Source organism: Auraticoccus cholistanensis, from assembly GCF_009742705.1.
Taxonomy (GTDB): domain Bacteria; phylum Actinomycetota; class Actinomycetes; order Propionibacteriales; family Propionibacteriaceae; genus Auraticoccus; species Auraticoccus cholistanensis.
In genome coordinates this window covers 7613-121163 of the sequence record NZ_WPCU01000009.1, presented here as the reverse complement: position 1 = coordinate 121163, position 113551 = coordinate 7613, and the positions used below count along the sequence as shown (strand labels likewise).

Here is a 113551-nt window from a genome sequence, read left to right as displayed (position 1 = left end):
GCCGACGGCCGGCTCAGGCCGGCTGCACCTCCAGCTCGGCGGCGATCCGCCGGGCCGTCGCCGGGTCCAGGTTGCCCGGGCCGGGCAGCAGCGCGTTGGCGGTGGCCGCCCCGGCGCCGAGCCGGACCGCCTCGACCAGCCCCAGCCCCTCCTCCAGCCCGGCCAGCAGCCCGCCGAGGTAGCTGTCGCCGCTGCCCTGGGACCAGGTGCCGCGGTGGCGGCTGGCGGCCACCAGCCAGCAGGTGCCACCGTCGGTCAGCATCGAGCCGCGGGCACCGTCGGTGACCACGACCGGCGCACCCGCCCTCGCGGCCACCTCCGCGGTGAGCCCGGCCAGGTCGGCGTCCTCGCCGGCACCGACCAGACCGGCCGCCTCGGAGCGGTTGATCTTGACCAGGTCGACGCCGCGGCGCAGCAGCAGGGCGAGCAGGTCCCCGTAGCAGTCGGCGGCCACCCGGACGCCCCGCTCGCGGGCGCCGGCCAGCAGGTCCGCCACCCGCTCGGGGTCGGTGCCCTCGGGCAGCCCGCCGTTGACGGCGAGCCAGCCGCTGGCGGGCAGCACGTCCGTCAGCGCGCGGCCGACCTGGTCGAGTACGCCGTCGCCGAGCGGGGTGGCGCGCTGGTAGAGCTCGGTCATCTCCGCCCCGGCCACCGAGACGCAGATCCGGGTCTCGCGGTCGTTGGGGACGACGACCGCCTCGAGGCCCTCCTCCTCGAGCAGCGTGGCCAGCAGCTGCCCGACCGGGCCGCCGAGCACGGTGACGGCCTGGCTGGGCGCACCGAGCCGGGCGGCCGCGCGGACCATGTTGAGGCCCTTGCCGCCGGCGCAGCGCACCACGGCCCGCGGGCGGTGGATGCGGCCGACGGTGAGCTGGTCGACGTCGTAGCTGATGTCGAGGGACGGGCTCAGCACCAGGGCGGTCAGCACCGTCAGATCCCCGCGTAGGAGTGCAGACCGGAGACCAGCAGGTTGATGCCGATGAAGTTGAACCAGAAGGCCACCACCCCCAACAGCGCCAGCACCGCGGCCCGGGTGCCCCGCCAGCCGGCGGTGGCGCGGGCGTGCAGGTAGCCGGCGTAGATGACCCAGGTGACCAGGCTCATCGTCTCCTTGGGGTCCCAGCCCCAGAACCGGCCCCAGGCGTACTGGGCCCAGATGGCCCCGGCGGCGATGGTGAAGGTCCACAGCGGGAAGGCGAAGGCGTGCGCCCGGTAGGCCAGCAGGTCGATCTGGCGGGTGGAGGGCAGCTTGGCCAGGTAGCCGCCGACCGCACCCCGCCGCTCGGCCCGGTCCTTGACCAGGTAGAGCACCGAGGCCAGCGCGCCGACGTTGAAGGCGGCACCGGACAGCGCGGCGGCGACGATGTGGAAGATGAACCAGGTGGAGTGCAGCGAGGGCACCAGCGGGGCGACGTCGACGTAGAAGACGGTCACCGCCAGCCCCAGCCCGATGGTGGCGAGCATGGTCACCAGCAGCCCCAGCCAACGCTGGCCGGCGCGCAGCACCAGGAACAGGTGCACCGCCACCACGAACAGCAGCGAGGTGCTGACGAACTCGTACATGTTCCCCCACGGGAACCGGTCGGCGGCCAGGCCGCGGGTCACCACGGCGATCGCGTGCACCGGGAAGGCCAGCAGCGTCAGCGCGACGCCGCTGCGGCCGTAGCGCTCGACCCGCAGCAGGGCCCGCTCCTCCCGCTCCCGGTCACGGGCGTCGGCCACCGGCTCGGGGCCGGGCGCCCCGGCACCGACCAGGGCCTCCTGCCGGCTCCCCGCCGGCGCCGCCTCGGCACCGGTGCCGCGCGCGGCCGCCCACTCCGCGGCGTGCGCGATCGCCGCGAAGAGGTAGACCACCGCGGCGGTCACCATGGTCGTGTTCGACACCCCGGCGAAGTCCATCAGCTTCCGTCCTCTCCGCTGCCGACAGGGACCGTCCGGGCCGTGTCGTGCTCCTCGCCGAGGTGGCCCGCGAGCTCCTCGACGTCCTCCTCCAGACCGGTCCGGGCGTCGGCCCGGTCCAGCCCGCCGACCTCGACGGCCGTGCCGCCGTCCGGCGTGGTCCGCGCCCGCACCCAGATCCGCCGCGGCCGCACGAACAGCGACAGGCACAGCCCGAGCACCGCCGCCACCACCGAGCCGAGGGTGACGCCGAGACCCGGGGTGTCGCTGATCTGCAGCTTCACCCAGCGCTCCCAGCCGTCCATGGTGATCGAGCCGCGGCCGTCGGGCAGCTCGACCGACTCCCCGGGCGCCAGCCGCAGCCGCAGGCTGTCCGAGCCGTCCTCGGTCGTCATCTGCTCCAGCCCGGTGACGTCGAGGGAGTAGACGTTCTCCGGCACCCCGCTCTCCTCCCGCGGCGGGCCGTACCAGGCGTTGAGGAACAGCTCGGGGGCGAAGGCGTCGGGGAACAGCGACCGCGGGCCCAGCTCGTCCACCGCGGCGGTGGGCAGGAAGAAGCCCTGGAAGGCCAGCTGCTCGGGGCGGGCGTCGGGGGCCTTGATGGCGCCCGCGGAGGTGAAGTTGCCGTCCTGGGGCAGGAACGGCACCGCCCCGGAGAAGGCCACGTCGCCGTTGCCGTCGCGGACGGTCACCACGGGGGCGTAGCCGTGCTGGATGAGGTGGACGTCCACCCCCTCCACGACCAGCGGCCGGTTCACCTCGAGGGTGTAGTCGTAGGGCTGCTCGCCGGGGGCCTCGGTGACCTGCAGGTCGGCGCGGAACACCCGCGCGGCGCCCTGCTGCACCGGCCCGGTCTCGAACTCGGCGACGAACTCCTCCACGGTGATCGCGAAGGGCGGCAGCGAGGTCGGGTCGAACCGGCCGCCGGCGGTGATGTCGTCGTACTGGCTGATGGTGTTGGCGAAGCTCTGCCCGACCGGCAGCACCACGCTGCCGCGGTAGCCGCCGAGGGCGCCGACGGCCAGCCCGACCAGCATCACCACCAGGCTGAGGTGGAAGACGAGGTTGCCCGCCTCGCGCAGGTAGCCGCGCTCGGCGGCGACCGAGTCCTCGCGGACCACGACGCGGAACCGGCGGGAGCGCAGCCGGGCCGCGGCCTGCTCCAGCACCTCGGCGGCCGGCCGGCTGCTGGTGGCGCGGGCCGAGGCGGGCAGCCGTCCCAGGTTGCGGGGGGTGCGGGGCGGCTGGGCGCGCAGCGCGCGCCAGTAGACGCGGGTGCGGGGGACGATGCAGCCGATCAGCGAGACGAACAGCAGCAGGTAGATGGCGGCGAACCAGGGCGAGGCGTAGACGTCGAACAGCCCGACGGCGTCGTAGAGGCCGCCCAGGGTGGGCCGCTGCTCGATCCAGGCCTCGACCTCGAACGGCTGGTTGGGACGCTGCGGCAGCAGCGCGCCCGGGATGGCGGCCACGGCCAGCACCATCAGCAGGGTCAGCGCGGTCCGCATCGACGTCAGGTTGGTCCACAGCCACCGCAGCCACTCCACCGGCCGCAGGCTGCGGGGGGCCTCGGTGCTGGGGCGGCGGTCCTGCTGCTCGGTCGCCGGACGCTCCTCGGTGGTGGTCACAGCGGCGCCCCGATGCCGGCGGCCCACTGCCGGATGCCGGCCATCGCCGCGTCCCACAGCCCGGTCAGCAGCAGCACCCCGGTGAGCACCATCAGCGCACCGCCCACGCCCATCACCAGCCGCTGGTGGCGCCGGACGACGCCGACCACCTGGTTCACGCGGGTCCAGGCGAGCCCGGCCAGCACGAACGGGATGCCGAGCCCGAGGGAGTAGACGAAGGCGAGCAGGGCGCCGCGGGAGGCGCTGCCCTCGTTGAGGGCGAGGGTGAGCACGGCCGCCAGGGTCGGGCCGATGCAGGGGGTCCAGCCGAAGCCGAAGACCATGCCCAGCAGCGGCGCGAACAGCACCCCGGCGCGGGGCACCCGACGCAGCCGCAGCTCGCCGCGGCCCAGCGGCACGACCCCGAGGAAGACCAGCCCGAGCAGCACCGACACCACCCCGGCGGCCGGGGTCAGCCAGCCGCGGGCGTCGGCGAGCACCTGCCCGGCGGTGCCGAAGAGCACCCCGGTGAGCACGAACACCACCGAGAAGCCCAGCACGAACAGCGACGTCCCCAGCAGCATCCGGCCCCGGGGCGCCTCCCCGCCGAGCACCTGGGCGGCGCCCAGACCGGTGGCGTAGGAGAGGTAGCCGGGCAGCAGCGGCACCACGCAGGGGCTGAAGAAGGAGACGGCGCCGACCAGCAGCGCCACGGGCAGGGCGAGCACCATCGAGCCGCTGACCGCCTCGGTCAGCCAGCCGGCGAGCTGCAGCGGGACCATCAGCGCCCCTCCGCCACGTCGGTGACCAGGGCGACCAGGGTGGCGGCGCTGATGGTGCCGAGCACGCGGGCGGCCACCCTCCCCTCCCGGTCGATGACCAGGGTGCTCGGGATGGCCGCGGGCGGCAGGTTGTCGGCGAAGCGCAGCTGCAGCTCACCGGTGGGGTCGTCCAGGCTGGGGTAGCTCACCTCGAAGGCGCGCAGGTAGGCCTCCTCCGCGGAGGGGTTGTCCTCCTTGGCGTTGAGCCCGATGAACTGCGCGGTGCCCCCGGTCTGGGCGGCGGCCTCGACCAGGTCCCGCGCCTCGGCCCGGCAGGGCGCGCACCAGGACGCCCACACGTTCAGCACGACCACCTCGCCGCGGTGGTCGGCCAGGGAGACCGGTTCGCCGCCACCCACCACCGGGCCGGTGATGTCGGGTGCGGGCTCGCGCTCGTCCGGGGCGACCTGGGTGATCGTCCCGTCACCGGAGACGAACCCCTCCTGCACGCCGCCGCCGGACGTCCCGCCGGCGGCGCTGCAGCCGGTCAGCGTCAGGGCGAGGCCCAGCGCCGCGGCGAGCAGCCCGCGGAGCGGGACGGCAGCGCCTGAGGACGAGGGAGGGCGTGAGGACGAGGGAGCGCGTGAGGACGAGGGAGCGGGCGGCACCAGGGGCTCCTCTAGGCGCCGGCGACGAACTGCTTGCCGGCGCGCACCGGCAGCAGGTCCCTGGCCGGCTCGGCGTAGTCGACCTTCACGGTGCGACCGTCGATCACGGTGAAGGACGTCAGGCTGGTCAGCGTGCACTGGCGGCGGCGCGGGTCGTGCACCAGCCGGCGTCCCTCGGCGTCGCAGCGGGCCATCCAGATGGGCAGCTGGTGGGAGACGATGACCGCCTCGCGGCCGTCGGCGGCGATGGCGGCGTCCAGCACGGCGGCGCGCATCCGCAGCACGATGTCGCGGTAGGGCTCGCCCCAGGAGGGCCGGGTGGGGTTGCGCAGCAGCCACCAGGTGCGCGGGTCGCGGAGCGCGGACCGGCTGGCGGAGAGCACCTTGCCCTGCAGCAGGTTCGAGGACTCCACCACCCGCTCGTCGACGACGACCTCGACGTCGGGGTGGCGGGCCGCGAGCGGCTCCATGGTCTCCAGCGCCCGCTCCAGCGGCGAGCAGCGCAGGTGGGCGATGTCGTTGGCGGCCAGGTGCTCGGCGAGGCGCTCGGCCATGGCCCGGCCCCGCTCGGAGAGGTGGAAGTCCGGCAGCCGGCCGTAGAGCACCCCGGTGGGGTTCTCCACCTCGCCGTGGCGCAGCAGGTGGACGACGGCCCGGCCCCGGTGGACCGGTGCCTGCGCTCGCTCGATCCCGCTCACAGCTCCCTCAGATCCTCTTCGCGGTGGTCACAGCAGCCGCGGACCGCGCGGCCGCCGGCAGCGCCTCGACGATACGCGACAGGGCCACGTCGTCGTGCGCCGTGGACAGGAACCAGGCCTCGTAGGCGCTCGGCGGCAGGTACACGCCGGCGTCCAGCATGGCGTGGAAGAAGGCGGCGTGGGCGGCGGTGTCCTGGCGCTGGGCGGTGGCGTAGTCGGGGACGCGGTCGACGTCGGCGGGGGTGAAGAAGACGCTGAACATGCTGCCGGCGCTCTGCACCACGTGCGGCAGGCCGACCTCGGTGAACACCTCGGCCACCGCCGAGCGCAGCACGTCGGCGGAGCGGTCGAGGCGGGTGTAGACGTCGTCGTCGAGCAGCCGCAGCGTGGTGGCGCCGGCGGCGCTGGCCACCGGGTTCCCCGACAGGGTGCCGGCCTGGTAGACCGAGCCGACCGGGGACAGCAGCTGCATCAGCTCGGCGCGACCGCCGAAGGCCGCCGCCGGGAACCCGCCGCCCATCACCTTGCCGAAGGTCATCAGGTCCGGCTCCACGCCGTCGCGGCCGTACTGGCCCTGGCGGGAGACCCGGAACCCGGTCATCACCTCGTCGGAGACGAACAGCGCGCCGTGCTCGCGGCAGGTGCGGGCGAGGAAGGCGTTGAAGTGCTCGCCGTCCTCGACGCCGGGCTCGATCACGCCCATGTTGCCGGGGGCGGCCTCGGTGACCAGGCAGGCGATGCGCTCGCCGTGCTCGGCGAAGGCGGCGGTGACGGCGGCCCGGTCGTTGTAGGGCAGCACCAGGGTCTGCGCGGTGGTGGCGGCCGGCACGCCGGGGCTGGCCGGGGTCGCCAGGGCGGCGGCGTCGGACAGGGTGGCGACGCCGGAGCCGGCCGAGGCCAGCAGGGCGTCCACGTGGCCGTGGTAGCAGCCGGCGAACTTCACCACCAGGTCGCGGCCGGTGGCGGCGCGGGCCAGCCGCAGCACGCTCATGGTCGCCTCGGTGCCGCTGTTGACCAGCCGCACCTGCTCGACCGGGGTGCGCTCGACGATCGCCTCGGCGAGCTCGACCTCGGCCTGCGTGGGCGCGCCGTAGGAGGTCCCGCGGCCGGCGGCGTCGCGGACGGCGGCGATCACCTCGGGGTGGGCGTGGCCGAGGATCATCGGGCCCCAGGAGCAGACCAGGTCGACGAGCTCGTTGCCGTCGGCGTCGACCAGGTAGGGCCCGTGCGCGGAGGCGATGAACCGCGGGGTGCCGCCGACGGCGCGGAAGGCCCGCACCGGCGAGTTCACCCCGCCGGGGACGACCTGCTGGGCCCGCTCGAAGAGCTGGCGGGAGACGGCGTCGGTCACGGGTTCCTCCTCGGGCCGCGGACGGTGCTCACCGGCGCCACAGCCGCTGGGCGTACTCCAGCGCCCAGTAGCTGAGGACGACGTCGGCGCCGGCCCGGCGGATGGACAGCAGGGTCTCGGCGATGGCGCGGTCGCGGTCGATCCAGCCGCGCTCGGCGGCGGCCTCGACCATGGCGTACTCCCCCGAGACGTTGTAGGCGGCCACGGGGACGTCCACCTCGGCGGCGGTGCGGGCCAGCACGTCGAGGTAGCCGAGGGCGGGCTTCACCATCACCAGGTCCGCACCCTGCTCGACGTCGAGGCGGACCTCGCGCAGCGCCTCGCGCACGTTGGCCGGGTCCTGCTGGTAGGTCTTGCGGTCCCCCACCAGCGAGGAGCCGACGGCCTCGCGGAAGGGTCCGTAGAAGGCCGAGGCGTACTTGGCGGCGTAGGCCATCACCACGGTGTCGGTGTGGCCGCCGGCGTCCAGCGCCTCGCGGACCGCGGCGACCTGGCCGTCCATCATGCCGCTGGGGGCGACCACGTGGGCGCCGCGCTCGGCGTGCATCACCGCCATCCGGGCGTACACCTCGACGGTGCGGTCGTTGTCCACCGAGCCGTCGGCGGCCAGCAGCCCGCAGTGGCCGTGGTCGGTGAACTCGTCCAGGCAGACGTCGCTCATCACCAGCAGGGACTCGCCGACCTCGGCCCGGACGGCCTCGATCGCCCGGTTCAGCACGCCGTCCTCGGCCAGCGCGCCGGAGCCGGTGGCGTCCTGGGTCTGCGGCACCCCGAACAGCATCACCCCGGCCAGCCCGGCCTCGGCGGACTGGGCGGCGGTGGCCCGCAGGGTGTCCATGGTGTGCTGCACGACGCCGGGCATCGAGCTGATCGGGCGGGGCGCGGTGGCGCCCTCGGCCACGAACAGCGGGAGCACCAGCTGGCGGGGCTCGACCTGGTGCTCGGCCACCATGGCCCGCATCACCGGAGTGCGCCGCAGCCGTCGGGGTCGTACCACAGGTCCGCTCACGCTCACCGTCACAACCTATGCCGCCCGGTCAGCCGAGGCCGAATCCGCGTGACCGACACCACCCACCCCGCCAGGCTGTATGTCGTCGCGGTCACGGTCGGCGTGTCGCGGCGTGTCCGGCTGTACCGCTGCGTCCGCGTACACGTCCTCAGGGAGCGCCTCCCGCGAGCCGTCACGGCCGCCGCCGGACCGGTGCGGCCGGGCAGCAGGGCGTCCCCTGGGAACGTGTACGCCGTCGCGCCCGGACATCCCGACACGCCGCGACACACCGGGCGTGACCCGGACGACATACAGCCGGGCAGGGCGGGAGGGGGCGGCGGTTGGCCGGGGTGGCTCAGCGGCGGCGGGCGGCCTTCTGCTGCGACGGCTTGACCACGGGCTCGCCGCGGCTGAGCATCTCGTCGCGGCGGGTGGCGGCGAAGCTGGCCAGGGCGTCGGCCAGGGCGACGACGGACGGCTTGGCGGCCATCACGTCGACCCGCAGGCCGTGCTCCTCGCAGGTCCGGGCGGTGGCGGGGCCGATCACGGCGACCACCGTGTTCGGGTGCGGCTTGCCGGCGATCCCCACCAGGTTGCGCACCGTGGAGGAGGAGGTGAAGACCACCGCGTCGAACTGCCCGCCCTTGATCGCCTCGCGGATCGGGGCGGGCGGCGGGGCGGCGCGGACGGTCCGGTACGCGGTGACGTCCTCGACCTCCCAGCCCAGGTCGGTCAGCCCCGCCGACAGCGTCTCGGTGGCGATGTCGGCCCGCGGCAGGAACACCCGGTTGATCGGGTCCAGCACCTCGTCGTAGGGCGGGAACTCCGCCACCAGACCGGCCGAGGACTGCTCGCTGGTCGGCACCAGGTCGGGCTCGATGCCCCACGACTGCAGCGCCGCGGCGGTCACCTGGCCGACGGCGGCGACCTTCAGGCCCGAGAACGCGCGGGCGTCCAGGCCGTACTGCTCGAACTTCTCCCGGACGGCCTTGACCGCGTTCACCGAGGTGAAGGCCACCCACTCGAAGCGTCCCTCGACCAGGCCGCGGACGGCGCGGTCCATCTGCTGCGGGCTCCGCGGCGGCTCGACCGAGATGGTGGGGACCTCGTCGCTGTGCGCGCCGTAGCTGCGCAGCCGGGCCGTCATCGGACCGGCCTGGTCCTTGGTGCGGGGCACCAGCACCCGCCAGCCGAAGAGCGGCTTGGTCTCGTACCAGCTGAGGTCCTCGCGGTGCTCGACCACGGGACCGACCATCACGTGCACCGGCAGCTCGGGGTCCACGTCGGCCCCGGCCACCGCCCGAGGCAGCTCGGCCAGCGTGGTGACCACGCTGTTCTGCTCGGTGCTGCCACCGCCCAGGGTGATGAGCACCGGGTCCTCCGGCGGACGCCCGCAGCCGATCGCGGCCGCCGCCACGTCGGGGACCATCCCGGCGCGGGTGCTGACCACCAGGGTGCCGGTGGGGGCCCACTGCGAGGAGCTGCTCTTGGTGATGCGGCCGTCCATGGCCGAGACGAAGTGGGTGCCGGCGGCGTTGTTGAGCGCCACCCCGGCGTACTCGGGGACCGCGGTCAGCGCCGAGACGCCCGGGACCACCTCGAAGTCGATGCCGCCCTTGACGCAGGCGGCGGCCTCGTCGGCGACGCCGCCGTCGAGGAAGGGGTCGCCCTGCACCAGCCGCACCACCCGGCCGCCGCCGGCGGCGGCCTTGAGCACCTGCTTGGCGCGGGCGGAGGGGGCCAGGTTCTTGCCGTTCTCGCGCGTGCCGATGGACACCGGCCGCACCCCCTCGGCGGTGCTGACGGCGGGGTGGTCGAAGATCGCGGCGAGGTTCTCGCTGTCCAGCAGCACCGCGTCGGCCTCGGCGATGGCGGCGACCGCACCCAGGGTCAGCAGGTCGGGGTCACCCGGGCCGGTGCCGACGAAGATGACCCGGCCGCGGGGGACCTGGACGGGAGGCGTAACGTGACCCGGGTCGAGCGACAGGTCCGGCCGGGACGTGTCGCCATGAGGCGCGGGCGGGGTGACCTGGGCGGTGCTCATGGGACTCGCTCTCTCCTCCACCAGCGGCTGGCTCGGTGGAGGCGTGTGGGAGGTGCCTCACCGGCGCAGGTCGTGCCCCAGCCGGGACAGCGCCTGCTCGGCGAGCTCAGTACCCAGCTGACGGGCCTGTGACACCGCGCCGGTGAGACTCACCTGCAGCAGCTCCGGGACCGCCGGGTGGGCGACGTCGCTCCCTATGGTTCTCCCAATTACGGCGTCCAGAGTCAAATCCTGGGCCTGAGAATCCCCTGTGCCGGACGGCGGAGACGCGTGGAGCGAAGCCAGCACCCCCACCGGGGCCAGGCAGCCCGCCTCGAGCCGGGCCAGGAAGGTCCGCTCCGCGGTCACCCGGGCGCGGGTGGCGGGGTCGTCCAGGGCGTCCACCGCCGACAGCTCGGGAAGCTCGTTGTCCTCGGCGACCTCCACCGCCAGCGCCCCCTGCCCGGCGGCGGGCAGCAGCACGTCGGTGGGCACCAGCTGGGCCACCACGCCGTCCTCCGGCGTGCCGCCCTCGCCGGCCGAGACCACCCGGCAGCGGCCGTCGGGACCCTCGGCCACCAGCCGGCCGAGGCGGCGCAGCCCGGCGGCGGCGAGCACGGTGGCGTCCAGCGCGCCGGAGCCGACGTGCCCGATCCGGGTGTCGACGTTGCCGCGCACCGGCACCACCTGCAGGTCGATCCCCTGCCGGTGCGCCCACGCCTGCAGCTGCACCGCCCGCCGCGGTGAGCCGGTGCCCACCCGGGCGCCGTCGCCGAGGGCGTCGAGGGTGGAGCCGACCAGCACGTCGCGGACGTCCTCGCGCTCGGGCATCGCGGCGATCCGCAGCCCCGGCTCGGCCCCGGTGGGCAGGTCCTTGAGGGAGTGCACCGCGACGTCGATGGTGCGGCGCACCAGCCCCGAGCGGACCGCGCCGACGAACAGCCCGGTGCCGCCGATCTGGGTCAGCGCGCGCTGGTCGACGTCGCCGGTGGTGACCACCCCGACGAACTCGCAGGGCACCCCCCGGGCCTCGATCCGCGCCGCCACCCAGTCGGCCTGGGTGCGGGCCAGCGGGGACGTCCGGGCCCCGACCCGCAGCGTGGTCACCCGCCGGTCACCACGTTCCGCGGCACGTCGCCGACGGAGAGCCGCGAGCGGGAGACCGCCTCCACCCGCTCGGGGTCGAGGGCGAACAGCTCGCGCAGGGCGTCGGCGTAGTCGGTGGCGCCCTCGGTGGCCGCGTGGGCCTGCAGCCGGACGGTCGGCTGGTGCAGGATCTTGTCCACCACCCGCCGGACGGTCCGCTCCACCTCGTGCAGCTGCTCGGCGGCCAGGTCCGGCGCCTTGCCACGCAGCCGGGTCATCTCGGCGGCCACCACCTCCGCGGCCATGGTCCGCAGCGCCACCACGGTGGGGGTGACGGTCGCGGCCCGCCGGGCGCCGAGGAAGTCCGACACCTCGCCGGCCACCAGGTCGGCGGCCGCCTGCACCTCGTCGGCGCTGGCGGTGTCGACCTGCTCGTCGCGCAGCGTGGTCAGGTCGACCAGCGAGACGAGCTCACCCACCGCCGGGTCGACGTCGGCGGGGACGGCCAGGTCGACCACCGCCCGCAGCGGCGTGGTGCGCACCTGCTCCACCCCGACCACGGTGCCCGGGGCGCCGACGCAGGTGACCAGCACGTCGGCCTCGGCCAGCGCCCGGTCGAGGTCGGTCAGCGGCAGCGCGCGCCCCTCGACCTGCTCGGCCAGCCGCTGCGCCTTGGCCAGGGTGCGGTTGACCACGACCACCTCGGCCCCGGTGCCGGCCACGGTGTGGGCGGCCAGCGAGGCGATGCTGCCCGCCCCGAGGACGACCACGGTCTGGCCGGCGAGGGTGCCCAGCCGCTGCTCCAGGACGTCCACCGCGGCGCTGACCAGGGACCGTCCGGCGGAGCCGACGGAGGTCTCGTGCTGCACGCGCTTGCCCACCCGCAGCGCCTGCTGGAACAGGCTGTTGAGCGCGGAGCCGACCGTCCCGGCCTGCTGGCAGGTGGTGAGGGCGTGGCGGACCTGGCCGAGGATCTGGCTCTCCCCCACCACCATCGACTCCAGCCCGGAGGCGACCGCGAACAGGTGGGCGACCGCGGCCTCGTCGTAGTAGACCTGGCAGATCTGGCGCAGCTCGGCCTCGCCGAGGGCCGAGACGGCGGCGAGCTCGGTCACCACCGTCTCCAGCCCGGCGTGGAAGCGCTCGGCCTGCACGTAGACCTCGGTGCGGTTGCAGGTGGAGAGCACCACCGCCTCGCTGACCTGCTCGTCGCCGGTCAGCGCGTGCACCAGCTTCACCACCCCGGCGGTGTCGAGCGCGAGCGCGTTCAGCGACTCGACGCTCGCTCCGTGGTGGGAGGCACTGACGACGAGGATGCTCACTGGAGGACCTCTTCCCTGCTGCCCGTTGCGGGCTCGGCGGCCGCCGGGAGACCGTTCCCGGACGTGGCCTGGTCGGTGTCGACGACGGCGTCGGCGGGGATCTGGGCGTGCTGCTGGTGGTAGGCCAGGATCTGCAGCTCCTGGCCGAGGTCGACGGCGCGGACGACCACGCCCTCGGGGATCTGCAGCACGGTGGGGGCGAAGTTCAGGATGCTGGTCAGCCCGGCGGCGACCATCCGGTCGCAGACGCCCTGGGCTGCCTCGGCCGGGGTGGTGATGATGCCGATCGCCGGCTGCGCGGCGCGGACGACGTCGGCGAGGTCGGCGTCGCCCTGGATGGTCAGCACGTCGGGGTCGTTGCCCTCCAGCCGCACCTGCTGGCCGATCAGCGCGTCGGAGGCGTCGACCAGGGCGGCGACGCGGAAGCCGCGGGCGGCGTAGCCGGAGTAGCTGGCCAGCGCGGAGCCCAGGTTGCCCATCCCGACGATGACCACCGACCACTGCTGGGTGGAGCCGATCTGGGCCCCGATGCGGGTGCGCAGGGTGGCCACGTCGTAGCCGACGCCGCGGGTGCCGTAGGAGCCGAGGTGGCTGAGGTCCTTGCGGAGCTGGGCCGGGTTCACCCCGGAGGCGTCGGCCAGCTCACCGCTGCTGACGGTGTGCAGCCCCTGCTCGGCCAGCGCGGCGAGCGCACGCAGGTACAGCGGAAGCCGTGCGATGGTCGCGTCCGGGATCGCCCGGGGAGCCCCGGGACCCGTCGCCGTCGCACCGGTGTGCTGCACCCCAGCCACAGGCCTCCTCCGTCACGACAGCGGCCGGCCCACGAACCGGGCGGCCGCTCCGACTCACTGTAGGAGATCGGTGGTGGCCACCCAAGTAAGGGCGTCCTCGCCGGCAGCCGTCCCCGACCCGGTCAGCGCGGTGAGCAGGACCACCCGCAGGGCGGTGGCCAGGTCGTCCGGCGTGAGCTCGGGGACCGGTGCGCCGGCGCTCCCGGGATCGGTCTCGGCGCCCACCTGCGCCCTCCCCCGGGTGCGCAGCGCGGGGACGTGCACGAACCCGGCCGGGACGTCGGTGGCGGTCAGCAGCACCCGGAAGACGTGGTTGCAGACGAAGGCGCCGGCGTCGTCGGAGGCCTCGACCGCCACCCCGGCCGCCGCGACGGCCGCGACCACGGCGGCGGCGTCCAGCCGGGTCGGCAGCCGTTCCGGCCCCTCGTCGATCGCCACCCCGCGGGGCTGCTCGCCGTCGTTGTCGGGGATGCGGGCGTCGTCGAGGTTGCGGGCCCAGCGCTCCACCGACACCGCGCGGCGCCGGCCGGCCTCGCCGACGCAGAGCACCAGGTCGGGCCGGTGGCGGAGCAGCAGCTGCTGCAGCCGGGCGCCGGACCCGGCGAAGCTGACCGGCAGCAGCTCGGTGACCAGCCGGGCCGGTCCGTCCCAGCCGGCGTCCAGCCGGGCGACCGCGGCCGCGCTGGCGTTCTCGGTGTCCCCGCCGAACGGCTCGAAGGCGGTGACCAGCACCACGGGGAGGCGCGCCTCAGCCACGGGGGGCCTGCGCGGTCAGCGCCCGGCGCAGCCGGTCGGCGTCGACGCGCCAGAAGTCGTGCTGGCGGTCGTCGACGAAGGTCACGGGGACCTGGTCGCTGTAGCGGCGCAGCAGCTCGGGGTCGCCGTCGACGTCCTCGACCACCCAGCCGTCGCCGGTCTCGGCGCAGACCCGCTCCACCACGGCCAGCGCCTCCTCGCACAGGTGGCAGCCGTCGCGGACCAGCACCCGCACCCGTGCGGCGCTCACTGCTCGTCCTCGAGGGCGTCGACGAGGTCGCGCAGCGCGGACTTGCGGATCTTGCCGGTGATGCTGCGGGGCATCCGGTCCAGCACGTAGATCTCGCTGGGGCACTTGTAGCGGGCCAGCAGCCGCTCGCAGTGGCGCTGCAGCTCCCCCACCGACAGCCCGCTGCGCCCCGGGGCGACCGAGACGAAGGCCACCAGGCTCTCACCGGTCTGCTCGTCGGCGTGGCCGATCACGGCGGCCGCGTGCACGGCCGGGTGCTGCAGCAGCACCTCCTCGACCTCGCTGGGGTAGACGTTGAACCCCGAGACGATGACGACCTCGCGGAGCCGGCCGACGACGTGCAGCTGGCCGTCGGCGAGGTAGCCGAGGTCTCCGGTGGAGAACCACCCGTCGGCGTCGGGGCCGCCGTGGCCGTCGGGCCAGTAGCCGGAGAACAGGTTGGGGCCGCGGACGCAGACCTCGCCCGGCTCGCCGGGCTCGCGGGCGGAGTCGATCCGCACCTCGACCCCCGGCAGCGGCACCCCGACGTGGGTGCCGGAGAGCAGCTCGGGCTGGCCGATGGTGGAGGTCACCCCGGGCCCGGCCTCGGTGAGCCCGTAGCCCTGGTCGACCCGCACGCCGGTGAGCCGGGTGAACTCGCGGGCCAGCGCGGTGGACAGCGGGGCGCCGCCGCTGACCACCCGCTGCAGCCCGGACAGCCCACGCGCCGTCCCCGGCGCCTGCAGCAGCCGGAACAGCACCGTCGGGGTGAGCGGCAGCTCGGTGACGCCCTCGTCGGCGACGACGCGGACCAGGTCCGGACAGAGCCCGGGGACCAGCACGGTGGTGGCCCCGGCGGTGAGGGCGGCCCCCAGGACGCCGTTGAGGCCGTAGACGTGGAACATCGGCAGCAGCCCCAGCACCACGCTGTCCTCGCCGATCCCGCTGACCTCGACCACCTGGCGGCAGGCGGCGGCCACCGCCCGGCGGCTCAGCATCACCGACTGCGGTTCGCTGACCGAGCCGGAGGTCTGGATCAGCACCGCCAGCGCCTCGGGGTCCGCCGGTGCCGCCACCGGGGGCTGCTGGGCCGGCTCGGTGGTCAGCAGCTCAGCCACCGGCCGGACGGGCACCGCCTCGCCGAGGGCCCGGGCCAGCGGCTCGGGCTCGCCGTCGGTCAGCAGCAGGCTGGCCCCGGTCGAGGAGACCATCGACAGCAGCTCGTCGGAGGTGGACTGCGGGTTGGTGGGGGTGGACACCAGCCCGGTGCGCAGGCAGGCCAGGTGGCCGACCACCATGGCCAGGCTGTTCTCGCCGTGCAGCAGCACCCGCTGCGGGGCCCGGAGCCGCCAGCCGCCGTACACCGCCGCAGCCCGGTCCACCGCCTCGTCGAGCGCCTGCCACGTCGTCTCCACCCGCGGCACCCCGGGCCGGGCCGGCTCCACGAGCGCGGTCGCGTGAGGCCGGCGTCGGGCGTGCTCGCCCACCACGTCTGCCAGGTTCACCCTGCGCAGTCTTCCACAGCCTCCCGACGCCGCCGGAGGGCCTCGGCACGGCTCAGAAGAACGGGCTGCGGCGCTCCTGCAGCATGGCGTAGAGGGTGTCCTGGATGGTCTCGCGGACCTGGTCGGTGACCTCGAAGACCGTCATCGGGTCGGCCGCGGCCCGGACGTCCAGCTCGTCGGTGGCGATCGGCTCGCCGACCCGGATGCTCCACCGGCTGGGCAGCGGGAGCAGCCCCAGCAGCCCGAACCAGGGGAACAGCGGGGTGATCGGCAGGTAGGGCCAGCCGACGGCGGAGGCCACCTCGGGCAGCGGCGCGATCAGCGGGTAGATCTCCTCCGAGCCGACGACCGAGACCGGGATGATCGGCACCCGCGCCTGGATGGCGCAGGCGACGAAGCCACCGCGGCCGAACCGCTGCAGCCGGTAGCGCTCGGAGTAGGGCTTGCCCAGCCCCTTGTAGCCCTCGGGGAAGACGGCCACCAGGTGGCCCTCCTCCAGCAGCCGGAGGGCGTCCTCGGGGCAGGCGTGGGTCACCCCGATCCGGCGGGCGACGTCGTGGGCGTAGGGGGTGGCGAAGATGAGGTCGCCGCCCAGCAGCCGCGGGTGGCGGCCGATCTCGTCGTGCAGCAGCGAGTGCAGCACCAGGCCGTCCAGCGGCAGGGTCCCGGCGTGGTTGGACACCAGCAGCGCGGGGCCCTCGTCGGGGATGTTCTCCAGGCCGCTGATCTCGGCCCGGAACCAGGAGCGGACCAGCGGGCGCAGCGCGGGCAGCACGATCCGCTCGGTGAACTCGGGGTCGAACCCGAACTCGTCGACCGCGAACTCCCCGCTGAGCCGGCTGCGGGTGTAGGCCACCACGTCGTCGACGCCGCCCTGCCAGTCCACGCCCAGCTCGGCCGCCACCGAGACGAGGGTGGCGAGCGGGTCGGCCAGCGCGTCCCGCACCGCCCCGGGGTAGGCGTGCTGCAGCTGGCGCAGCAGGGCGCCCCCGGACTGCAGCAGCTCGGCGAGCACGGCGGCCAGGTCGACGGGCTCGCGGTCGAGCGGGTCGCGGGCCGGCGGCGGGTCCTGGGTGCCCCCCGCACCGGCTGGCGCGCCCTGGGCGTTCCCGGCGGGGTCTGCCACGTGGTCGTCCTGGGGGTCGGGCTCGACGTGGTCGGGCTCAGCCATCCTCGTTCCCCTCCTCCGCGCCCCGGCCGTCCAGCACGCGGCGCAGCACGCCGGGGCTGGCCAGCGCGACGAACTCCTCGGCCGCCTGCCGGCTGCTCCAGTGGGTCTGGAACCCCAGCTCGTCGGCGATGCGGCGGACGTCCATCACCCGGCCCCAGGTCACCCCGTCCAGGTCCTCGGGCACCACCAGCCCGGTGCGGCTGCGGGTGCGCCGCAGCGCCCGCGCCACCGCCCGCGGCACCGGCACGGAGGGACGTCCCAACCAGGCCAGCAGCTGCGACAGCACCACGACGTCGGGGGCGCCGACGTTGTAGATGCCGGGGCGGCACCGCTCGACCGCGGTCGTCACCGCGCGGGCGCCGTCGGCTGGGTGCAGGAACTGCAGCCGGGCGTCGAAGCCGGCGACCGTGGGCACCACCGGGGCGGTCAGGTAGCGGGTGAGGTCGCTGCGGACGCCGGCCCCCATCAGCGGGGCCATCCGCAGGATGGTGACGGTGACGTCGTCGCGGCGCTGGCCCAGGGCCCGGGCGTAGGACTCGACCTCCAGGCAGTCCTGGGCGAAGGGGCTGCGGGGTCCGCCGTCGTGGCCGCGGTCCTCGGCGAACACGGCCGGGTCGCGGGGCGAGGAGCCGTAGACCTCGCCGGAGCTGGGCAGCACCAGCGAGCGGAACCCGGGGGCGCGCTGGCAGGCGGCGAGGAGCTGCATGCTGCCGAGCACGGCGAGCTCCTTGGCCGCCGCCCGGCTGCGGCCGGGTCCCCGGCGCGGCAGGTGGACCACGGTGTCCACGCCCCGGCCGGTGATCAGGCCCGTCATCACCGGTGAGCGGATGTCGGCCCGCACGAAGGTCACCGCGTCCAGCGGGCGCCGGGGCGGGACGAGGTCGACACCGATCACCGTCGTCGCCGGCAGCGAGGCCAGGGCGCGGGCGCAGCGGGCGGCGAAGTCGTCCGACACCCCCGTGACCAGGACGACACGAGACATGCGGCCGAGCCTAGCCGCCGTCGGGGCGGGCGGCCGCGGAGTCGGCGGGGCGCCGGGGCACGGCGAAGGCCCCGCCCGGAGACGGGGCCGGCCTGCGGCTCAGCTCACTTGCCGGCGCGGCGGCGCTGGATGCGGGTGCGCTTGAGGAGCTTGCGGTGCTTCTTCTTCGCCATCCGCTTGCGGCGCTTCTTGATGACAGATCCCACGAACACGTACCTCTTCTGAACTCGACAAGCCGGGAAACCCTCGGATCCTACTCGGAGCCCGCGCACCAGCGCGAATCGCGCCCGCCGCCCAGGGCTCAGCCGGCGCGGAAGTAGGCGCTGCGCAGGTAGCTGTTGACGGCCTCGGTGGGGACCCGGAAGCTGCGCCCGAAGCGGACCGCCTCGAGCTCGCCGCCGTGGATCATCCGGTACACCGACATCTTGGACACCCGCATCAGGTCGGCCACCTCGGCCACGGTCAGCAGCTGCTGACGGGCGAGCGGGTCCAGCGGCGAGGGTGCCGCGTCGTCGGGCTGGTCAGCTCGTGGGTCCATGTCCGCTCCGGTGCCCGGCCGCACCGGTCGCGGCTCCTGGGTGCTCGGAAGCGTAGTGGCTGCTGCAAGCCCGTGGTAGGGAAACGGGGAGATCCGTGGACCGACCGGTCAGTACGGGTCCGGGTCGAGACCCAGCTCGGGGAAGACGGCCCGACGGGTGGCCTGGATGGCCTGGTCGACGGCCGACTCCGGGTCCATCCCCTGGGCGAAGGGGGTGAAGGAGGCGTCGGAGCCGTCGCCCATGGTGGCCGGGGCGAGGTCGTCGAAGGGCTCCCGCCACGAGGTCGGGATCTCGGTCGCCGTCGGGACGGGGTGGCCGGAGAGGACGCCGAGGAGGTGGGTCCAGGCCCGCGCGACGCCCTGCAGCGGGGAGTACCCGCCGCCGCCGACGGCGACCCAGCGGCCCTCGGTGAGCTCCTCGGCGAGGGCGTGCACCATCCGGTAGGAGGCCAGCATCCCGTCCACGGTGAGCTCGAGGTCGGTCAGCGGGTCGGTGCGGTGGGTGTCGCAGCCGTGCTGGCTGACGACGATGTCGGGCCCGAAGGCCCGCACCACCGCCGGGACGACGGCGTCGAAGGCGCGCAGCCAGCCGGCGTCCCCGGTGCCGGGCGGGAGCGCGACGTTGACCGCCGACCCCCGCGCCGAGGCACCGCCCACCTCGGTGGCGAAGCCGGTGCCGGGGAAGAGGTGCATCGGCGACTCGTGCAGGCTGACGGTGAGGACGTCGGGGTCGTCCCAGAAGACCTCCTGGACGCCGTCGCCGTGGTGGGCGTCCAGGTCGATGTAGGCGATGCGCCGGGCGCCGTTGCGCTGCAGCCAGCGGATCCCCACCGCCGGGTCGTTGTAGACGCAGAACCCGCTGGTGCACGACGGCATCGCGTGGTGCAGCCCGCCGCTGATGTTGGCCGCGGCGCGGACCTCCCCCGACCAGACGCTGCGGGCGGCCTGGACGGTGGCGGTGCACACCTGGCTGGCCCGCTCGTGCATCCCCTCGACCAGCGGGTTGTCGGTGGTGCCGATGCCGTAGGCGGGCGCGGTCTCCTGGCGGCGGACCGCCTCGATGTAGTCGGCGTCGTGGACCAGCGACAGCAGCTCGTCCACGGCGGGCTCGGGCTCGACCACCTGCAGGTGCTCCAGCACGCCCAGCGCCTCGGCCAGCGACATCGCGAGCCGGACCCGGCCCGGCGACATCGGGTGCGCCGGCCCGAAGTCGTAGCGGGTCAGCGCCTCGCCGTGGACCACCCGCGCCGTCGCCCGCCCCGCCTGGGTGCCCGGCTGCTGCGAGCCGTCCGCCGCCACGTCACTCCCCCGACAGCAGCTGGGAGCGGTCGCGGGCGGCCTCGATCGCGGCCATGAACGCGGCCCGGACGCCGTGCTGCTCCAGGGTGCGGACGGCGGCGGCGGTCGTCCCGCCCGGGGACGTCACCATCTCGCGCAGCTCGGTGGGGTGCCCGCCGGTCTGGCTGAGCAGGGTGGCCGAGCCGAGCATGGTCTGCACCACCAGCTCGGTGGAGGTGTCGCGCGGCAGCCCGAGCTGCACCCCGGCCTCGATCATCGACTCCACCACGTAGAACAGGTAGGCCGGCCCGGAGCCGGAGATGGCGGTGACGGCGTCCTGGTAGCGCTCGGGGACGGTGACCACCCGGCCGGTGGCGGCCAGCATGGTGTGCACCCGGGCGAGGTCGTCGGCCGAGGCGTGCGCGCCGGCGGAGATGGCAGCCATCCCCTGCGAGACCTGGGCGGGGGTGTTCGGCATCACCCGCACCACCGCGACGCCGGGGCCGACGCGGGACTCGATCCGGGCGGTGGTGACGCCGGCGCACAGCGAGACCAGCAGGACGCCGTCGGCCAGCCGGGGGCCGATCTCGTCCAGCAGGTCGTCCAGGTCCTGCGGCTTGACCACCACGACCACGGTCTCGGCGCCCTCGACGGCGTCGGCGTTGCCGGCCACACCGACGCCGTAGCGCGCCACCAGCTCCTGGCAGCGCTCGGGGCGGCGGTCGGTGACCACCACGTCGTCGGCCGACCAGCCGGCCCGCAGCAGCCCGGCGAGCAGGGTCTCCCCCATCACGCCGGCGCCCAGGATCGCCAGCCGTGCCCCGCGGCGCACCGCGGCCGCGGTGGGGTCGGCTCCGCTCACCGGGCTCCGGCCAGGCCGCTGGACAGCCGCTCGGCGACCAGCTCGGCGATCTGCACCGCGTTGAGCGCGGCCCCCTTGCGGAGGTTGTCGTTGCTGATGAAGAGCGCCAGCCCCTTGCCCTCCGGGGCGGACCGGTCGGCGCGGATGCGCCCCACCAGCGAGGGGTCCGCGCCGGCGGCGTCCAGCGGCGTGGGCACGTCGCTGAGCTCGACGCCGGGGGCGTCGCGCAGCAGCTCGGTGGCCTGCTCGGGGCTGAGGTCGCGCTCGAACTCGGCGTGCACCGACAGCGAGTGGCCGGTGTAGACGGGCACCCGCACGCAGGTCCCGGCCACCAGCAGGTCGGGGATGTGCAGGATCTTGCGGGACTCGTTGCGGAGCTTCTGCTCCTCGTCGGTCTCGCCGCTGCCGTCGTCGACCAGGGCGCCGGCCAGCGGCACCACGTTGTAGGCGATGTTCTTGACGTACTTGTGCGGGGCGGGCAGCGCCACGGCGTCGCCGCGGAACGCCAGCCCGCGGGCGTCCCCGGCGGCCGACACCTGCTCGGCCAGCTCGCTCACCCCGGCGCCGCCGGAGCCGGAGACGGCCTGGTAGGTGGTCACCACGAGCCGGCGCAGCCCGGCGGCGCGGTGCAGCGGCTGCAGCACCGGCATGGCGGCCATGGTGGTGCAGTTGGGGTTGGCGATGATGCCCTTGGGGGTGCGGGCGATGTCCTCGCCGTTGACCTCCGACACCACCAGCGGCACGTCGGGGTCCATCCGCCAGGCGGAGGAGTTGTCGATGACGACGGCGCCCTCGGCGGCCACCGCGGGGGCGTACTGCAGGGAGGACGTCTTGCCGGCCGAGAACAGGGCGATGTCGAGCCCGCCCAGGTCGGCCGTGGCGGTGTCCTCGACGACGACCTCGCCGCCCTTCCAGGGCAGCTTCGTGCCGGCCGAGCGGGCCGAGGCGAAGAACCGGATCTCACTGATGTCGAAGCCGCGCTCGTCGAGCAGCGTGCGCATCACGCCGCCGACCTGGCCCGTCGCTCCGAAGACTCCTACGCGCATGCACCCACCCTAGGTCCCGGCACCACCGGTCGTGGCCACGTCCGAGCGCTGGTCCGGGCCCGCCGCCGGGGCCGGGCTGCCTACAGTGACGACGTCGCTGGTCCCGACGCCCGGTCCGCCGGGCGCCGGGGGCAAGAGGGAACCCGGTGCGAATCCGGGACTGCCCCGCAGCGGTATGTGGGAACGACCGCCGTCACCACGCACTGGGAGCACCCCGCCCGAGAAGGGTGGGCCTGGGAAGCGACGGCCAGTAGGAGGGCCCCCGGGCCCGCGCCCACGAGTCCGAAGACCTGCCAACGACCTGCTCCGGCGACCGCCGGAGCAGCTGGCCAGACCGCGGAGGACGGTCGGGGCCGGGACCCGCGGTGCGCTCCCGAGCTGGACCGGGCGCCGGCGGGCGACCGGTGCTGCCCGCCTCCGGGTCGACAGGTGACTCGCGAAGGAGAGCACCCATGACCGATCCCCACACCACCACCACTCCCCCGCCGCCCGGCCGCGGCGGGTCGCCGACCGGCGCCACCGTGCTGGGCTACCCGCGGCAGGGCCCCGGACGACGGCTGAAGCGGGCCGTCGAGGGCCACTGGCGGGGGCGCACCAGCGCCGAGGAGCTGCTGGCCGTGGGCGCCGAGCTGCGCCGCGACCGGTGGCAGGAGATGGCCTCCGCCGGGCTCACCGAGGTGCCGGTGGGCGACTTCAGCTACTACGACCACGTGCTCGACACCACCCTGCTGCTCGGCGCCACCCCCGCGCGCTTCACCGACCTGCCCGCCGGGGACGACCCGGCGGGGCGGCTGGCCCGGCAGTTCGCGCTGGCACGGGGCACCGACTCCCAGCCGCCGCTGGAGATGACCAAGTGGTTCGACACCAACTACCACTACCTGGTGCCCGAGCTGGGGCCCGGCACCCGCTTCGCGCTGCACGCCGAGGACCTGCTGCGCCAGGTCGGCGAGGCCCGCGAGCTGGGCCTGGCGGCACGGCCGGTGGTGCTGGGGCCGGTCAGCTACCTGTCGCTGGCCAAGGCCGACGAGCCGGGCTCGGACTTCGACCCGCTGACCCTGCTCGACCGGCTCGTGCCGGTCTACGCCGAGCTGCTCACCGCCCTGGCCGGCGCCGGCGCGGAGTGGGTGCAGGTGGACGAGCCGGTGCTGGTGCTCGACCAGCCGGCCGGGCTGCTCGAGCGGGTCCGTGAGGTCTGGACCGCGCTGGCCGCGACGCCGTCACGGCCCCGGCTGCTGGTCGCCACCTACTTCGGCGCGCTGGGCGAGGCCGCGCCGGTGCTGGCCGGGCTGCCGGTCGAGGGGCTGGCGGTCGACCTGTCCGCGGCACCGGGCTCCGGCACGCGGGCGGCCAACCTGGCCGCGCTGCGCGCCGCCGGCCACGACCTGGCCGGCAAGCGGCTGCTGGCCGGGGTGGTGGACGGCCGCAACGTCTGGCGCACCGACCTGGCCGCCGCGCTGGACGTGCTGACCGAGCTCGGGGGGCTGGTCGGCTCGCTCGACGTCTCCGCCTCCTGCTCGCTGCTGCACGTGCCGCTCGACCTGGCCGCGGAGACCTCGCTGGACCCGGGGGTGGCGCGCTGCCTCGCCTTCGCCCGCCAGAAGCTGGCGGAGGTGGCGCTGCTGGCCGACGGTCTTCGCCGCGGCCGGGAGGCGGTGGCCGGGGCCGTCGCCGACGACGCGGCCGCCCGGTCGGCGCTGCGGACGTCCCCGCTGACGGTGCGCCCGGACGTCCGCGAGCGCGTCGCGGCGGTCGGCGCGGCCGACACCCGCCGCCGCGGGACGGCCGAGGAGCGGCGTCGCAGCCAGCAGCAGCGGCTCGGCCTGCCGCTGCTGCCGACCACCACGATCGGCTCCTTCCCGCAGACCGAGGAGGTGCGCCGGGCCCGGGCCGGGCTGCGGCGCGGCGAGCTCGACCCGGCCGGCTACCAGGCGGCGATGCGCGCGGAGGTGGAGCGGGTGGTGGCCCTGCAGGAGGAGCTGGGCCTGGACGTCCTGGTGCACGGCGAGCCCGAGCGCAACGACATGGTGCAGTACTTCGCCGAGCAGCTGGACGGTTTCCTCACCACCGAGGAGGGCTGGGTGCAGTCCTACGGCTCGCGCTACGTCCGCCCGCCGGTGGTGGTCGGCGACGTCTCGAGGCCGGCGCCGATGACGGTGGAGTGGAGCCGCTACGCCCAGCAGCTCACCTCCCGGCCGGTGAAGGGGATGCTGACCGGGCCGGTGACCATGCTCGCCTGGTCCTTCGGCCGTGACGACCTGACCCCGGCCGAGACGGCCACCCAGGTGGCGCTGGCGCTGCGGGAGGAGGTGCAGGACCTGGAACGGGCCGGCATCGCGGTCATCCAGGTCGACGAGCCCGCGCTGCGCGAGACGCTGCCGCTGCGCCGCGCCGCCCGGGAGGGGTACCTGGACTGGGCGGTGCGGGCCTTCCTGCTCACCACCGCCGGGGTCGACGCCGGCACGCAGGTGCACACCCACATGTGCTACGCCGAGTTCGGCGAGGTGCTGGAGGCGATCATCGCCCTCGACGCCGACGTCATCAGCCTGGAGGCGGCGCGGTCGCGGATGGAGGTGGTGGCCGACCTGCGCGAGGCCCGCTACCCCCACGCCGTCGGACCGGGCGTGTGGGACATCCACTCCCCGCGGGTGCCCACCGTCGCCGACGTCGTGGCCTCCCTCGAGCTGGCCCTGGCCGGCGGCGTCCCGGCCGAGCGGCTGTGGGTCAACCCCGACTGCGGGCTGAAGACCCGCGGCTACGCCGAGGTGGAGCCGGCGCTGCGCGTGCTGGTCGAGGCCGCCGGGGTGGTCCGGGAGCGGCTGGCCGCCGGCTGAGCCGCCGGAACCTGTCCATGGCGTGGCGCCGACGCCCTCAGCGCGCCGGCGCCACGCCATGGACACCTCCTGGTCGCGGCCTCAGAGCCAGGACACCAGCGGGGCCAGCAGCGTGTAGCCGACGAAGGCGCCGACGTCGAGCAGGGAGTGGGCGACCACCAGCGGCCAGACCCGCCGCCAGCGCAGGAAGACCAGCCCGAGCAGCAGCCCCATCAGCACGTTGCCGGCGAAGCCGCCGAAGCCCTGGTAGAGGTGGTAGCTGCCGCGGACCAGGGCCGAGACGACCACCACCGCCGTCCAGGACCAGCGCAGGTCGCGGAGCCGGCCGAAGAGGTAGCCGACCATCACGATCTCCTCCAGCGCGCCGTTGGCCACCGCGGCCAGCACCAGCACCGGGACCGCCCACCAGACGTCGGTGAGGTTGGCCGGGGCGACGGAGGTGTTCAGGCCCAGCTCGCGGGCCAGCAGGTAGAACCCCAGACCGGGGATGCCGATGCCGGCGGCGATGCCGAGGCCGACGGCGGCGTCGCGGAGCGGGTGACGGGCGTCGAGACCCATCCACCGCCGCCCGCCCACCCCCGGCCGCAGGTGCAGCAGGTAGAGCACGAGGAACACCGGCGCGACCAGGAAGACGTTGTTGGCCAGCTGGTAGGCCAGGTCCAGCCAGGGCCGGTCGGGCGTGGCCGAGGAGTTCATCGTGGTGGTCTGCTGGTCGAGCGGGACGTCGCGGGTCAGCTTCTCGACCAGGCTGAGCACCGAGTAGACCGCCGACGAGCCCAGCGAGACGCCGAGCACCACCAGCACCTCCAGCCCCCAGCGGGGACGGGCCGCGTCCCCGGTGCGGCTGCCGGGACCGTCCGCCGTCGCGGGGAGCTGTTCGGCCATGCCGACGGTTGTACCACGCGGCCCCGCGGCCCGAGCCGGCCGCGGCCCGCCGCCGGGCAGCGGGTGCGGGTTCGGCGAGCCTTCTCTTGCTGGCAGGCCGCTGCGGCCCCTCACTAGATTGCCGACCATGACCGCCACCCGTTTCACCGACCAGCTGAACGAGCAGATCGGCCACGAGTTCGCCGCCCACCAGCAGTACGTCGCCTGCGCCGTTCACTACGACGCGCTGACCATGCCGCAGATGGCGGCCTTCTTCTACGCCCAGGCGATGGAGGAGCGCAGCCACGCCATGATGATGGTCCGCTTCCTGCTCGACACCGACGCCCCCGTGCAGATCCCCGGGGTCGCCGCACCGCAGTCCACCTTCGCCGACGTGGTCGAGCCGGTCGCCCTGGCGCTGGCCCAGGAGCGGCGGGTCACCGAGCAGATCCACGCCCTCACCCGCACCGCGCGGGAGGAGAACGACTTCGCCGCGGAGCAGTTCATGCAGTGGTTCATCAAGGAGCAGGTCGAGGAGGTCGCCACCATGAGCGACCTGCTGACCGTGGTCACCCGCGCCAAGGACATCGAGGCCGTCGAGGACTGGGTCGCCCGCGAGCACGGCGGCGAGGCCGAGGACCCCACCGCCCCGCCGGTCGCCGGCGCCTGAGCGGCGAGCCGGGCCGGTCCTCCTCCGTCGGGGAGGGCCGGCTCAGCGGCGGCTGGTGAGCCCGCGCAGGAACAGCGCCAGGTTGGCCGGCTTCTCGGCCATCCGCCGCACCATGTAGCCGTACCAGTCGGTGCCGTAGGGCAGGTACACCCGGACCTGGTGCCCGGCCGCCACCAGCCGGCGCTGCTCCTCGGGGCGGATGCCGTGCAGCATCTGCAGCTCCCAGGAGCCGGGCTCGCGGTGGTTGCGGTTGGCCAGGTCCTGGGCGATGGCCACCAGCCGCGGGTCGTGGGTGGCCACCATCGGGTAGCCCAGCCCCTCCATCAGCACCCGCAGGCAGCGCACGTAGGACAGGTCGACCTCCGCACCGGGGCGGTAGGCCACCTCCTCGGGCGAGGCGTAGGCGCCCTTGCACAGCCGCACCCGCGAGCCGGAGTGGGCCAGCCGCTCGCAGTCGGCCTCCGTGCGGCGCAGGTTCGCCTGCAGCACCGCCCCCGTCTGGGGGAAGTCCTGGCGCAGCTCCTCCACGACCGCCAGCGTCGAGGCGGTGGTGGTGTGGTCCTCCATGTCGACCGTCACCGTGGTGCCGGCGTTGCGGGCCGCGGCGCAGATCAGCCGGGCCTGCTCGACCGCCACCGACTCGCCGTCGCCGGGCAGCAGCTGGCCGAGCGCGCTGAGCTTCACCGACACCTCGACCTGCGGGCCCAGCCCGGCGGTGCGGACGGCCTGCAGCAGCTCGAGGTAGGCCACGGTGACCCGCTCGGCGGCGGCCCGCTCGCGGGTGTGCTCGCCGAGGTGGTCGACCGTGACCAGCAGCCCGTCGTCGGTGAGCCGGCGGGCGGCGGCCAGGGCGTCCTCGGCGGTCTCGCCGGCGATGAAGCGCTCCACGACCGCGCGGGTCAGCGGGACGGCCAGCGCCGCGTCCTTGATCCGCTCGTTACCGGCGGCCCTCAGCAGCACCGTGCGCAGCATCGCGTCTTCCTCCTCGGGTCAGGACTGGCCCAGGTGTACCCGGGTGAAGGCCAGCGACTCGGCGAGGTCGATCTCGCGCTGGGCGCGCGAGCCGGAGCCGCGGGAGTTGACCTCCAGCACGACGTGGCCGGTGTAGCCGCTGGTGCGCAGGTACTCCAGCAGCTCGGCGGCCTGCTGGTCGCCGTAGCCGGGCTTGAGGTGCTCGTCCTTGAACGACCCGCGGCCGTCGGTGAGGTGGACGTGCTGCAGCCGGTCGCCCCACTGCTTGGCCAGCTCCAGCGACTGCACCCGGGCGGTGGAGGCGTGGCTGAGGTCGAGGGTGAGGAAGTCGTAGTCGAGCTCGGTGGGGTCCCAGCCGGGCATGTAGGCCTTGAACTCCCCGCCCGCGGGGGTGCGCCAGGGGTACATGTTCTCCACGCAGAAGCGGACGCCGGTCTCCTCGTTGAGCCGGCGCACGCCGTTCTCGAAGTCCGAGGCGTACCCGCGCTGCCAGCGGAACGGCGGGTGCACCACGACCACGTCGGCGCCCAGCCGGACGGCCGCCTGGGCGGAGCGCTCGAGCTTCTCCCAGGGGTCGGAGCCCCAGGTGCGCTGGGTGACGAGCAGGGTGGGCGCGTGCACCGACACCACGGGGACCTGGTGGAAGTCGCGCAGCTTCTCCACCGCGTCCAGGTCGGCGGCCACCGGGTCGATGCCCACCATCACCTCGACGGCGTCGTAGCCGAGCCGGCCCGCCAGCTCGAACCCGCTCGCGGTCGACTCCGGGTACACCGAGGAGGTCGACAGCGCCACGCACGGACGGCGGGCGGGCTGGCCTGGGGCGCTCACGCGTGCACCCTAGTCGCCGTTCAGGTGGTCGAGGTAGTTGAGGATCACGCCCTCGCGCAGCGCCCACGGGCAGATGTCGATGAGGTCGAACCCGCCCAGCTCCATGGCCGCCTCGGCCACCACCGCACCGGCCAGGATCTGGGTCGAACGGCCCTCCGAGACACCCGGCAGGGAGGCGCGCTTCTCCGGCTTCATCCCCGCCAGCCGGTCCACCCAGTCGCTGACGTCGGCCAGCTTCAGCCGGCGCGGCACGTAGGGACCCTCCGAGCGGGGCGCCGCCCCGGTGATGCGGGCCAGCGAGCGGAAGGTCTTGGAGGTGCCGACGGCGCGCTCGAACGGCCCGACCCGCAGCACCTCGCCGATGACGTCGCCGATCTGGGCGCGGACGTGGGTGCGCATGGCGCTCACGTCCTGCCCGGCGAAGCGGCGTGACATCCGCCCGGCGCCGACCGGGACCGACAGCGCGACGTCGGGGTACTCGTCGCGGCCGGCGGCCAGCTCGAGCGAGCCGCCGCCGATGTCGAGCACGGCCAGGCTGCCGGCCGACCAGCCCAGCCAGCGCCGGGCGGCCAGGAACGTCCAGCGGGCCTCGTCGGTGCCGGACAGCACCTCCAGCTCCACCCCCGTCGAGCGGCGGACCTGCTCGATCACCTCGTCGCAGTTGTCGGCCTCGCGCAGCGCGCTGGTGACGAAGGGCAGCATGCGGGCGCAGCCGGTCCGCTCGGCGATCTGCTGGCACTCGCGGACGGTCTCCACCAGGGTCTGGATGCCCCGCTCCGAGACGGCCGAGCCGTCCATGTGCTCGGCGAGCCGCAGCTCCCGGGAGTGCGAGGTGGCCGGTACGGGTGGGCGTCCGGCCCGGGCGTCCACCACCAGCAGGTGCACGGTGTTGGAGCCGACGTCGAGCACTCCCAGTCGCATGGCGCCAACCTAGTGCTCGCCGGGCCGGCGGGAGAAAAGTCGCACGACCGGTGCGGGGGCGGGTCGCCCGGCCCGCCACCGCGCGGCCCCGGCCCGCACCGGGTGCAGGTCGTGCGGGTTTTCTCCCGCCGCCGGCCGTGACGTCCGTCATGCGGCCGCCGTGAGCCGGGCACCGGGTCCGGTGAGCGCGAGCACCGGGGCCCGGCCCACCCGGCGGGCACGATGGAGCCATGACGTCCCCGCAGCAGCCGACGCCCGCCGTGCCGGACCAGGACGGTCAGCCCCCGGCCCACCGACCCGCCCCCGCGGACTGGCGCGACGTGCTGCCCTGGCAGGGCAGGGCGAGCCGTGGGGACAAGGCGCTGGTGATCACCCTGCTGGGGGTCACGGCGCTGATGGCGCTGACCATCCCGTTCCGCCCCTTCCTGCTGGCCAGCCACCCGGTGCTGCTGGAGCTGGCCACCGGCAGCCTGTCCGCCGTCGGCGCGGGCGCCGCCTTCGCCCGGGTGGGTGAGGCGCAGCTGTGGCTGGTCGTGGTCGCCGGAGTGGTGGGCATGATCAAGCTCGACTGGCTGTTCTGGCTCGCCGGCCGCCGCTGGGGCGCCCGGGTGATCGCCCTCTTCGCCCCCGGCGACCGCGCCGCCCGCCTCGTCGAGCGGCTGCGGACGGCGAACCCGTGGCTGGTGCGGCTGGCCGTCGTGGCCGGGGCGCTGCCGGGGATCCCCGCGGCGGCGGTCTACTGCCTGGCCGGGCTGAACCGGATGCGGCTGGGCACCTTCCTGCTCTTCGACGCGATCGGCGCCCTGCTCATGGTGGGCCTGGTCACCGGGCTCGGCTACGGGCTCGGCCAGCACGCGGTCGACGTGGTGCTGCTGGTCGACGAGCACGCGCTGTGGGTCAGCCTCGGTCTGGTCGTCGTGGTGGCCTTCCTCTCCGCCCGCCGGACCTCCGCGCAGACCAGGACGCCCGCCGACGCCCCCACCGACTGAGCGGCGCCGAGGACCCCCTCCTCCGGCCTAGGCTGGTGCGGTGCCCGAGGTGATGCTGCCGTTCCCGCGCGCCTGGGCCGAGTTCGTCGACCCCGACGACCCCGGCCAGGTGTTCCGGTGCGACCTGACCTGGCTGACCTCGCGCTGGCAGTGCCTGTTCGGCTCCACCGCGGGCGGCACCCCGACCGGTGGCTGCCCCGGCATCTACGCCGACCGGCCCGACGACGGCTGCTGCACGCTGGGGGCGCACTTCAGCGACGACGACGACGAGGCGCGGGTAGGACGCCACGTCGCCCGGCTGACCCCCGAGCTGTGGCAGCACCACGGGTCGGACTGGGTCGAGGAGGAGGACGGGGAGCGCAAGACGGCCGTGGCCGACGGCGCCTGCGTCTTCCTCAACCGGCCCGGGTTCCCCGCCGGCGCCGGCTGCGCGCTCCACCTGCTGTCGCTGCGGACCGGCACGCCCGTCACCGAGACGAAGCCGGACGTCTGCTGGCAGCTGCCGATCCGGCGCCGCTACCGCACCGTGCAGCGCAACGACGACACCGAGTACCTCGAGGTCACCATCGATGAGTACGTCCGCGAGGGCTGGGGCGCCGGCGGGCACGACCTGGACTGGTACTGCACCTCCAACACCGAGGCCCACGTCGCTCCGGATCCGCTGTACCGCACGGCCGCCGTGGAGCTGACCGCGCTGATGGGCCCCGCGGCCTACGGGGTACTGGTGGAGCTGTGCGAACGGGCCGAGGGCCTGCTGCCGCACCCGGCCAGCGCGCGCCCGGACAGGTAAGGCGACCCTCAGCGCCAGGACGGAAGCACCTCCGACCACAATGGCTGACCATGCACGTCGACCACCTCTCGTTCGCCTGCGGCCCCGAAGGACTGCTCGCCTGCGCCGACCGTCTCGCCAGCCAGCTCGGGGTGGACTCCCTGGACGGGGGCTTCCACCCCCGCTTCGGCACCCGCAACCGGATCATCCCGCTCGCCGGACCGCGCTACCTCGAGGTCGTGGAGGTGCTCGACCACCCGGCCGCGGAGAAGGCGCCGTTCGGCCAGGCGGTGCGGACGCGCTCCGAGCAGGGCGGCGGCTGGCTCGGCTGGGTGATCGCCCTCGACGACGAACTGATGGCCACCTTCGAGGACCGGCTCGGACGCCCGGCCGTGGACGGCCGCCGGGTGCAGCCCGACGGCTCGGTGCTGCAGTGGCGCCAGCTCGGCGTCCGCGGGCTGCAGAGCGACCCGCAGCTGCCCTTCTTCGTCGAGTGGACCAGCCCCGAGTCCGAGCGGCCGTCGGCGATGGACTCCCCCGTCGAGCTCGTCTCGATCCAGCTGGCCGGCAGCCCCGACCGGCTGCGGGAGTGGCTGGGCGGTGAGGCCACCGAGCTGATGCCGGGGCTGCCGCTGCGCTGGCACCACCCCTCCGGTCAGCCGGGGCTGGCCTCGGCCACCTTCGACACCCCCCGCGGACAGGTCACCATCTGATGGCGGTGCGGATCCGGCCGGTCGTCGCCGGGCTGCCGGCCTACCGCGCGGGACGTCCGCCGCAGGCCCGTCCCGGGCTGACGCCGTACAAGCTGTCCAGCAACGAGAACCCGTTCCCGCCGCTGCCGGGCGTGATGGCCGCCGTCGAGGCCGCCGCCCGGAGCATGAACCGCTACCCCGACGCGGGCAACTCCGCCATCGCCGAGGGGGTGGCGGCCCGCCTGGGGGTGGACGCCGAGCAGGTCGTCTTCGGCACCGGCTCGGTCGCGGTGCTGTACCAGCTGCTGCAGACGGTGTGCGAGCCCGGGGACGAGGTCGTGCACGCCTGGCGCTCCTTCGAGGCCTACCCGATCGCGGTCCAGCTCCCCGGCGCGGTGGGGGTGCCGGTGCCGCTCACCGCCGACGCCCGCCACGACCTCGACGCGATGGCCGCCGCGATCACCGACCGCACCCGCGCGGTGCTGGTCTGCACCCCCAACAACCCGACCGGTCCGGTGGTCACCCACGACGAGCTGGTGCGGTTCTGCCGGCGGGTGCCGCCGGAGGTGATGGTGGTCGTGGACGAGGCCTACGTGGAGTTCGTCCGCGACGACGACGCCGCCCGCGGGCTGGACCTGCTGGCCGAGTTCGCCAACGTGGTGGTGCTGCGCACCTTCTCCAAGGCCTACGGGCTGGCCGGCTTCCGGGTCGGCTTCAGCGTCAGCGAGCCCGGGCTGGCCGAGGCCGTCCGGGCGGTGACGCTGCCCTTCGGCGTGTCCTCGGTGGCCCAGGCGGCCGTGCTCGCCTCGCTGGAGGCGGAGCAGGAGCTGCTGGCGCGGGTGGACGCGCTGGTCGCCGCCCGCACCGAGCTGCTGACCGGGTTGCGCGGGGCCGGCCACCCGGTGCCCGACACCCAGGCCAACTTCGTCTGGCTGCCCGCCGGCAGCCGCACGGCGGAGTGGGCCGGGGCGTTCGAGCAGGCGGCGCTGACCGTCCGTCCGTTCACTCCGACCGGCACCTCGCCGGCCGAGCTGGCCGCCGCCGGCCTGCGGATCAGCGTCGGCGAGCCGGAGGCGAACGCCCGGGTGCTCGAGGTCGCCGCCGGCCTGCGCTGACCGGCCGGGGCTCAGCCGGCCAGCAGCTCGCGGACGCGCGGGATGACGCGGGTGCCGTACAGCTCGATGGCGTGGACCAGCTGCTCGTGCGGCATCGGCCCGTTGCTGTACTTCAGGTCGAAGCGGCTGAGCCCCAGCTGGCCGACGGTGCGGGCGATCTTCTGCGCCACCGTCTCGGGGGACCCGACGAAGACCGCGCCGGTGTCGGCCTCGGCCTCGAACTGGGCGCGGCTGGTCGGGCCCCAGCCCCGCTCGCGCCCGATGCGGTCCCGGTTGGCCTTGAAGTGGGGGAACATCAGCTCACGGGCCTCCTCGTCGGTGTCGGCGACGAAGCCGGGCGAGTGGACGCCCAGCGGCAGCTCGGGCTGGCCGAGCTCGGCCAGCGCCCGCCGGTACAGGTCGGCGTAGGGGACGAAGCGCTCCGGCTGCCCGCCGATGACGGCCAGCATCATCGGGATGCCGTAGCGGGCCGCGCGCACCACCGACTCCGGGGAGCCGCCGACGCCGATCCAGGCCGGCAGCGTCCCGCGCTCGGTCTTGGGGAACACCTCCGCGTCCAGCGGCGGGCGCGTGGTGCCCTGCCAGCGGACCCGGCCCTCGCCCCGCAGCGCGGCGAACAGGTCCAGCTTCTCGCTGAACAGCACCTCGTAGTCGGCCAGGTCGAGCCCGAACAGCGGGAAGGACTCGGTGAAGGAGCCGCGGCCCAGGGTGATCTCGGCGCGGCCGGAGGAGATGGCGTCGAGGGTGGCGAAGCGCTCGTAGACCCGCACCGGGTCGTCGGAGCTGAGCACGGTGACGGCCGTGCCGACCAGGATCCGCTCGGTGCGGGCGGCGATGGCGGCCAGCACGACGTCGGGGGCGGAGACCGCGTAGTCGTCGCGGTGGTGCTCCCCCACACCGAAGGCGTCGACGCCGACGCGGTCGGCGACCACGCCCTGCTCGACCACCTCGCGGACCACCTGGGCGTGCGAACGGCGCCGGCCGGCGGCGTCCACGGTGACGTCGCCGAAGGTGTCCAGCCCGAGCTGGACCTGGGCGGTGACGGGCTGGCTCATGACGGGACCTCCTGATGGTTGAACTGTCAACCACCCTAGCGTCCGGCGGTCCGTCCTTGTTCCCCGCGCCGTCCGGGATCCCGCTCTGGCATGGTGTGCGGGTGCACGTCGAGGAGAGCGGCCCCCCGGCGGCCCCGCGGATGCTGCTGCTGCACGGCGGCGGGGTCGCCGGCTGGATGTGGCGCCCGGCGGCCCGACGGCTGGCCACCAGCCACCGGGTGATCGTCCCCGACCTGCCGGGCCACGGCCGCAGCGCCGGCGAGCCCTACCGCTCCTCCCAGCACACGGTGGACGCCGTGGCGGCGCTGCTGGGGTCCGGGGCGGGTCCCGTCGCCGTGGTCGGGTTCTCCCTCGGCGGCCAGCTGGCCGTGCTGCTGGCGGCCCAGCACCCCGGGCTGGTCGAGCAGGTCGTGGTGGTCAGCGCCCAGGCCCGCCCGATGCGGTTCGCCGGCGCCGCGCTGCGGCTGGTGGGGCTCACCGCCCCGCTGGCGCGTCGCCGCTGGTTCGCCCAGCTGCAGGCGCGGGCGCTGGCCGTGCCCCCGGACCTGCTGGCGGACTACCTCACCACCTCCGTGACCACCAGCCGGACCGACCTGGTCGCCGCGGTCGGGGCCAACCTCGCCTTCGTCCCGCCGCCCGCCTGGTCGCGCTACCCGGGGCGGGTGCTGGTGCTGGTGGGAGCGCGAGAGCGACGGCTGCTGCAGGCCTCGGCCCGCGACCTGGCCGCAGCAGCCCCGCACGGCGAGCTCGAGGTCGTCCCCGGCTGCGGCCACGGGGTGCCGCTGCAGGCGCCGGGCTGGTTCGCCGACCGGGTCGCCGGCTGGCTGGCCTGAACTGTCGGCGGGCTGGCCTAGCGTGTGCGCCATGGCCAGAGCGAGCAGACCGGCGTTCAGCTGCACCGAGTGCGGCTGGACGAGCGTGCGGTGGGTGGGCCGGTGCGGTGAGTGCCAGACCTGGGGCTCGGTGGCCGAGCAGGGCGCGCCGAAGCTGGCGGCGGTGCAGAGCTCGGTGCCGGCGGCCAAGGCCGTGCCCATCGCGGCGGTCGCCGCCGACGCCGCCACCCGGACGCTGACCGGCATCGGGGAGCTCGACCGGGTGCTGGGCGACGGGCTGGTCCCCGGCGCGGTGGCCCTGCTGGCCGGCGAGCCCGGCGTCGGCAAGTCGACCCTGCTGCTGGAGGTCGCGGCCCGCTGGGCCGCCGCCGGGCGGCGCACCCTCTACGTCACCGGCGAGGAGTCCGCCGCCCAGGTGCGGCTGCGGGCGGGCCGCACGGGGGCGCTGGCCGACGAGCTCTACCTGGCGGCCGAGACCGACCTGGGCACCATCCTCGGCCACATCGAGGAGGTCTCCCCCTCGCTGATGGTGCTCGACTCGGTGCAGACGGTGGGGGCGGCGGAGGCTGAGGGCTCCCCCGGCGGCGTCACCCAGGTGCGCGAGGTGACGGCGGCCCTGGTCCGGGTGGCCAAACGGCGCGGCATGGCCGTGGTCATCGTCGGCCACGTCACCAAGGACGGCGCCATCGCCGGGCCCCGGCTGCTGGAGCACCTGGTCGACGTGGTGCTGGCCTTCGAGGGCGACCGGCACTCCGGCTTCCGGATGGTGCGGGCCACCAAGAACCGCTTCGGCCCGGCCGACGAGGTTGGCTGCTTCGAGATGGCCGAGCAGGGCATCGTCGAGGTCGCCGACCCGTCGGGGCTGTTCACCTCCCAGCACGCCGACCCGGTGCCGGGCACCTGCATCACCGTCACCATGGAGGGCCGCCGCCCGCTGCTGGCCGAGATCCAGGCCCTCGTCGCACCCTCGGCGCTGCAGGTGCCGCGCCGCACCACCCACGGCCTCGAGGGGCCGCGGGTGTCGATGATCCTGGCGGTGCTGGAGCGGCGCTGCGGCATCCGGCTGAGCAACCGCGACGTCTACGTCTCCACGGTCGGCGGGGCCAAGGTGTCCGACCCGGGCGCCGACCTGGCCATCGCGCTGGCGGTCGCCTCCGCCGCCACCAACGACCCGGTGCCCACGGGGCTGATCGCCCTCGGCGAGGTCGGGCTGGCCGGCGAGCTGCGGCGGATCCCCTCCCCCGAGCGGCGGGTGGCCGAGGCCGCCCGGCTGGGCTTCCGGACGGCGGTGCTGCCGCCCTCCCCCGCCCCCGCGCCCTCCGGCGGCGCCAAGCGCCCCGGGCTGTCCGTGCGGCACGCGATGACCCTCAGCGGGGCGCTGGCCGCCCTGCAGACGCCGGCCGAGCGCCCCGGGCCGCGGTGACCACCGCCCCGGCGAGGGACGCCCCCGCGCGGCGACGGCCTCCCCGGCCCGTCCTGCTGGGGTCCCTGCTCGCCGTGGTCGCCGCCGGCGCGGCGCTGCAGCTGGTCCGCGACGGCTCCGGGCTGGTCGACCTGGCCGGCGGCGTGCTCTACGCCTGCGCCTGGGTGCTGCTGGTCGCCCTGCTGGTGCCGGCGGCCCGCCCCGCCACCTGCGCGGTGGCGGCGGCGACCGTGGGGGTGCTGCTGGAGCTGCTGCAGCTGACCGGCGTGCCCGCCCGGCTCTCGGAGCAGGTCCCGGCGCTGCGGCTGCTGCTGGGCAGCACCTTCAGCGGCTGGGATCTGCTGTGGTGCCTGCTGGGCTCGGTGCTGGGCGGGCTGCTGCTGGCCCTGCTGCCCCGCCCGGCGGGGGCCGTCGCCGCGGTGCGGGACGGCGGCACCTCCGGCCCCGGGAGCGGGCCCGGGCCCCACTAGGGTGGCTGCGTGAGCCCCGACCCGGACGTCCAGCTGCGGCGCTTCCGTGCGCTGGTGGCGCCGGGGACCCCGCTGCGGGACGGCCTGGAGCGGGTGCTGCGCGGACGCACCGGCGCGCTGGTGGTGCTGGGCAGCAACCGGGCGGTCGAGCAGGTCTCCACCGGCGGGTTCTCCCTCGACACCCCCTTCACCCCGATGGCGCTGCGCGAGCTGTCGAAGATGGACGGCGCGGTGGTGCTGAGCAGCGACCTCAGCCGGATCGTGGCCGCCGGCGTGCAGCTCATGCCGGACGCCCGTATCGAGACCCTGGAGACGGGCACCCGGCACCGCACCGCGGACCGGGTGGCGCGCCAGACCGAGGTCCCGGCCGTGACGGTGTCGGCCTCGATGGCCACCATCGCGCTCTTCCTCAGCGACGGCCGCCACCCCGTGGAGCCCTCGCAGGTGATCCTGGGCCAGGCGGGCCAGGCGCTGCAGACCCTGGAGCGCTACAGCGAGCGGCTGTGGACGCTGCTCACCCAGCTGTCCTCGCTGGAGGTGCAGGACCAGGTCACGGTCAAGGACGTCGTGCTGGTGATGCAGCGGCTGGAGATGGTGCGCCGGCTGCAGCAGGAGCTGGACGACTACGTGCTCAGCCTGGGCACCGACGGCCGGCTGCTCGAGCTGCAGGTCCGTGAGCTGGACGGCTCGGCCTCGGAGGTCGCCGCGCTGCTGGAGCGCGACTACAGCAGCGCGGACGGCCCGCCGCTGCAGGTGGCGGCCCTGCACGACATCCCCACCGCCGAGCTGCTGGAGCCGCTGACCGTGGCAAGGGTGGTGGGGTTCTCGACCGAGGACCACCTCGACCGCCGGCTGACCCCGCGCGGGTTCCGCCAGCTGGCCCAGATCCAGCGGCTGCCCGGTGCCCTGGGCGAACGGCTGCTGGAGCACTTCGGCGGGCTGCAGGCGCTGTTCAGCGCCTCCAAGGCCGAGCTGCAGGAGGTCGAGGGCGTCGGTGAGCAGCGGGCGCGGATGATCCGCGACGGGCTCATCCGGGTGGCCGAGGCGGCCTACACCGAGCGGCTGGGCTGAGCGGGCTCAGCCCAGGGTCATCACGAGCTGGACCGGCTTGGCCTTCTGGTAGACGGCCGTGGCCACGTAGGTGCCGGGCCGCAGCGGCGTCTCCGACAGCTCGCAGTCCTCGCGGCTGCGGGCCCCGGGCCAGGTCATCGACCAGGCGTGGGCCTCCTCCGGCTCCAGCGTCACCGTCTTCTCCGGCACCCAGCGGGCGCAGTGGTCGGTGGTCCAGATCCGGTCGGCGCCGGAGTAGATCCGCAGCTCGAAGCTGTCGCCGTCGACGGCCAGCTCGCAGCTGGTGCCGGTGCCGTTGATCACCGAGAGCTCGAGCTCGTGGTCCTCGCCGATCCGGGCCCGGCTCGAGCCGGTGAGCGTGACGCGCAGGTCCTCGCTGACGCAGGCCACCGGCTCCGCCGGCTTCTTCCGGGCGTCCTCGTCCCGCTCCTCCTCGGCCGCGGGGCTCTCCTCGCGCTCGGCGGTCGGGCTCGGCTCCGGGGTCCTGCTCGGTCCCGCGGTGGGGCTCGACGACGCCGTCGACGTGGCGCTCGAGGTCGCGGTGGCGGTCGGGGTCGGCGGGGCGGTCGGGGAGGGGGAGGGCGCGGGGCTGCGGGTGGCCGAGGGTGTGGCGCCGGGCTCGGCTGCGTCCGCCGTCGCCCCGGGCGTCGGGGTGGCGGCGGGGACGGCCTGCACGTCGGACCCGCCAGGCTTGAAGGCCCAGACGGCCACCAGCACCACCACCAGCACGACCGCGAGCACCGTGGCCCGGCGCACCCAGTAGGTGCGCGGCTCCTCTGGTCCCACCGGGTGCAGGACAGCGCTCATGGGCGCGAGCCTAGGTGTCCGGCCGGCGGATCCCGGGCGCCCGCGCGGCGTGGCGCGGAGATTAGGGTGGCCGGCGTGGTGGGCACCGAGAGCGAGCTGGTCCGGCGGACCCGCGAGTGGTTCCCCACGGCGGCACGCGACCTGCCCTGGCGCCACCCCGGGGTCGGGGCCTGGGCGGTGATGGTCAGCGAGTTCATGCTGCAGCAGACGCCGGTGGCCCGCGTGCTCGAGCCGTGGCGGCAGTGGGTGGCGCGCTGGCCCGAACCCGCCGCCCTGGCCGACGCCCCGGTGTCGGAGGCGATCCGGGCCTGGGGACGGCTGGGCTACCCCCGCCGGGCGGTCCGGCTGCACGCCGCCGCGGTCGCCATCACCGAGCGCCACGGCGGCGTGGTGCCCACCGAGCTGGCGGCGCTGCTCGCGCTCCCCGGCGTGGGCAGCTACACGGCGGCGGCGGTGCTGAGCTTCGCCCACCGGCAGCGGCACGTGGTGCTCGACACCAACGTGCGCCGCGTGCTGGCCCGGACGCTGGACGGGCGCGCCCACCCCGACCCGGCACCCACGGCCGCCGAGCGGGCCCGCGCGGCCGCCCTGCTCCCGCAGCAGCCCGCCGAGGCCGCGGAGTGGGCGGCCTCGTCCATGGAGCTGGGGGCGCTGGTGTGCACCGCGCGCAACCCGGACTGCCCCCGCTGCCCGGTGCAGGACCTCTGCCGCTGGCGGGCCCTGGGCCACCCGGCCTGGGACGGCCCGCCCCGCCGCGGGCAGGCCTGGCACGGCACCGACCGGCAGTGCCGCGGGGCGCTGCTGGCCAGTCTGCGGGACACGGAGGAGCCGCTGGCACGCGAGACCCTGGTGGCGGGCTGGCCCGACCCGGCGCAGGCCGCCCGGGCCCTGGCGGGGCTGCTGGCCGACGGGCTCGCCGAGGAGACGGAGGGCCGCGTGGGCCTGCCCGGCTGAGCCCCACCGGGCGGCCCCACCTCCCCGGTCCCCGGCAGCGCTCGCCGAGGTGCCCGGCGACCTCCCGTCGTGCCACCATGGGAGGACCGACCACGACGAGGAGCCAGCACCATGTCCCAGCCGCCCACCTCGGGCCCCTACTCCGGTGACCAGCAGGGCTACGGCTCCGGTGGTCCGGGCTACGGCGCCGGTTCCTCCGGCAGCGCGGCGGACCCTCAGGGCCAGTCCTGGGGACAGCAGCCCTCCTACGGCCAGCAGCCCTCCGGCTCCGACCCCTACAGCCAGTCCTGGGGCTCGCAGCCGTCGCAGACCGCCTCCGACCCCTACAGCCAGGGCTGGAGCGCGCAGTCCTCGCAGAGCGCCTCGGACCCCTACGGCTACAGCCAGCAGAGCGCGTCCGACCCCTACGCCCCCCAGCAGGGCTACGGCATGCAGAGCTACCCGGCCCAGCCCTACGGCTACGCCCCGGTGCTGCCGGACCACCCGCAGTCGGTGACCGTGCTGGTGCTGGGCATCCTCAGCCTCGTGCTCGCCGGCGTCACGGGTCCCTTCGCCTGGTACATGGGCAGCAAGGCCCGCAAGGAGCTGCGCCAGAACCCGGGTCAGTACAAGGACGGCGGGATGCTCACCGTCGGGTGGGTGCTCGGCATCGTCGGCACCGCCTACCTCGCCCTGATGGTCGCGTTCTTCGTGGTGTACGTCATCATCATCGTCGCCATCCTCGGTATGGGCGTGGCCTCGTACTGACCCCTCGCACGGACGCGGGACGAGGGGTGGCGGAGCGGGTGGCCCCGGCGCTGGCCAGCACCACGCACGCCAGCGCCAGCCACTGCAGCGCGGTGAGCGCCTCCCCGAGCAGCAGCAGCGCCGCCAGCGCGGCCGCGGCCGGCTCCAGGCTCATCAGCACCCCGAACACCCGGGGCGGCATCCGCCGCAGCGCCGACAGCTCGGCGCTGTAGGGGATCACCGAGGACAGCACCCCGACCGCCACCCCCAGCAGCAGCACCTCCGGACGGAGCAGGGTGCTGCCCGCCGCGGCGACGGCCGGCCCGCCCACCAGCAGCAGCCCCACGACGCTGGCCACGGCCAGCCCCGACAGCCCCGACCACCGGCGTCCGGTGCGGGCGCTGCACAGGATGTAGGCCGCCCAGCAGGCGGCGGCGGCGAGCGCGTAGAGCACGCCGCTGACGCTCAGCCCGGTGGGGTCGAAGCCCAGCAGCGCCACCCCCGCACCCGCGAGCACCACCCAGACCACGTCGCGGAGTCGGCGTGAGGCGACGACCGCCACGGCCAGCGGGCCGAGGAACTCGATGGTGACCGCCATCCCCAGCGGGATCCGGGCGAAGGACTGGTAGATCGCGACGTTCATCCCGGCCAGCGCCAGCCCGAAGGCCAGCACCACCAGCCAGTCCCGCCGGGTGCGTCCGCGCAGCCGGGGCCTCGCCACCGCCAGCAGCACCGCCGTCGCGGTGGCCAGCCGCAGCAGCACCATCGCGGTGGGCGGCACCTGGCTGAACAGGTCCTTGGCCAGCGCCGCCCCCACCTGCACCGAGACGACCCCGGTGAGCACCAGCCAGGTGGCCGGCACCCGCTCGAGCAGGCCGTCGGCGGGCTGCTCGGTGCGGGTCACCCGGCGATGCTGCCACACCGCCCGCGCCCCGGGCGCCGGCCGGCCGGCCCCGGACGACGAAGGGCCCCGGGACGACGTCCCGGGGCCCTTCGTGTCGACCAGCGACGGTCAGGAGGCGTTGGCCTCGCCAGGCTCCTCGCCGGCGCCGTCGGCGGCCAGCGCCACCGGAGGCGTGTCCGGCAGGCTGGAGCGCGGCGTACCGGTGAAGGTGAACGGCTCCTCCGACCCCTCCTCGGCCACGTCGACCAGGACGATCTCGCCCGACTTCAGCTCGCCGAACAGGATCTTCTCGGCCATGTGGTCCTCGATGTCGCGCTGCAGCGCCCGACGCAGCGGACGGGCACCCAGCACGGGGTCGAAGCCCCGCTTGGCGATCAGCGCCTTGGCGGCCTGGGTGAGCTCGACACCCATGTCCTTGTCCTTCAGCCGCTCCTCGATCTGGGCGACCATCAGGTCCACGATCCGCTCGATGTCGGCCTGCGTGAGCTGGTGGAAGACCACGATCTCGTCGATGCGGTTGAGGAACTCGGGACGGAAGTGCTGCTTGAGCTCGTCCGCCACCTTGCTCTTCATCTTCTCGTAGCCGCTCTCCTGGTCACCGCTGCGGGTGAAGCCCAGGTTGACGCCGCGCGAGATGTCGCGGCTGCCCAGGTTCGTGGTCATCACGATGACGGTGTTCTTGAAGTCGACCACGCGCCCCTGGGCGTCGGTCAGCCGACCCTCGTCCAGGATCTGGAGCAGCGAGTTGAAGATGTCGGGGTGGGCCTTCTCGATCTCGTCGAAGAGGACCACGCTGAAGGGCTTGCGGCGGACCTTCTCGGTCAGCTGGCCACCCTCCTCGTAGCCGACGTAGCCGGGGGGCGAGCCGAACAGCCGCGACGCGGTGTGCTTCTCGCTGTACTCCGACATGTCGAGGGAGATCAGGGCGTCCTCGTCACCGAAGAGGAACTCCGTCAGCGCCTTCGTCAGCTCGGTCTTGCCGACGCCCGAGGGGCCGGCGAAGATGAACGACCCGCTGGGACGCTTGGGGTCCTTCAGCCCGGCACGGGTGCGCCGGATCGAGCGGGACAGCGCCTTGACCGCGTCGTGCTGGCCGATGTAGCGCTTGCCGAGCTCGGCCTCCATGTTCAGCAGCCGCGAGGACTCCTCCTCGGTCAGCTTGAACACGGGGATCCCGGTCGCCGACGACAGCACCTCGGCGATGGTCTCCTCGTCGACCTGGGCCACCACGTCGGTGTCCCCGGCCTTCCAGGCCTCCTCCTTCTCGGCGCGCGCGGCGGTCAGCTTCTTCTCGTCGTCGCGCAGACTGGCGGCACGCTCGAAGTCCTGCGCGTCGATCGCGGCCTCCTTCTCCAGCCGGACGGCGGCGATCTTCTCGTCGAACTCGCGCAGGTCCGGCGGAGCGGTCATCCGGCGGATCCGCAGCCGGGCGCCCGCCTCGTCGATCAGGTCGATCGCCTTGTCGGGCAGGAAGCGGTCCTGCACGTACCGGTCGGCCATCTGCGCCGCCGAGGCCAGCGCCGCGTCGGTGATGGTGATCCGGTGGTGGGCCTCGTAGCGGTCACGCAGCCCCCGCAGGATGTCGATCGTGTGCGCGATCGACGGCTCGGCCACCTGGATCGGCTGGAAGCGGCGCTCCAGCGCGGCGTCCTTCTCGATGTGCTTGCGGTACTCGTCGAGGGTGGTGGCCCCGATGGTCTGCAGCTCACCGCGGGCCAGCATCGGCTTGAGGATCGAGGCCGCGTCGATGGCGCCCTCGGCCGCACCGGCACCCACCAGGGTGTGGATCTCGTCGATGAAGAGCACGACGTCCCCGCGGGTGCGGATCTCCTTCAGCACCTTCTTCAGGCGCTCCTCGAAGTCACCGCGGTACCGGGAGCCGGCCACCAGCGACCCCAGGTCGAGGGTGTAGATCTGCTTGTCGCGCAGGGTCTCGGGCACGTCGCCGCGCACGATCGCCTGGCTCAGGCCCTCGACGACCGCGGTCTTGCCGACCCCGGGCTCACCGATCAGCACCGGGTTGTTCTTGGTGCGCCGCGACAGCACGGTCATCACGCGCTCGATCTCGGGCTCGCGACCGATCACCGGGTCGAGCTTGTTCTCGCGGGCGGCCTGGGTGAGGTTGCGCCCGAACTGGTCCAGGACGGTCGAGGACGACGGCGTGCTCGAGCCCGACTCCGGCGCACCGGAGCTGGCGGTCTCCTTGCCCTGGAAGCCGCTGAGCAGCTGCAGCACCTGGTTGCGGACCCGGTTGAGGTCGGCACCCAGCTTGACCAGCACCTGCGCGGCGACGCCCTCGCCCTCGCGGATGAGGCCGAGCAGGATGTGCTCGGTGCCGATGTAGGTGTGGTTGATCTGCAGGGCCTCACGCAGGCTCAGCTCGAGGACCTTCTTGGCGCGAGGGGTGAAGGGAATGTGGCCCGTGGGCGACTGCTGGCCGTGGCCGATGATTTCCTCGACCTTTTCGCGAACCGCTTCCAGGGAAATGCCGAGCGACTCGAGCGCCTTCGCGGCGACGCCCTCGCCCTCGTGGATCAGCCCGAGCAGGATGTGCTCGGTGCCGATGTAGTTGTGGTTGAGCATGCGGGCCTCGTCCTGGGCGAGCACCACGACCCGGCGGGCTCGGTCGGTGAAGCGTTCGAACATTGCCATCTCCTCACACGGTGCTGTTCTGGCCGATGTCGGGAGTAGGCCCCGGTCAGCACCTGGTTCAACTCTAGTCAGGACCACGGCCGGATCACCGTCCTCCGTCGGGTCGGCGCCCCGGAGGCGGGCCGCCGTGCGGTCCTGCTCCCTCAACGGCGCGGAGCCCGGCGGATGTTCCACCGCCGTGTTCGCCGTCGGCGCAACCCCTCACCGACCACCAGACGGACCCCGGGACGCCACCGGCGCCCCGACCGGGTGGTCGGGGCGCCGGTCGCAGCCTCCCGCAGCGTCAGCTGTGCGCGCGCTCGTAGGCCTCGCGGACCTCGGTGGGCACCCGTCCTCGACTGCTCACCTCCATGCCGTTCTCCGCGGCCCAGGCGCGCACCTCGGTGGCGCTGGCGCGGCCCTCGTTGCGCGGCGCGGCGCTGGCGCGCTTGCGCCGGCCACCGGAACGGCGGGCGTGCCCGACCCACGGAGCGAGGTCGGCACGCAGCTTCTCGGCATTGCTGTCCGACAGGTCGATCTCGTACTCGACACCGTCCAGCGCGAATGTCACCGTCTGGTCGGCGGGACCGTTGTCGACGTCGTCGGTCAGGACGATCTCGACCCGTTGCGCCATATCTGTTTTCCCTCTCGTCACAATTCATCCCCGAAATGGTGTGGTGTTTCGAGGTTAGTGCACGAAAGCAAAGACCCGCAGGCAAATGGCCCGGAACCGCGTGGCGGTTCCGGGCCGGGTGGAGGGGCGCACCGGGTGGGCCCGGTGCGGGGATCAGGCCTGACGGCGCTGCGGGACGAAGATCTCCTCCGCCGTCACGGCGCTGAGGTCGACCACGGTCGGGTGGTTGCCGTCGGACCAGATCTGCTCGGCCGTGGGCAGCGGGCCGACGCCGCGGCGGGGCATGGTGACGACGTCGCCGGAGGTGAGCTCGGTCAGCTCGGCCTCGCGGCGGGCCAGCTCGGCGCGCAGCTCGGCCACCTCGGTGTCGCGGGCGGCGACCTCGTGCTGCAGGGCGGCCTTGTCGCCCCGCAGGGTGGCGACCTGGGGCAGCAGCTTGGCCAGCTCGCGACGCAGCCCGGTGACCTGCCCGCGCAGCGTGGCGACCCGGTGCTCGAGCACCTCGGCGTGGCGGCGCTGGGCGGTGAAGCGGCCCTCCAGGGTGTCCAGCACGGCCATGGTGTCGGCCCGCTCGGCCTGCACCTGCTCGCGGTGGCGCTCGACGTGCTGGCGCAGCTCGGTGGCGTGCTGGGCGCGGAGCCGGCGGACGGTGCGCTCCAGCGCCGCCCAGGCGATCCACACCGCGACCACCCCGGTCAGCACGGCCAGCACCACGGCGAGGCGCACCAGCCAGATGGAGCCGAAGGCCAGGGCTGCGGCCAGCACGGACCCCGCGGCGAGGACGCCGATGCACAGGGTCCGCCCGGTGGGGACGACGGTGGTGGATCGCGTGGAGGGGGTCGTGGTGCTCACGCTCGGATGCTACTTCGGAACCGGCCCCGGATCAGGGACCGGCACGACCCTCTGCGTCGTCCTCGGGATTTTCCTCGTCCTCGTCGCCGGGCACCCGGCAGGCGCGCTCCAGCGCCAGCCCCGCCACCGTCAGCAGGACGCCCGCGACCGCCGCCACCAGGGACACCACCAGCCGCTCGCGGGGGGACTCGGCCTCCAGCCGGGTCCAGAAGCTGAGGCCGTAGGCGAGGTAGCCGCCCAGCACGGCGGCGCCGCCGATGGCGGCGGCCTTGCCCAGCGCGAGCCAGACCACGGCCCGGCTCGGCTCGACCCGCTCCCGGCGGACCTGGATGCGGGTGTGGGCGGAGCGGGCGAGCAGGGCGACGAAGGCGACCAGGACGAGCAGCGTCGCGGGTGAGAGCCACGGCACCTGCGGCGGGGCCGCGTCCAGCGCCCGGTACGCCGCGGAGACGCCGTACCCCAGCAGCGCCCCGATCACCAGGGCGACCCCGAGCACCGACCAGGCGGTCGGCTCGACCGGGGGCGGCGCTCCCTCAGTCCTCGAGGGAGAGGTCGTCACGACGCCGGACACCGGAGGTGTCGAGGGACTCGAGGAGGTCGGCGATCATGCCGTGCCCGGGGATCTCCCCCGCGGGCTCGACCTCGGCCCACGGCACCAGCACGAACGCACGCTCGTGGGCGCGCGGGTGGGGCAGCCGCAGGTCGGGGCGCTCGACCTGGGCCCGGCCGACGACGACCAGGTCGACGTCGAGGGTGCGCGGGCCCCAGTGCTCGCGGCGGACGCGGCCGTAGGCGTCCTCGATGGCCAGCGCGCGCTCGAGCAGGGTGGTCTCGTCCAGGGTGGTCTCGGCGAGCACCACGGCGTTGAGGAAGGGCGGGTTGTCCGCCGGTCCGCCGACCGCGTCGGTCTCGTAGACCGAGGACACGTCGACGACGATGACGTCGGGGGTGTCGCGCAGCGCGGCGACCGCCCCCTGCAGGTTGCTCAGCGGGTCGCCGTCGTTGGAGCCCAGGGCGAACACCACCTGGCGGATCGGCTTCATCCCGCTGAGGGTGTCGGCGTCGATGGCGTAGGGGTTGGGGGACGTCATGATGGCTTGCTCCTCGTCAGGGTGACGGACACGTCGTCGACCGGTACCCCCACGGGGGCCTGGGGCTTGTGGACCGTGACCTCCACGCGCGTCACCGGCGCGAAGGACAGGGCCGTGGTGGCGACGCGCTCGGCCAGGGACTCGATCAGCTGCAGCGGCTCGCCCTCGATGTCGGCCAGCACCCGCTGGGACAGGATCCCGTAGTGCACGGTGGCCTCCAGGTCGTCCTCCCGGGCGGCACGGGTGGAGTCGAGCCAGCAGGTCAGGTCGACCAGGAACGGCTGACCCACCTCGCGCTCGAAGTCGTGGACGCCGTGGCGCCCGTAGCCGCGGATCCCACGGACCGTCACGCGGTCCGGCTCGTCGACGGCCTGCCCGTGCTCTGGCTGCATCACTCTCACCTCCTGCCGAGCCGACCCTACCCAAGGTCGGGTGCGGGTGCTGCCGTCCGTGCTCACCCCGACGACCCGTCGACCGGCCCGCCAGCGCCCTCCGCTGCCAGCCGGCTGAGGACCCGCAGGGCGTCGACGTGGGGACGAACGGTGTGGGTCCGGACCGCCCACACGCCGCGCTCGGCCAGCACCGTGGTCAGCGCCAGGGCGGCGGCGTCCCGCTCGCCGGTCGGGCGGGGCTCGCCGGTGACCGGGTCGGCCAGCAGCGCCCCCAGGAACCGCTTCCGGGAGACCCCGACCAGCAGCCGGTGCCCCAGGCCGGTGAGGGTCCCGACGGCGGCCAGCAGCGCCCAGTTGTGCTCGGCGGTCTTGGCGAACCCGATGCCGGGGTCGAGCACCAGCCGCTCGGGGCGCACGCCGGCGGCCAGCGCGGCCTCGACCCGCTGCTCCAGCTCGCGGCGGACGTCGGCCACCACGTCGTCGTAGCGGGCCAGGTCGGCCATCCGGGCCGAGTGCGCCCGCCAGTGCATGGCGACGTAGTCCACGCCGGCGTCGGCGACGCAGCGCAGCATGGCGGGGTCGGCGAGCCCGCCGGACACGTCGTTGACCACGACGGCCCCGACCTCCACGCAGGCCTGGGCGACGGAGGCGCGCATGGTGTCCACCGAGACCGCCACCCCCGCGGCGACGAGGTCGCGGACCACCGGCAGCACCCGGCCGAGCTCTGTGGGGGCCGCCACCCGCGGTGCCCCGGGGCGGGTGGACTCCCCGCCGACGTCGACGAGGGCGGCGCCCTCGGCCCACAGCCGCAGCCCGTGCTCGACCGCGCGGTCGTGCTGCAGCCACCGCCCGCCGTCGGAGAAGGAGTCGGGGGTGACGTTGAGCACGCCCATCACCACGGTCCCGGCCGGGCGGGCCGCGGGCTGGGCTGCGGGGACGGTCACGAGCGCACGATCAGGCTCATCGCCTCGGCGCGGGTGGCCGGGTCGCGCAGCTGGCCGCGGACCGCGCTGGTGACCGTCCGCGAACCGGGCTTGCGGACGCCGCGCATGGTCATGCACAGGTGCTCGCAGTCGATCACCACGATCACCCCGCGCGGGCGGAGGTGCTCCTCCAACGCGTCGGCGATCTGGGTGGTGAGCCGCTCCTGGACCTGGGGCCGCTTGGCGTACAGGTCGACCAGCCGGGCCAGCTTGCTCAGCCCGGTGATCTTGCCGTCCTGACCGGGGATGTAGCCGACGTGGGCGCGTCCGGTGAAGGGGACGAGGTGGTGCTCGCAGCAGCTCCAGACCTCGATGTCGCGCACCAGCACCATCTCGTCGTGGCTGAGCTCGAAGGTCGTGCTCAGCACGCTCTCGGGCTCCACCCCCAGGCCGGAGAACATCTCGGCGTAGGCGCGGGCCACCCGGGCGGGGGTGTCGACCAGCCCGTCGCGGTCGGGGTCCTCGCCGATGCCGATCAGCAGCTCGCGGACGGCGCGCTGGACCCGGGCGTGGTCGAAGCCGGGCGGACCCGCCGGGGCGGGCTCCACCGCGGCGGACGCCTTCGCGGCCTCTACCGCGGTGGACGCCTTCGCGTCGGGGACGGGGGTGTGGTCGGACACCTTCGCTCCTGTGGGGCTGGCTGCGCCTCAGCGCAGGGAGGTCGACACGCGGGTCAGCGCAGCGGGCCCTGCGGCCCGCTGGGGCCCTCCGGCCCCAGCCCGCCGGGCTGCTGCTGCCAGCCGGGCAGGCCGTCGCTGCCGTCGCCGGGTGCGGTGTCCTCGCCCGGGACGTGCCCCGGCGGCAGGACCGCCCCACCGGCCGGGTGCTCGATCTCGGGCGCCGAGCCGTTGGTCCGCGGCGGGCGGACCGGCGGCAGCTCCGAGGGCACCCGGGTCTCCGAACCCGTCCACGGCGGGCGCTTGGGCCAGCGCTGCAGCGGCTCGAAGATCTTCGCCACCTGGGCCTTGTCCAGGGTCTCCTTCTCGAACAGCTGGCGGACCAGCTCGTCGAGGACGTGGCGGTTGGCGCTCAGGACGTCGAAGGCCTCCTGGTGGGCGGTGTTGATCAGCGCCGCCACCTCGGCGTCGACCACCGCGGCGATCTCCTGGGAGTAGTCCACTCCCCCGCCGCCGCCCATCTCGCGGCCCAGGAACGGCTCGTGGTCGCCCGAGCCGAGCCGGATCGCCCCGACCCGGCTGCTCATGCCGTACTGGGTGACCATCGCGCGGGCCACCTTGGTGGCCTTCTCGATGTCGTTGGCGGCACCGGTGGTCGGGTCGTGGAAGACCAGCTCCTCGGCCGCCCGGCCGCCCAGCATGTAGGCCAGCTGGTCGAGCAGCTCGCCGCGGGTGTTTGAGTACTTGTCGGCGTCCGGCATCACCATGGTGTAGCCGAGGGCCCGCCCGCGGGGCAGGATCGTCACCTTCTGCACCGGGTCGGTGCCCGGCATCGCCGCCGCCACCAGGGCGTGGCCGCCCTCGTGGTAGGCCGTGATCAGCCGCTCGCGCTCGTTCATCAGCCGGGTGCGCTTCTGCGGCCCGGCGATGACGCGGTCGATGGCCTCGTCGAGGTCGGCGTTGGTGATGGTTCGCTTGTTGGAGCGGGCGGTCAGCAGGGCGGCCTCGTTGAGCACGTTGGCCAGGTCGGCACCGGTGAACCCGGGCGTGCGCCGGGCCACCGAGGCGAGGTCGACCGAGGGGTCGACCGGCTTGCCCTGGGCGTGGACCTTGAGGATCTGCAGCCGGCCGTTGAGGTCGGGGGCCTCGACGGCGACCTGGCGGTCGAACCGGCCGGGTCGCAGCAGGGCCGGGTCGAGGACGTCGGGACGGTTGGTGGCCGCGATCAGGATGACCCCGCCACGGACGTCGAAGCCGTCCATCTCGACCAGCAGCTGGTTCAACGTCTGCTCGCGCTCGTCGTGACCGCCGCCCATGCCGGCGCCGCGGTGGCGGCCCACGGCGTCGATCTCGTCGATGAAGACGATGGCCGGGGCGTTCTCCTTGGCCTGCTCGAACAGGTCGCGGACGCGGGAGGCGCCGACACCGACGAACATCTCGACGAAGTCCGAGCCCGAGATGGAGAAGAACGGCACCCCGGCCTCGCCGGCCACGGCACGGGCCAGCAGCGTCTTGCCGGTCCCGGGCGGGCCGTAGAGCAGCACGCCCTTGGGGATCTTGGCCCCGACGGCCTGGAACTTCGCCGGCTCGGCCAGGAACTCCTTGATCTCCTGCAGCTCCTCGATGGCCTCCTCGCAGCCGGCCACGTCGGCGAAGGTCGACTTCGGGGTGTCCTTGTTGGCCACCTTGGCCTTCGACTTGCCGAACTGCATCACGCGGCCGCCGCCGCCCTGCACGGAGTTGATGAGGAAGAAGAACAGCGCGCCGATGATGATGAACGGGATCAGCGTGGTGAGCAGCGTGCCCAGGAAGCTGGGCTGGGGGTTCTCGCCCTCCCAGCGCTGCAGGGTGCCCTCGGCGACCCGCTCGTTGAGCCGGTCGACGATCTGCTGGCTCTGCCCGCCGACCCAGACCGCCTTGATGCGGCGCTCCTCGCCCTCGGTCTTCTCGACCAGGATCTGCTGCTCGCCGTCGCGCAGCGTCACGTTGGTCAGCGGCTCGTCGCCGTTGATCACCGCGACCACCTCCGACGTCGGCGTCTCGCGGTAGGAGTTCGAGGAGTCGAAGAAGTCCAGGGCGATGACCACGACGATCATCACCAGGATGATCCACAGGAAGGGCCCGCGGAGGATGCGTTGGAAGTTCATGACCTGCCTTGAGAACGGGGCGCCCCGGCGACTTCTGGGCACCCAGACCTTACCCGGCCGGGGGGAACGCGGGCACCCGCTCGGCAGGACCGCCCGCGCCGGTCAGCTGTAGACGTGCGGTGCGAGGGTGCCGACGCTGGTCAGGTTGCGGTAGCGGCCGTCGTAGTCGAGGCCGTAGCCGACGACGAACTCGTTGGGGATGTCGAAGCCCACGTAGTCCACCTCGACCTGGTTGGCCAGCGCGTCCGGCTTGCGGAACATCGTCATGATCTTGAGGCTGGCGGGCTCGCGGGAGAGCAGGTTGGTGATCAGGTAGGACAGCGTCAGACCGGTGTCGATGATGTCCTCCACGACCAGCACGTGCCGTCCGGCGATGTCGGTGTTGAGGTCCTTGAGGATGCGCACCACACCCGAGGACTGGGTGCCCGAGCCGTAGGAGGAGATGGCCATCCAATCCATCTCGCAGTGGCTGACCAACGCCCGTGACAGGTCGGCCATCACCATCACCGCGCCGTTCAGCACCCCGACCAGCAGGATGTCGCGGCCGTCGTAGTCGGCGTCGATCTGGGCGGCCAGCTCGACCAGGCGCTCCTGCACCTGCTCCTTGCTGAACAGCACCTCGGTCAGGTCGTCGGAGATGTGCACTGCGTCCACGGGGGCAAGCCAACCACGCGGGCCACGGGCGGCGCCACCGCGGGGGTCGGGCGGGGGTCGGGACCCGGGCCCGGGTCAGGACGTGGTGAGCCGGCCGTCGCGGCGTCGCACCCGCACACCCGGGACGTCGATGGGGCCCTGGCCCCGCCACGAGGTGAGCAGCGCGTCGACCGCCAGCACGTGGTCGTGCCCGGGCTGGCGGGCGCCGCGCTCGAGCAGCCAGCGCCGCAGCACCCGGTGCCGGACCGCCGGCGGCAGCGGCAGCAGGTCGGCGCAGAGCGGCTCCGCCTCCGTCCGGTGCCGGCCGGCCAGCTCGTCGAGGGCCTCGGCGTCGCGCCGGCAGAGGTCGGCGGTGCGGGCCAGCGCCTCGGCCAGACCCGGGCCGAGCTCGGCCTCCAGCAGCGGCAGCACCCGGTGCCGGACGCGGGCCCGGGTCAGCGCCGGGTCGGCGTTGGTCGGGTCCTGCCAGGGCTGCAGCCCCAGCTCGCGGCAGCAGGCCTCGGTGTCGGCGCGCCGCAGCCCCAGCAGCGGCCGCAGCAGCGGCCCCCGCCGTACGGCCATCCCGGCCAGGCTCCGCGGGCCCGAGCCGCGGGCCAGGCCGAGCAGCACCTGCTCGGCCTGGTCGTCGAGGGTGTGGCCCAGCAGCACCACCGCGTCGTCGACGCCCGCCTCGGCCAGCAGCGCCCGGTGGCGGGCGTCCCGGGCGCTGGCCTCGGGACCGCCCGGGCCCTCGACCCGCACCCTCACCACCGTGCCCGGGAGGCCGAGCCCGCGGCACCGCCCGACCGCGTCGGCGGCCGCCTCCGCCGACCCCGGCTGCAGGCCGTGGTCCACCACCAGCACCCGCGCCGGCCTCGGCTGCTGCCGGACGGCCTCGGCCACCCCGGCGGCGAGCGCCAGCGAGTCGGCGCCGCCGGAGCAGGCCACCAGCAGCGGCTGCCCGCCGGGGGCGTGCTCGGCCAGCGCCCGCCGGACGGCGACGGCGACCCGCAGCGTGGCCGGCCCCAGGGCGCGACGGGCCACGGTCAGCGGGTGCGATCCAGCCAGCGGCGCGGCTGGTGGATCTCCTCGAGGGTGGGCAGGGTCTGGGGGGAGGTGAAGACGGTGTTGAAGCCGTCGACCCCCACCCGGCGCACGACGTGGCGCACGAACCGGGCGCCGTCGCGGTACTGGGCCAGCTTGGCCTCCACCCCCAGCAGCCGGCGCACGACCCGGTCCGGGCCGCCGCGCTCGCGGCGGCGGGTGAAGCGGTGCCGGATGGTGCGCACCGAGGGCACGACGTCGGGACCGACTCGGTCCATCATCACGTCGGCGTGGCCCTCCAGCAGCGACATGACCGCGGTGATGGCGTCGATCCGCTCGCGCTGCTCGGCGGTGGTGAGCAGGTCGACCAGCGACCCGTCGCCCCGGCGGGCGCCGGGACGGAGCCGGCGGACCAGCCGACCCAGCACCTCCGGGTCGCCCAGGTCGGCCTGGGCGAGCACGTCGGCGAGCAGCAGCCGCAGGTGGTCGGGCAGCCAGCGGGCGTGGCCGAACTGCACCCGGTGGGTCTCCTCGTGCAGGCACACCCACAGCCGGAAGTCCTCCGGGTCGACCCCCAGCTGGCGCTCGACGGCGAGGACGTTGGGCGCGACCAGCAGCAGCCGCCCGGGGACGCCCTGCTGGGCGGCGAAGGGGTCGTACTGGCCGAGCACCCGGGTGGCCAGGTAGGACAGCAGCGCGCCCATCTGGACGCTGGCCGAGGACGACCCGCTCCGCCGGCCCGGCGACGGCTCGGCCAGCCCGGCCAGCAGCGTCGAGAAGGACTGCACGTTGGCCTCGATCCAGCGTCGGCGGTCGACCACCAGCACCTGGCTGTCCTGCGGGGCGTCGAGCCCGGTGACCTCGCGGACGTGCCCCGCCGCCCGGGCGGCGTGGCGGTACAGGCTGTCCACCACCTGCCGGGCCTCGGCCGGGCTCACCTGCGGACCACCGGGCACCAGCCGCCGGCCGGTGCCCACGGCCAGCCGCTGGTCGATCCGGGGCAGCGGGCTCATGGCGAGAACTCTAGGTGGCGCACCCGGTCCCCGGCGCCGCGTGCGGTGTGCCGGGTCGCCGCGCGGCAGGGGTCAGCAGCCGCAGGAGGCGAGGGCCGCGGTGGCCCGGTCCAGCCAGACCCGGGCCAGGTAGTCGTTGTCGGCGGAGTTGACCAGCAGCGCGAAGGCGAGCAGCCGGCCGTCGGCGGTGCGCAGGTACCCGGCGAGGGAGTGGGTGCCGCTCAGCGTGCCGGTCTTGGCCCGCACGGTGCCGCGGCCGGCGGCGGTGCCGGTGTCGACGAAGCGGCTGGTGAGGCTGCCGGTGCCGCCCGCCAGCGGCAGGCCGGTGGCCAGCGGGCGCAGCTGCGGGTGGTCCGGGGAGAGGGAGGCCGCCACCAGGGCGCTGAGCGTGGTGGAGGTGACGCGGTTCTGCCGCGAGAGCCCGCTGCCGTCCCGGGTCCGCCGGCCGTCGTCGTCGATCCCCAGCTCGTCCAGCACGGCCCCGACCGCGGCGGCCCCGCCGTCGGAGCTGCCCGGTCCGCCCGCGGCCAGGCCGGCGTGACGCAGCAGCAGCTCGGCCACGTCGTTGTCGCTGTGCAGCAGCATCTGCTCCACCAGCACCGCCACCGACGGCGAGCGGACCTCCGCCACGACCTCCCCCGAGCCACCGGTGCCGGAGGTGTCGACGTCGCCCACACGGACCCCGCGGTCGGCGAGCAGCTCGGCGAAGCGCTCCAGCGCGGCCGCGGCCGGCTGACGCTCGCGACGGCCGGGCGAGACGCCGTCCAGCTGGCCCTGGTCGGCCACCAGCGCCGAGACCGGGGTGACCTGGTTGCGGTAGTTCTCCGGCCAGTCCGGGTTCCAGGCCGGGCCCTCGAAGAGCCGCTCGTCCAGCCCCAGGTCGACCCGGCCGCCGCCGGCGCGCTGCACGGCCTCCGCGGTCTGCGCGGCCAGCTGCTCCAGGCTGGCGCGGCGCGGGTAGCCGTCCTCGGTGGCCCCGGTGAGCAGCGGGTCGCCGCCGCCGACCAGCACCCACACCTCGCCGCGGCGCTCGACGGTGGTGCTGAACTCGTGCTCGGGTCCGAGCAGCTGCAGCACCGCCGCACCGGTGAGCAGCTTCTGGGTGGAGGCGGGCATGCTCGCCGCGTCACCGCCCTCGTGGTGGACCAGCTCGCCGTCGGCGACGTCGGTGACCGAGACGTCGGCGCGGCCGCCGACGTCTCGGCGGGAGACGTCGCGCAGCCGCTCGGCCAGCCGCCCGGCCGAGACCGCCTCCCCCTCCCCCGCCGGCGGCAGCAGCTCGGGCGCGCCGGCCGGTGCGGGCGCCGGTGCCGGGGGCCCGGGCCGCCGCAGGTCGGGCGGCAGCGTGGCGCTGCCGCCGTCGACGAGCCAGCCCGCGGCGTGCAGCGCGGGGCGCCCCCACAGCGCGGCGGCGCCGGCCAGCAGCCCCAGCACCAGGACGAGCGAGAGCAGCCCGACCAGGACGCCGCGGGGGCCGCGGGTCCAGCGCCCACCGGCGCGGACGGAGGTCGTCGGCGGGGTCAAGGTCGGGGTGGTCCTCACGCTAGGCTCTGGGCAACTTCGTACCAGGACGTGCACTGGTACGGGCCGAGCACACGAATGGGGAGACTGTGGCAGAAGAGTACGCGGAGCCGGCGCAGACACAGGGGCGGAACCAGCGCCCGCCGTTCGGGATCAGCTTCGACGTCACGATCGAGATCCCCAAGGGCGGCAAGAACAAGTACGAGATGGACCACGAGACCGGCCGCATCCGGCTGGACCGGACGCTGTTCACCTCCACCCAGTACCCGGCCGACTACGGCTTCATCGAGCAGACCCTCGGCCAGGACAGCGACCCGCTGGACGCGCTGGTGCTGATCGCCGAGCCGACCTTCCCCGGCTGCCTGATCGAGTGCCGCGCGATCGGCATGTTCCGGATGACCGACGAGGCCGGCGGCGACGACAAGGTGATCTGCGTGCCGCTGGACGACCCGCGGCGCGACCACTGGCACGACATCTCCGACGTGCCGGTGATGATGGTGCGCGAGATCGAGCACTTCTTCACCGTCTACAAGGACCTGGAGCCCGGCAAGTCGGTCGAGGGCGCCACCATGGTCGGCCGCGAGGAGGCCGAGGCCGAGATCCGGGCCAGCCTGGAGCGGGCCAAGGGCACCCACTACGAGAAGAAGAACGTCAACCTCCACTGAGCTGGTGGACCAGCCGCTGCCGGCCGCCTGCCACGTCGCTCTCGTCGCGGCGGGCAGCGCGGCCGGTGCGCTGCTGCGGGCCGCCCTCACCCAGCTGGTCCCCGGCCCCTGGCCGGTGCTGTGGGTGCTGGACGTGGGCGGCGCGCTGCTGCTCGGGCTGCTGACGGGCTGGTCCTGCGGACGACGCCGCGGCCGCTGGCTGGTGCCGCTGCTGGGTCCCGGCGTGCTGGGCGGGCTGACCACCTTCTCCGCGGTCACGGTGCTGGCAGCGGGCTCCCCCGGCCCCGGACCGCTCGCCGCGGTGCTGGGCATGACCGTGGCGGGGGTGCTCGCCGCCTGGGCGGGCCTGCTGCTCGCCGGCACCGGCTCCCGCTCCCGTGCTGGTGGGCCCGACGGCCCCGGGGAGGCCCCGTGAGCGGCTGGGAGTGGCTGGCGGTGGCGGTCGGCGGGCTGGCCGGTGGCGCGCTGCGCGGCTGGCTGGGTCTGCTGCTGCCGTCCACCGGCGACGGCTTCCCCCGCGCGGTGCTGGTGTGCAACGTGGTGGGGTCCTTCGTGCTGGGGCTGGCGGCGGCCCTGCTGCTGCCCGGCTCGGGGACGCTGGCGCTGGTCGGGACCGGCTTCTGCGGCGCGCTGACCACCTGGTCCACCTTCAGCCTGGACCTGGTCGCCCTGCTGCGGACCCGGGCCCGGCGCACCGCCGCGGTCTACGCGCTGACCAGCCTCGGCGCCGGGCTGGCCGCCGCCTGGGCGGGGCTGCAGCTCGGGGCGGCGCTGGCCGGCTGAGCCGCCGCGCGCCCGGCTGCGAGAGGATGGGCGGGTGCCGAGCTACCTGATGATGATCGCCCCCTCCGGGAACCGGGTCTACGCCGCCGGGTCGGCGCCGCTGGCGGCGGCCGAGCTCGAGGTGTGCGGGGCCGGGGCCTTCACCGGGGTGCGGCCGGTGCGGCTCGCCGGGGCGGACTACCTCGCCTTCGACTCCGGGCCGGGGCTCGACGACGAGGCCCTCGCCGTGCTGGCCGGGCAGTCGCTGCGGCTGGCGGTGTTCGAGCGGAGCGGCAGCGAGGACGACCCGCTGCTGCGCCCGCTGCCGGTGCCGGAGACGTCGGTGCTGGACGAGGACCTGGTCACCATCCCCAAGTACCCGGGCAAGACCAACGAGCTGTTCACCCGGCTGCTGCTCAACGTCACCTGCGCCCAGGTGCGCACCGGCGCCCGTCAGGACGGCCGGCCGCTGACGGTGCTGGACCCGCTGTGCGGGCGCGGCACCACCCTGACCACGGCCTGGCTGGCCGGGCACCACGCCGCCGGGGTTGAGGGCGACCTCAAGGCCGTCGAGCAGACGGCCGCCTTCCTCAAGACCTGGCTGCGGCGCAAGCGGCTCAAGCACACCGCCGACCTCACCCCGGTCCGGCGCGAGGGCAAGAGCCTGGGCAAGCGGCTCGACGTGGAGGTCCGCCCCGAGCAGGGCCCGCCGCTGTCGCTGACCGTGTTCAGCGGTGACACCCGCAGCTCGGCGCAGCTCTTCGGCAAGCGCCGCTTCGACGCCGTGGTGACCGACGCCCCGTACGGGGTCGTGCACGGCAGCACCACCGACGTCCGCGGGGTGAGCGGGCGCCGCGACCGCACGCCGGGCGGGCTGCTCCGCGAGGCCGTCCCGGTGTGGGCCTCGCAGCTGCGCCCCGGCGGCGCGCTCGGGGTCTCCTGGAACACCCTGGGGCTGGCCCGGGAGGACCTGGCCGGGATCTGCCGCGAGGCGGGGCTGGAGCCGCTGGACGGCGGCCCCTGGCACTCCTTCTCCCACCGGGTGGACGCCTCCATCCAGCGCGACCTGCTGGTGGCCACCAAGCCGCGCTGAGACGCAAGGCCTCCTCCGGCTCAGCCCAGCCGGGCCCGGGCCCAGCCCAGCTGACGGGCCTGCTGGTAGGCCTGGCCGCCCTCGTGGCCGTTGTACTCGTAGACCGCGATCTCCTTCTCGGCACGCCACTCCGCGTAGGCGGCGTAGACGGTCGACGGCGGGCAGACGGTGTCGAGGAGCGCCACCGAGAACAGCGTCGGGCACTCGGCCCGGCGGGCGAGGTGGACGTTGTCGAAGTAGTTGAGGGTGTTCAGCACCTGCTCACCGCGGCCGCGCCAGCCCTTGAGGTAGGCCTCGATCTCGGGGTACGGACCGGCGGAGGCGATCTCCAGGGAGCGGCGGAAGTCGCAGAGGAAGGGGACGTCGGGCATGGCCCCGGCGAGCCGGACACCGGCCTTCGGCGCCAGCCCGGCCGCGGCGATCGTGATGGCGCCGCCCTGGCTGCCGCCGGTGACCAGCACCCGGTCGGGGTCGACCTGCTCCAGCGAGGCCGCCACCTGCAGGGCGCGGACGGCGTCGGTGTAGACCCGGCGGTAGAAGTAGGTCTGCGGGCTCTCCACCCCCGACGTCATCGAGCCGGGGTAGTGCGAGGACGCCGCGGCGGCGTCGGGGTCGGGCGTCGGGTCGACCCCGCCCTGCGACCAGCCCTGGCCGCGGGTGTCCACGGTCAGGTGGGCCCAGCCCGCCAGCGGCCACGGGGCCATCTGCTGGGGCAGCCCGCGCCCGCCGGAGTAGCCGTGGAACTGCACCACCACGGGCAGCCGGCCCTGGTGCCCGGCCGGCAGGTGCAGCCAGGCCTTGATCGGCGCGCCGCCGTAGCCGGCGAAGGTGACGTCGTAGGTCTCCACCAGCGTCAGGCCGGTGTCGACGCGGCTGAGCACGACGTCGAGGGGGTGGTCGTTCTCGGCCAGGGTGGTGGTCCAGAACTCGTCCAGGTCGTCGGGCTCGGGGGTGGTGCAGCGGTACTCGAGCAGCTGGTCCAGGGGCAGGTCGACACGTGGCATGCCGGACAGACTAGGGGTCGTCGCCGGGCCCGACCGCGCGGGTCTACGGTGAGGACATGACCCGCTGGCTGCACCTGGTGCGCCACGCCACCACCGAGGACGGCCGGCCCGGCCGGCCCGACCGCGAGCGCCGTCTCACCGAGCGGGGACGGGCCGAGGCGCGGGCGCTCGGGGAGCACCTGCGCGGCGGCTCCTGGCCGCTGCCGCTGGTGTGGTGCTCACCGGCCGAGCGGGCCCGCGCCACCGCCGAGCTGCTCGGGCTGGGCGTCGACGTGCAGGTCGAGCCGTCCCTCTACCGGGCCGGACCGGAGGAGCTGCTGGAGCTGGTCGCCGGCTGCGACCCCGAGCTCCCCGGCCTGCTGGTGGTCGGCCACAACCCGACCGTGGCCGAGCTGGTGGCCCGGCTCGGCGCCGGGCACCCCGACCACGGGCTGCTCGGCCGCGGCTTCCCGCCCGCCGGCTGGGCGCTGCTCGAGCTGGACGACGGCTGGACCGACGTGGCCTCGGCCCGGCTGGCCGGGCTGCGGCTGCCCTGACGACTGGCCGGGTGGGCCTCAGCGCCCCAGCTCGGGGCGCCGGGCCGTCGTGATGCCCTGCTTCTCCAGCTTGCGGCGGTCGAACCAGTTCGCGTTGCGGACGTTCAGCGTGCCCATCCCCACCGAGCCGTGCAGCACCAGCAACGTGCCGCCCGGCTGCGGGCTGGTGGGCAGCTTGCAGTGCGCGGACCCCCAGCCGGTGCGCAGCCGGTCCACGTTGGCCGCCCACGTCTCGGGGACCACGATGGTCACGCTGCCGGCGCTGCCGATGACGCGGATGTCGACCACCGGTGGGGCGACGGCCTGCAGGCAGTCCAGCTTCACCGAGCCCAGCGAGGCGTTGATCTCGATGAACGGGGGCACGTCCCAGCGTCCCGTCCGGGCCACGCTGGACCAGCCGGCGTCGAGCACCAGGCGGTCGGCCTCGGACGACCCCGGGGTGCTGGCGAGCCGCGGCTCCACACCGGGGCGGGGGCGGGTCAGCGCCGTCGACGGCGGTTCGATGGGCAGGTCGGCGACGAGCGGGTCGAGGTCGGAGAAGTAGCGGGCGCGCAGCGCGGCGTCCACCCGCTCCTGCATCTCCTCCATGGTGATCCGCCCCTCGGCCATGGCGTCCTGCAGGACGGAGGCCACCAGGTCGCGCTCGCGGTCACCGATCCGCAGCTGCGGCTGCTGCTCTGACATGTGCCGAGCGTAGCGACGTGCGGGTGCGCCGGGACAGGCTGCCAGGAGCACCCTTATCCCGTGGACACACCTGCCGGCCGGGGGCATCGTCGTGCCCGTGACCCCCGACGAGGACGTGCGGCAGGAGGAGATCTGGGACGCCGTGGCCGCCCAGCGCTACGACACCCCGGGCACCGGGATGTTCGCCGAGGAGGTGCTGGGCCCGACGGTCGACCGGCTGGTCGAGCTCGCCGACGGCGGCCCGGCGCTGGAGCTCGCCGTCGGGACCGGCCGGGTGGCCGTCCCGCTGCTGCAGCGCGGGGTGCCGGTGACGGGCATCGAGCTGTCTCAGCCGATGGTCGACCAGCTGCGCACCAAGGTCGACGCCGACGCGCTGCCGGTCGTGCTGGGTGACATGGCCACCGCCACGGCGCCGGGGCGGTTCTCGCTGGTGTACCTGGTGTTCAACACCATCTCCAACCTGCTGACCCAGGCCGAGCAGGTCGCCTGCGTCCGCAACGCGGCCCGCCACCTGCTCCCCGGTGGGCGCTTCGTGGTCGAGCTGTGGGTGCCGCAGCTGCGCGTCCTGCCGCCGGGCCAGCCCGGGACGGTGTTCACCGCCGAACCCGGCTACATCGGCCTCGACCTCCTCGACCCGGTGACCCAGCGGCTGGTCTCCCACCACTTCCGCTTCGGGCGGGGACGCGAGGCCGAGCTGTTCCGCAGCCCGCACCGCTACATCTGGCCGGCCGAGCTCGACCTGATGGCGCAGCTGGCCGGGCTCGAGCTCGAGAGCCGGCACGCCGACTGGCGGGGCACGGAGCTCACCGCGGAGTCCACCTCCCACGTCTCGGTCTACCGCCTGCCGGCGGGCTGACCCCCTTCCCCACGACCGGCGGCGGGCACAGCCGGCGCACCTACACTCGTGCCATGTCGACCACCCTCGAGCCGCGCGGGCGGCTGCTGGGCGCCGTGGCGCCGGCCCTGCCGCCGCTGGTGCTCACCGTGCTGATGTGGCTGAGCGAGCTGGTCGACACCGTCCTGGGCGGCTTCCTGGACCAGTTCGGCATCCAGCCCCGGGAGGTCGACGGGCTGGCGGGGGTGCTCGCCTCGCCGCTGCTCCACAGCGGGCTGGCCCACCTGGTGGCCAACACCGGTGCCTTCGTCGTGCTGGGTGTGCTGACCGCCCTGATCACCCGCCGGTTCTGGGCGGCCACGCTGGGCATCGCCGTCCTCGGCGGGCTGGCCGTCTGGCTGCTCGGCGCCGACGGGACGGTCCACATCGGGGCCAGCGGACTGGTATACGGCTACGCCACCTTCCTGTTCTGCTGGGGCATCTTCGTCCGCCGCGCGCTGGCGATGGCGGCCTCGCTGTTCGTGCTGCTCGCCTACGGCGGCATCGTGTGGGGCGTGCTGCCCACCCAGTCGGGGGTCAGCTGGGAGGGCCACCTGTTCGGCGCGCTGGCCGGGGTGCTGATGGCCTGGCTGCTGGCCCGGCGGCAGCGGGTGGTCGCGGGCCGCCGCCGCTGACGCGCCCCACCTCGCCGCGGCCGGTCGGGGACGCACGAGCGGGTGGGGACGTGACGTCCCCACCCGCTCGACCGGTGCTGCCGGTGCTGGTGCTCAGCGCTTCCGGGTGACCTGCACCACCGACGGGCGCGGCCCGCGCCACTCGCCGCGGCGCGGCTTGGCCCCGGCGGGCACGTAGTCGGGGAAGTAGGACTGCTGGTCGTCCCAGCTGCCGTCCTCACCCGGGTGCTGGACGGCCACGAAGACCGAGCCGTCCTGGTCGTGGATCACCGGGCCGCAGGTCTCGGCCTGGTTCGGCACGGCCAGGAACTGCGTCAGGTGACCGCGCTCCGCGCCGGTCAGCGGCACCCGGTGCAGGGCGTCGGCCTTGCCGATGGTGCCGGGCTGGCCGTCGGTGGAGATCCACAGGTTGCCCTCGGAGTCGAAGGCCAGGTTGTCGGGGGAGGAGATCGGGGCCACCGGGCCGTCCCAGCCGGCGAAGTAGGTGCCCTCGGTGCTCTCGTCGCCGCAGACGATCAGGATGTTCCAGTCGAAGCTGGTGGCACCGGCGCGGTTGCCGCGCTCGGTGATCTCGATGATGTGGCCCTCCTTGTTGTTCACGCGCGGGTTGGCCGCGTCCGTGCCCGGGTTCTGCCCCACCCCACGGTTGGTGTTGTTGGTGCAGGCCACGTAGACCTTGCCCGAGTGCGGGCTCGGCTCGACGTCCTCGGGACGGTCCATCGGGGTGGGACGCAGCTTGTCGGCGGCCTCGCGGGTGAAGACGAGGACCTCCTCGACGCTCATCTGCGGCACGCGGGACTCCCCGTCCACGACCAGCGGCAGCCAGACGCCGCGGCCCAGGTTGTCGTTGTCGGGGCGCTGGGAGCCGCTGAAGCGGGCCACGTAGAGGTCGCCCTCGGTGAGCAGCTGCAGGTTGTTGCGACGGGCCTTGGCGGAGCCGCCCTTCATGAACTTGCGGCTGGAGACGAACTTGTACAGGTAGTCGAAGCGCTCGTCGTCACCCATGTAGGCCACCACGGTGCCGTCCTCGTCCACCCGGACGTTGGCCCCCTCGTGCTTGAACCGGCCCATCGCGGTGTGCTTGCGCGGGGTGGAGGTGGGGTCGCTCGGGTCGATCTCGACGATGTAGCCGAAGCGGTTCGGCTCGTTGCGGTAGGCCTCGGAGGTGGCGTCGAAGCGGGGCTCGATCGCCTCCCAGCCGTAGTTCGAGGGGCGGTTGTTCAGGCCGTAGCGGGCGCTGCCGCGGGCGCTCGGGTCGGCCTTGAAGTAGCCGTTGAAGTTCTCCTCACCCGACAGGATGGTGCCCCACGGGGTGGTGCCGCCGGCGCAGTTGCCGATGGTGCCGAGCACGGTGGTGCCCTCGGGGTCGGCCGCCGTCTTCACGAAGTCCGAGCCGGCGGCCGGGCCGGTCAGCTCGAAGGGGGTGCTGGCGGTGATGCGCCGGTTGCGGGGGGCGCCCTTGATGTAGCGCCACTGGGCGCCCTTGCGGTTGCGCTCCAGCTCGACCACCGCGAAGCCGTGGGCGGCCATCGTGGCCTTGAGGACCTGCTCCTCCTCGGCGGCGGAGCGCGACGGCGGGAACATGATGTTGCGGTTGGTGTACTCGTGGTTGCAGCACAGCAGGGCCTTCTTGCCGTTCTTCTCCACGAGGATGTCGAGGTAGTCGTTGTTGTACCCGAACTGGCGCTCCTGGGCCTCGGGGTCCGGGTTCTCCGGGTCGAAGGCCGGGGAGTCGTGGAACAGCGGGTCGCCCCAGCGGATGATGGCGCGCCACTCGTAGCCCTGCGGGACGGTGAAGGCGTCCTCGGCGGCGTCCACGGCGGCGATGGGGGTGAACGGCAGCTTGCCGCGGACGGCCTTCTCGCCGGGCGCGCGCGCACCCTCGGTGGCGGCGGCCGGGAGCGGCTGCCCGACGGTGAACGGGATCGCGGCGGCGGCGGCCAGCGCGCTGCCGCCCAGCAGCACCGAACGGCGGCTGAGGGCGGCCTCGGCCACGTCGCGGAAGCTGGGCTCGCTGCTCTGGTTGGGCACCGGCGAGTCGCAGGCCGAGTCGCACTTCAGGTGGCAGGTGACGGCGCTGCGGCTGCCGTGGGTCTTGCCGAGCATGGGAAGGAACTGCACAGGGATCTCCTCGGTCGGGGCGCGCTCCCCCCGGAGCCACGCACGGTGCGACCAGCCAAGGAGGGCCGGGTGAACGGCAGGTGACGAGCAGCCGTCAGCGGCGTCAACCTCTGGAGAGGGTGTTATTTCGTCACGCCGCTGCTGCGGATATCGCCCTGCCCGCTTACCAGACGGTGTAGCCGCCGTCCACGCCGTAGTCGCTGCCGGTGACGAAGCTGGCGGCGTCGGAGAGCAGGAAGGCCACCACCGGCGCGATCTCGTCGGGGCGCCCCGGACGTCCCATCGGCGTCAGCCCGAACCACCGCCGGGTCATCTCCGGGTCGCGGGCGACCACCTCGTCGAGCAGCGCGGTGGCGGTGTAGCCGGGCGAGACCGAGTTGACCCGCACCCCCCGGCCGCCCCACTCCCCCGCCAGCGACCGGGTCAGCATGATCACCCCGGCCTTGGACACGTTGTAGCCGACCTGGTTCTGGGGGGTGTTGGAGACGTGGCCCGACATCGAGGCGATGTTGACGATGGCGCCCGACCCCTGCTGCAGCATCTGCCGGCCCACCTCCCGGCAGCAGTAGAAGACGCCGTCGAGGTTGACCTGCAGCACCCTGCGCCACTGCTCGTCGGTCATCGACTCCGCGTCGGCGTTGACGGTGACGCCGGCGTTGTTGACCCAGCCGTCGACCCGGCCGTGCTGGCGCACCACCGCGGCCACCGCCTCGGCCACCGAGGCGGGGTCGGTGACGTCGACGGGGACGAAGCCCGCGCCGATCTCGGCGGCGGTGGCGGCACCGCGCCCGGCGTCGACGTCGGCCACCACCACGGTGCCGCCGCCGGCGACGAGGGCTTCGGCGATCGCGCGTCCGATGCCCTGCGCGGCACCGGTGACGGCCACCACCTTGCCGGAGACGTCGACCGCCGACGTGCCTGCCGATCCGCCCATGCCCCTCCTCGCCCTGCGCCGGGCGGCCCGCCGTCGGGCTCCGCGCCAGGGTCCGGCGACCACGCTACCGTGAGGTCGTCGCGGGTCGCGGGGAGGCGGTCCGACCGTTTCGGCCGAGGACTCCCCGGGTACGCGGAGCACGGATCGACCGCAACATCTGATGGGGAGCGCATGAAGGCAGTCACCTGGCACGGGAAGCGGGACGTCAGGGTCGAGGAGGTCCCCGACCCCGTCCTCGTCGACGACACCGACATCATCATCGAGGTGACCTCGACGGGGTTGTGCGGGTCCGACCTGCACCTCTACGAGACCCTCGGCGCCTTCCTGCACCCCGGTGACGTCCTCGGCCACGAGCCGATGGGGCGGGTGGTGGCCAAGGGTTCCGCGGTGCCCCAGCTCGAGCTGGGCGACCGGGTGGTGGTGCCCTTCCAGATCGCCTGCGGGCACTGCTTCATGTGCGAGCACGGGCTGCAGACCCAGTGCGAGACGACCCAGGTCCGCGAGCACCACATGGGCGCCCGCCTGTTCGGCTACACCGACCTCTACGGCGCCGTGCCCGGCGGGCAGGCCGAGCTGCTGCGGGTGCCGCACGCCGACTACGGGCCGATCAAGGTGCCCGACGAGGCGTCCGACGACCGCTACCTGTTCCTCTCCGACGTGGTGCCCACGGCCTGGCAGGGCGTCGCCTACTCCGGCATCCAGCCGGGTGAGACCCTGCTGGTGCTGGGGCTGGGGCCGATCGGCGAGATGGCCTGCCGCATCGCGCTGCAGCGCGACATCAGCGTCATCGGGGTCGACCTGGTCCCCGAGCGGATCGCCCGCTCGCGCGCGCTCGGCGTCGACGTGGTCGACCTGCGGGACGGGGACGTGGTGGACCACGTGCTCGACCGCACGGCAGGCCGGGGCGCGGACGCCGTGGTGGACGCGGTCGGCATGGAGGCCCACGGCTCGCCGGCGGCCGAGGCAGCGCAGAAGCTCGCCAGCTGGCTCCCCGGGCCGCTGGCCCGGCCGGTGATGACCACCGCCAGCGTGGACCGGCTGCACGCGGTGCACACGGCGGTCGAGGCGGTCCGCCGCGGCGGGACGATCTCGCTGAGCGGCGTCTACGCCGGGGCGGCGGACACCCTGCCGATGCAGACCATGTTCGACAAGCAGGTGACGCTGCGGATGGGCCAGGCCAACGTCCGGCGCTGGCTCGACGAGCTGATGCCGCTGGTGGTCGACGACGCCGACCCGCTGGGCCTGGAGACGTTCGCGACCCACCACCTCCCGCTGGAGGAGGCCCCCGAGGCCTACCGCCGCTTCCAGCGCAAGGAGGACGGCGCCATCAAGATCGTGTTCCACCCCTGACGCTTCGTCTGCCGCTCCCAGGGCGCGCCGGCCGGCTTCGCGCCGCCTTGACGGCTGCCGCGACCCTCAGGAGGCTACCCCGGTGATGGAGTTCTCGGTGGACGCCGCCCGGTGGCACAGCTGGGCCTCGCGCCTGGTGGAGGCGCCCACCGCCCGGATGCCGCTGGAGCTCCTCGCGCTGGCCTGCGAGCTGGTCCCCGGTGGTTCGGTCTCGCTGCGGCTCGATCCCGACGAGATCCACCTGAGCGATCCCCGGCCCGGCCTGCTCGAGGAGGAGCAGACCAGCACCGGCGCCGGGCCCGCCACGATGGTCGGACCGACCGCGCTGGCGCTGCCGGCTGCCGACGTGGCCGCCACCTGGCCGCCTCTGGCTGCCGCCGTGGACGGGACGGGGCTGCGTTCCTGCCTCGCCCTGGCCCTGGTGGTCGGTGAGCAGCGGCTGGGCAGCCTCACCCTGTGGGCACCCGGCCCGGAGGCCCTCGAGGAGCCGCTGCCGCGGGTGGCCGGGGCCCTCGCCGCCCTGGCCTCGGTGGTGCTGGCGCTGCGTCGGCGCGAGCAGCAGCTGGAGGAGGCGATCGCCAGCCGTGACGTGCTGGGCCAGGCGAAGGGCATCCTGATGGAGCGGCTCGGTCTCGACCCGGACCAGGCCTTCGAGCTGCTCACGGCGGTCTCGCAGCGGCGCAACAGCAAGGTCCGCGCCATCGCCGAGCAGCTGACCACCGCCGGCGAGCTGGAGTAGGCCCGCCTGGATCAGGACCGCCTCCGGCGCGCTGGATGAGAACCGCCTCCGGCGCGCTGAATGAGAACCGCCTCCGGCGGGGGACGGTATACTGAGCGCGCGCGCTCCGGCGACGCACGCGTTCGGGTCAAGAAGCGGCCTGGTAGACCAGCTCGGACCCAGGACCCGCATGTCGACTGACTCCGTTCCCCGTGAGGCCCTCCGCCTCGTACCGGACCCCGTCGTCCCCGCCCACGCCACCGTCTCGACGGGGCGGACGACCTTCGAGGGCCAGCACGCCGGCGACGCCCTCAAGCACGTGGCACGCACCTTCAAGGTGCGCATCCGCGGCAACTGCGCCAGCCGCGAGGTGTCCTTCCGGCACGACCGGGTGGTGGCCGGCGGGCTGAGCTTCGACGAGGTCACCACCACCGCCACCACCGAGCTCACCGTCGGGTCGCTGCGGCACCTGGTGCTCGGCACGCTGGTGCGCGGTCGGCTGCGCCTCGACGCGGCGGGGGTGAGCGAGGAGTACCACGCCGGGGACAGCTTCGTGCTCGGCGCACCGGGCCAGGACGTCGTGCTCAGCGCCCAGTTCCCCACCCTGTCCCTGCTGCTCGTCGACCCGTCCCTGCTGCCCACCGGCGGCACCGACCTCCGCCGGCTGCCGGGGCGCCGTCCCATCTCGCCCGAGGCCGGGGCCGCCTGGCGCGACACGGTGGCCGCCGCCCGCTCCCTGCTGCTGGCCCACGACGGAGGCGGCGCCCTTCCCTCGGTGCTGCGCGCCCTGGAGCACGCCCTGCCGGTGGCCGCCCTCGGCACCTTCACCGGGTCGGTCAGCGCCGACGCCGCCGTCCCGACCGCCGGCGAACCGGTCCCCTACACGCTCCGGCACGCGCTGGAGATCCTGGAGGGGGCGGCCGGGGACTCGATCAGCGTCGAGGAGGTGGCGCGGACGGTCGGGGTGACCCAGCGGGCGCTGCAGTACACCTTCCGCCGGCACCTCGACACCACCCCCGCGGCCTACCTGCGCCGGCTGCGGCTGGACCGGGTCCACGCCGACCTGCTGCGCGCCGACGCCCGGGACGGGGCGACGGTGGCCCAGATCGCGGCCCGGTGGGGGTTCCACCACCCGGGCCAGTTCGCCGCGCTCTACCGCAGCGTGTTCGGCCAGCGTCCGAGCACGACCCTGCACGCCGACCGTTTCGACCCGCCCGCAGGGGGTATGGAGCTGTCGTGATCCCCCGGCCGCGAAGGAGCGTGTGATGACGACCCCCACCCATCCAGCACCTGCCAGACCGACCCTGGCGCCCCGGCCCCCGGACGACATCAGCCAGCTGCTCTGGGAGCCGATCACCGACTGGGAGTACCGCCCGGACCCGGTGGGCTTCGACGAGGACGAGGACTCGATCGACCACTGGGTCTACGTGGTGGATCCCCGCGACGACGACTGACGTCGCACCCGCCGTCGAGAACGCGACCGCCCGGCTCCCCCAGGGGAGCCGGGCGGTCGTGCGTCTCGGCCCTGGCGCCGGGCTGTGCCCGGCGCCGAGGCGCTGCTCAGTTCTGGGAGCAGTCGTCCAGCGAGCCGACCACGTCGCGCAGCTTGGTCATCACCCGGGCCAGCAGCCGCGAGACCTGCATCTGGCTGGTGCCCAGCTCGGCGGCGATGTCGCTCTGGGTCCGCTGCTCGTAGAAGCGCATGAACACCAGCCGGCGCTCGCGCTCGTCCAGGCTCTGGATGGCCCGCTCCATGAGCAGCCGGGCCTCGCAGGCGCTGATCTCGAAGGTGTCGTCGCTCTCGGGGTGGACGCCCTCGGTCGGGCTGAGGTCCATGGCCACCGGCCGGTACCCCTGCTCGGCCTGGCGGGCCGCGCAGACGGCCTCGACGGACTCACCGATGTACTCCGCCAGCTGGGCGTCGGTCGGCTCGGCCTTCAGCTCCTGGGTCAGCTCGGGCCAGGCCTTGCGGATCGACAGCACGACCTCCTGGCACCGGCGGGGCGGGCGGACCATCCACCCCCGGTCCCGGAAGTGGCGCTTCAGCACACCGAGGATGGTGGGGACGGCGAAGCCGGCGAACGGGCCCCGGTCGGGCTGGTAGCGGTGGGCGGCCTCGGTGAGGCCGGCCCGGGCGACCTGCACCAGGTCCTCCTCGTCCTCGCCGCGGTGCCGGAACCGCCGCGCGAGCGAGTCGGCCAGCGGGAGGTTCAGCAGCACGACCTCGTCGAGCAGCATCTCCCGCTCGGACTCGGGGCACTGCGCCAGCCGCTCGAAGAGCTCGGCGGTGCGCAGCTCGACCTCGGCGTGGTCGTCGGCGCGGGTGGGGACGGTCGCGACAGCCGCCTCGAGCGGGTTGTCGGCGCCGGAAGCGGGGGCGGTGGGTGCGGACACGAGCAGCTCCTCTGTTCGTTGGGGGCAACGAGTGGTACAAGGCGCGCTGCTTGGCCTTGCCCTCACAGAACCACCGCTCGGCCCAGGACACAAGGACCGCCGGGTGAAAGTGTCTGAGACGAAGCCGAGAAAACGGGTACGGGACGGGCCAGGAGGTGGTGGTCGTGAGCGCCGGGACCCCGGAGCCGGCACCCTCGGAGGAGCTGCCGAGCACCCTGCAGCGCTCCGACGAGCACGCCCGGCGGACCTACGCCGCAGCCCATGACGCCGCGGTGGAGCAGTACGGCGAGGGTGGGCGCGCCCACCGGGTGGCGTGGAGCGCGGTCAAGCACTCCTACGAGAAGGTGGGCGACCACTGGGAGCCCAAGGAGACCGCCGGCCCCTCGGACGCCCAGGCCGAAGGAGGGGTTGACAGCGGACGCGCCACCGCCGGGGGTGTCGACGCCAACGCCAGCCTGGCCCACCTGTACGAGCTGGCCCGCCGGCTGGACGTCCCCGGGCGCAGCCGGATGACCAAGCAGCAGCTGGTCGAGGCCCTGCGACGGGCCAGCGCCCGGGAGACCGCCCGGGCGCGCGGCGACTAGCCCCTCCCCCGGGCACCGAGGTCCACAGCCCTCCGACAGCGCAGCCCCAGGTCGCTGCCAGCCGGGCGCCGCACCGTGGTCCCCGGCCGCACCCGGCGGCCGGGCGACCGAGGTCGCCCCGACGGGAGGAGAGACCATGACCGGACAGCAGGACCGCACCCCGACCGCGCCGACGAGGCGGGGCCACCGGGCCCGGGCCGCGGCGGTCGTCGCCGCCGGCGCCCTGACCCTGGGCGGCGGCGTGGGCGTCGCCGCCGCCGACGACACGTCCAGCCCCCCGCCGTCCGGCGGGCCGGCCGCCGGGCAGCAGGAGGGGGCTCCGTCCGCCGGTGGACGACCCGCCGGCGGTCCCCGCGACGGCGGGCTCGCCGCGCGGCTGGCCGAGGAGCTGGGCGTCGACGAGGCGGAGGTGACCGCCGCCCTCGAGGACGCCCGCGAGGAGCTGCCGGACCGTTCCTCCGAGGCCGGCGACGAGCCGACCGACGCCGAGCGGGAGGCGGCCCGCGACGGGCGTCGGGCGGCCCTGGCGGCGGCCCTGGCCGAGGAGCTGGGCGTCGGGGAGGAGGAGGTGCGTCAGGCGCTGCAGGCCGCCGCCGAGGCTGCGGACGCCGACCGCGCGGCGGCGCTGCAGCAGCGGCTCGCCGACGCCGTCGGTGCGGGCACGCTCACCCAGCAGGAGGCCGACGCGGTGGCCAGGGCGGTGGAGCAGGGGGTGGTGGACCTGGGCCGGGACCGCTGAGGCGACCTGCACCGGGCGGCAGCGGCGGGAAGGTCCGGACCCCTCCCGGTGTTAGGGAAGGAGAACCGTTCTCAACGACCAGGAGGTCACCATGGCCAGCCGCACCGAGCTGCGTCCCGTCGTCCGGCTGCGTTCCACCGCCGGCACGGGGTTCACCTACGTCACCCGCAAGAACCGCCGCAACGACCCCGAGCGGCTGACGCTGCGCAAGTTCGACCCGGTCGCCCGCCGCCACGTGGAGTTCCGCGAGCAGCGCTGACCGCGGTCTGAGGGGGTGGACGGGTCGAGCACCGGTCCACCCCGGTCTTCCCCTGGTTCCGGCGCCGGGCGGCGGCCGTCGTGGTCCTGTCTGGTTGACTGGAGGGAAGGAAGAGGAGGTGTGGCACATGATCGCCAGGTTGCTGAAGGGTGCCGTCAAGGGCGCCGTGGTGGGCAAGGTCCTGCAGATCGCCGAGCGCGAGCTGCGCAAGCCCGAGAACCAGCGCAAGATCAAGGAGGGTCTGCGGAAGGTGTCGCGCACCCGCCGCTGATCTGCTCCGGGACGCGCTCGGCGCTCCCGGTCGACGTCTCGTGCCCGCCGGTCCCCGTGACCGGCGGGCACGAGCGCGTTCGCACCCCTGCCGAGCGGTCCCGTAGCCTGGTAGGCGGCAGGGTCAGGCAGCCGGCCCCGACCTCTCCCGAAGAAGAACTCCCGTGTCCGAGCACCCCGCACCCCCGATCCAGCAGCACACGCTGGTCGCCCGCACCACCGACGAGGTGGCCGAGGTCGTCGAGCGCACGATCATCGCGCACGAGGGCCGGGTGCGTCGCGCGCGGACGCCCGGGGGGACGACGGTGGCACGGGTGGCCGAGGGACCCTCGCTGCAGGCCACCCGGTGGCACAGCCCGACCCGGTACGAGACGACGACCCAGCCCTTCCACTACCTGCTGCTGGGCCACATCACCCAGGGCCGCTACGAGATCGGGGTGCCCGGCGACGTGCACCGGTTCCAGCGGGGGGACGCCGTGCTGCTGCCGACGGGCGTCCCGCTGGACGTGTCCTGGGAGGACCCCAAGCTCGCCACCCTGGCGCTCCCGCTCGACCGGGTCCGCGAGGTCGCCGAGGAGCGCTACGGCCTGCCGCCCGGCGAGCTCCGGTTCTGCGGGTTGGCTCCGGTCGACGCGGCCGCGGCCCGGTACTGGCTCGACGTCTTCGCGCTGGCCAACCGCCAGATGCTCGACGGCGGGTCGGCCTTGGGGCACCCGGTGCTCGCCGAGGAGATGGTCCGCCACCTCGCCGTGGCCGCCCTGGCGACCTTCCCCAACACGACCATGTCGCTGTCCCCCTCCCGGGAGCCGCTCGGGTCGGCACCCGCGGCGGTGCGACGGGCCACCGCCTTCATCGAGGAGCACGCGGGGGAGCCCGTCACGGCCGCGCAGATCGCGGCCGCGGCGGGGATCGGCGTGCGGGCCCTGCAGTACGCCTTCGCCCGCCACCACTCCGCCACCCCCTCGGAGTACCTGCGCCGTGTCCGTCTCGAGCGCGCCCACCGCGAGCTGCTGGAGGCCCAGCCCGGGGACGGCCGGACGGTCGCCGCGGTCGCGGCCCGTTGGGGCTTCCCGCGGCCGGGTCGCTTCGCCAGCCACTACCGCGCGGTGTACGGCCGCTCTCCCAGCGAGACGCTGCGCTCCTGAGACCTCCGCCGTGGACCCCTCGTGCGCTCCGCCCGGCGACGAGATAGCGTTTTCCCACGTGAGCACCCCGAACACCGGCGTCCGGCACCCCAGCGAGACCAGCAGCTACACCGACCCGGTGACCGGGGTGGAGGTCCGGGTGCTGACCTCGCACCCGGCGGGCAGCCCGAAGCCGTACCAGACCCACCCGACCTGGACCGCGGACGGGGAGTGGGTGCTCTTCCGCTCCGAGCGCGGCGGCAACGGCTCGCAGGCCTTCCTGGTGCACGAGGCCCGCGGCGACATCGTGCAGCTGACCGACGACCCCGGCATGGACACCGGCAGCCTGAACCTCGCCCGCGACAGCAACCGGTTGTTCCACATGCGCACCCGCGACGGCCGGCGCGAGCTCGTGGAGCTGCAGCTGGACCCGCTCGTCGAGAACGCGCTGGCGGGACGTCCGGGGCTGACCACGCCCCCGGAGCGGGTGGTCTGCGTGCTGCCCGACGACCTGCGTGACTCCGGCGGCTTCGCCGTCGACCCCGACGGCAGCGCCGCCTACTGGGGCGTCGGCTGGGAGCAGCCGGCCTGGGCCGTCGGCTCCGAGCGCGGGGTCCGCACCGCGGTGGACTCGGCCAACACCGACCCCGCCGAGGAGCGGGAGGCCGCCCGGCGCCGCTTCGCCGAGGCCGGTCGGGGTCCGGGCGGCATCCGCCGGATCGACCTGGCCACCGGTGAGATCACCACGGTGCTCGACGTCGACTTCCGGATGGGGCACGTGCAGGTGAACCCGTGGGTGCCCGGGGAGATCATCTACTGCCACGAGACCACCGGGGACGCCCCGCAGCGGATCTGGGGCGTGCGGGCCGACGGCTCGAACAACCGCCCGCTCTACCGGGAGACGCCGGACGAGTGGGTCACCCACGAGACCGTCTCGGGCCCCGACGAGCTGATGTTCAACGTGATGGCCCACCTGCCCTACCTGGCCACCAAGCCCAGCGGGGTCGCCGTGCTGGACCTGCGCACCGACGCGGTGCGCCTCCTGGGCCAGGGTCCGGGGCAGGGGTTCTGGCACTGCAACGGCTCCCCCGACGGCCGCTGGGCGGTCGCCGACGACTTCGCCGGCGACGTCACGCTGATCGACCGGCGCAGCGGGGAGCAGACCGTGCTGACGACCGGGCACGTGATGAAGCCCGACCACACCCACCCCATCTTCAGCCCGGACAGCCGCCGGGTGCTGATCCAGTCCGGCCGCCTCACCGAGGGCCGGTCGCTGGACCTGATGGTGGTGGAGGTGCCGCAGGCCCTGGTCGAGCGCGGGCCCGCGCTGCCCCAGCCGCCGCGCTGAGGCCTCAGTCCTGGGAGCGGTTGAACCCGGCGGGCGGTGCGACCGGGTGCCCGGTGAGGCGCTCCACGATCGCCGCCGCGACGTCGCGCAGCTTGACGTTGCGGTTCTGGGAGGCGCGCCGCAGGATGCCGAAGGCCTCGTCGCGGGAGCACCGGTTCTGGGCCATCAGCACCCCCAGCGCCTGGTCGATCACCGACCGGTTGACCAGGGCCTGCTGCAGGTGGTGCACGTCGCTGGCCTGCTGGGCGATCCGCAGCGCGACCGGCAGCGTCGCCGCCAGCTCGTCGACGAACTGCTGGGCCCGCTCGACGGCCGCCGGGTCCAGCAGGGTCTTGTCCTCGCCGTAGCAGTTGAGCACGAGCCGGTCCCCCGGCCTCAGCTCGGCCATGACCGCCACCCCGGAGCGGAACCCGAGCAGCCGCGCGACCGCGGACCAGGTGGGCCAGCGCCTCTCCTCGTCCAGGTCGATGCCGCCGTGCAGCCGGCCCAGCTGCAGGGCCTCCCAGCAGGGGCCCTCGGCCGCGTCGAACTCGACCTGGTCGGCCTGCCAGGCCTCCCGGCTGGTGGTGGCCATCGTGTAGGCGTGGCCCTGGACGCTGGTGGAGAGGGAGGAGGAGACCGGCAGGCCGGTGACCTCGGCCAGCGAGTCGACCGCCGCCTGCAGGTAGCTCTCGACGTCCTCGGCCGTCGTCAGCGCCGTGCCGAGTCGGGCGCGGATGGCGGCACCTCTGGCCTCGTCCGGCACGGCGGCTCCCTCGACTCGGCGGACGACGGCGGCCCAGGTCGGGCTGCCTGTGCGTGGAGCCGCCTTCGGGAATCGAACCCGAGACCTACGCATTACGAGTGCGTCGCTCTGCCATCTGAGCTAAGGCGGCGGGTGCGGACGACCGCACGGCTGCTCACTATAGCCGTCGGCGGACGGCCGCACGCAATCCGTGGTTGGACCCCGGGCAGGCCACGGGCCCGGGACGCGGGGGCGCCCCGGGCCCGTCGAGGCCCCGCCCGTGCGGGCGGCGTGCGTCAGCCGACGACGATCGACTGGCCCACGTAGATCATGTTGGGGTTGCTCACCGTGTCGGTGTTGAGCTGCCACAGGCCCTTCCAGCCACCCTCGACGCCCTCGCGCTGGGCGATCTTGTTCAGGGTGTCGCCAGCCCGCACGGTGACGGTCTCACCGGTCACGGCCCGCTTGGGGGTCACGGAGGTGCTGGCGGAGTAGCTGCCGTTGGAACGCTTGGGCTCGCTCTGGCGGCTCTGCGACTGCTGCCCCTGCGACTGCTGGCCCTGGCTGCTGGAGGAGCTGGAGGAGCTCTGCTCGGAGGAGGTGCTGCCGGAGGCGGAGGCGCCGCCGTTGGAGCGGGTCAGACCGGCCTTGGCGCCGCAGACCGGCCACGCGCCGGGGCCCTGGCCCTCGAGGGTCGCCTGGGCGACGCGGATCTGCTCGGCCTTGCTGGCCTGGTCGGCACGCCCGGTACCGCCGTAGGCCTCCCAGGTGGACTGGGAGAACTGCAGACCGCCGTAGTAGCCGTTGCCGGTGTTGATGGACCAGTTGCCACCGCTCTCGCAGGCGGCCACCTCGTCCCACACGCTGTCGGCGTGGGCGGTGGTCGTGCCGATCAGGGAGAGCCCGGCCGCCAGCCCTGCGGCTGCGGCGGCTCCGGTCACGCGGCGTGCGATCTTCTGCTTGGTCACGAGTGTTCCTTCCTGTGCCGCCGGTGGACGGAGTCCACTCCCACTGCGCCCGGGACGTTCCCGGAGGTGTGCCGACCGGTGGGATCAGGCGGGCCGGCACGCGTCACGCGGTCCGGGAGCGTCGTGAACCCCCGGATCAGCCCCGCTTGGTGCGCGAGGCCGTGCTCCACAGTAAGCAACGGTTGAGAGGAAACCAAATGTCTCTCAGGAAGCGGGAGGGAGCGCCGAGCGGTAGCGGTCGAGCACCACCTGCACCAGCTCCGGCGCCACGCCCAGGGGTTGGGTGACCACGTCGGCCCCCTGCTCCAGCAGCCGGTCGTGGAAGTAGCCGGGCGCCAGCAGGTAGCTGGCCACCACCACCCTGGTCGCGCCGCCGGCCCGGGCGGCGCCGACGGCCTGGGCCACCGACGGCTCGGCCTTGGCGCCGAAGCCGACGGCCACCTCGCTCCCCCACCGCTGCGAGAGCAGGTCGGCCACCGCGCGGACGTCACGGGCGCTGTCGCTGCGGCTGGAACCCGCCGCGGCCACCACCACGGCGTCGGACGGCCCGGCGCCGGCCTCACGCAGCCGTCGGTGCAGCAGCGCGGCGAGCTGCGGGTCGGGCCCGAGGGCACCGGTGGCCACCGCCCGTCCCGGGTGGGCGGCCACGGCCCGGGCGATGTCGACCTGGGTGTGGTAGCCGGCCGACAGCAGGGCCGGCACGACGACCACCTGCTCCCCCGCCCCGACGAGGCCGGTCAGCACCTCCTCGACCTGGGGGTGCTGGACGTCCACCCAGGTCTGCGCCACCCGCACACCCCGCTCGGCCACCAGGCGCGCCAGCGTGTCCACGACGGCCCGGCCCTGCAGGTTGTCGGTGCCGTGGGCGCACAGCAGCAGCACCGGGTCCCGGCGCTCACTCACGGCAGCGGGTCCCCTCGGGCGGCAGCGTGCCCTCGGTCAGGTAGGCCACCACCGCCCCGTCGACGCAGGCGTTGCCGTCGCCGAAGGCGCCGTGGCCCTCGCCCTCGAGGGTGAGCAGGTGCCCCGACTCCAGCTGCTCGGCCATCGACACCGCGTACTCGTACGGGGTGGCGGAGTCGCCGGTCGTGCCGATCACCAGCAGCGGGTCCGCCCCCGCCCCGGTGATGGTGCCCTCGGGCACGTCGGGGGTGACCGGCCACACCGGGCAGGTCAGCGCGGGACCGAAGTAGCGGCCGAACACCGGCGCCACCTCCTCGTCGGCCTGCCACTGCTCCAGCGCCTCGTCCAGGCCGCCGTCGGCGGTGTCGACGCAGCTGATCGCCGGGAAGGCGAAGGTGCTCTGCCCGTACTGCCCGTCCTCACCGCGCTGGTTGTACTGGTCGGCGTAGAACAGCAGCGCGTCCCCCTCGCCGTCGGCGGCGAGCTCCAGGGCCTCGCGCAGCTGCGGCCAGCTCTGCTCGCTGTAGAGCAGCAGCACGACGCCGGTGACGGCCAGCGACTGGGTCAGCTGGCGGTCGCCGGCGGTGGCCATGGGCTGCACGTCGGTGGCGTCGAAGATCGTGGTGACCTGCTCCAGCACCTCCTCCCGCGTGGTGCCCAGCCGGCAGCCCTGGCTCACGCACCAGTCCGCGAAGGCGCCCAGGGCCCGGTCGAACCCCTCGGCCTGGGTGACGTCCTCGGCGTCGGTGATGTTGACCGCGCTGTCCAGCACCAGCCGTCCCACCCGGTCGGGGAACAGCTCGGCGTACAGCGCCCCGATGTAGGTGCCGTAGGAGTAGCCGAGGTAGCTGAGCCGCTCGTCACCGACCAGGGAGCGCAGCAGGTCGAGGTCGCGCACCGTCTCCAGCGTGCTGATGTGCTGCAGCAGCTCGCCCGAGCGCTCCAGGCAGGACTGGCCGAAGGAGCGGTTGGCCACCACCAGGGCCTGCCGCTCGGCGGAGTCGTCCGGTGAGGTGTCGAGGGCCATGTAGGCGTCCACGTCCTCGCCCTGGAAGCAGCGGACCGGCGTCGAACCGCCCACCCCGCGGGGGTCCCAGCCGACGATGTCGTACTGCTCGAGCCCGGTGCGGGGCAGCTCGGCGGCGGTGCTGGTGCCGGGGAAGCCCGGGCCGCCGGGGTTGACGAAGAGCGTGCCCAGCCGTGGCTCCTCGGTGGCGGGGACCTTGAGCAGGCTGAGGGTGATGGCCTGGCGGTCCGGCCGGGCGTGCTCCAGCGGGGCCGCGACCGTGGCGCACTGGTGGGCCCCGCAGGACGTCCACCCGATCCGCTGCTGCCGGTAGCGCTCGGCGCCCTGGCCCGGCGGCGGCGTCACGAAGCCCTCCGGTGCGACGTCGGGAACCTGCGGGTCGGGACGGTCCGGGTGGTCCGACGGCTCCGCGCTCGGGGAGCCCGTCCGCGCGGGCGAGCTCTGCGTCGGCGCCGGGTCCGTGGGAGACCCGGGGGTGCAGGAGGGAAGGACCAGCGCCAGCACCGCGGCGATCGAGGCGGTCACCCGCTTGCTGGTCGGTGGCACCCGTTCACCCTACGCGAGGCGCCTCCCCGGCACGGGCGGGACGGCGTACCGCGCCGGCGGGTGCGAGCAGGGCTGGCTGGTGGCCGGGCAGGGCGGGACCTCCGTGCTCCCTATCCTGTGGCGGGTGTCCGCCGCCCGCACCGCCCTCGTCCCCCTCGCCGACTACCACGGCGTGGCCGCCGCCGAGCTCCGCGAGGACCTCGCGACCCTGCGCGGGGTGACCCTGCCGCTGGTCGACCTGGCCGTCGGCGGCTTCCTGACCGGCTGCTGGGTGTGGACGGTGGACGGGGTGCCGTCCGCGGTGGTGGTCCGGCTGGGTGTCGAGCTGCCCGACCTGGCGGTCGTCCGGGAAGAGCTCGCCACCACCCTCCGCTCCAGCGGCGAGCAGGCCGACACCGAGGGGGTGCTGGCCACCGGACGGACCGGCTCGGGGGCGCCCTTCGGGGCCGCCGCCGTCCGGCTGACGGCGGGCGCCCCCGCCACCGGAGTGGTCGCCGTCCTGCTGCACCGGGAGGGCACGACCCGGCTCGGAGCGGTGCTGACGCTGTTCGCCCCCGGCGCCGACCCCCGGCCGCAGCTCGACCCCGTGCTGGCCGCCGTGGACTCGCTGCCCGCCGAGGAGCTGCCCCGCTCGGCCCGCATCGGGCTCGCCCGCGGTGCGGCCCTGATGGGCCGGGTCAGCCGGGCGATGTGGCCGGCCCGCCACGACGACGCGGCGCAGCAGGCCGTCATGCGGCGCGTCTGGGAGGACGTGGTCGCCCAGCTGCCGCCGGACCGGGAGCACCGCACCCTCGGGCTGCTGCGGCTGCCGGCCGGCCCCGGGGGCTCCTGGGAGCAGGACCCCGGCGTGACCGTGGTGACCCTCGACGAGCTCGAGCTGGAGCCGTCCCCGGCCGCGCCGGCGGCCGAGATCGAGCCGCTGCGGCGGCGGGCCGCCGAGCTGGACGAGGCCCTCCAGCGCCGCGGCCGGCCGCCGGCCACCCGTCGTCCCGGGAGCCCCCGCTGGGTCCCCGTGGTGGCGGTGGCAGCTGCCGTGCTGGCCGCCCTGCTCCTCCTGCTCCTGCTGATCTGACCCCCCCTCCTGCCCGGGCGCGACGACGCCCCGGTGCCCGCAGGGGCACCGGGGCGTCAGCCGGGAGTTCGGGGGCCGGAGCTCAGACGCCGGCGCGCCGGCGGGCGCGGCCGCGGCGGAGCGCCGCGTCGATGCCCCACCAGCCGCCGCCGACGCAGGCGAGCAGCAGACCGACCCCGGCGAGCACGAGCTCGAGCTCGCCCTGGAAGCCGGACTGCCCGGCGACGAACGGGTTGCGGTACCAGTGGACGAGCACCAGGGCGCCGACGGAGATCGCCAGCACCCCCAGCCCGGCCACCCGCACCAGCAGGCCGAGCAGCAGGGCCAGCGCGATCAGCACCTCGCCGATGGCGGTGACCAGCGCGAAGACCTCCGGGTAGGGCAGCGCGGTGCTGGTGAAGAACTGCGTGGTGCCGTCGATGTCGAGCAGCTTCTGGGCGCCGTGGACGCCCATCACCGCCGCGGTGACCAGCCGCAGCAGGAACAGCCCGAGGGAGCCCAGGAAGCGGTCGGTGTTGTGCTTGGTCGGGCCCGGGTCGACCTCCTCCTCCACCGGCGCGGGGTGGTTGCGCACCCCCAGCGCGCGCTCGCGCTCGGCGCGGGCGGCGGCCCGGGCGCTGGCGCGGTCCTCGGGCGCCGCCGTGGTGGCGCCGCCGGTCGCCGCGCCCGTGCTGCCGGCGCCGGTGCCCGTGCCGGTCGTGCGGGCGGTGGACCGGTCGCGGTCGGCGTCCGGGTAGCGCATCACCGTCGTCTGCTCGGTGTCGGCCGGCGCCGCCGAGGTGCGCGGCAGGGTCGTCGTCGCGGTGTCGTCCTCGGATCGCGGACCGGACCCGGTGGTGGCGCTGGAGGGGGCGCCGGTGGAGGCCTGGGAGGCGTCGTCCTTCTTCTCCGGATCCGGTGAGCTCATCTCGGACTCCTTCTGGGGCAGTGGGGAACCTGCGTACCGCCCGATTCTGTCAACGCCCGCCCCCATCTGCCCGCAGCCGGTGCGGAGTGTCGGGCGCCGTGACGGGCGGCCGGTGGGCTCAGCCCTCGACGAGGGCGATCATCATGGCCTCCACCGCCAGCAGCGGGGCCACGTTGGTCTCCAGCGCCTGCCGGCAGGCCAGCAGCGCGTCGATGCGGCGCAGCGTCGACTCCGGGGAGCCCCGGCGCGCGGCCACGGCGATCTCGGCGCGCAGCTCGGCGTTGACCAGCTCGGGCCCGGGGCGGCCCTCCAGCTCGGGGGCGACCTCGCGCGCCTGGCAGGTCTGCAGCGCCAGCACGTCGCGGTACCAGGCGGTCAGCTCGGTGAGCGCGCGGTCCAGGGCGTCGCGCTGGAAGCGCTTGGCCCGGGCCTTCTGCTGCTCCTCCAGCTCCTTCAGGGCGCTGGCCGCCTGCCGGGGGCGGGCACCCCGGGTGCCGAAGCCGAGGGCCTCCTCCAGCGCGGCGCGTTCCTTGGCGTCCAGCGCCGACGTCGCCGCGGCGGCCTCCTCCGCGCAGGCCTCGACCAGGTTGGCGGCGGCGGTCAGGCAGGCACCCAGCCCGGTCAGCTGCCCGGGGATCTGCAGCACCTCCCGGCGGCGGTTGCGGGCGCCCTCGTCGCGGGCGAGGACGCGGGCCCGGCCGATGTGTCCCTGGGCGGCGCGGGCGGCGTGGGCGGCCAGCGCCTCGTCGACGCCGTCGCGGCGGTGCAGCAGCGCGGCGACGTCGGCCGGTCGGGGGGTGGAGAGGGTGAGCAGCCGGCAGCGGGAGCGGATGGTGGGCACCACGTCGTCGGAGGTGGGCGCGCACAGCAGCCAGACCGTCTTGGCCGCCGGCTCCTCGATGCTCTTCAGCAGCGCGTCGGCACCGCGCTCGGTGAGCCGGTCGGCGTCCTCGACGACGAGGACCTGGCGCCGCCCCAGGGTGGGGCTCATCGCCGCCCGGCGGACCAGCTCGCGGACCTCGTCGACGCCGATCGAGAGCTGCTCGGTGCGCACCAGGGTGACGTCGGGGTGGGCGCCGGACAGCGCGGTGCGGCACTGCTGGCACTCCCCGCAGCCGTGCCGGTCGCACTGCAGGGCGGCGGCGAAGGCCCGGGCCGCGGTGGAGCGCCCGGACCCCGGCGGCCCGGTGATCAGCCAGGCGTGGCTCATCGCGTGCGGCTCCCCCGCCGCCGCCCGGCGCAGGGTGGCGACGGGACCGTGCTGGCCGACGAGGTCGCGCCAGACCCCGGGCAGCAGCTCCACCGGGCGGGGCGGCGCGGTGGGGGCGGGTGCGGGCAGGCCACCGGGCAGCACGGTCATGGCTCCACCGTGCCACTCGCCACCGACACCGGCGCCAGCAGCGGCTGCAGCCGTCGCCACACCTGCTCGGCGATCTCCTCGCGGCGCTGCCGGGCCGGCAGCACGAGGTAGCGGTCGGGGTCGCGGGCCACCAGCCGGGCGAAGCCCTCCCGGACGCGGCGGTGGAACTCCACCGACTCCGCCTCCAGCCGGTCCTTGCCGGCGATGGCGGCGACCGCCCGGTCCGGGTCGAGGTCGAGCAGCACGGTGAGGGACGGCCGCAGGCCCTCGGTGGCCCACCGGGCCACCTCCTCCACCTCGTCGACCGCCAGCACCCGACCGGCGCCCTGGTAGGCCAGCATCGAGTCGACGTAGCGGTCGCAGACCACCACCGCCCCCCGGGCCAGCCCAGGCCGGACCACCTCGGCCAGGTGCTGGGCCTTGTCGGCGGCGTAGAGCAGCGCCTCGGTCCGCGGCGCCATCTCGGGGTGGGCCGGGTCGAGCAGCAGGTCGCGGATGCGGGCCCCCACGGCGGTGTCGCCGGGTTCGCGGGTCAGCACCACCGGACGGCCGCTGGCGGTGAGCCGCTCGGCCAGCAGCCGGACCTGGGTGGTCTTGCCCACCCCGTCGCCGCCCTCGAAGACGACGAAGACCCCCGGCGCGCTCACCAGGAGGCCCTGATCGCCGTGCGGAGCTTGTTCTCCAGCTGGGGCCAGCGGGCGAGGAGCTCGCGCCGGGCCCGGCTCTGCGCGGTCAGCAGCTGCTCGTAGCGGCGGCCGGCGGCGAAGGCCTGCTGCGGGCCGAGGTCCTCCACGGAGTGCTCGATGGTCTCCAGCTGCGGGTCGACGCAGCCGGGCAGCAGGTCCGAGACCCGCCGCAGCCGCTTGTCGACCTTGCGGGCCCAGCCCGGCAGGTTGCGGCGGGCGACCAGGGTGGCGGCGTGGGCCTGCTCGACCAGCGCGCCCATCGCCACCCAGTCCACCGGCGGCGAGCTGGGACCCAGCCGGCGCCCGGCCTTGATCAGCTCCTCCGCCGCCGCCCGGACCGAGCGGCCCAGCGCCTCGCTGGCCGGCGACTCCGCCCCGCGCCCCAGCCGTGGCACCAGCGAGGCCTGCACCACCAGGTCCAGCAGGTGCAGGTAGCGCTGCCCGGCGAGCACCGCCGTCAGCTGCTCGCGGCCGGCGCCGGCGGCCGGGACGGCACCGCCCAGCTCGGCCACCAGCCAGTCCAGCTCCTCGTCGACCTCGTCGAGCCACGTCGGGTCCAGCGCGGCGCCCAGACCCCGCAGCTCCCCCCGCAGCCCGGAGAGCACCTCGGTGAGGTCGCCGGCGGAGTCGGTGCTGCCGGTGCGCAGCGACAGGTCGGCCACCAGCCACTCCCGCAGCCGCGAGGCCACCAGGGCCGTGACGAACCCCTCCAGGTCGGTGCCGGTGTCCCACCCGGTGCGGCTCCAGCGGTCCAGCCCGGACGCCGGCACGCCCAGCCGGCTGCCGGGCGAGGGCAGCCGCTCCACCCGGGTGCCGCCGACGGCCTGCAGCGTCTCGGTCAGCCAGCCCAGCTGCTTGCGGTTGAGGTCGACCGGCTGCAGCGTCACCTCGCGGTAGCGCGAGACGGTGACGCCGCCGCGGCGCACGGTCACCCGGTCGTCGTGGACGACCGCCCTGGTGCGCCGTTCGGGGCCACGGATGGAGAACGCGGCCCGCTCGCAGTGCAGCGCCGCCACCGGCTGCAGGGCGGCCTGCCGGCGGAAGGGCAGCACCAGCTCGGCGATCTGGGGGGGCAGGTCGGAGTCCAGCATGGGCTCCACCGTCTCCTCCGGCAGCAGCGGCGCCCACGCCGGCGCGGCGAGGTACCACTCGCCGTGGCCGTCGGCGACCCGGTGGGCCAGCGTGATCCCGGCCCGGGTGAGCCTCAGGTCGGCGGCGTCCAGGATGGTGACGTCGAGCTCGTAGGAGTGCTCGGGACCCCGGGAGACCATGCTGACCAGGCCCAGGTCGGGACGGACCAGCCGCTGCCCGGGGACGGCGAACGGCAGCTCGAAGTAGCGGCGGGCGGCCCCGTCGGGGTCGGGTTGGCGGGCCACGGGATCACCCGTCGGTGCTGCCGGACGACCCGGCGGAGCTCCTGCCGGCGGTCGCTGCCGAGGTCGCCGCGGTCTTCTTCGCCGTGGTCGTCGTGGCCTTCGTCGCCGTCGTCTTCGCGGCCGCGGTCTTCTTGGCGGCCGTCTTCTTGGCGGGGGTCTTCTTGGCGGTCGCCTTCTTCGCGGTGCTGGCCGACGTCTTCTTGGCCGCGGTCGACCTGGTCGCCCGCTTGGCGGTCTTCTTGGCCGGGCCCTTGGCCCGCTTCTCGGCCAGCAGCTCGGCCGCCCGCTCGGGGGTCAGGGTGGCCACGTCGTCGCCCTGGCGCAGGGTGGCGTTGTACTCCCCGTCGGTCACGTAGGCGCCGAAGCGGCCGTCCTTGACCACCATCGGCGCGCCCGAGACCGGGTCCGGGCCGAGCTCCTTCAGCGGCGGCTTGGCCGCCGCCCGGCCGCGCTGCTTGGGCTGGGCGTAGATGGCCAGCGCCTCGTCGAGGGTGATGTCGAAGATCTGGTCCTCGCTGCTCAGCGAGCGCGAGTCGGTGCCCCTCTTCAGGTAGGGGCCGTAGCGACCGTTCTGGGCGGTGATCTCGACGCCGTCGGGGTCGGTGCCCACCACCCGGGGGAGGCTGAGCAGGCGCAGCGCCTGCTCCAGGGTGACGTCCTCGACCGTCATCGAGGCGAACAGCGAGCCGGTGCGCGGCTTGGCCCCCTTGGGGGCGTCCTCCTCCAGCACCTCGGTGACGTAGGGCCCGAAGCGGCCGTTGCGGGCCACGACGGTGCGCCCGGTCTCGGGGTCGGTGCCGACCTCGCGCTCCTCCCCCATCGGGCGGCTGAGCAGCTCGCGGGCCTTCTCGACGGTCAGCTCGTCGGGAGGCAGGTCGTCGGCCACGTTGGCCCGGCGTCCCTCGGCGTCCTCCACGTAGGTGCCGTAGCGGCCCACCCGCACGACGATGCCGGAGTCGACGTCGCCGAGCTCGAAGGTGGACAGCCGGCGGGCGTCGATGTCGCCCAGCTCGCTGACCAGGGTGTGCAGCCCGGACCGACCGGTGGCGGCGCCGACCCCCTCGGCGCCGTCGCGGGCGCCGAAGTAGAAGTCGCTGAGCACCGAGAGCCGCTCCGCGCGGCCGCCGGCGACCTCGTCGAGGGTGTCCTCCATGTCGGCGGTGAACTGGTAGTCGACCAGCTTGGCGAAGTGCTCCTCCAGCAGCCGGGTGACCGCGAAGGCCAGCCAGGTCGGCACCAGCGCCGAGCCCTTCTTGAACACGTAGTCGCGGCTGGTGATGGTGCGGATGATCGAGGCGTAGGTGGAGGGCCGGCCGATCTCCAGCTCCTCCAGCTTCGCCACCAGCGAGGGCTCGGTGTAGCGGGCCGGCGGCTTGGTCTCGTGGCCGTTGGCGCTCAGCTCGCGCTGCTCCAGCGGCTGGCCCTCGTCCAGCTGCGGCAGCCGGGCCTGGGCGTCGTCGGACTGGGCGCCGTCGGTCTCGTCGACGGCCTCGACGTAGGCCTTGAGGAAGCCGTGGAAGGTGATGGTGCGGCCCGAGGCGACGAAGGTGCACGGCTCGCCCTGCCCCGGGGTGGCGGCGATCTCGACCCGGACCGACTGCCCGCGGGCGTCGGCCATCTGGGAGGCCACCGTGCGCATCCAGATCAGCTCGTAGAGCCGGAAGGCGTCCCCGCGCAGCCCCGTCTGGGCCGGGGTGCGGAAGGTGTCGCCGGCGGGGCGGATGGCCTCGTGGGCCTCCTGGGCGTTCTTGACCTTGGAGGTGTAGACCCGGGGCTTGTCCGGCAGGTACTCCGAGCCGAAGAGCTGGCGGACCTGGGCCCGGGCCGCCTCCACCGCGGTGGTGGAGAGGGTGATCGAGTCGGTCCGCATGTAGGTGATGAAGCCGCCCTCGTAGAGCTCCTGGGCCACCGACATCGCCCGCTGGGCGGTGAAGCCCAGCTTGCGCCCGGCCTCCTGCTGCAGGGTCGTGGTGCGGAAGGGCGCGTAGGGCTTGCGGGTGTAGGGGCGGGCCTCCACCGAGGTCACCGACCAGGCGGCGGTCTCGAGCCGGGCGGTGAGCTCGCGGGCGGCGGTCTCGTCGAGCTGCAGGACCTCCTCGCCGCGGCCCTGCTGCAGCACCCCCCGGCTGTCGAAGTCGCGGCCCTGGGCGACGCGGCGGGCGCCGACGTGGGTCAGCCGGGCCCCGAAGGTGGACGCCTCCTCCCCACCCTCGGAGCCGGCGTCGGTGCCGGGGGCGAGGACGGCGTCGACGTCCCAGTAGGAGGCGCTGCGGAAGGCCATCCGCTCCCGCTCGCGGTCGACCACCAGGCGGGTGGCCACCGACTGCACCCGGCCGGCCGACAGCCGCGGCATGACCTTCTTCCACAGCACCGGGGAGACCTCGTAGCCGTAGAGCCGGTCGAGGATCCGGCGGGTCTCCTGGGCGTCGACGAGGTCGGTGTCCAGCTCGCGGGGGTTCTGCACCGCCTCGGCGATGGCGCCGGGGGTGATCTCGTGGAACACCATCCGCCGGGCCGGCACCTTCGGCTTGAGCTCCTGCAGCAGGTGCCAGGCGATGGCCTCGCCCTCGCGGTCGCCGTCGGTGGCCAGCAGCAGCTCGTCGACCCCGGCCAGGGCCTGCTTGAGCTCGCGGATGGTGCCCTTCTTGTCGGGCTGGACGATGTAGAGGGGCTCGAAGCCGGCCTCGACGTTGACCCCGGTGCGGGCCCACTTCTCGCCCTTGTACTTGGCCGGGACGTCCGCGGCCCCGGTGGGGAGGTCGCGGACGTGGCCGCGGCTGGACTGCACGACGTAGCCGTCGCCGAGGAAGCTGGCGATCTTGGTCGCCTTGGTGGGCGACTCCACGATCACGAGCCGACGTGTTGTTGCTGCCACTGCTTCCTCTCCTCGTCCGGAGCTCCCGGATGGCCCTCCCCGCGGGCACGCTGGACACCGTACCCCCAAGCGAGCGGCGCAGGCTGCTGCGAAGCCGCCCGGCTGTGGGCGACGCCCGGCTGCGGGCAGGGCCGGGGTGGCGGCGCGGGACGGGTGGTGCCGCCGGTTCAGCCCGCCGCCTGCCCGGCCCGTGGATTCACAGCACCGGCTCGCTGAGCAGCCCGTCGGCCAGCGCCCGGCGCACCTCGGGCAGCACCTGGGCGCGGGTGGCGACCGGGTCCTGCTCCAGCAGGCTGGCCACCGCGTCCAGCACGACCCCGAGGGCCAGCTCGCCGTCGCAGGCGCCCAGCACGCCCGCCACCGCGGTGTCCACCCGCAGCGCGGAGCGGAACCCGGTCTGCTGGCGCAGCACGATGTGCTCGGGGTCCGCCGCCCCGGGCGCGCCCACCGTCTCCTGGACCACGTCGGGGGCCAGCGCCCACCGCCGGAGCAGCAGCTCCTCCTCGGGCAGCAGCGAGAGGGTGAGCCCCTGCTGCTGGCGGGCGAAGGCCGGGCCGACCGGCTGCTCGACGGCGTGGGGCCAGTCGAGGGTGCGTACCTGCGGGACGTCGCGGCCGGCTCGGTGGACGCTGATCCAGCCCATCCCGACCGCCTCGATGCCCAGCGCCTCGAAGTAGTCCAGCCACTGATCGCAGCGGTCCCGGTAGGCGGGGTCGCGGGTGAGCCCGGCGTCGGCCAGCCACAGCTCGACGTACTCCGCCGGGTCCAGCACCTCCCGCTGGAGCACCAGGAGGTCGCAGCCGGTGCCCTCCACCCAGCCGGCCAGCCGCTCCTGCCAGGGCTCCCCGGCGACGTGGGCCCAGTTGGCCAGCACCTGGCAGGTGCCGCCGTCGGCGAGCAGGGCCGCACCCTCGGTCACCACCCGGCGCACCAGCTCGTCACCGGGCAGGGCGCCCTCGCGGTAGACCAGCCGCTCACCCGAGCCCGAGGGCGGGGCCATCACGTACGGCGGGTTGGTGACCACCAGGTCGAAGCGCTCGCCGGCGACCGGTTGGTAGAGGTCGCCGGCGCGCAGCTGCACCTCCTCCCCCGCCGGGGTGCGGGCCCCGCTCAGCCGCAGCGTGAGCGCCGCGAGCGAGAGCGCGCGGGGGTTCAGGTCGGTGGCGACCACGCTGTCGGCGTGCCGGCTCAGGTGCAGGCTCTGCACCCCGCAGCCGGTGCCGAGGTCCAAGGCGCGGCCGACCGGCCGGCGGATGGTCAGCTGGGCCAGCGTGGTGGAGGCCGGAGAAGCACCCAGCACGTAGTCGGGCCGCATCGGGGCGACCTGCTGGTCCAGCCCCGGGGTCAGGTCCGAGACCAGCCAGCCGCTGGCGCCGTCGTCCTCGCTGCCGTAGGGGCGCACGTCCACCAGCGCCCGGGCCCGGTCGCCGTCGAGCCCGAGCAACCCGGCGGCGAGGAGGTCGTCGGTGCTGGGACCCAGCGCCCGCCGCAGGTCCGCCTCGGCCACCTCCCGCTGCAGCAGCCAGAGCCGGGTCAGCGTGGCCAGCGGCGACCGGTCGCCGGCGAGGGCCCGCTCGGCCGGCACGGTGGAGTTGCGGCCCAGCCCGGCCTGGCCGGCGGCGCCGATCAGCCCCAGCACGTCGTCGGTGCGCCACCCGACCTCGAGGAAGCGGTCGCGCAGCCGGTCGACCTCCTCCAGCGGGGGGCGGATCACCTCGGGGCGGGGCACCATGCCGGGCAACCTAGACCACCTCCGCCCCCGCCGTCCCCACCCCCACCCCGCCCGCGTGTATGTCGTCGCGGTCACGGTCGGCGTGTCGCGGCGTGTCGTCGTGTCCGGGAGCGTCGGCGTACACGTTCCCAGGGCGCAGCACCCGCCACCCGGCCCGCGTGCCCGGACCGCGCTGCTCACGGCGCGGCCGCGCGGTGCCCGGGCGTCGCCCCTGAGGACGTGTACGCCATGGGCTCCGTACAGCGCGACACGCCGCGGCACGCCGACCGTGACCACGACGACATACAGGTTGTCGGGGTGGGGCGGGAATAGAGGCCGGGCGGGCCGGGTTGGCCTTCGCGTGATGACACGGAAGTGGGTGCCGCTGCGGCGGCGGCGCCACGTGGACCTCGCCCTGGTGGCCAGCAGCGGCTGTCGGGCCTGACGGCTCCACCCCACCCCTCTCCAACCCCTCCCCTCCAGCTCTGGGGCTGCGTCGTCAGCACATCGTGGGCGTCGACGTGCCCCGCTCTCGAAAGGCACACCTCATGTCCACCTCCGTGACGGAGCCCTCCGCGGACCGGGGCGTCACCCCCCGCCGCGCCCGGTTCCCCTTCTGGGCCCAGGTGCTGCTCGGCCTCGTGGCCGGCATCGCGCTCGGCTTCCTGGCCCGCACCTACTCCCTCGACTGGCTGAGCACCACGCTCTCCACCGTCGGCAGCACCTTCGTCAGCCTGCTGCGGGTGATCGTCGTGCCGCTGGTGCTGACCGCGATCATCGTCTCCATCGCCAACCTGCGCCAGGTCACCAACGCCGCCCGGCTGGCGGTCCAGACCCTGGTGTGGTTCGCCATCACCTCGCTGATCTCGGTGGTCATCGGCATCACCATCGGGCTGCTGACCAACCCCGGCGCCCGCGCCACCATCGACACCGCCGGCGCCGAGGCCCCCTCCACCCAGGGCACCTGGCTGGACTTCCTCTCCTCGATCGTGCCGGCCAACATCCTGGGTCTGCAGGCCTCCAGCTCCGACGACGGCGTCTCGCTGTCGTTCAACGTGCTGCAGCTGGTGGTGCTCGGCATCGCCCTCGGCGCGGCGGCGCTGGCCGTGGGTGAGAAGGCCGAGCCCTTCCTCGCCTTCAACCGCAGCGTGCTCGAGATCGTGCAGAAGCTGGTGTGGTGGGTCATCCGGCTCGCCCCCATCGGCACCGCCGGCCTGATCGGGCGCGCGGTCGCCAACTACGGCTGGGACCTGATCGGCCCGCTCGCCGTCTTCACCGCCGACGTCTACATCGGCTGCGCGATCGTGCTCTTCGTGCTGTACCCGGTGCTGGTGAAGGCCCACGGTCTCAGCGCCCGGCGCTACTTCGCCGGTGCCTGGCCGGCCATCCAGTTCGCCTTCGTCTCCCGCTCCTCGGTCGGCACCCTGCCGCTGACCCAGCGGGTCGTCACCCGGAACCTGGGTGTCTCGCCGGACTACGCCTCCTTCGCGGTGCCCTTCGGCGCCACCACCAAGATGGACGGCTGCGCCGCCATCTACCCGGCGCTGGCCGCCATCACCGTCGCCCAGCTGTTCGGCATCGAGCTGGGGCTGCCGCAGTACCTGCTGATCGCCTTCGTCTCGGTCGTGGGCTCGGCGGCCACCGCCGGCCTGACCGGCGCCGTGGTGATGCTGACCCTGACCCTGTCCACGCTGGGTCTGCCGCTGGAGGGCGTGGGTCTGCTGCTGGCCATCGACCCGATCCTGGACATGATGCGGACCGCCACCAACGTGGCCGGCCAGGCCCTGGTGCCGCTCATCGTGGCCAAGCGCAACGGCCTGTTGGACGAGCAGGTCTACAACTCGGCCAACGTCAGCTCGATCGAGGTCGACCGCGACCCGAGCGACAGCGCCAGCCAGGAGAAGATCGCCGTCCCGGCCTGACGGTCCTCCACAGCACCACGACGGCCCGGCACCTCGCAGGTGCCGGGCCGTCGTGCGTCCGCAGGTCAGGGACGGGCGTCCCCGGTGGCCTCGGCGGCGTCGACGAGGCCCTCGCCGTAGAAGGCGTTGTCGTCGGTGGTGCCGGTGCAGCGGTCGTCGTCGGGGCAGGCGACGTCGTCGGCCTGCCTGGTGAGCATCCGCACCAGCTGGGCCGGCTTGGCCCCTGGGTGCTCGGCCTTCAGCAGCGCCAGCACACCGGCCGCGTGCGGGGAGGCCATCGAGGTGCCCGACTTCAGCCCGTAGCCGCCGTTCAGGGTGGTGGAGAGGATCCGGCTGCCCGGGGCGGTGACGTCGATGACGCCCTCGCCGTAGTTGGAGAAGCTGGACTTGAGCACGTCCACGTCGTTGGAGGCCACGGTGACCACGCCGTCGATCTCGGCGGGCAGGTCGAGGCAGCCGGCGTCGAGGTCGCGGGTGACCGGGGTGGTGTCGTTGGGGCTGCTGGAGTCGGTCGTCTTGTGGGCCAGGTCGTAGTTGGAGTTGCCGGCGGCCGCGGCGCTCACCACGCCCCGCTTCTCGGAGTACTCCACCGCCCGGGTGACGGCCTCCTTGACTGCCGCCTGGTCGGGGTCGGAGCCGCACCAGAACTGCCAGGGGTCGATGTAGTAGCTGTTGTTGGTGACGTCGACGTCGTGCTCGGCGGCCCAGACGAAGCCGCAGATCGCGTACTCGGGGTAGATGAACCCGTCGTCGTTCACGACCTTGATGGAGGTCAGCGTCGACTCCGGTGCGACCCCGACGATGCCGATGCCGTTGCGGGCGGCGGCGATGGTGCCCGCGACGTGGGTGCCGTGGTCGCTGGTGGTGGGGATCCAGGCCGACCGGTCGGTGTCGGGGACACCGGCGTCGGTGCAGCCGACCGAGCGGGAGGCGTCCAGGTTCGGGGCCAGGTCGGGGTGGGTGTCGTCGATGCCGCTGTCGAGCACCCCGACGACCACGTCGCTGCTGCCGTCGTCGGCCACGTCGGCGCCGATCTGGGCCATGTCCCACTGCTCCGCCTCGCGCGGGTCCGTGGCGACCACCTCGGTGGCGGAGACGCCCTGGCGCTCGGCGAAGGTGTCGCCGGTGCGGGCGACGCGGAGCTGGGGACCGGCCTCGGGCACCTCCACGGCGGCGGTGCGGGTGGCGCCGACGGAGACGACGGAGCGGCCGAGCCGGCCGGTGCGGACGTCGGCGCTGAAGCTGTCGGAGTCGGAGTGGGCGACCACGACGCCGATCTGCGGCCAGGACTGCACCACGGTGCCGCCGGCTGCCTCGACGGCCTGCTCGGCGCGCTCGGTCTGGGCCGCGCTGGGGCGGGTGTTGACGACGTAGCTCATCAGCTCGCCGTCGGCGCCGGGAGCGGCGGCGGCGGGGGCGGCCAGACCGGCCAGGCCGAGACCGAGGGCCGCCAGGACGGCGACCGGCCGGTGCCGGCGGGGGGTGGGGTCGTGCAGGGGCATGAGGGACCTCCGGGGGGTGGAGCGACCGGCCGGTTCGGACGCGGACGCTCGGATCGTTGGGGTGCCAGCCAACCTAGACGGCGCCGCTGACACCCTCCCCGGCCCCCCACGCACAGCACCGGTCCGCCCCCAGCGGGACGGACCGGTGCGGCCGGGTGCGTGCAGGGGTCAGGAGCGCCGGCTCGTCTCCGCCGGGTCGCTGACCCGCTCGCCGGTCGGGTCGGGCTCGCCCGCACCGGCCTCCATGGTGCTGCCGCGCCGGGTGCTGACCACCACCGCGGCCACCACCACGGCCAGCGCCACGGCGGCGACCAGGTAGCGCAGCGGGGAGTCCGACCCCAGCGTGGACAGCCCCACCACGGCGGGCGCGATCAGCACGGCGACCAGGTTCATCACCTTGATCAGCGGGTTGATCGCCGGGCCGGCGGTGTCCTTGAACGGGTCGCCGACGGTGTCGCCGATCACCGTGGCGGCGTGGGCGTCGGAGCCCTTGCCGCCGTGGTTGCCGTCCTCGACCAGCTTCTTGGCGTTGTCCCAGGCGCCGCCGGAGTTGGCCAGGAAGACCGCCATCAGGGTGCCGCAGGCGATCGCGCCGGCGAGGTAGCCGGCCAGCGCCGGGGCCCCGAGGCCGAAGCCGACGGCGATGGGGGCGAAGACGGCCAGGAGACCCGGGGTGGCCAGCTCGCGGAGCGAGTCGCGGGTGACGATGTCGACCACACGGCCGTACTCGGGCTTGCCGGTGCCCTCCATGATGCCGGGGATGGTGCGGAACTGGCGGCGGACCTCGTAGACCACGGCACCGGCGGCGCGGCCGACCGCGTTGATGGCCAGCCCGGAGAACAGGAACACCACCGCGGCGCCGATGACGATGCCCACCAGGGTGGTGGGCGCGTAGACGGCCGCCTGGTCGACGAAGCCCTGGTAGCCCTCGCCCAGCTCGGCGGCGACGGCGTCGGTGAAGGAGCCGAACAGGGCGGTGGCGGCCAGCACCGCCGTGGCGATGGCGATGCCCTTGGTGATGGCCTTGGTGGTGTTGCCCACGGCGTCGAGCTCGGTCAGCACCTGCGCCGCCTCGCCGTCGACGTCGCCCGACATCTCCGCGATGCCCTGGGCGTTGTCGGAGACGGGGCCGAAGGTGTCCATCGCCACGATGACGCCGACGGTGGTCAGCAGGCCGCAGCCGGCCAGGGCGATGGCGAACAGGCCCACCACGCCGCCACCGCCGAGGGAGAAGGCGCCGAGCACCGCGGCGGCGATGACCAGGGCGGTGTAGACGGCCGACTCCAGGCCCAGCGAGATGCCGCCCAGGATGACCGTGGCCGGGCCGGTGAGCGAGGTGCGGCCGACCTCGCGGACGGGCCGGTCCTCGGTGCCGGTGTAGTAGCCGGTCAGCGACAGGATGACCATGGCCAGCACGATGCCGACGACCACCGCGCCGACGGCGACCAGGCGCGGGTCGTCGACCGGGCCGCTGAACTGGACCTCGGTGCCCAGCCCGGCGAAGTCGCCGGGCAGGTAGAGGTAGGCGGCGACCGCGCACAGCACCGCGGAGATGATCCCCGACAGGTAGAAGGAGCGGTTGATGGTCCGCAGGCCGTTCTCGCCGGTGCGCGGCTTGGTCAGGTAGACCCCGATCAGCGCGGTGACCACGCCGATGGCCGGCACGATCAGGGGGAAGACCAGGCCGGCCTCGCCGAAGGCGGCCCGCCCCAGGATCAGCGAGGCGACCAGCATCACGGCGTAGGACTCGAACAGGTCGGCGGCCATGCCGGCGCAGTCGCCGACGTTGTCGCCCACGTTGTCGGCGATGGTGGCGGCGTTGCGGGGGTCGTCCTCGGGGATGCCCTGCTCGACCTTGCCGACCAGGTCGGCGCCGACGTCGGCGGCCTTGGTGAAGATGCCGCCGCCGACCCGCATGAACATGGCCAGCATGGCGGCGCCGAAGCCGAAGCCCTCCAGGATGGTGGGGGCGTCACCGCGGAAGATCAGGACGACGACCGCGGCGCCCAGCAGGCCGAAGCCGATGGTGGCCATGCCGACCGACGCGCCGGTGCGGAAGGCGATCCGCATCGCGGGCTCCCGACCGGCGTCCCGGGCGGCCGCGGCGACGCGGAGGTTGGCCCGGACGGCCAGCCACATGCCGAGGTAGCCGATCAGGGCGGAGAACCCGGCGCCGACCAGGAAGGCGACGGAGCGGGCGATCTTGAGCAGCCACTCACCGCCCTCGCCGTGGACCGGGAGCAGGAACAGCAGCAGGAACGCGACCACGGCGAAGATGCCGAGGGTGCGGAACTGCCGGCCCAGGAACGCGGCGGCGCCCTCCTGCACCGCGAGCGCGATGCGTTGCATGTTCTCGGTGCCTTCGCCGGCCCGCAGCACCTCCCGGCGGAACACCAGGCTCATCGCGATGGCGATGGCGGCGATGGCGCCGACCACGGCGACGATCGTCAGGTTGGACCCGTCGAGGGTGATGGGCATAGGGCTCTCCTGGCTGCGTGCTCGGCGGTGAACAAAGGCGGGGACATATAACCACACGTGTACTGGTCTGGCCGGTCGGGTCGCTGTGCGGTTTTCGTCGCAGGGCCGTGTCAGGCTGGGCGGGCGATGACCATCACCTCACGACCACCCACCGCCGCGGGCGGCCGCAGCGGGGACGAGCAGCCGCTCCGCCACCTGCACGTGCTGCCGCCCCGACCCGCTCTGACCGCCGACTGGCCGCAGTGGCTGCCCGGGGAGGCGGTGGTGGCGCTACGCCGTCAGGGCGTCGAACGGCCGTGGGTGCACCAGGTCGAGGCGGCGGAGTCCGTCCGGGCCGGCCGGCACACCGTGGTGGCCACGGGCACGGCGTCGGGCAAGTCGCTGGCCTATCTGATGCCGCTGCTGGCCGACGCCCTCGGCGAGCCGGCCGCCCCCACCGCGGCCGGCGGTCCGAGCGCCGGACGGCGGCCCTCGCGCGAGGACGTGCTGGCCTCGATCCGCGGGGTCCGTCGCCCCACCGCGCTCTACCTCTCCCCCACCAAGGCGCTGGCCCACGACCAGCTGCGCGCCTGCCAGGCCCTGGGGCTGCCGCGCTGGCGGGTCGGCGCGCTGGACGGCGACAGCTCCGACGCCGAGCGCCGGTTCGCCCGCGAGCACGCCTCGCTGGTGCTGACCAACCCCGACATGGTGCACCGCTCGGTGCTGCCCTCTCACCAGCGCTGGTCGCGGCTGCTCGGCTGCCTGACCCACGTGGTGGTCGACGAGTCCCACCGCTACCGCGGCGTCTTCGGCGCGCACGTCAGCGCGGTGCTGCGGCGGCTGCGCCGGCTCTGCGCCCACTACGGGTCGGACCCGGTGTTCGTGCTGGCTTCGGCCACCACCGCCGAACCGCAGCGCTCCAGCGCCCGGCTGATCGGCGTCGAGCCCGAGGAGGTGCACGTCGTCGACCGCGACGGCTCCCCCCGGGGCGAGGTCAGCATCACCCTGCGCGAGCCCGAGCAGGGCGTGGACGAGGACACCGCGGAGGCCCTCGCCGCCCACGTCACCGCCGGCCGGCAGGCGCTGGCCTTCCTGCCCTCGCGGCTGCGCACCGAGCTGGTGGCCATGTCGGTCCGCGACCGGCTGGACGAGGTGGGTCTGCCGGTGGCCGCCCCCGACGGCCTCCCGGTGGCCGAGGCCTACCGCAGCGGCTACCTGGCCACCGAGCGCCGCAGCATCGAGGCCCGGTTGCAGGACGGGTCGGTGCGGGCGGTGGCCGCGACCAACGCCCTCGAGCTCGGCATCGACGTGGCCGGGCTCGACGCGGTGGTGATCGGCGGCTACCCGGGCACGATGGCCGCCTTCTGGCAGCAGGCGGGCCGCGCCGGCCGGCGCGGCGGGCAGGCCGAGGTGACCCTGCTGACCCGGGACGACCCGCTGGACCGCTACCTCCTCGACCACCCCGAGACGGTGTTCTCCGGGCGGGTCGAGGTGACCGTGCTGCACCCGGCCAACCCCTACGTGCTCGGACCCCACCTCGCCGCGGCGGCCCAGGAGCTGCCGCTGTGCCCCGAGGACGAGCGCTGGTTCGGGCCCGCGACCATCCCGACGGCGGAGCGCCTCGCCGACCAGGGGGTGCTGCGGCGCCGCTCACGGGGCTGGTTCTGGACCCGTCCGGACCGTGCCGTGGACGCGATCGACCTGCGCAGCGCCGGCGGACGCCCGGTCGAGATCCTCGAGGCCGGCACCGGGCGGGTGGTGGGCCAGGCCGACCCCGGCACCGCCGACCGGTCGGTCCACGAGGGCGCGGTGTACCTGCACCGCGGCACCACCTGGGTGGTCGAGCACTACGACCCCGCGACGGCCGAGTGCGTGGCCCGGGCCGAGGAGCCGCCCTTCCGCACGCAGGCGCAGTCGGTCAGCGACGTCCGGGTGCTGCGGGAGCACGTCCGCCGCCGGCTGCCGGGCGCCGGGGTGCACCTCGGCGACGTCGAGGTGGCCTCGCAGGTGACGGGGTACCTGCGCCGCGACGCCGTCAGCGGGGCGGTGTGGGACTCCACCCCGCTCGACCTGCCCCGCCGCGTGCTGGCCACCCAGTCGATGTGGCTGACCGTGGACGAGGAGCTGCTCGCCGAGCTGGCGCTCTCCGACCTGGCGCTCGCCGGCGCCGCCCACGGGGCCGAGCACACCGCCATCGGGCTGCTGCCGGCCTTCGCCCCCTGCGACCGCTGGGACATCGGCGGGCTCTCCACGGTGCTGCATCCGGACACCTCGGCCTGCACGATCTTCGTCCACGACGGCCACCCGGGCGGGGCGGGCTTCGCCGAGCACGCGTACGCGGTGGTGGAGCAGTGGCTCGGCGCCACCCTCGACCGGCTCCGGCAGTGCCGCTGCGACACCGGTTGCCCGGCCTGCGTGGTCTCGCCCAAGTGCGGCAACCAGAACCAGGTGCTGGACAAGCCCTCGGCCGCCCGGTTGCTGGCGGGCGTCCTCGGCCGGGACTGAGCGCACCCGTCACGGCCGGGCCGCGGCCAGGTCTGCCGTGCCGGCGTGGGCGTCGGCCTGGACGTGGCGAGGCAGACCGGGCGTCCGCAGCGGCAGCTCCACCCGCACCCGGACCGACACCACGAAGCTGATCGCGTCGCCCTCCACCCGGCAGTCCTGCAGCCGGGCCCCGTTCAGCTCGGCGGTGCGGCGGGCGGCCGCACACCCCTCGCCGGCCTCGGACAGCGCCCTCGCCCCCGCCAGCGCAGCCAGGTCGGCCACCGCGCGGGCCCGCCCGGTGTGCAGGGCGGCGGACCCGACCAGGGCGACCGCCGTGGCCACCAGCGCCAGCACCGCGACCACCGCCACGGTCAGCCCGGTGCCCGACCCCCGCTCCCCACGTCCCGCTCCGGGTCGCGAGCCGCCGCGGACGCCCGCGCTCACGGCGCCTCCCCCGGCTGCCAGCTGACCCGGGCCACCGAGCTCAGCGTCACCTCCGGCCCCAGCCTGCCCACCGGGTCGACGGTGCACGAGGCGGTCACCACCACCCCGCCGGGCGAGGTCTCCACGGTCACCCGGACCGGTCCGCCGGCGCGGCGGCGCACCTGCTCGGCGGCGTCGCGGTCCCCTCGGGCCACCAGCTCGGCCACCTCCGAGGCGACGGCCCGGTTCGTCAGCTCCACCCCCACCAGGCCGAGCGTCCCCGCGAGCAGCACCGTCAGCACCACACTGGCCAGGACCCCCACCGCGAGCTCCGCGGTCACCATCCCCCGGCTGCTCCGGCTCCTGACGGTCGTGGCCGGTGCCGCGGCACGACGCGAAGGCCGTGGGGTTCGTGGGGGACGTGGCGGGCCGGGGAAGCGCCCGCGGCCCGCCACGCCGTTCACGACAGCACCACGCCGCTGACGGTCTCGAGGATCCACAGGATGATCTGCAGGATCAGGTTGCGCAGGTTCTCGTCGGTGAGGATCTTCACCAGCACCCCGCCGAAGCTCACCGCCGCGACGGTGCCGACCGCGTACTCCGCCGTCGTCATGCCGCGGTCGTCGCGACCGGCGACGTCCTCGGTCTCCTGCGTCGCCACCACGGCGGTCTCGTGCTCGGACATGGTCCACTCCCTTCTCGCAGGCCCCTCGCCTGCTCCTCGGCGCCCGGGTGGGCACCTGGCCCCTCGGCCTGCCCCCACCGTCGGCGCCGGCGGCCGGGTCGGTTCCCCCGCCGCACCGGCCTGTGGACGAGACCCGGAGGTCGGGCCCGCCTGTGCGTCGCGGCGGGGTGCACCCCACGGCGCGGGGGCAGCACCGAGCCCCGGCCCGCCGGACGGCGGACCGGGACGCGGGGCGGTCGGGTCGGACGGGCAGGTCACCGGAGCAGGGCGGTGACCGCTCCCCCGATGACCGGGACGATGCCCACCAGGAAGAAGGCGGGCAGGTAGCAGGTCATCAGCGGCAGCACGCTGCGCACACCGACCGCCTTGGCCCTCGACTGCAGCGCGGCGTGGTGGCTGTCGCGGGCCTCGGCGGCGTGGGCCAGCAGCAGCTCGGTCATGCCGGTGCCGGACCGCAGGCCGCGGGCCAGGTCGGCGACCACCCGGCCCACCAGGGGGTCGTCACGCAGCTCGAGCAGCGCCTGCTCCTCGCTCATCCCCACGTCGACCCTCGCCACCACCGTCCGCAGCACCTCCGCGGCCGGGTCCTCGGGGACGGCGGCGACCGCCCGGCAGGCCTGCACCAGCGGCAGCCCGGCCTCGACGCAGCAGGCCAGCAGCTCCCAGGTGCGAGGCCACGCCGCCAGCAGCCGCTCCCGGCGTCGCCGGTGCTCCTCGGACTCCACCCGGCCCGTCGCGACCCAGACCCCGAGCCCGGCGAGCAGCGCCGCCAGCAGGGCCAGCGGGGCCGGCCGCTCCACCAGCAGCAGCGCCACCGCCGCCACCGGCACGGCCAGCAGCACCCGGGTCCTCATCGGCACGGCGTCGGGCCGCCCGCGGCACCACCCGAGCCAGCGCGGCCGGCCGCCGCGGGCGGGCGAGGCGGCGGCGGACCGCACGAGGCCGGGCTGGTCCCGCACCCAGGCCGCCGCGGCCAGTGCGGCCAGCCCGGCCGCCACCCACGTCCAGCCGTTCACCGGGCCAGCCGTTCGCTCCACAGCACCCCGGCGCAGGCCAGCACCACCCCGGCCAGCAGGCAGCCCTGGCCCTGCCAGCCGCCGAGCAGGAAGGCCACCGGGTCGCCCCCGACCGCGTAGCCCAGCAGCAGGCCGACCAGCGGCAGCACCGCGAGCATCCGCCCGGTGGCCCGCGGCGCCGACAGCTCGGCGTCCACCAGCCGGTGCACCGCGCGGTCGGCCGCGAGCGCGGCCGACACCCGGTCCAGGGCACGGGTCAGCGGTGCCCCGGTCCGCACCGACACCTGCCAGGCGTCGGCCACCGCCGCCAGCCCCGACCCGCCGGGTGCGGCCGCCAGCTCGCGCAGCACGGGGACGACGTCCCCGCCGGAGCGGTGCACGGCCGCGGCCCGGGCCAGCAGCGGGCAGTCGTCGGCGGCGTCGACCAGGGCCTCCCCAGCCACCTTCCCGATCCGCAGCTCGGCGGCCAGCACGCTGCAGGCCCGGGCCACCTCCACCGACGTCTCCCCGGCGCGGGACGCCGCACGGTGGGTGCGCGCCACGGCGGCGACCGTGAGGGCCACCAGGGCCAGGCAGAGCACCACCACGGCGGCCGGGCGCCCGCCCAGCAGGGCCGCTCCCACCACCGGGGTCAGCGCGGCCGGCGCGACCGCCGGACACGGCGACCGGCGGCGCGGCCGTCGCGGGCCGGGGAGCGGTGCGGCGGTCAGCCGCCGCAGGTCGCGGGCACCCGCCGGCGGGACCAGCCAGAAGACGGCCAGCCCGGCCAGCAGGGCGGCGAGGGCGCTCACCGGGCCAGCAGCCTCTCGAGGGCGGCGCAGCCCTCGTCCTTGCGCAGCCCCCGCGGACCGAAACCGACCGCCGGCACCGCGCGGACCGTGCGCCCGTCCCGGACGAGCACGTCGATCCCGGCCACCAGCCGTCGCCCGTCGCCGTCGCGGCGGATGTGGACCACCGCGTCGAGGGCGGCGGCTGCCAGCGAGTGCAGGGCGTCGGGGAGCATCCCGCCGAGCGCGGCCAGGGCCTCCAGCCGTGCCGGCACGTCCGCGGCGCTGTTGGCGTGCACGGTGCCGCAGCCGCCCTCGTGGCCGGTGTTCAGGGCCGTCAGCAGGTCGCAGATCTCGGCCCCGCGCACCTCGCCCAGCACCACCCGGTCCGGCCGCATCCGCAGCGCCTGGCGGACCAGGTCGGTCAGCGACACCGCCCCGGCGCCCTCGGCGTTGACCGGCCGACCCTCGAGGCGCACGCAGTGCGGGTGGTCCGGGGACAGCTCGCGGGAGTCCTCGACCACCAGCAGCCGCTCGTGGGCCGGGACGAGCGAGAGCAGCGAGGCCAGCAGCGTGGTCTTGCCCGACCCCGTCCCGCCCGAGACCAGGAAGGCGGCCCGGCACGCCACCAGCTGGCGCAGCAGCTCCGCCCCGGCGGCGGGCAGCGAGCCGGAGGCGACCCAGTCCTGCAGGCTGAACCGGCGGCCCGCCGGCACGCGCAGCGACAGGCAGGTGCCCGGGTCGGCGAGGGTGCCCAGCACCGCGTGCACCCGGGTGCCGTCGGGCAGCCGGGCGTCGACGAAGGGCGAGGAGTCGTCCAGCCGCCGGCCCACGCGAGCCGCCAGCCGGCTGGCGAGCCGGCGCACCTCGTCGTCGTCGGCGAACCTGGTGGCGACCCGCTCCAGACCCTGGCCCCGGTCGATGAAGACGTGCTCGGGTCCGTTGACCAGGACGTCGGTCACCCCCGGCAGCCGCAGCAGCGGGTCCAGCGGACCCGCGCCGGTGGCGTCGCGCCGCAGCGCCTCCATGGTGTGCAGCAGGGACTCGTCGGTGACCACCCAGCCGAGCCGACGCATCTCACCCGCCACGTCGGCGGGGCCGGGTTCGCGCCCCAGCTCGGCCAGCCGGGGACGCAGCAGGTCCAGCTCACCGGTGTCGGCGCTCACGCGAGCACCTCCGCCGCCAGCCGGCGCACCGCCCGCCGCCACCGCCGCGAGCCGCTGGCCAGCGCCCGCTCGCCCCGTGCGACGCCGCCGCGCAGCCGCCGGTCCTCGGGGACCACGGCCACCACGGGCGCGCCCACCGCCTGCTCCACCGCCTGCCTGCCCACCCCCGCCGCCGGGGCCGCGACCACCACGAGCTCGACGCGGTGCCCGGCCGCCCGCAGCCGGTCGCACCGCCGGGCGCCGGCGGCCAGCCCCTGCAGCTCGGCCCGCACCAGCAACCAGCACCGTGACGCCGCAGCCAGCGCCTCGGCGGCCTCCGCCCCCTCGCCGGAGGCCCCGTCGACCAGGCAGACGTCGTACCAGCGCCGCGCCGAGGCGAGCACCGAGGCGACCGCGGCCGGACCGGGCACCGCACCCTCGCGCCGCGGCATCGCCAGCAGGTCCAGCCCCTCGACCTGCGGCAGGTGGCCGCCGAGGTCGCCCACCTGCCCGCTGGCGGCGGCGAGCTCGGGCCAGCGCCAGCCGGGCAGCTGCTCGGCCCCGGCGGTCAGGTCGAGCCCGCCGCCCAACGGGTCCAGGTCGACCACCACGACCCGGAACTCCTGCTCGGCCAGCGCCCGCCCCACGGCCAGCGCCGAGGTGGACACGCCCACCCCGCCGGCGGCGCCCACCAGCACCACCAGCTCACCGCCCGAGCTGCCGGCGGAGGCGGCCAGCCGTGACATCAGCACCCCGTCGACGTCGGGCAGCTCGATGACGCAGGCGTCCAGCGCGGCGGACCACCGGCTCAGCGCCGGGCTGCCCCGGCGGGCCAGCAGGCCCACCCCAGGACGGCCACGCAGCCCCGCCGCCTGCACCAGCTCGGCGACGTCGAGGCCGAGGTAGACCTGCGGGGCCGAGACCCACACCGGCCGCAGCTCCTCGGCGCGGTGCACCTGCTGCACCTCGACGCCGGCGGCGGCCGCCGCCGCCAGGAAACCCGCCGCCAGCTCCTCGTCGCCGCTGACCAGCGCCACCGGTCCGCCCGAGGGACCTCCGCCCGTGCTCCGCATGCCGCGACCGTGGTCGCCCGGGCCGTCCGCCGCACGGCGACGCCGGGGACCTGTGGACGGCCTCCCGCGGCTGTGGACGACCCGCGGTCAGACCAGTGCCCCACAGGTCTTCCCATCGAGGGTGATCGGGGTCACAATGGGAGCAGGAGCTCGGTCGTGCAGGAACCCACGCGGCGATCCAGCCATCTTGAGTGGTCGTCGAGTCCCCGGCTGGTCCGGGGCCGACATCCCGGTGCACGCATGGTCACCGTGCCGACCGAGTCAGCGGGGCCCGTCGGACTCGTTCCAGCGGGTCCCGCGCCCTGCGCCCTCCCATCTGCGCCCTGCGCGCTCCCCATCTGCGCCTGTGCCCAACCGTGAGCCCGTCCCCACCGGCGCGCGCTCGGTTACCAGGGCCCGGGCCGCCTCCAGCGCCGAACGGATCCGCTCCACCCGCAGGAGGTCCTGCAACGGGTCGCTCACGACGCCCGGCCTCGCAGGACCTCTACAGTCTGGGTATGGCACCCACCAGGCGATCACTGCACCCGGCGGGCGCGCTGACCTGGCTCGTGGAGGTCGACGGCGCCGCGGTCCTGGACCTGGCCCACGGATCGGCGGTCTTCGCCCGCGAGCTGCAGGCCGTCGGCCACCACGTCACCGTGCTCGACCGGCAGCCCGCGCCCGCCTCGACGCCCGGGCCGCAGGGCGGGCCGGCGACCGTGCTCGGCCAGCCGGAGAGCCTGCCGTTCAAGGCCCGCCAGTTCGACGCGGTGACCGCCTCCGACACCCTGCAGCACTTCGCCCCCGGGCTGGCGCTGCCCGAGATCGCCCGGGTGCTGCGCCCCGGGGGCACCCTGTCGGTGGTGCAGACCACCCGCGACGACACCGTGCCCTGGGTGCGCCGGCTGGCCCGGATGGTGCAGGAGGTCGACCCGGGGGCGATGCGCGGCGACTACGGCCAGGAGGCGGTGGAGCTGCTGGTGGACAGCCCCTTCTTCACCGCCGTGGAGCACCGCGACTTCCGCAACTGGATCCCGATCACCCGCTCCGGGCTGGTCGACATGGTGGCCCGCCGCCCCGCCGTGCAGGCGGTCGAGGAGGACCGTCGCGACGCGCTGCTGGCCGACGTCGCCGCCCTGTTCGACTCCCTCGCACGCCCGCTGGAGCCGCTGATGCTGCCCTTCCAGTCCTCCTGCTGGCGGGCGCGCCCGGTGCCCGGCGGCGGCACCGACGAGGACGACGACGTGCTGCAGTTCAGCCTCTGAGCTGCCCCGCCGGCTGCCGGCAGCCGGCGCTGCGGTCAGGAGGAGCCGTCCGGCTCGTCCTGGTCGACCACGGCGTGCCGCGGCTGCGCCGGGCGGCTCCTCGGAGCCGAGCCGTTGACCAGCACCGGACGCTGCGCCCCCGGGGTGGCGGCGCCGACCGGCTCGACCGAGCGCCCGTCCTCCTCCGCGGGCAGCGGTGCGGGCTCCGCCGCGGGGTCCCGGCGGGCGGGGACGTCCGGCGCCGGCTCACCGGTGGCCTCGGCCCAGCGCTGCCGCCGCAGCCTCTCCACCGCGGCCTGCGGGTCCTCGCCGGCGGCCCTCGCCTCCCGGCGCACCCGCCGCTCCTCGCGCCGGTCCGCCCGGCGGGACACCAGCTCGTACAGCACGGGCACCACGAGCAGGGTGAGCAGCGTGGAGGAGAACAGCCCGCCGATCACCACCACGGCCAGCGGCCGGGACACGAAGAGCCCGCCGCCGGTGATGCCCATCGCCATCGGCAGCAGCGCGAAGATGGTCGCGACCGCGGTCATCAGGATGGGCCGCAGCCGCTGCCGGGCCCCGTTGAGCAGGGCGTCCCAGCCGGGCTGCCCGCCCGCGCGGTAGTGGTTCACCAGGTCGATCAGCACGATGGCGTTGGTCACCACGATGCCGACGAGCATGAGCATCCCGATCAGCGACGGCACCCCGAGAGCCGTCCCGGTGACCAGCAGCCCGCCGATGGCCCCGGTCGCGGCGAAGGGGATCGAGACCAGCAGGATCAGTGGCTGCACCAGGCTCTTGAAGGTGGCCACCATCACGACGTAGACGATGGCGATCGCCACCAGCAGGGCCAGCCCGAGCTGGTTGAAGGCGTCGGCCTGCTCGGTGGCGACCCCGCCCAGCTCGGCCCGCACGCCCTCGGGCAGGTCCACCCCGGTCAGCCGCTCGGTCACCGCGCTGGTCACCGCGCCGAGGTCGTCCTGGTCGGCGGGGGTGAGCGAGACGGTGGCGCTGCGCTGGCCGTCGGTGCGGTTCACCTGGGGTGCGACCTCGTCGGCCACGACGTCGGCCACGTCGGACAGCGGCACCGGGCCGGCGGTCCCCTGCAGCTCGTGGTCGCGGAGCTCGGCCAGCCCGACCGGCGCCTCGCCGACGCGCATCACCACGTCCTGGGTGAGGCCGTCGACCTCGATCGAGCCGATCGTCGCCGGGGCCAGGATGCCCTCGAGCTGGCTGGAGATGGCCTGCGGGGTGAGCCCCTGCAGGGTCGCCTCCTCCGGGTCGACGCGGACGCTGACGATGGGCTGGTCGGCCACCAGCGAGGAGGTGGTCTCGGTGACCTGCTCGATGCCCTCCATCGCCTCCAGCACGTCCCGCGCGCCCCGCTCGAGGGCGTCGGGGTCGGAGCCGGTCAGCACCACCTCGACGTCGGTGCTGCCGCCGAAGCCGCCGCCGGCGGCGGAGACGCTGAGCTCGCCGACGTCCTCGCCGAACCCGTCGAGCACCGCCTGCACGTCGGCCTGCACCCGGGCGGGGTCGGCCTCGGGGTCGGTGGTGACCGAGAAGCTGGCCGAGTCGGCGCTGCCGCCGCCGCCGAAGGCCGCCTCGGCCCCGCCGCTGCTGCCCACCGTGGTCTGCACCGTCACCACGCCGGGGACGTCGCGCAGCTCCTCCTCGACCTCGACGGCCCGCTCGGTCTGGGCCTCCAGGCTCAGCCCGGGCTCGAACTCCTGGCTGACGGTCAGGGTGTCCTGGCCGGAGTCGCCCAGGAAGGACACCTTCAGCAGCGGCACCATGGCGACGGTGCCGGCGAGCACGAGGGCCGCCACCAGCAGCGACACGACCGGGAAGCGCAGCACCCCCCGCAGCAGCGGCACGTAGCCGCGCTGCAGCCAGCTGCGGCGCTCCTTCTGCTCCGCCGCCGCCCGCACCGCCGCCACGTCGACCTCGCCGCCGGGCTGCTTGAGGAACCAGTAGGCGAGCACCGGCACGATGGTGAGCGAGACCAGCAGCGAGGCGAGCAGCGCCAGCGCGGTCGTCACGGCGAAGGGCCGGAACAGCTCACCGGTCTGGCCGCCGACCAGCCCGATGGGCAGGAACACCGCCACGGTGGTGACGGTGGCGGCGGTGATGGCCAGCGCCACCTCGCGCACCGCGGTGAGGATGGCCGCCACCTTCGGCTCGCCGTAGGAGAGGTGGCGCTTGATGTTCTCGATGACCACGATGGAGTCGTCCACCACCCGCCCGACGGCGATGGTGAGTGCGCTCAGCGTCAGGATGTTGAGGGAGTAGTCGGCGACGCCGAGCCCGATCAGCGCGATCAGCACCGACACCGGGATGGACACCGCGGTCACCAGCGTCGAGCGCACCGACAGCAGGAACAGCAGGATGACGACCACCGCCATCACCAGACCGAGCCCGCCCTCGGTCAGCAGGTCCTCGATGGACTGCTCGATGAAGGGCGCCTGGTCGAAGACGGTGGTGAAGCCGGTGCCCTCGCCGAGCCGCTCGGCCAGCACGTCGAGCTCGGCCCGGACGGCCTCCGACACCTCCACCGTGTTGCCGTCGGGGGTCTTGGTGATCGACATCGACAGGCTCTCGCGGCCGTCGGTGCGCGAGACGGAGGTGGGGGGCTCGTCGCGGTCCTCGACCTCGGCCACGTCGGAGAGCGGGAAGGTCTCCCCGGGTCGGGTCCTGGACAGCAGCCGGACGTCCGCGACGTCCTCGGCGCTGGTCAGCCTCTCCCCCACGGTGACCGACAGGTCGCCCTCGCCGGACTCCACGGTGCCGGCCGAGCTGCGGGCGCCGGCGGCCTGGACGGCCTCGGCGACGTCGGCGGTGGTCAGCCCCTCCTCGGCCAGCTCGTCGGTGTCGAGGTCGACCAGCACCTGCGGAGTCGGCGCACCGGAGATGGAGACGGCGCGGACGCCCTCCAGCTTCTCCAGCTCGGGCACCACCACGTCCTCCAGCGTGTCGGCCAGCCGGGCGGCGCCCTCGTCGCTGGCGGCGCTGACCTGGAGCACCGGGATGTCGTCGACCGAGCCGGTGAAGACCTGGCTGTCGGCCTGCTCCGGCAGCACCTGGTCGATCCGGCTGATCGCGGCCTGCAGGTCCTGCTGGACCACCGACATGTTGGTGCCGTAGGTCATCTGCACGGTGACCATGGAGGAGCCGGTGGAGGACTCCGAGGAGATCGACTCCAGGTCCTGCAGCCCCTGCACCGCCTGCTCGACCGGCACGGTGACGCTCTCCTCCACCACCTGCGGGGAGGCCCCCGGGTAGCTGGTGATGACCACCGCGGTGGGCAGCGAGAGGGAGGGGATCAGCTCCTGCTTGAGGTTGCTGGTGGTGATGACGCCGAACACCATGACGAAGACGGTGACGAGTGCGATCAGGGCGCGGTTGCCCATGCTGAGCCTGGCCAAGCCGTGCATGTCTGAAGGAGCTCCTCGGGTCGCGGTGGTGCCAGTCTTCCCCATCGCGCCCAGCCCGGCATGGGTCCTTCCCCCGACTCGACCCCGAACCGCCCGTCGGTCCGGGCCGCGGGCGCCGCCCGGGCCTAGACTGGTGGTGACCCGACATCCTGTGCGGGCCGCACCAGCCCGACGAGCTCCTGCTCCCGCACGACGGCGTCGGGGTGCGGGACGTGGCAGTCAGGAGCGACATGACTCCTCCGGTGCGTGAGGACCTGGCCTCGGTGCAGAGCCGCTGGCTGCTGCCGGGTGTGCGGCTGCGCACGGCGGTCGGGCTCACCGTGCTGGTGCTGGTCATGCTGGCCCTGTCCATCGTCTCCACCGCCCAGCCGCTGCTGACCCTGAGCCCGCTGCCGGCCCGGATCGTCTTCCTGGTGGTGGCCGTGGCCGGGCTCCCGTTCTGCCTGGCGGCCTGGCGGCTGCGCCGGATCGAGATCGAGGTCGGCCCCGCCGGGGTGCGGATGGGGCACATCTTCGGCTCCCGCCTCACCTCCTGGGACGACATCACCGGCGCCACCACCAAGGAGGGCGTGTTCGGGGTGCGCGTGGTGCTGCTGGGCGGTGACGAGCAGCTGGACGACACCGTGCTCGACCGGGTCTTCGAGGCCCGCGCCGACGACGTGGTGCGCACCATCAACGACGAGGTGACGGCCCGCTCCGGCGCGGCCGGTGCCGTGCGGTCCGGCGGACCGGCCGCCGGCGCCGCGGGGGCCTGACGGGCCTGACGGCGGGCAGACGTCGGCGCTAGTGTCTGCCGAGGAGCGTCCGACCCTGCCGGGACGGACCTGCGAGGCAACGATGCACCAGCTGAGAGGGCAGCCATGACCGACACCGAGTGGTCCAACCTGAGCACCGAGGAGCGCCGCTTCCCGCCGCCGCCGGAGCTGGCGGCGTCGGCCAACGTCACCGCCGAGACCTACCGCGTCGCCGCCGAGGACCCCGACGCGTTCTGGGCCGAGCAGGCCAGGCGGCTCAGCTGGGGCACCGAGCCGACCGAGACCCTGGACTGGAGCAACCCGCCGTTCGCGAAGTGGTTCGCCGACGGCACCATCAACGCCGCCTACAACTGCCTGGACCGTCACGTCGAGGCCGGCCACGGCGACCGGGTGGCCTTCCACTTCGAGGGCGAGCCCGGGGACTCGCGCTCCATCACCTACGCCGAGCTGACCCGGGAGGTGTGCCGGGCCGCGAACGCCCTCACCAGCCTCGGCGTGCAGGCCGGGGACCGGGTGGCGATCTACCTGCCGATGATCCCCGAGGCCGTGGTGGCGATGCTGGCCTGCGCCCGCATCGGCGCCCCGCACGTGGTCGTCTTCGGCGGCTTCTCCGCCGACGCGCTGTCCACCCGCATCCTCGACTGCGGGGTCGAGGTCGTCATCACCGCCGACGGCGGCTACCGGCGCGGGGCCCCCTCCGCGCTCAAGCCGGCCGTCGACCAGGCGCTGCAGCGGTGCCCCGACGTGCGCAGCGTGCTGGTCGTGCAGCGCACCGGCCAGGAGACCGCGATGGTGGAGGGCCGCGACGTCTGGTGGCACGACGCGCTGGCCGCCGAGCCGGACACCCACACCCCGCAGATGTTCCCCGCCGAGCACCCGCTGTACGTGATGTACACCTCCGGCAGCACCGGCAAGCCCAAGGGGATCCTGCACACCACCGGCGGCTACCTGGTCGGGGTGTCGTGGACCCACTGGGCCAGCTTCGACCTCAAGGCCGAGACCGACGTCTTCTGGACCGCCGCCGACATCGGCTGGGTGACCGGGCACTCGTACCTGGTCTACGGCCCGCTCAGCAACGGCACCACCTCGGTGATGTACGAGGGCACCCCGGACACCCCGCACCGGGGCCGCTGGTGGGAGATCGTGCAGAAGTACCGGGTGACCATCCTCTACTGCGCGCCCACCGCCATCCGCACCTTCATGAAGTGGGGCGCCCAGATCCCGGCCGAGTTCGACCTGTCCTCGCTGCGGATCCTCGGCTCGGTCGGCGAGCCGATCAACCCCGAGGCCTACGTCTGGTACCGCACCCACATCGGCGGCGACCGCACCCCGGTGGTCGACACCTGGTGGCAGACCGAGACCGGCATGCACATGATCGCCCCGATGCCCGGCGTCACCGCCGGCAAGCCCGGCGCGGCGATGACCCCGCTGCCCGGGGTGTCCATCGACGTGGTGGACGACGAGGCGAACCCGGTCGCGAACGGCCACGCCGGGCTGCTGGTGATCACCCGTCCCTGGCCCGCCATGCTCCGCACGCTGTGGGGCGACGACCAGCGCTTCATCGACACCTACTGGTCGCGCTTCGAGGGGCTCTACTTCGCCGGCGACGGGGCCAAGAAGGACGCCGACGGCGACCTGTGGCTGCTGGGCCGCGTCGACGACGTGATGAACGTGTCCGGGCACCGGATGTCGACCACCGAGATCGAGTCCTCGCTGGTGTCGCACCCGAAGGTGGCCGAGGCGGCCGTCGTCGGAGCGGCCGACGAGACCACCGGGCAGGCCATCGTCGCCTTCGTCATCCTCCGCGGCGACGCCGAGGACGCCGGCGACGACGTGGTCACCGAGCTGCGCAACCACGTGGCCCGCGACATCGGCCCGATCGCGAAGCCGCGGCAGATCATGGTGGTGCCCGAGCTGCCCAAGACCCGCTCGGGCAAGATCATGCGCCGGCTGCTCCGCGACATCGCCGAGCACCGCGAGCTCGGCGACGTCACCACCCTCACCGACTCCTCGGTGATGGACCTGATCCGCAGCAACCTGCCGTCAGCCCCCGCCGAGGACTGAGCGCGGCCGCGCACGGGTAAGTGGTCACGGACGACGTGCCGGGAGGTCCAGCCGGGCCCCCTGGTCGTCGTCCGTGACCACTTCCGCGTCGGGCTCGGTACCGGCGGACCCGCTAGGGTGTTCGGCGGTGTGCCGGGAAGTCTGGTCGGCGACGAGTCCGTCGACCCGACAGGAGCCCCATGGCCGAGCAGCAGCCGCCCCGCACCACCCGACGCCGGGTGGTGCTCTTCGCCCCCGGTGACAACCAGGACCAGGTCGCCGTCGCCGAGGTCCTGCGGATGGAGACCGTCGGCGGGGTCCTGATGCTGGTCGCGGCCCTGGTGGCGGTCGTCTGGGCCAACGTCGCAGGCGGGAGCTACGAGGCCGTCCGGCACATCGGCATCGGGCCGCTCGACCTGCAGCACTGGGCCGCGGACGGGCTGCTGGCCATCTTCTTCTTCGTCGCCGGGCTGGAGCTCAAGCGCGAGCTGGTCGCCGGCTCGCTGCGCAAGCCGTCCGCCGCGCTGGTGCCCATCGTCGCCGCGGCCGGCGGCATGGTCGTGCCCGCCCTGATCTACCTCGGCCTCAACCTGGCCCTGCCCGGCGGGGACGCCCGCGGCTGGGCCGTGCCGATGGCCACCGACATCGCCTTCGCGCTGGCCATCCTCGGCATCGTCGGCGGCAACCTGCCGACGAGCCTGCGGGCCTTCCTGCTGACCCTGGCCATCGTCGACGACATCGGGGCGATCGCGGTGATCGCGGTGGCCTTCACCACCGACCTCGCCCCGCTGTGGCTGCTCGGCGCGTTCGCCTGCGCGCTGGCCTGGTGGCTGCTGCAGCGGCGCCGGCTGGACTGGTGGTGGCTGCACGTCCCGCTGTTCGTGCTCTGCTGGTGGTGCATGTTCAGCAGCGGCGTCCACGCCACCATCGCCGGCGTGGTCCTGGGGCTGCTGACCCGGACCTCGCCGGAGGAGGGCAACGACCCGGTCGACCGCTGGGAGCACTTCTGGCGTCCGGTCTCCGCCGGCTTCGTGGTGCCGCTGTTCGCCCTGATGTCGGCCGGCGTGGTGGTCGCCCCGTCGGCCCTGCAGGCGGTGTTCACCGAGCCGGTGCCGCTCGGCATCATGATCGGCCTGGTGGCGGGCAAGGTGCTGGGCGTCACCGGCGGGGCGTGGCTGACCGCCCGCTTCACCCGGGCCGAGCTCGCACCGGACATCGGCTGGCGCGACGTCCTGGGCATCAGCGTGGTGGCCGGCGTCGGCTTCACCGTCGCCCTGCTGGTGGCCGAGCTGGCCTTCGCCGGGTCGCCGGAGCTGGTCGAGGAGGCCAAGACCGCCGTGCTGCTGGGCTCCCTGGTGGCGGCCGTGCTCGCCGCGGTGGCGCTGCGGCGACGAGGCCGGGCCCACGCCCGGCGAGCCGGCTGAACCAGGTGGGGCCTCCCGGCCGGCTGGGCGTGCACTAGGCTCAGCCGGACGGCACAGGGAGGCGACACCATGACCACCGCTGACACGATGAAGAACATCCAGCAGGACATCACGGCGCTCGGCAGGTCGACCGCCGCCCTGGCCAAGGTCGAGGCCACCGACATGGCCAAGAAGCTCGGCATCGGTGGCGCGCTGCTCGGGCTGGCCGGCTTCCTCGCCCTGAACGCGCTCTCGCTGCTGTTCGTGGCCGCCTCGCTCGGCTTCTTCCTGCTGCTGCAGCCCGACGGCCCCGTCGAGCCGCAGGACCCCGCCGTGCCGACCGGCGCCCTCCCGCTCGGCTTCGTCATCATGGCCGCCATCCTGCTGCTGGTCGCCGGCGGTCTCGGCTTCGCCGGGATGCGCAGCATCAAGGCCAACCGCGGGCTCAAGCAGACCCAGGCGGAGGTGCAGGCCACAGTCACCGCGCTGAAGGGCGCGGTCGAGCGGGGCAAGGCCGACGTGGCGGTGCGGCTGCAGTACGGCGACGACCGTCCGCGCAGCGTGGCCGCCCAGACGCACCCGGGCACGGTGGAGACCCGCTCCGGCGACGTCTCCTGACCGCCGCGGCCCGGGGTGTTCAGCGCCCTGCTGCGGCCGCTGCTGCCCGAGGGTGAGTGGGAGCACCGGCTGGTCCACGCCCGGAGCCTGCGGCTGCACCTGGCCGTCAGCCGCCCGGGCGGCGGCGCCGCCGGCGATCCGGTGCTGCTGCTGCCCGACGCCGGCCGCACCTGGTGGTCCTGGCGCCACCTGATCCCGCTGCTCGGAGCCGGACGAGCCGTGCTCGCGCTGGACCCGCGCGGCACCGGCGCCAGCGACCGCACCCCCTCCGGCTACCGGCTCCCCGACACCGTCGACGACCTGCACGCGCTGCTGGACGCCCTCGCGGTGCCACGGGTGGTGCTGGTCGGTCACGGCTGGGGCGGCATCAGCGCCACCGCCCTCGCCGCCGCCCACCCCGAGCGGGTCCGGGCGCTGGCCCTCGTCGCGGCGCCCGCCCCGCCGGCCCTGCAGGGCTACCGCCGGCTGCTCGCCGGCGCGCTCGCCGGGACGCGGGTGCTCACCCCGCAGCGGCTGCACGCCTGGGCCGGCGCCGACCTGCCCGCCTCGAGCCCCTGCGTGCAGGCCCTGCGCGAGTGGCCCGGCCCGCAGCGCGCCCTCGCCCCGCTGCGCTCCGCCGCCCTGCACCCGGCCACCCTCCGCGCCCTGCGCACCGGCCCCCGCGCCGTCCCCACGCTGCACGTCCGAGCCGCCGCCGACCCGCTGCTCCCCCGCCCCCGCCTGGGCGCCCCCGCCCCCGTCGTCCTCCCCGGCGGCCACCAGCTCCCCGAGGACTCCCCCACCGCCCTGGCAGCCACCCTCACCGGGTGGCTGCAGAGCCTCCCCGCCTAGACCAGTCCGCCGCTGCGGCCGGTGCACCGGACCTGAGCCCGCCGCCTTCCGCGAGCCGGGTGAGCAGCCGACGCCGGCACGAGCACGCGGCGTCCGGGACGAGCCCGGGCACGAGCACGCGGTCGTCCCGGACCGCTGTCGGGGTGTGGCGGGCGTTGGGCGAACTCCTCCGAGGGACGAGGAGGAGGCTCGCCCGGGCGGGACAGCGGTCCGGGACGACCGCGTGCGGACGCACGAGACCGCGCGAACCGACACGACCTCGACCGAGCACAGCTCCTGGCTGCGCAGCCGGACCTCAGGTCCGGTGCACCGCCCGCAGCGGCCGGATCGGGATCAGGTCCTCCGCCTTGGTGCGCTCGGCGATCGCCTCGGCGTCGGTCGCCTCGGCCTCGCCGGCGCGGATCCCCGCCAGCCGGGCCCGGTAGGCCTCCACCTCGGCACGCTGGCGGTCCTCGTCCCAGCCCAGCAGCGGCACGGCGATGGCCAGCACCTCGTCGACGGCGCTGAGCCCGCGGTCACGGGCCTCGTGGTCGATCCGCAGCCGGTGCAGCAGGATGTCCTCCAGGTGCAGGCTGCCCTCGTACTGCACGGCGAAGGCCACCTCGACGCGGAGGTAGGCGGGGGCCCTGGTGAGCGGCTGGGCCAGCGTCGGGTCGGCCTCGATGAGGTCGATCAGGGTGCCGACCTCGGAGCCGTAGCGCGACAGCAGGTGCTCGACACGGTCGGCGTCCCAGCCGTAGCCGGGGGCGACCCGGGCCAGGTAGCGTCCCGCGGCCTCGAGGCCGACCGCGCCCACCAGCGGGATCCGCTCGGTGATGGAGGGCCAGCGCCGGGCCATCGAGGGCCCGAGGGCGAAGTCCACGGCGTCGCGGGCCATCACCCGGTAGGTGGTGAGCTTGCCGCCGGCCACCGACACCATGCCGGGGGCGACCTCGGCCACGGTGTGCTCCCGGGAGACCTTGGCCGAGCTCTGCTCCTTGGCCGAGGCGGGCTGCAGCAGCGGCCGCAGGCCCGCCCAGGTGCCCATGATGTCGTCGGTGGTGAGGTCGCTGGCCAGCACCTTGTTGGCCTCCTCGAGCACGTAGTCGATGTCGGCCCGGGTGGTGATGGGGTGGCGCAGCGGCCCCTCCCACGGCGTGTCGGTGGTGCCGATGACCCAGTAGTGCTGCCAGGGGATGACGAACAGCACCGACTTCTCGGTGCGCAGGAAGAGCCCGGTGCTGCCCTTGATGCGGTCCTTGGGGATGACCAGGTGGACGCCCTTGGAGGCCAGCACCTCCAGGCCGCCGCCCTCGGTGACCAGGGACTCGGTCTCCTCGGTCCAGACGCCGGTGCAGTTGATGACGTGCTTGGCCCGCACCTCGTAGGTGGAGCCGGTCTCGAGGTCGGTGACCTGGGCGCCGACGACGCGTCCGGTGCGGTCCTTGAGGATCTCGGTGACCTGCGCCCGGGTGGCGGCCAGCGCGCCGTAGGAGACGGCGGTGCGCACCAGCCCGAGGACGAGCCGGGCGTCGTCGACCCGGGCGTCGTAGAAGCGGATGGCACCGGTCAGCTGGTCGCTGCGCAGGTCGGGGAACAGCTCGAGCGCGCCCTTCTTGCCGTAGTGCTTCTGCGGCGGGACGCCCGCACCCTCCTTGTCGCCGGGCAGGGTGAGGTTGCCCAGCGCGGACATGGCGTCGTAGAGGCCGACGCCGAGGGCGCTGTAGGTCCGCTCGACCACCGGCACCTTGAGCGGCCACAGGAAGGGCTGCGGCTTGACGAGGTGGGGGGCGATGGTGCTGAGCAGCAGCCCGCGCTCGCGCAGCGCCTCCTGCACCAGGGCGAAGTCGAGGTTGTACAGGTAGCGCATGCCGCCGTGGATCAGCTTGCTGGAGCGCGAGGACGTCCCCGACGCCCAGTCCTGCATCTCCACGATCCCCGTCCGCAGGCCGCGGGTGGCGGCGTCCAGGGCCGCCCCGGCGCCGGTGACCCCGCCGCCGATGACCAGGACGTCCAGACCCTCCTCGTCGCTCATGGCCTCGAGCGCGGCCGCGCGTGACTGCTGGGTGGTGGCGGGGATCATGCCCCCAACCTATCGGCGCGCTCCAGCCGGCGACGAGCGACCGACCCCGCCGCCCCTCGCCCCGTGGGCGCCGCTCGACCGGCACCCACCGACCCGGGCGCGGGTCAGCTGCGCCGCGGCCCGCGGTCCCCGCGGCGGTCGAGCAGGAAGCGGTCCGGGACCGGTCGCCGGTGCGCGGTGTCCCACGGCTGCTGCCAGCCGGCCAGGTCGAGCACGGTGTCGAGCAGGTGGGCGGTGAGGCCCCACACGAAGAGGTCGTCCACCACGAACGCGGGCCCGGTGTAGCCCCGCGGCAGGGTGGCGGTGACCCGGTGCTCGGGCGCGGTCAGCACCGAGAGCGGGATGCGGTGCACGGCGGCCACCTCGGCGGCGTCCCTCGGCTGCAGCGGGCGGTCCCCCGGCCAGCCGGCCACCACGGCGGTGACGTCGAAGGAGCTCACCTCGACGTGGACGGCCGGCAGCCGCCCGATCACCTCGACCTCGTCGGGGTCGATGCCGATCTCCTCGTGGGCCTCGCGGATGGCGGCCGCCTCCAGGGACGGGTCACCGGGGTCGCGGGCCCCGCCGGGGAAGGCGATCTGGCCGGCGTGGTGGCGCAGCGTGCTGGCCCGCTCCAGCAGCGTGACGTCGACGTCGTCGCCGTCGAGGGTGGGACCGAGCAGCACCAGCACCGCCGCCTCGCGGGCGCCCACCGCCGGGCGGATCCGCAGCAGCGAGGACTCCACCGGGGAGGCCAGGGCCTGACGGAGCAGCTGCTGGTCCCACAGGGGCATGCGGCTGAGACTACGCGGGCGGCTCACTCCCGCCCGGAGCGCTCGGCGGCGATCACGTCGCGGTAGTACTCCCCGCTCAGCTTCACGGTGCGCTGCTGGGTCTCGTAGTCGACCCGGACGATGCCGAAGCGGCGGTCGTAGCCGAAGGCCCACTCGAAGTTGTCCAGCAGGCTCCAGCAGAAGTAGCCCTTGAGCGGCAGGCCGCGCTCGACCGCCCGGGCGCAGGCGTCGAGGTGGGCGGCCAGGTAGCGGCGCCGGTCCTCGTCCTTCACCCGTCCCCCGGGGGTGACCTCGTCGGGCCAGGCGGAGCCGTTCTCGGTGACGTAGAGGTGGGTGTCCGGGGCGAGGGCGTGCACCATCTCGAGGGTCTCCACCAGGCCGTCGGGGTGGATCTCCCAGCCCATCTGGGTCTTCTCCGCGCCGGTGTCGACGGTCACGACCCGCTCGCTGCCCGGGGTGGGGGTGGCCAGCGAGGGGTCGTCGAACCGGCCGTCCTCGGGCGCGGCGACGGTGTGGGCGCTGTAGTAGTTGATGCCCACGAAGTCCAGGGGGGCGGCGATGGTGGCCAGGTCGTCCGACCGCTCGGCGAACCACTGCGTGGTGCCCGTGTCGGCCAGCACGTCGGCCGGGTAGCGGCCCAGCAGCACCGGCTCGAGGAAGAGCCGGTTGGCCA

Annotated in this window: 108 protein-coding genes, 1 tRNA gene and 1 riboswitch; of the genes, 38 read left to right on the top strand and 71 right to left on the bottom strand. The window is 74.7% G+C overall.

The genetic code is table 11. From position 1 onward, the window contains the following. Window positions 1–13: 13 nt before the first annotated feature. From GC722_RS13495 to GC722_RS13390, 22 genes are all read right to left on the bottom strand, one after another. The gene (locus GC722_RS13495; RefSeq protein WP_197430157.1) at window positions 14–928 is read right to left on the bottom strand and encodes a 1-phosphofructokinase family hexose kinase; all 915 of its coding nucleotides are present in this window, start codon (window positions 926–928) and stop codon (window positions 14–16) included. Window positions 929–930: 2 nt separating this feature from the next. Then, window positions 931–1899, bottom strand: a complete 969-nt coding sequence (gene ccsB / locus GC722_RS13490; RefSeq protein WP_156611014.1) for a c-type cytochrome biogenesis protein CcsB — start codon at window positions 1897–1899, stop codon at window positions 931–933. After that, complete coding sequence (resB, locus tag GC722_RS13485) at window positions 1899–3407, bottom strand: cytochrome c biogenesis protein ResB (protein ID WP_156611085.1); 1509 nt, start codon at window positions 3405–3407, stop codon at window positions 1899–1901. The genes ccsB and resB overlap by 1 nt, the downstream gene beginning before the upstream one ends. A 116-nt stretch (window positions 3408–3523) precedes the next feature. Then, the gene (locus GC722_RS13480) at window positions 3524–4237 is read right to left on the bottom strand and encodes a cytochrome c biogenesis CcdA family protein (protein ID WP_156611083.1); all 714 of its coding nucleotides are present in this window, start codon (window positions 4235–4237) and stop codon (window positions 3524–3526) included. 50 nt (window positions 4238–4287) lie between these two features. Then, entirely contained in the window at window positions 4288–4935 is a 648-nt protein-coding gene (locus GC722_RS13475) for a TlpA family protein disulfide reductase (RefSeq protein WP_331714816.1), read from the bottom strand. Window positions 4936–4946: 11 nt separating this feature from the next. Beyond that, on the bottom strand, window positions 4947–5633 hold the full coding sequence (locus tag GC722_RS13470; protein ID WP_331714815.1) for a histidine phosphatase family protein: 687 nt from the start codon (window positions 5631–5633) through the stop codon (window positions 4947–4949). Window positions 5634–5640: 7 nt separating this feature from the next. After that, window positions 5641–6984, bottom strand: coding sequence for a glutamate-1-semialdehyde 2,1-aminomutase (gene hemL, locus GC722_RS13465; RefSeq protein ID WP_331714814.1), 1344 nt, complete (start codon window positions 6982–6984; stop codon window positions 5641–5643). A 28-nt stretch (window positions 6985–7012) separates the two neighbouring features. Next, entirely contained in the window at window positions 7013–7993 is a 981-nt protein-coding gene (gene hemB, locus GC722_RS13460; RefSeq protein WP_331714813.1) for a porphobilinogen synthase, read from the bottom strand. A 334-nt stretch (window positions 7994–8327) separates the two neighbouring features. Continuing rightward, a complete protein-coding gene (locus tag GC722_RS13455) occupies window positions 8328–10016 on the bottom strand; it encodes a bifunctional uroporphyrinogen-III C-methyltransferase/uroporphyrinogen-III synthase (RefSeq protein ID WP_156611012.1) in 1689 nt (562 codons plus the stop codon). Between the two features lie 57 nt (window positions 10017–10073). Then, on the bottom strand, window positions 10074–11102 hold the full coding sequence (gene hemC / locus GC722_RS13450; protein WP_331714812.1) for a hydroxymethylbilane synthase: 1029 nt from the start codon (window positions 11100–11102) through the stop codon (window positions 10074–10076). Beyond that, window positions 11099–12403 (bottom strand): glutamyl-tRNA reductase, encoded by a 1305-nt coding sequence (locus tag GC722_RS13445; protein ID WP_331714811.1) that lies wholly within the window; start codon window positions 12401–12403, stop codon window positions 11099–11101. The genes hemC and GC722_RS13445 overlap by 4 nt, the downstream gene beginning before the upstream one ends. Then, complete coding sequence (locus GC722_RS13440; protein ID WP_331714810.1) at window positions 12400–13194, bottom strand: redox-sensing transcriptional repressor Rex; 795 nt, start codon at window positions 13192–13194, stop codon at window positions 12400–12402. Before GC722_RS13440 ends, GC722_RS13445 begins: the two co-directional genes overlap by 4 nt. Window positions 13195–13248: 54 nt before the next feature. Beyond that, window positions 13249–13950 carry a pyroglutamyl-peptidase I family protein gene (locus tag GC722_RS13435; RefSeq protein WP_197430156.1) on the bottom strand — a complete coding sequence of 234 codons (702 nt, stop codon included), beginning with the start codon at window positions 13948–13950 and terminating at the stop codon, window positions 13249–13251. Then, complete coding sequence (locus tag GC722_RS17835) at window positions 13943–14200, bottom strand: glutaredoxin family protein (protein WP_331714809.1); 258 nt, start codon at window positions 14198–14200, stop codon at window positions 13943–13945. Before GC722_RS17835 ends, GC722_RS13435 begins: the two co-directional genes overlap by 8 nt. Further along, window positions 14197–15684, bottom strand: coding sequence for a class I adenylate-forming enzyme family protein (locus GC722_RS13425; protein WP_156611008.1), 1488 nt, complete (start codon window positions 15682–15684; stop codon window positions 14197–14199). The genes GC722_RS17835 and GC722_RS13425 overlap by 4 nt, the downstream gene beginning before the upstream one ends. 52 nt (window positions 15685–15736) lie before the next feature. Next, on the bottom strand, window positions 15737–16855 hold the full coding sequence (locus GC722_RS13420) for a lysophospholipid acyltransferase family protein (protein ID WP_156611006.1): 1119 nt from the start codon (window positions 16853–16855) through the stop codon (window positions 15737–15739). Beyond that, the gene (locus GC722_RS13415; RefSeq protein ID WP_156611004.1) at window positions 16848–17837 is read right to left on the bottom strand and encodes an NAD-dependent epimerase/dehydratase family protein; all 990 of its coding nucleotides are present in this window, start codon (window positions 17835–17837) and stop codon (window positions 16848–16850) included. The genes GC722_RS13420 and GC722_RS13415 overlap by 8 nt, the downstream gene beginning before the upstream one ends. A 104-nt stretch (window positions 17838–17941) precedes the next feature. Then, the gene (locus GC722_RS13410) at window positions 17942–18043 is read right to left on the bottom strand and encodes a 30S ribosomal protein bS22 (protein WP_042842924.1); all 102 of its coding nucleotides are present in this window, start codon (window positions 18041–18043) and stop codon (window positions 17942–17944) included. A gap of 95 nt (window positions 18044–18138) precedes the next feature. Beyond that, complete coding sequence (locus GC722_RS13405; RefSeq protein WP_156611003.1) at window positions 18139–18375, bottom strand: helix-turn-helix domain-containing protein; 237 nt, start codon at window positions 18373–18375, stop codon at window positions 18139–18141. 108 nt (window positions 18376–18483) lie between these two features. Further along, entirely contained in the window at window positions 18484–19674 is a 1191-nt protein-coding gene (locus GC722_RS13400) for an acetoin utilization protein AcuC (RefSeq protein ID WP_331714808.1), read from the bottom strand. A gap of 1 nt (window position 19675) precedes the next feature. After that, window positions 19676–20515, bottom strand: a complete 840-nt coding sequence (proC, locus tag GC722_RS13395) for a pyrroline-5-carboxylate reductase (RefSeq protein WP_331714807.1) — start codon at window positions 20513–20515, stop codon at window positions 19676–19678. Continuing rightward, on the bottom strand, window positions 20512–21561 hold the full coding sequence (locus GC722_RS13390) for an aspartate-semialdehyde dehydrogenase (protein ID WP_156611001.1): 1050 nt from the start codon (window positions 21559–21561) through the stop codon (window positions 20512–20514). The genes proC and GC722_RS13390 overlap by 4 nt, the downstream gene beginning before the upstream one ends. 81 nt (window positions 21562–21642) lie before the next feature. After that, a riboswitch (cobalamin riboswitch) is annotated at window positions 21643–21873 on the top strand. Window positions 21874–22013: 140 nt separating this feature from the next. Between GC722_RS13390 and metE the strand changes: the two genes are divergently transcribed. After that, the gene (gene metE / locus GC722_RS13385) at window positions 22014–24392 is read left to right on the top strand and encodes a 5-methyltetrahydropteroyltriglutamate--homocysteine S-methyltransferase (protein ID WP_156610999.1); all 2379 of its coding nucleotides are present in this window, start codon (window positions 22014–22016) and stop codon (window positions 24390–24392) included. Between the two features lie 81 nt (window positions 24393–24473). Here metE and GC722_RS13380 read toward each other — a convergent pair whose 3' ends face one another. Further along, window positions 24474–25277 carry a CPBP family intramembrane glutamic endopeptidase gene (locus GC722_RS13380; RefSeq protein WP_156610997.1) on the bottom strand — a complete coding sequence of 268 codons (804 nt, stop codon included), beginning with the start codon at window positions 25275–25277 and terminating at the stop codon, window positions 24474–24476. Window positions 25278–25404: 127 nt separating this feature from the next. Between GC722_RS13380 and GC722_RS13375 the strand changes: the two genes are divergently transcribed. Further along, entirely contained in the window at window positions 25405–25926 is a 522-nt protein-coding gene (locus tag GC722_RS13375; RefSeq protein ID WP_156610995.1) for a ferritin, read from the top strand. 42 nt (window positions 25927–25968) lie between these two features. Here the strand turns inward: GC722_RS13375 and GC722_RS13370 are convergent, their stop codons facing one another. From GC722_RS13370 to GC722_RS13360, 3 genes are read right to left on the bottom strand one after another with little or no spacing between them, the layout of a single operon-like run. Beyond that, a complete protein-coding gene (locus GC722_RS13370) occupies window positions 25969–26898 on the bottom strand; it encodes a proline dehydrogenase family protein (RefSeq protein WP_156610993.1) in 930 nt (309 codons plus the stop codon). An 18-nt stretch (window positions 26899–26916) separates the two neighbouring features. Beyond that, a complete protein-coding gene (locus tag GC722_RS13365) occupies window positions 26917–27726 on the bottom strand; it encodes a sugar phosphate isomerase/epimerase family protein (protein ID WP_331714806.1) in 810 nt (269 codons plus the stop codon). Between the two features lie 9 nt (window positions 27727–27735). Then, window positions 27736–28647 carry a Ppx/GppA phosphatase family protein gene (locus tag GC722_RS13360; protein ID WP_156610992.1) on the bottom strand — a complete coding sequence of 304 codons (912 nt, stop codon included), beginning with the start codon at window positions 28645–28647 and terminating at the stop codon, window positions 27736–27738. Window positions 28648–28877: 230 nt separating this feature from the next. Here GC722_RS13360 and GC722_RS13355 point away from each other — a divergent pair, with 230 nt between their 5' ends. Genes GC722_RS13355 through GC722_RS13340 form a run of 4 tightly spaced genes read left to right on the top strand, consistent with a single transcriptional unit; the run spans window position 28878 to window position 32212 of the window. Further along, window positions 28878–29636 carry a DedA family protein gene (locus GC722_RS13355; protein WP_156610990.1) on the top strand — a complete coding sequence of 253 codons (759 nt, stop codon included), beginning with the start codon at window positions 28878–28880 and terminating at the stop codon, window positions 29634–29636. A gap of 40 nt (window positions 29637–29676) precedes the next feature. Then, window positions 29677–30426: a hypothetical protein gene (locus tag GC722_RS13350; protein WP_331714805.1), complete on the top strand. Its 750-nt coding sequence runs from the start codon at window positions 29677–29679 to the stop codon at window positions 30424–30426. Between the two features lie 50 nt (window positions 30427–30476). After that, window positions 30477–31118 carry a VOC family protein gene (locus GC722_RS13345; RefSeq protein WP_156610988.1) on the top strand — a complete coding sequence of 214 codons (642 nt, stop codon included), beginning with the start codon at window positions 30477–30479 and terminating at the stop codon, window positions 31116–31118. After that, on the top strand, window positions 31118–32212 hold the full coding sequence (locus GC722_RS13340; RefSeq protein ID WP_156610986.1) for a histidinol-phosphate transaminase: 1095 nt from the start codon (window positions 31118–31120) through the stop codon (window positions 32210–32212). The genes GC722_RS13345 and GC722_RS13340 overlap by 1 nt, the downstream gene beginning before the upstream one ends. A gap of 11 nt (window positions 32213–32223) precedes the next feature. Here GC722_RS13340 and GC722_RS13335 read toward each other — a convergent pair whose 3' ends face one another. After that, window positions 32224–33267, bottom strand: a complete 1044-nt coding sequence (locus tag GC722_RS13335) for an LLM class flavin-dependent oxidoreductase (RefSeq protein WP_156610984.1) — start codon at window positions 33265–33267, stop codon at window positions 32224–32226. Window positions 33268–33368: 101 nt separating this feature from the next. On the opposite strand from GC722_RS13335, the gene GC722_RS13330 reads away from it, so the two are divergent. From GC722_RS13330 to disA, 4 genes are read left to right on the top strand one after another with little or no spacing between them, the layout of a single operon-like run. Further along, window positions 33369–34100, top strand: coding sequence for an alpha/beta fold hydrolase (locus tag GC722_RS13330; RefSeq protein WP_197430155.1), 732 nt, complete (start codon window positions 33369–33371; stop codon window positions 34098–34100). Window positions 34101–34131: 31 nt separating this feature from the next. Continuing rightward, window positions 34132–35523 (top strand): DNA repair protein RadA, encoded by a 1392-nt coding sequence (gene radA, locus GC722_RS13325; protein WP_156610982.1) that lies wholly within the window; start codon window positions 34132–34134, stop codon window positions 35521–35523. After that, window positions 35520–35993: a ribosomal maturation YjgA family protein gene (locus GC722_RS18515; protein WP_156610980.1), complete on the top strand. Its 474-nt coding sequence runs from the start codon at window positions 35520–35522 to the stop codon at window positions 35991–35993. The genes radA and GC722_RS18515 overlap by 4 nt, the downstream gene beginning before the upstream one ends. A 9-nt stretch (window positions 35994–36002) precedes the next feature. Continuing rightward, window positions 36003–37064, top strand: coding sequence for a DNA integrity scanning diadenylate cyclase DisA (disA, locus tag GC722_RS13315; protein WP_331714804.1), 1062 nt, complete (start codon window positions 36003–36005; stop codon window positions 37062–37064). Between the two features lie 6 nt (window positions 37065–37070). Here disA and GC722_RS13310 read toward each other — a convergent pair whose 3' ends face one another. Beyond that, entirely contained in the window at window positions 37071–37871 is an 801-nt protein-coding gene (locus GC722_RS13310) for a hypothetical protein (RefSeq protein WP_156610978.1), read from the bottom strand. A gap of 75 nt (window positions 37872–37946) precedes the next feature. Between GC722_RS13310 and GC722_RS13305 the strand changes: the two genes are divergently transcribed. Together GC722_RS13305 and GC722_RS13300 are read left to right on the top strand one after the other, a co-directional pair. After that, complete coding sequence (locus tag GC722_RS13305) at window positions 37947–38825, top strand: HhH-GPD family protein (RefSeq protein WP_331714803.1); 879 nt, start codon at window positions 37947–37949, stop codon at window positions 38823–38825. Window positions 38826–38936: 111 nt separating this feature from the next. Beyond that, window positions 38937–39572 carry a DUF4190 domain-containing protein gene (locus tag GC722_RS13300; RefSeq protein WP_156610976.1) on the top strand — a complete coding sequence of 212 codons (636 nt, stop codon included), beginning with the start codon at window positions 38937–38939 and terminating at the stop codon, window positions 39570–39572. Here GC722_RS13300 and GC722_RS13295 read toward each other — a convergent pair. From GC722_RS13295 to dacB, 14 genes are all read right to left on the bottom strand, one after another. After that, window positions 39532–40455: an EamA family transporter gene (locus tag GC722_RS13295; protein ID WP_331714802.1), complete on the bottom strand. Its 924-nt coding sequence runs from the start codon at window positions 40453–40455 to the stop codon at window positions 39532–39534. The two genes, GC722_RS13300 and GC722_RS13295, sit on opposite strands and share 41 nt — an antisense overlap. A 108-nt stretch (window positions 40456–40563) precedes the next feature. Then, a complete protein-coding gene (locus tag GC722_RS13290; protein WP_156610974.1) occupies window positions 40564–43101 on the bottom strand; it encodes an ATP-dependent Clp protease ATP-binding subunit in 2538 nt (845 codons plus the stop codon). 289 nt (window positions 43102–43390) lie between these two features. Beyond that, window positions 43391–43720, bottom strand: coding sequence for a histone-like nucleoid-structuring protein Lsr2 (locus tag GC722_RS13285; RefSeq protein WP_156610972.1), 330 nt, complete (start codon window positions 43718–43720; stop codon window positions 43391–43393). A gap of 153 nt (window positions 43721–43873) precedes the next feature. Next, window positions 43874–44572: a hypothetical protein gene (locus GC722_RS13280; protein WP_156610970.1), complete on the bottom strand. Its 699-nt coding sequence runs from the start codon at window positions 44570–44572 to the stop codon at window positions 43874–43876. A gap of 31 nt (window positions 44573–44603) precedes the next feature. Beyond that, window positions 44604–45068 carry a DUF3180 domain-containing protein gene (locus GC722_RS13275; RefSeq protein ID WP_156610968.1) on the bottom strand — a complete coding sequence of 155 codons (465 nt, stop codon included), beginning with the start codon at window positions 45066–45068 and terminating at the stop codon, window positions 44604–44606. 37 nt (window positions 45069–45105) lie between these two features. Continuing rightward, window positions 45106–45663 carry a 2-amino-4-hydroxy-6-hydroxymethyldihydropteridine diphosphokinase gene (gene folK, locus GC722_RS13270; protein ID WP_156610966.1) on the bottom strand — a complete coding sequence of 186 codons (558 nt, stop codon included), beginning with the start codon at window positions 45661–45663 and terminating at the stop codon, window positions 45106–45108. After that, entirely contained in the window at window positions 45660–46055 is a 396-nt protein-coding gene (gene folB / locus GC722_RS13265) for a dihydroneopterin aldolase (RefSeq protein WP_156610964.1), read from the bottom strand. Before folB ends, folK begins: the two co-directional genes overlap by 4 nt. A gap of 62 nt (window positions 46056–46117) precedes the next feature. Further along, window positions 46118–46948 carry a dihydropteroate synthase gene (gene folP, locus GC722_RS13260; RefSeq protein ID WP_156611054.1) on the bottom strand — a complete coding sequence of 277 codons (831 nt, stop codon included), beginning with the start codon at window positions 46946–46948 and terminating at the stop codon, window positions 46118–46120. Between the two features lie 47 nt (window positions 46949–46995). Then, window positions 46996–47586 (bottom strand): GTP cyclohydrolase I FolE, encoded by a 591-nt coding sequence (gene folE, locus GC722_RS13255; protein WP_331714820.1) that lies wholly within the window; start codon window positions 47584–47586, stop codon window positions 46996–46998. Window positions 47587–47711: 125 nt separating this feature from the next. Beyond that, a complete protein-coding gene (gene ftsH / locus GC722_RS13250; protein WP_156610962.1) occupies window positions 47712–49802 on the bottom strand; it encodes an ATP-dependent zinc metalloprotease FtsH in 2091 nt (696 codons plus the stop codon). A 102-nt stretch (window positions 49803–49904) separates the two neighbouring features. Then, complete coding sequence (gene hpt, locus GC722_RS13245) at window positions 49905–50456, bottom strand: hypoxanthine phosphoribosyltransferase (RefSeq protein ID WP_331714801.1); 552 nt, start codon at window positions 50454–50456, stop codon at window positions 49905–49907. Between the two features lie 75 nt (window positions 50457–50531). Further along, on the bottom strand, window positions 50532–51479 hold the full coding sequence (tilS, locus tag GC722_RS13240) for a tRNA lysidine(34) synthetase TilS (protein WP_331714800.1): 948 nt from the start codon (window positions 51477–51479) through the stop codon (window positions 50532–50534). A 2-nt stretch (window positions 51480–51481) separates the two neighbouring features. Next, on the bottom strand, window positions 51482–52492 hold the full coding sequence (locus tag GC722_RS13235) for a zinc-dependent metalloprotease (protein ID WP_156610960.1): 1011 nt from the start codon (window positions 52490–52492) through the stop codon (window positions 51482–51484). 72 nt (window positions 52493–52564) lie between these two features. Continuing rightward, window positions 52565–54016: a D-alanyl-D-alanine carboxypeptidase/D-alanyl-D-alanine endopeptidase gene (dacB, locus tag GC722_RS13230; protein WP_197430154.1), complete on the bottom strand. Its 1452-nt coding sequence runs from the start codon at window positions 54014–54016 to the stop codon at window positions 52565–52567. Between the two features lie 86 nt (window positions 54017–54102). Here dacB and GC722_RS13225 point away from each other — a divergent pair, with 86 nt between their 5' ends. From GC722_RS13225 to GC722_RS13210, 4 genes are read left to right on the top strand one after another with little or no spacing between them, the layout of a single operon-like run. Further along, complete coding sequence (locus tag GC722_RS13225; protein WP_408609316.1) at window positions 54103–54678, top strand: inorganic diphosphatase; 576 nt, start codon at window positions 54103–54105, stop codon at window positions 54676–54678. A 4-nt stretch (window positions 54679–54682) separates the two neighbouring features. After that, the gene (locus tag GC722_RS13220) at window positions 54683–55093 is read left to right on the top strand and encodes a CrcB family protein (protein WP_197430153.1); all 411 of its coding nucleotides are present in this window, start codon (window positions 54683–54685) and stop codon (window positions 55091–55093) included. Then, window positions 55090–55461, top strand: coding sequence for a FluC/FEX family fluoride channel (locus tag GC722_RS13215; protein ID WP_331714799.1), 372 nt, complete (start codon window positions 55090–55092; stop codon window positions 55459–55461). The genes GC722_RS13220 and GC722_RS13215 overlap by 4 nt, the downstream gene beginning before the upstream one ends. A 34-nt stretch (window positions 55462–55495) precedes the next feature. After that, on the top strand, window positions 55496–56533 hold the full coding sequence (locus GC722_RS13210) for a TRM11 family SAM-dependent methyltransferase (protein ID WP_331714798.1): 1038 nt from the start codon (window positions 55496–55498) through the stop codon (window positions 56531–56533). Between the two features lie 20 nt (window positions 56534–56553). Here the strand turns inward: GC722_RS13210 and GC722_RS13205 are convergent, their stop codons facing one another. Next, window positions 56554–57537, bottom strand: a complete 984-nt coding sequence (locus GC722_RS13205) for an acetylxylan esterase (RefSeq protein ID WP_156610952.1) — start codon at window positions 57535–57537, stop codon at window positions 56554–56556. 56 nt (window positions 57538–57593) lie between these two features. Here GC722_RS13205 and GC722_RS13200 point away from each other — a divergent pair, with 56 nt between their 5' ends. After that, entirely contained in the window at window positions 57594–58073 is a 480-nt protein-coding gene (locus GC722_RS13200; RefSeq protein WP_156610950.1) for a SixA phosphatase family protein, read from the top strand. 18 nt (window positions 58074–58091) lie between these two features. Here the strand turns inward: GC722_RS13200 and GC722_RS13195 are convergent, their stop codons facing one another. Next, entirely contained in the window at window positions 58092–58757 is a 666-nt protein-coding gene (locus GC722_RS13195) for a DUF1707 SHOCT-like domain-containing protein (RefSeq protein ID WP_197430152.1), read from the bottom strand. Between the two features lie 97 nt (window positions 58758–58854). Between GC722_RS13195 and GC722_RS13190 the strand changes: the two genes are divergently transcribed. Together GC722_RS13190 and GC722_RS13185 are read left to right on the top strand one after the other, a co-directional pair. Beyond that, window positions 58855–59613 carry a class I SAM-dependent DNA methyltransferase gene (locus tag GC722_RS13190; protein ID WP_331714797.1) on the top strand — a complete coding sequence of 253 codons (759 nt, stop codon included), beginning with the start codon at window positions 58855–58857 and terminating at the stop codon, window positions 59611–59613. 53 nt (window positions 59614–59666) lie between these two features. Continuing rightward, entirely contained in the window at window positions 59667–60266 is a 600-nt protein-coding gene (locus GC722_RS13185) for a rhomboid family intramembrane serine protease (protein WP_156610946.1), read from the top strand. A 93-nt stretch (window positions 60267–60359) separates the two neighbouring features. Here the strand turns inward: GC722_RS13185 and GC722_RS13180 are convergent, their stop codons facing one another. Further along, entirely contained in the window at window positions 60360–62387 is a 2028-nt protein-coding gene (locus GC722_RS13180; protein ID WP_331714796.1) for a PhoX family protein, read from the bottom strand. A 163-nt stretch (window positions 62388–62550) separates the two neighbouring features. Continuing rightward, on the bottom strand, window positions 62551–63321 hold the full coding sequence (locus GC722_RS13175) for an SDR family NAD(P)-dependent oxidoreductase (RefSeq protein WP_156610944.1): 771 nt from the start codon (window positions 63319–63321) through the stop codon (window positions 62551–62553). A 171-nt stretch (window positions 63322–63492) separates the two neighbouring features. Between GC722_RS13175 and GC722_RS13170 the strand changes: the two genes are divergently transcribed. The 4 genes from GC722_RS13170 to GC722_RS13155 all read left to right on the top strand — a co-directional run bounded on the left by GC722_RS13170 (window position 63493) and on the right by GC722_RS13155 (window position 66843). Then, window positions 63493–64671: an alcohol dehydrogenase catalytic domain-containing protein gene (locus tag GC722_RS13170; protein WP_156610942.1), complete on the top strand. Its 1179-nt coding sequence runs from the start codon at window positions 63493–63495 to the stop codon at window positions 64669–64671. An 85-nt stretch (window positions 64672–64756) separates the two neighbouring features. Beyond that, window positions 64757–65410 (top strand): ANTAR domain-containing protein, encoded by a 654-nt coding sequence (locus tag GC722_RS13165; RefSeq protein ID WP_231747863.1) that lies wholly within the window; start codon window positions 64757–64759, stop codon window positions 65408–65410. A 169-nt stretch (window positions 65411–65579) separates the two neighbouring features. Continuing rightward, window positions 65580–66629 carry a helix-turn-helix transcriptional regulator gene (locus GC722_RS13160; RefSeq protein WP_156610938.1) on the top strand — a complete coding sequence of 350 codons (1050 nt, stop codon included), beginning with the start codon at window positions 65580–65582 and terminating at the stop codon, window positions 66627–66629. A gap of 25 nt (window positions 66630–66654) precedes the next feature. Further along, window positions 66655–66843, top strand: coding sequence for a hypothetical protein (locus tag GC722_RS13155; RefSeq protein ID WP_156610935.1), 189 nt, complete (start codon window positions 66655–66657; stop codon window positions 66841–66843). Between the two features lie 106 nt (window positions 66844–66949). Here the strand turns inward: GC722_RS13155 and GC722_RS13150 are convergent, their stop codons facing one another. Beyond that, the gene (locus GC722_RS13150; protein ID WP_156610933.1) at window positions 66950–67783 is read right to left on the bottom strand and encodes a sigma-70 family RNA polymerase sigma factor; all 834 of its coding nucleotides are present in this window, start codon (window positions 67781–67783) and stop codon (window positions 66950–66952) included. Window positions 67784–67947: 164 nt separating this feature from the next. On the opposite strand from GC722_RS13150, the gene GC722_RS13145 reads away from it, so the two are divergent. The 6 genes from GC722_RS13145 to GC722_RS13125 all read left to right on the top strand — a co-directional run bounded on the left by GC722_RS13145 (window position 67948) and on the right by GC722_RS13125 (window position 72107). After that, complete coding sequence (locus tag GC722_RS13145) at window positions 67948–68367, top strand: ChaB family protein (RefSeq protein ID WP_331714795.1); 420 nt, start codon at window positions 67948–67950, stop codon at window positions 68365–68367. Window positions 68368–68503: 136 nt separating this feature from the next. Beyond that, window positions 68504–69106, top strand: coding sequence for a Clp protease N-terminal domain-containing protein (locus tag GC722_RS13140; protein WP_156610930.1), 603 nt, complete (start codon window positions 68504–68506; stop codon window positions 69104–69106). Window positions 69107–69197: 91 nt separating this feature from the next. After that, complete coding sequence (gene rpmG, locus GC722_RS13135; protein WP_156610928.1) at window positions 69198–69365, top strand: 50S ribosomal protein L33; 168 nt, start codon at window positions 69198–69200, stop codon at window positions 69363–69365. 127 nt (window positions 69366–69492) lie between these two features. After that, the gene (locus GC722_RS17830) at window positions 69493–69636 is read left to right on the top strand and encodes a hypothetical protein (protein ID WP_197430151.1); all 144 of its coding nucleotides are present in this window, start codon (window positions 69493–69495) and stop codon (window positions 69634–69636) included. 163 nt (window positions 69637–69799) lie between these two features. Further along, window positions 69800–70780 carry an AraC family transcriptional regulator gene (locus GC722_RS13130; protein WP_156610927.1) on the top strand — a complete coding sequence of 327 codons (981 nt, stop codon included), beginning with the start codon at window positions 69800–69802 and terminating at the stop codon, window positions 70778–70780. Window positions 70781–70838: 58 nt separating this feature from the next. Continuing rightward, window positions 70839–72107, top strand: coding sequence for an oligogalacturonate lyase family protein (locus GC722_RS13125; protein ID WP_156610925.1), 1269 nt, complete (start codon window positions 70839–70841; stop codon window positions 72105–72107). Window positions 72108–72111: 4 nt separating this feature from the next. Here the strand turns inward: GC722_RS13125 and GC722_RS19325 are convergent, their stop codons facing one another. From GC722_RS19325 to GC722_RS13100, 5 genes are all read right to left on the bottom strand, one after another. After that, complete coding sequence (locus tag GC722_RS19325; RefSeq protein ID WP_156610923.1) at window positions 72112–72852, bottom strand: ANTAR domain-containing response regulator; 741 nt, start codon at window positions 72850–72852, stop codon at window positions 72112–72114. Between the two features lie 54 nt (window positions 72853–72906). Further along, window positions 72907–72982: transfer RNA gene (locus GC722_RS13115), tRNA-Thr, on the bottom strand. Between the two features lie 145 nt (window positions 72983–73127). Then, window positions 73128–73799, bottom strand: a complete 672-nt coding sequence (locus GC722_RS19010) for a transglycosylase family protein (protein WP_156610921.1) — start codon at window positions 73797–73799, stop codon at window positions 73128–73130. Window positions 73800–74003: 204 nt separating this feature from the next. Continuing rightward, window positions 74004–74702: a sirohydrochlorin chelatase gene (locus tag GC722_RS13105; protein ID WP_197430150.1), complete on the bottom strand. Its 699-nt coding sequence runs from the start codon at window positions 74700–74702 to the stop codon at window positions 74004–74006. Then, window positions 74695–76275, bottom strand: a complete 1581-nt coding sequence (locus GC722_RS13100) for an alpha/beta fold hydrolase (RefSeq protein ID WP_156610919.1) — start codon at window positions 76273–76275, stop codon at window positions 74695–74697. The genes GC722_RS13105 and GC722_RS13100 overlap by 8 nt, the downstream gene beginning before the upstream one ends. Window positions 76276–76399: 124 nt before the next feature. Here GC722_RS13100 and GC722_RS13095 point away from each other — a divergent pair, with 124 nt between their 5' ends. Continuing rightward, window positions 76400–77347, top strand: coding sequence for a serine/threonine-protein kinase (locus tag GC722_RS13095; protein WP_156610917.1), 948 nt, complete (start codon window positions 76400–76402; stop codon window positions 77345–77347). A gap of 82 nt (window positions 77348–77429) precedes the next feature. Here the strand turns inward: GC722_RS13095 and GC722_RS13090 are convergent, their stop codons facing one another. From GC722_RS13090 to GC722_RS13070, 6 genes are all read right to left on the bottom strand, one after another. Beyond that, on the bottom strand, window positions 77430–78254 hold the full coding sequence (locus GC722_RS13090) for a DoxX family protein (RefSeq protein WP_156610916.1): 825 nt from the start codon (window positions 78252–78254) through the stop codon (window positions 77430–77432). Window positions 78255–78372: 118 nt separating this feature from the next. Further along, window positions 78373–79614, bottom strand: coding sequence for a DNA polymerase III subunit delta' (locus GC722_RS13085; protein ID WP_156610913.1), 1242 nt, complete (start codon window positions 79612–79614; stop codon window positions 78373–78375). Continuing rightward, window positions 79611–80261, bottom strand: coding sequence for a dTMP kinase (tmk, locus tag GC722_RS17825; RefSeq protein WP_331714794.1), 651 nt, complete (start codon window positions 80259–80261; stop codon window positions 79611–79613). The genes GC722_RS13085 and tmk overlap by 4 nt, the downstream gene beginning before the upstream one ends. Then, the gene (locus GC722_RS17820) at window positions 80258–81676 is read right to left on the bottom strand and encodes a hypothetical protein (protein WP_197430149.1); all 1419 of its coding nucleotides are present in this window, start codon (window positions 81674–81676) and stop codon (window positions 80258–80260) included. Before GC722_RS17820 ends, tmk begins: the two co-directional genes overlap by 4 nt. A gap of 4 nt (window positions 81677–81680) precedes the next feature. Beyond that, window positions 81681–84551 (bottom strand): type I DNA topoisomerase, encoded by a 2871-nt coding sequence (gene topA, locus GC722_RS13075; RefSeq protein ID WP_331714793.1) that lies wholly within the window; start codon window positions 84549–84551, stop codon window positions 81681–81683. A 196-nt stretch (window positions 84552–84747) separates the two neighbouring features. Continuing rightward, window positions 84748–86283, bottom strand: a complete 1536-nt coding sequence (locus GC722_RS13070; RefSeq protein WP_156610909.1) for a DUF7059 domain-containing protein — start codon at window positions 86281–86283, stop codon at window positions 84748–84750. Window positions 86284–86810: 527 nt separating this feature from the next. On the opposite strand from GC722_RS13070, the gene GC722_RS13065 reads away from it, so the two are divergent. After that, window positions 86811–88184, top strand: coding sequence for a dicarboxylate/amino acid:cation symporter (locus GC722_RS13065; protein WP_156610908.1), 1374 nt, complete (start codon window positions 86811–86813; stop codon window positions 88182–88184). A gap of 65 nt (window positions 88185–88249) precedes the next feature. On the opposite strand, the gene GC722_RS13060 is transcribed toward GC722_RS13065, so the two are convergent. Then, window positions 88250–89686, bottom strand: a complete 1437-nt coding sequence (locus tag GC722_RS13060; RefSeq protein WP_156610906.1) for a S8 family peptidase — start codon at window positions 89684–89686, stop codon at window positions 88250–88252. A 168-nt stretch (window positions 89687–89854) separates the two neighbouring features. Then, entirely contained in the window at window positions 89855–92164 is a 2310-nt protein-coding gene (locus tag GC722_RS13055; RefSeq protein WP_156610903.1) for a sodium-translocating pyrophosphatase, read from the bottom strand. 126 nt (window positions 92165–92290) lie between these two features. Here GC722_RS13055 and GC722_RS13050 point away from each other — a divergent pair, with 126 nt between their 5' ends. Beyond that, complete coding sequence (locus GC722_RS13050) at window positions 92291–94648, top strand: DEAD/DEAH box helicase (RefSeq protein ID WP_156610900.1); 2358 nt, start codon at window positions 92291–92293, stop codon at window positions 94646–94648. A 9-nt stretch (window positions 94649–94657) separates the two neighbouring features. Here GC722_RS13050 and GC722_RS13045 read toward each other — a convergent pair whose 3' ends face one another. The 7 genes from GC722_RS13045 to ssd all read right to left on the bottom strand — a co-directional run bounded on the left by GC722_RS13045 (window position 94658) and on the right by ssd (window position 99736). Further along, window positions 94658–95071, bottom strand: coding sequence for an Rv3654c family TadE-like protein (locus GC722_RS13045; protein ID WP_197430148.1), 414 nt, complete (start codon window positions 95069–95071; stop codon window positions 94658–94660). Beyond that, window positions 95068–95394: a hypothetical protein gene (locus GC722_RS13040; RefSeq protein WP_156610898.1), complete on the bottom strand. Its 327-nt coding sequence runs from the start codon at window positions 95392–95394 to the stop codon at window positions 95068–95070. The genes GC722_RS13045 and GC722_RS13040 overlap by 4 nt, the downstream gene beginning before the upstream one ends. A 116-nt stretch (window positions 95395–95510) precedes the next feature. Beyond that, on the bottom strand, window positions 95511–95735 hold the full coding sequence (locus GC722_RS13035; protein ID WP_156610896.1) for a DUF4244 domain-containing protein: 225 nt from the start codon (window positions 95733–95735) through the stop codon (window positions 95511–95513). Window positions 95736–95989: 254 nt separating this feature from the next. Beyond that, the gene (locus tag GC722_RS13030; RefSeq protein ID WP_156610894.1) at window positions 95990–96751 is read right to left on the bottom strand and encodes a type II secretion system F family protein; all 762 of its coding nucleotides are present in this window, start codon (window positions 96749–96751) and stop codon (window positions 95990–95992) included. Continuing rightward, on the bottom strand, window positions 96748–97542 hold the full coding sequence (locus GC722_RS13025) for a type II secretion system F family protein (protein WP_156610892.1): 795 nt from the start codon (window positions 97540–97542) through the stop codon (window positions 96748–96750). Before GC722_RS13025 ends, GC722_RS13030 begins: the two co-directional genes overlap by 4 nt. Further along, complete coding sequence (locus GC722_RS13020; protein WP_331714792.1) at window positions 97539–98684, bottom strand: TadA family conjugal transfer-associated ATPase; 1146 nt, start codon at window positions 98682–98684, stop codon at window positions 97539–97541. The genes GC722_RS13025 and GC722_RS13020 overlap by 4 nt, the downstream gene beginning before the upstream one ends. Continuing rightward, window positions 98681–99736 carry a septum site-determining protein Ssd gene (ssd, locus tag GC722_RS13015; protein WP_156610890.1) on the bottom strand — a complete coding sequence of 352 codons (1056 nt, stop codon included), beginning with the start codon at window positions 99734–99736 and terminating at the stop codon, window positions 98681–98683. Before ssd ends, GC722_RS13020 begins: the two co-directional genes overlap by 4 nt. Window positions 99737–100233: 497 nt before the next feature. On the opposite strand from ssd, the gene GC722_RS13010 reads away from it, so the two are divergent. Continuing rightward, on the top strand, window positions 100234–100980 hold the full coding sequence (locus GC722_RS13010) for a class I SAM-dependent methyltransferase (RefSeq protein WP_156610888.1): 747 nt from the start codon (window positions 100234–100236) through the stop codon (window positions 100978–100980). 35 nt (window positions 100981–101015) lie between these two features. On the opposite strand, the gene GC722_RS13005 is transcribed toward GC722_RS13010, so the two are convergent. Next, window positions 101016–104393: an efflux RND transporter permease subunit gene (locus GC722_RS13005; protein ID WP_197430147.1), complete on the bottom strand. Its 3378-nt coding sequence runs from the start codon at window positions 104391–104393 to the stop codon at window positions 101016–101018. A 230-nt stretch (window positions 104394–104623) separates the two neighbouring features. Here GC722_RS13005 and GC722_RS13000 point away from each other — a divergent pair, with 230 nt between their 5' ends. The 5 genes from GC722_RS13000 to GC722_RS12980 all read left to right on the top strand — a co-directional run bounded on the left by GC722_RS13000 (window position 104624) and on the right by GC722_RS12980 (window position 110043). After that, window positions 104624–105148: a PH domain-containing protein gene (locus GC722_RS13000; RefSeq protein ID WP_156610886.1), complete on the top strand. Its 525-nt coding sequence runs from the start codon at window positions 104624–104626 to the stop codon at window positions 105146–105148. A gap of 105 nt (window positions 105149–105253) precedes the next feature. Beyond that, a complete protein-coding gene (acs, locus tag GC722_RS12995; RefSeq protein WP_156610884.1) occupies window positions 105254–107212 on the top strand; it encodes an acetate--CoA ligase in 1959 nt (652 codons plus the stop codon). A 179-nt stretch (window positions 107213–107391) separates the two neighbouring features. Then, window positions 107392–108615: a Na+/H+ antiporter NhaA gene (gene nhaA, locus GC722_RS12990; protein WP_156610883.1), complete on the top strand. Its 1224-nt coding sequence runs from the start codon at window positions 107392–107394 to the stop codon at window positions 108613–108615. 69 nt (window positions 108616–108684) lie between these two features. Continuing rightward, window positions 108685–109212, top strand: a complete 528-nt coding sequence (locus GC722_RS12985) for a phage holin family protein (protein ID WP_156610881.1) — start codon at window positions 108685–108687, stop codon at window positions 109210–109212. A gap of 15 nt (window positions 109213–109227) precedes the next feature. Further along, window positions 109228–110043 carry an alpha/beta fold hydrolase gene (locus GC722_RS12980; protein ID WP_156610879.1) on the top strand — a complete coding sequence of 272 codons (816 nt, stop codon included), beginning with the start codon at window positions 109228–109230 and terminating at the stop codon, window positions 110041–110043. Between the two features lie 295 nt (window positions 110044–110338). Here GC722_RS12980 and GC722_RS12975 read toward each other — a convergent pair whose 3' ends face one another. The 3 genes from GC722_RS12975 to GC722_RS18495 all read right to left on the bottom strand — a co-directional run. Beyond that, window positions 110339–112105 (bottom strand): glycerol-3-phosphate dehydrogenase/oxidase, encoded by a 1767-nt coding sequence (locus GC722_RS12975; RefSeq protein WP_156610877.1) that lies wholly within the window; start codon window positions 112103–112105, stop codon window positions 110339–110341. A gap of 104 nt (window positions 112106–112209) precedes the next feature. Continuing rightward, entirely contained in the window at window positions 112210–112878 is a 669-nt protein-coding gene (locus GC722_RS12970) for an NUDIX hydrolase (protein ID WP_156610875.1), read from the bottom strand. Window positions 112879–112901: 23 nt separating this feature from the next. Then, window positions 112902–113551, bottom strand: a 650-nt coding sequence (locus GC722_RS18495) for a glycoside hydrolase family 1 protein (RefSeq protein WP_231747850.1), incomplete at its 5' end; no start/stop codon positions are given.

Coding starts and splice junctions, on each gene's coding strand:
- ccsB (WP_156611014.1), bottom strand. CDS start 1,899: ATGGACTTCGCCGGGGTGTCGAACACGACCATGGTGACCGCCGCGGTG.
- resB (WP_156611085.1), bottom strand. CDS start 3,407: ATGCGGACCGCGCTGACCCTGCTGATGGTGCTGGCCGTGGCCGCCATC.
- GC722_RS13480 (WP_156611083.1), bottom strand. CDS start 4,237: ATGGTGCTCGCCCTGCCCGTGGCGCTGCTGGTCGGCGCCGTCTCCTTC.
- GC722_RS13455 (WP_156611012.1), bottom strand. CDS start 10,016: ATGAGCACCGCCCAGGTCACCCCGCCCGCGCCTCATGGCGACACGTCC.
- GC722_RS13420 (WP_156611006.1), bottom strand. CDS start 16,855: ATGGCTGAGCCCGACCACGTCGAGCCCGACCCCCAGGACGACCACGTG.
- GC722_RS13415 (WP_156611004.1), bottom strand. CDS start 17,837: ATGTCTCGTGTCGTCCTGGTCACGGGGGTGTCGGACGACTTCGCCGCC.
- GC722_RS13405 (WP_156611003.1), bottom strand. CDS start 18,375: ATGGACCCACGAGCTGACCAGCCCGACGACGCGGCACCCTCGCCGCTG.
- GC722_RS13390 (WP_156611001.1), bottom strand. CDS start 21,561: ATGCGCGTAGGAGTCTTCGGAGCGACGGGCCAGGTCGGCGGCGTGATG.
- metE (WP_156610999.1), top strand. CDS start 22,014: ATGACCGATCCCCACACCACCACCACTCCCCCGCCGCCCGGCCGCGGC.
- GC722_RS13380 (WP_156610997.1), bottom strand. CDS start 25,277: ATGGCCGAACAGCTCCCCGCGACGGCGGACGGTCCCGGCAGCCGCACC.
- GC722_RS13375 (WP_156610995.1), top strand. CDS start 25,405: ATGACCGCCACCCGTTTCACCGACCAGCTGAACGAGCAGATCGGCCAC.
- GC722_RS13370 (WP_156610993.1), bottom strand. CDS start 26,898: ATGCTGCGCACGGTGCTGCTGAGGGCCGCCGGTAACGAGCGGATCAAG.
- GC722_RS13360 (WP_156610992.1), bottom strand. CDS start 28,647: ATGCGACTGGGAGTGCTCGACGTCGGCTCCAACACCGTGCACCTGCTG.
- GC722_RS13355 (WP_156610990.1), top strand. CDS start 28,878: ATGACGTCCCCGCAGCAGCCGACGCCCGCCGTGCCGGACCAGGACGGT.
- GC722_RS13345 (WP_156610988.1), top strand. CDS start 30,477: ATGCACGTCGACCACCTCTCGTTCGCCTGCGGCCCCGAAGGACTGCTC.
- GC722_RS13340 (WP_156610986.1), top strand. CDS start 31,118: ATGGCGGTGCGGATCCGGCCGGTCGTCGCCGGGCTGCCGGCCTACCGC.
- GC722_RS13335 (WP_156610984.1), bottom strand. CDS start 33,267: ATGAGCCAGCCCGTCACCGCCCAGGTCCAGCTCGGGCTGGACACCTTC.
- radA (WP_156610982.1), top strand. CDS start 34,132: ATGGCCAGAGCGAGCAGACCGGCGTTCAGCTGCACCGAGTGCGGCTGG.
- GC722_RS13310 (WP_156610978.1), bottom strand. CDS start 37,871: ATGAGCGCTGTCCTGCACCCGGTGGGACCAGAGGAGCCGCGCACCTAC.
- GC722_RS13300 (WP_156610976.1), top strand. CDS start 38,937: ATGTCCCAGCCGCCCACCTCGGGCCCCTACTCCGGTGACCAGCAGGGC.
- GC722_RS13290 (WP_156610974.1), bottom strand. CDS start 43,101: ATGTTCGAACGCTTCACCGACCGAGCCCGCCGGGTCGTGGTGCTCGCC.
- GC722_RS13285 (WP_156610972.1), bottom strand. CDS start 43,720: ATGGCGCAACGGGTCGAGATCGTCCTGACCGACGACGTCGACAACGGT.
- folK (WP_156610966.1), bottom strand. CDS start 45,663: ATGACGTCCCCCAACCCCTACGCCATCGACGCCGACACCCTCAGCGGG.
- folB (WP_156610964.1), bottom strand. CDS start 46,055: ATGCAGCCAGAGCACGGGCAGGCCGTCGACGAGCCGGACCGCGTGACG.
- folP (WP_156611054.1), bottom strand. CDS start 46,948: ATGGGCGTGCTCAACGTCACCCCCGACTCCTTCTCCGACGGCGGGCGG.
- ftsH (WP_156610962.1), bottom strand. CDS start 49,802: ATGAACTTCCAACGCATCCTCCGCGGGCCCTTCCTGTGGATCATCCTG.
- GC722_RS13235 (WP_156610960.1), bottom strand. CDS start 52,492: ATGAGCCCGCTGCCCCGGATCGACCAGCGGCTGGCCGTGGGCACCGGC.
- GC722_RS13205 (WP_156610952.1), bottom strand. CDS start 57,537: ATGCCACGTGTCGACCTGCCCCTGGACCAGCTGCTCGAGTACCGCTGC.
- GC722_RS13200 (WP_156610950.1), top strand. CDS start 57,594: ATGACCCGCTGGCTGCACCTGGTGCGCCACGCCACCACCGAGGACGGC.
- GC722_RS13195 (WP_197430152.1), bottom strand. CDS start 58,757: ATGTCAGAGCAGCAGCCGCAGCTGCGGATCGGTGACCGCGAGCGCGAC.
- GC722_RS13185 (WP_156610946.1), top strand. CDS start 59,667: ATGTCGACCACCCTCGAGCCGCGCGGGCGGCTGCTGGGCGCCGTGGCG.
- GC722_RS13175 (WP_156610944.1), bottom strand. CDS start 63,321: ATGGGCGGATCGGCAGGCACGTCGGCGGTCGACGTCTCCGGCAAGGTG.
- GC722_RS13170 (WP_156610942.1), top strand. CDS start 63,493: ATGAAGGCAGTCACCTGGCACGGGAAGCGGGACGTCAGGGTCGAGGAG.
- GC722_RS13165 (WP_231747863.1), top strand. CDS start 64,757: ATGGAGTTCTCGGTGGACGCCGCCCGGTGGCACAGCTGGGCCTCGCGC.
- GC722_RS13160 (WP_156610938.1), top strand. CDS start 65,580: ATGTCGACTGACTCCGTTCCCCGTGAGGCCCTCCGCCTCGTACCGGAC.
- GC722_RS13155 (WP_156610935.1), top strand. CDS start 66,655: ATGACGACCCCCACCCATCCAGCACCTGCCAGACCGACCCTGGCGCCC.
- GC722_RS13140 (WP_156610930.1), top strand. CDS start 68,504: ATGACCGGACAGCAGGACCGCACCCCGACCGCGCCGACGAGGCGGGGC.
- rpmG (WP_156610928.1), top strand. CDS start 69,198: ATGGCCAGCCGCACCGAGCTGCGTCCCGTCGTCCGGCTGCGTTCCACC.
- GC722_RS17830 (WP_197430151.1), top strand. CDS start 69,493: ATGATCGCCAGGTTGCTGAAGGGTGCCGTCAAGGGCGCCGTGGTGGGC.
- GC722_RS13090 (WP_156610916.1), bottom strand. CDS start 78,254: ATGAGCTCACCGGATCCGGAGAAGAAGGACGACGCCTCCCAGGCCTCC.
- GC722_RS13085 (WP_156610913.1), bottom strand. CDS start 79,614: ATGACCGTGCTGCCCGGTGGCCTGCCCGCACCCGCCCCCACCGCGCCG.
- GC722_RS13070 (WP_156610909.1), bottom strand. CDS start 86,283: ATGGTGCCCCGCCCCGAGGTGATCCGCCCCCCGCTGGAGGAGGTCGAC.
- GC722_RS13065 (WP_156610908.1), top strand. CDS start 86,811: ATGTCCACCTCCGTGACGGAGCCCTCCGCGGACCGGGGCGTCACCCCC.
- GC722_RS13060 (WP_156610906.1), bottom strand. CDS start 89,686: ATGCCCCTGCACGACCCCACCCCCCGCCGGCACCGGCCGGTCGCCGTC.
- GC722_RS13055 (WP_156610903.1), bottom strand. CDS start 92,164: ATGCCCATCACCCTCGACGGGTCCAACCTGACGATCGTCGCCGTGGTC.
- GC722_RS13050 (WP_156610900.1), top strand. CDS start 92,291: ATGACCATCACCTCACGACCACCCACCGCCGCGGGCGGCCGCAGCGGG.
- GC722_RS13040 (WP_156610898.1), bottom strand. CDS start 95,394: ATGGTGACCGCGGAGCTCGCGGTGGGGGTCCTGGCCAGTGTGGTGCTG.
- GC722_RS13035 (WP_156610896.1), bottom strand. CDS start 95,735: ATGTCCGAGCACGAGACCGCCGTGGTGGCGACGCAGGAGACCGAGGAC.
- ssd (WP_156610890.1), bottom strand. CDS start 99,736: ATGCGGAGCACGGGCGGAGGTCCCTCGGGCGGACCGGTGGCGCTGGTC.
- GC722_RS13010 (WP_156610888.1), top strand. CDS start 100,234: ATGGCACCCACCAGGCGATCACTGCACCCGGCGGGCGCGCTGACCTGG.
- GC722_RS13005 (WP_197430147.1), bottom strand. CDS start 104,393: ATGCACGGCTTGGCCAGGCTCAGCATGGGCAACCGCGCCCTGATCGCA.
- GC722_RS13000 (WP_156610886.1), top strand. CDS start 104,624: ATGACTCCTCCGGTGCGTGAGGACCTGGCCTCGGTGCAGAGCCGCTGG.
- acs (WP_156610884.1), top strand. CDS start 105,254: ATGACCGACACCGAGTGGTCCAACCTGAGCACCGAGGAGCGCCGCTTC.
- nhaA (WP_156610883.1), top strand. CDS start 107,392: ATGGCCGAGCAGCAGCCGCCCCGCACCACCCGACGCCGGGTGGTGCTC.
- GC722_RS12985 (WP_156610881.1), top strand. CDS start 108,685: ATGACCACCGCTGACACGATGAAGAACATCCAGCAGGACATCACGGCG.
- GC722_RS12975 (WP_156610877.1), bottom strand. CDS start 112,105: ATGATCCCCGCCACCACCCAGCAGTCACGCGCGGCCGCGCTCGAGGCC.
- GC722_RS12970 (WP_156610875.1), bottom strand. CDS start 112,878: ATGCCCCTGTGGGACCAGCAGCTGCTCCGTCAGGCCCTGGCCTCCCCG.